Below are 115343 nucleotides of genomic sequence, written 5' to 3'. Positions count from 1 at the left end.
ATTACTATGCAGCTTGAGTTGCGGGCGGACTATTACATTTCCATGTGTGCTAAGTTACCCAGTCAACCTGTTGTACATTACTTGGCAGCTTCCTATCTCTACTTGTTGGGGGATGTCGCAGCTAACCGTTATCTGGCGCAGTCCTTTGAGCTCATGGTGTTATATGAATATTTAGATTGTCTTCATTCGCATTTCCGTTTTTTTTCGGCTATAGAGGGTAAGACGGGGGATTTGGAAACAGCCGTTCAACAGTACACGATTACTGCGTTTACTGCTGAGGAGAAGCTGGAGGCGGAAAGGCTGCTGGGCTGGCTTCACTCTGGGCAGTACGAACTTGTTCGAGCAGAGCTGTTCCGCTTGAATGAGGATGAGGCTGCGGCAATACGGATTTTAAGCTCGCTTCCTACCTCAGAGGCAAAGCTGTTATTGATTCGAAATTATATTCGGACCTTCCAATGGGAAAAAGCACTAGAGCTTCAGCAAGAATTAGAGGGAAGTGTTGATGGGGTTATAGATGGCACAATACACTTGCTACATGGCAGAAGACATGAGGCTATACGCAGCTTCTTGAATGCGGCAGGGAAAGACAATCAGGCATGGCCGCTGTTATCAGAGATGGCGGATCTAGAAGAGGCTATAAGACGATTGAAAAGGAGAGTGGAGGGATGAGTCATAGATGGCCTCTCCGCAAAACAGCAGGTAACCGCTTGACGGCTATGATGCAGGTTCGAAATGAAGCAGGCAGATATCTGGAGCAGGTGCTTGAAGAACTAAGCGAGTTCGTGGATGATATTGTGATTGTAGATGATGGAAGTACAGATAATACAGCACAGCTTTGTCGTTCTTTTGCCAAGGTTACGAAGCTTGTGACACTGGAGACCTCCTTATTTAATCGTGAGTGGCAGTTAAGGCAGACGTTATGGAATTTGGCAGTATCTACGAATCCGGATTGGCTCCTGTCTGTGGACGCTGATGAATTCTATGAAGAGGCAGCCAAACGGGAGATGAGACGGCTGATTGATCAGGATGTGTATGACTGGGTATCTTTCCGGCTATTTGATTTCTGGGGGGGCACCACTCATTATCGTGAAGATGAACATTGGAATATCCATACGAAGCATACTCGTACACTTGTCCGATATTTGCCGAATTTTCATTACTTTTTCCCTAAAATGGATCATCATGTGCCTAGGCTCCCGCTTTCCTACTCTGTATTGCCGGGCTTTCTTGCCGAATTACGTGTGAAGCATTATGGGTGGGCTGTTTCGCCGGAAGAGCTTCATCGTAAATATTCGCGTTATCTGGAGCTTGATCCAGAAGGGCGTTGGGGGAGTCTGGAGCAATACCAGTCCATTCTAGATGAGCAGCCCCATTTGGTTGAATGGAAGGAAGAGCTCTGAAATCCGAATCTGCCAGTTGATTAAATCTGACTGGCAGATCTGACAAGGAGCCCCCATGGGATTTGACCTGTAGTTATTCCATGGGGATAAGCTTTTGCCGCGAGTATGAACTTGTAGTAAGAGAGACCCACTGCAGCGGTAGTTCCCCCGATCTTGCGCAAAGCCATTTCATCTAATAGGGCGATCTTTGGCGTTTCCCCACAGGAGCAAGCTATTGCCATGTATAATAGCCATTCGGCGCAGTCCGTCGAGGTATTATATTGAGGGATTTGACTAACGTAGATGGAGCACCACTGTTTCTTTACGGGGATAGGAGCTTCAAGCAATCCATAGTATAGGGGCTGCGGCAGCTTGCACCATTGAAAGGAAGAACTGCCTGATTGTCGATAAAGCGTTAATACACTATCCCAAGCGCCGACCTGAAGCAGCAATTGTATAGCATAGCTCAGTTCAGGAAGAGAGGGCTTAATGCCAGAAAGACCTGTTAAAAAATGATGAATCGATAACATCTCCGGTCTGTATGGCAATATGGAGACAAGCCACTGCATGGCTGATTCAGTATCTCCAGCACGGCAAGACAAGGCCCAGAGATAACCGAGTATAGATGAACGTTCGGATAGGACAGATGGATCGTGAAGCAGCTGTTCCAGCGGTGCGAGTGTGTGATAGCCGTCTTGCTGTTGTGTACATACAAGGTAAGTTTGCACAATGGTTTGAACGGCAAGCGGTAGCTGTGAAGCAATAGAGAGCGTGTTCAACCATTCAAAGTCACGAGCATTGAGCGCTGCAGGCACAAGGTAACCTAAGGTAATCGGTGATAGGGCATGAATATGACAGCGGGTCAATGCGATCAAACTTAACCGCTCTCCAGAGAGCAGACTTAGCGGGACAAGCTGTTTCCACGCATCCGTATAATTTGGTTTGAATTGTATAGCGGCCTCGTAGTGTTTCCGCGCGTTTAAATATAGAAATAACTTCTCGCACACTCTGCCTGCCAGTAGTTCTGTTCGATATGTTCCGCTTCCCGAAGAAGAAGGATATCGATATGCTGTATCTCCGCTCTTCAGGGCTTGCTGCAGGAAGTGTCTAGCTTTACCGAGCTGATTTTGTTCGAGTAACAAAGCGGCATAGCCTTCTAATAAATCAGTGAAGTCGGGAAACAATAAGCTCCCCGCATGAAAGATCTCTTCAGATTCCTGCTGCCTGTTACATCGTTGTAACGCATAGGCAGTCTTTAGATAAATATCGGAGGCATACCCGGATTGGGTCGGAACATCAGCAAGCAATGGGAGAAGTACATCTGCCGCTGCATGATATTGTTCCTGTTGATAATACTCTGCCCCTAGTGCATAACGAAGAATTAGATGGTTCGGTTGAAGCTGCAGACCACTGTTGATGAGAGCTAAATTACGCTGGTATTTTTTTTTGCGCTGTAATTCATCCTCTAAATAACCATAGTGATAAATATGCAATTCAGCAAAAGCTATCTCCCCCTCAGAAAGCTCCCAAATGCTGCTAGCTGTTTCCTCATGAATGATTCCACGAAAGATGATTCTTTTATCGTTTCTGAACAAGCGACAGACATGATCGGTAACAAAATCCGCTTCAGGGGCATCACCGATATAGTGGATAATGGGCAGCCAATAACCGTGAATATGCGCTGCGCCCAGCAGGTGCTGGAGCTGCTCCTTGTTCCAATGACCTACAGCCTCATCTGCATCAAGTACCAGAATCCAGGGGGAAGTTGCATGCTTCAGACTTAGATTTCGTGCTTTCGAAAAATCATTCTCCCAAGGCATATCGATAAGCTTTGCACCAAACTTAAGCGCGATGTCTTTGCTATTATCCTCAGACCCGGTATCCACGATGATAATTTCGGACACGATCCCTTGCACAGAGGACAGGCATTTCTCCAGATAGTTCGCCTCATTCTTAACGATCATACAAAGTGTAATATCGGGGGTGGTCATGGGAAACATCCCTCCTATTCTGAAACTTTGGGAAACGGAAGAGCGAGGCGTACTCTTTTGACCGCTGGAGAGTAGATAGCTGAAGAGGACAGTGAAGCAAGCAGACGATCCGCTGACAAAATCTGTGAACGTCCCTGTTGAGAAGCTTGAGTAAAGGCCGCTTCTTTAGCTATTGGTTGCTCCATGGTATTTATCAGCTGTGCGGCTGCTTCGTTACATCCCTCACTCTGTAACACTTCTAGGAGAATCCTGTTCTTAGTCAGTGTGTAATCTGTTAGATGAGCGTGGAACCAACCATAGATCTCACTGTCGCGACCTGCACACTTCATGGCTCTCAGCAGCCGTGCAATGACGGGAGTCGGTTCGGGATGAAGCTGTGCGGTTTTGGTGTAACAAGCAATGGCTTCGGTCTCATCACCCATCTCTTCACATAATTGACCCAGCATATAATAGGTTAAATATGAACCGAATCCAGCCTCAGTATGGTAGCCGGGAGGAGCAGCTCCGATGACCAGCGCTTGTAGCAACGCTACTTTGGCTTCTGCAAAGGCACCTAATTGTAAGAGTAGAGCCCCTTTGATATGAGCTAAGTCTGGATAATCTGGATGTGCGTTAATTCCACGATCACAGGCTGCAAGTGCCCCAGGGTAATCTTTTAATTCTGCAAGCGAGCGAATTTCATATTTGTGCAGCAGGTGGATGTAACTTGTATCAGGCGGTGCCTCTTCTAGTGCTTGTTGGATATGTTTTAGAGCAGGTTGATACTCTCCAAGACGCATATACTCCACGGCCATATTAAAATGGTGAAAAGGATCCTTAGGATTTAGCCTTAGCTGTTCTTGTAGCAGCTCGACATTTCGTTTGATTTTATCCTTTTTGACCACTACCCCTTCTGCGTAACCATAATGATGGATGATTATGGTGGTCAAATGCATCGGTGCCTGGGGGGTAGCTGTTATGATGGCCTCAGCAATCTGTTCGTGGATGATCCCGCTAAAACGGTACTTAGGGCGATTACGGAACATCCGAATAATCGGGTTGACGGTGATCGTCTGTGAAGCGGCGGTTAGCCCTTTATGATTATGAATGCGTAGAAAAAACGCTTCGTACTCCATATGCTCAGCGCAAAGCAGCAGTTCTCCTTTGCTCTCCTCACTCAGTTCCTCATCTCCGTCTAGAACGAGAATCCATTGTCCATGGGCCTGCTGAAGACCTGCGTTGCGGGCAGCGGCAAAGTCGCCGCTCCAAGGGTGGTGTATGACGTTAGCACCGAAGCTAAGAGCAATTTGAACGGTAGAGTCGGTGGATCCGGTATCGACTACAATGATCTCATCAACGACTCCGCGTACGCTTTTTAAACATTGACTCAAGTGGTCTCCTTCGTTCTTAACGATCATACATAAGGAAATTAACGGCTTTTTTCTTGAACGGTTCATAAGGATGACCTCCCTTCGCACTGACGGAAGCTCCACTTTGTGTGCCAAGGTGTACGATTCAGCAAGGAAATGGATTTACGAATAGCTCTGATATCTTCCTGCAACGGGCCATGAACAGGGGGATCGTTTAAGCTTTGTAGAGCATCCTCCATACTCAGCTTCGCTTGCTGAAGGTAACAGAGGGATAAGCCGATCCTTGCGGATTCATGCTCAGGCTCTTGTTCCAGTGCTTGCTGAAACAATTCACTGGCTTCGGAATAATGCCCTTTGTCAAAGATCATCTCACCAATATAAAAAAGCACGCTTGCATCGGCGGTCTTATCACGAACAAGTACAATAAATTCCTCTCCTGCGGCCTGCCAATTCCCTTCTTTATATAATGCTGTGGCAAATTCAGATCGATAAGCAGGGAACAGGTCTACTAAAGTATGACTAAGTGTGAGCTGATGCAGCTTTACGGATTGCCCGATGAGGTCTGAAAGGAGTGAGGCATATAAGTGATCTACCTCTATTTCTATTGGACATGCCTCTTGTTGTCGTTGGCATCGTGCAATGTATTCCAGTCCAGAACGAAGTTCACCTGATGTATGAATGAGCAGGTCGTTTTTGAATTCCCCAAATTGCTCCCATTGGCAAATGGCCCAAAGGGTATACCACTGCTTTTGATACTCTGAACTATGGTTACCTTGGGAAGCAAGTGAGATCATCTGTCTTATAGCCGTACATGCTTCTTCCAGTTTACCGGTGATGATGAGTGAAGAGATGATCCCTTTTGCAGTATCCAATTCCAATGGAAAAACATCTCGGGATAAGGTGCTAATAGTCTCATAAGCATTTATCTGATATAAACTGTCGATGATCGCGGATCTACTGGCTGGAGTTGTTGGCGGGACGAGTTGGATCAGTAATGTGGCTATTTCCTCATCGGGTACAGCTAGGTGTTGAAAAGCAGCAGCTATCCCCTGCAAGGCGGGCGTATATAAAGCATGGTGTTGAAGTGCACGATGAAAAAACCTCGCAGCATCTTCCTGAAGTCCAAGCCGCTGTGAAATTAAACCCATATGGTATAGCGGACGAAAGGTGCTCATTCCTTGCTCACATACATATTTTTCGCTAAGTCCCTCATGTTCAGGAATGGACTCTGCACGTTGATAGGCTAATAGCGCACGCTCCAAAAGTCCCTGGCGCTCCAAAGATTGACCTAACAAAAAATGCAGATCAGGATAGTCGTCATAACGCTCCAGTTCCACCATGAGTAAGGGATCAATCGCATTTGTTTTTCCTTGAGCATGATAAATTTTACAGAGATCTCTAATCATCGTAGGTCGATAGAAGGCCTCAAGTTCTACATGCTGGAGCGTTTGACGAAGCAAGGTCTCCGCTTCCTGAAGTTGACCGTCCTGGCAGTAGTTTACTGACAAATTGTAGGAGTGGAATGGGTCTGCTGGATATTCGGATAAAGCTAATTGCAGCAGGTGCCTATTTCGGTTGATTTTATCTTTTCGTGCCATGATTTCAGGCAAATATCCAAAATGAATAATTTCAAGCTGACTGTGTTCAATCGCTGAGAGGTTATGTTTGCTTAGGATTGAAGTATCAATGCCCTCATGAATTCTTCCACTATAACGATAACCCTGTCCATTTCGGAATAAGCGAACAGCACTGTGCTTTACCTTATCTTCGGGTAGTACGCCTACCCAATTATCAATGTTTACTGTAAAAGCCTGAGCTTGTGTGTTCTGCAGGAGGCTGCGAAGTTCTGTAAGTGGGTTTCGCAGGCACTCATCGGCATCTAGGACTAGAATCCAATTCGTTGAGGCATGAACGAGCCCTTCATTACGAGCTGCAGCAAAATCATCTGTCCAATCGCGTTGGAAGACTCTAGCCCCGTGTGCTTCGGCTATAGCTATGGATTCGTCGGTAGAACCCGTATCGATCATCACAATTTCGTCAACACCAGCTACGCTTGCGAGACAGTGGGGCAGGAGATCAGCTTCATCTTTTACGATGAGGTGGACGCCAAGCGTAATATTATTCACGGTTGTTCCTCCTTGGAAGGCATTATGTGTTTGTTGCACATATGTAGATCTGCTGTAATATAAACGATTTTCGGCGTCCTTATAGTCAAAGAAAAAGCACATGGATATCCATGTACTTTTTCTTGTTACAACATATGATGGTCATCTGGATTACGTGCCCTGAGCATTGAAACTTACATTGATCGTGGATGCAGAGCCTGAATTCGCTGATTGGTAGGATAGGCGGGTATATTTCAGGAATCTGGCTGGTACTATGACATCGACAGAACCTGCTGTTAAAGGATTATCTCCCGTTGTATCGACGAAATAATTTGTTCCATCCGCACTGATTTCTACACGTGTGTTGACTGGATTTGCCCCAGTATTATTGATGAAGAAGGAATACGTTCCTAGCACACTCGTAGTAACAGCTGGCAAAGGCGTATAGGTATTAGCAGTCGTAATGCCTGTAGTCGACTGTTCAATAAAGCTGCGTTGTGAAATAGAGGTGACACTACTTAGTGTACCGGCAGTAATCGTAGCGCCAAGCACGCTGGTGATGGTACCGTTGAGGATGTTGGTAACTGTACCTGCGGAGGACAAAGTACCCGCAGTGATCGTAGCGCCGAGCACGCTAGTAATAGTCCCGTTAAGGATGTTGGTAACTGTACCTGCGGAGGACAAAGTACCCGCAGTGATTGTAGCACCAAGCACACTGGTGATGGTACCGTTAAGGATGTTGGTAACTGTACCTGCGGAGGATAAAGTACCCGCAGTGATCGTAGCGCCGAGCACGCTAGTAATAGTCCCGTTAAGGATGTTGGTAACTGTACCTGCGGAGGACAAAGTACCCGCAGTGATCGTAGCGCCGAGCACGCTAGTAATAGTCCCGTTAAGGATGTTGGTAACTGTACCTGCGGAGGACAAAGTACCCGCAGTGATTGTAGCACCAAGCACACTGGTGATTGTACCCGCAGTGATTGTAGCGCCGAGTACACTGGTGATGGTGCCTTCGAGAATGTTAGTAATTGTACCTGCGGAGGATAAAGTACCCGCAGTAATTGTAGCACCAAGTACACTGGTGATGGTGCCTTCGAGAATGTTAGTAATTGTACCTGCGGAGGATAAAGTACCCGCAGTAATTGTAGCACCAAGTACACTGGTGATGGTGCCTTCGAGAATGTTAGTAATTGTACCTGCGGAGGATAAAGTACCCGCAGTAATTGTAGCGCCGAGCACGCTGGTGATGGTGCCGTTAAGGATGTTGGTAACTGTACCTGCGGAGGATAACGTACCTGCCGTTATGGTCGCCCCAAGCACGTTAGTAATAGTGCCCTCAAGGATGTTAGTAATTGTACCTGCGGAGGATAAAGTACCCGCAGTAATCGTAGCGCCGAGCACGCTGGTGATAGTGCCGTTTAAGATGTTTGTAACTGTACCTGCGGATGATAACGTACCTGCTGTTATGGTCGCCCCAAGCACACTAGTGATTGTACCCGCAGTGATTGTAGCGCCAAGCACGTTAGTAATAGTGCCCTCAAGGATGTTAGTAATTGTACCTGCGGAGGACAAAGTACCCGCAGTGATCGTAGCCCCAAGCACGCTAGTAATAGTCCCGTTAAGGATGTTAGTAACTGTACCTGCGGAGGACAAAGTACCCGCAGTGATTGTGGCCCCAAGCACGCTAGTAATAGTCCCGTTAAGAATGTTGGTAATAGTACCTGCGGAGGACAAAGTACCCGCAGTAATTGTGGCTCCGAGCACGCTAGTAATGGTACCGTTAAGGATGTTGGTAACTGTACCTGCGGAGGACAAAGTACCCGCGGTGATCGTAGCGCCAAGCACGCTGGAAATCGTACCATCTAAGATAATCGTTGTTAGATTTCCGCTTGGATCTGTAGTGAGCGGATGATCAATCAGCGAAGCATCCCGTCCGAATATAAGCGTTCGTAGATTATCAGGATTCGCTTGAAAAGAGCTATAGTTAGGCAAAGTTCCTCGTCCCTTCCTTGTAAATGATTAAGTTATACCTAAAGACTGGGCTTGGACGTATACACACAATATTGCTTGCCAATACCCTTTGAATGTAGCGTGGAGCGGAGATTCGAGTTATTACTTTAAGAATCGATTCAGCACTAGCGCTCTTGCTTCTTTAGAAGCCACAGTCTCTTCTAAATCTATAAAACAATCAAAACGATTCGGGCGGTTCTTCAGACGGACACTAGCAGGGTGATCTCCCTGATTCTTAACTGCATAAGAGATCATCGTTTTAGTTCCGTCCTTTTCTATTTTTATTTTGCTGCACTTTTTAAGCTCCGGGCTGTTATGGACTTCATTTCACCTCCAATGGGTATCCTGGAACTCTATCCATAAAAAGGCCCAAACCGTCGTTTGAACCTTGAGCCTAAAAAACGCAGCCTAATAAGCCGCAAACCGATAGGGACAATCCTTAGCCATTCGAATGGTGTGATATTAATATATGGTGGGAAATAGGGGGTGATTGGGCTGGAAAAGCAAAAAAACGCACATTCCCACAACCTGTTACAGAGAGCGGCATAAAATGAGAGTAAGCTTAAGTACGGGGAGGATATCTCATGCCGAACGACTCAGTATTCAATCAGAGCAGCCAGCCGCTTTTTACAGAACAAGTCAACACGTATGTCGCACCTGGTATAGATTCAGCTCCTGAGGGGGGAGCGGCTAAAGCGGGGTTATTGTTTGGAATCCCATTTACTTCTACAGTAACGACGGCGGCGCCGTTAGTTATTCAGATTAGTAATCCGGGAGGAAGCGGACGCACATTGTATGTATCACGTGTTACTGCTAGCTCAGCGACGGCGGCTGTTACTTTATCACTACTTCGGAACGCTACGGTCACCGGAACTACCGTCACGCCGATTAATTATAATTTTGGCAGTGCGTTAACTAGTGTTATGACTGCTAGAACCTCAGCTGCTGCGCCTACTGGAAGTCCGGCCACGCTAGTATCTCTATTGCTCGCGGTCGGTCCGGTCATTATTGATTTTACAGGACAAATTGTTGTTCCTCCCGGAAATTCCATCACTACTTCCATAACGATTGCATCGGGGTCTTCAGCAGCGACGACATCTATCAGCTGGTGGGAATATTAGAAACAGGAGGGGATAATTATGCCTAATCAATTTGTATTTAATGACAACGATCAACCTCTTTTTGTAGATATGGTGAATACCTTCCAATCTCCAGACATTAGCGCACCGCCTGAAATAAGCGCTTCGCAGGCTGCCGTCTTGTATTCTACCAACGCCTCCGCTTCAAGCTTGGTCGTGCTTAGTCTTATTTCTGCAATCACCTCTATTCGGATTAGTAATGCTGTCGGCAGTGGGAAAACTGTTTATATCTCACGTATAAGCGGCAGTATCGGCGGTTCTTCTCTGCTATCGGCAATGTCGGGAAGCTTTACAATTGTAAAAGGTGGGACGGTAACTTCCCCTACAACCTTGACGCCAACGAATAATAATTTGGGCAGCGTAGCCACGAGTGCGATGACCGTTCAGTCTTCCACGGCAGCTATTAGCGGGGGGACGACGCTTTTCAATTATCAATTGGCACCGGGGGCGTTTACACAGAACTTTACGGGCAGCATCATTGTTCCACCGGGGACTGCTATTTGTGCTAACGTAACCTCATCCAGCTCCGCTGTAGGTTTAACGATTACCTCAGTACTGGGTCTTCTTTGGTGGGAACAATAGAGTTCTTGCTTTGAGCCTTTGACAGAGCTGAACCTTGACATCACTAGGTTAAGGTTTTACATAAATATATGGAATGTATAGAAAATTAAGGGGATTGGCATTATACAATAAAACTGTAATTCAGATTGGAATGTGAAAAGAGGGACAATTATGGAAAGTTGTTTATTTATTCATGGCTTTACCGGAGGTGAGCATGAAATCTCTCCCTTGTCCCAGTTTATGGAGCAGCATAATTACCGTTCCAGAACATTTACCCTGAAAGGGCATGGAGGGAGCAGGAATGATCTTCTGCATTCAGATCGACATGATTGGCAGCAGAGTGCTGAAGATGAATTGACAGAGCTGCTAAAGACGGATGAGGGCGTTCATCTGATCGGATTTTCAACCGGTGCGCTTATTGCTTCTCATCTTTCTGTACGGTATAAACCCTGGATCAAATCTCTTACTTTATTGTCCACTCCCGTATTTCCGCTCAATCCCGTGGAGATCCTTAAGACGCTTGCGAGCTTTTCCATGCTAAAAACGTATATTAATAAATTCACTTCAACGCCCCCAAAGGCGACGAGAGAGTTTCAACGACTGGTCCGAGAGAGTTTTTCAATCTATCCACATATTGAGACTCCAACTCTAATTGTGCAGGGAAAACGAGATCATCTGGTGAAGACTAGAAGCGCAGACTATTTGCAGCATACAATTCCTACCACTCAAAAACAGGTACTGATGGTGGATAACAGTGGCCATATGGTTTGCCATTGTGAAGATAAAGACCGAATCATGAATGAAGTACTACATTTTATACAAAGTGTGGGAAGCTGAGCATAAAAGGTGAATAATTAATCCTAAAGAGCCCCGATTAAGGAGGCTCTTTTTCTTGTGAAGTTTAAATTTTTATAGCTTGACAACGTATTCACAATCATGGTAATTTTTAGTTGGGAAACCGGTTTCCCTAAAATTATTTGTTTTTTGTGTTAAAGACGTTAAAAACATTAGAGACATCACTGGGCGGGCTTGGTTTTAATCAAGGTTGTAGGTTTTAGAGTGTTATGAATACGCTTTAATAAGAGAGGGAGATGCACGCAATGAAACGTAGGTTATGGTATGTACCCGTTCTAATTACATCTATTCTTCTTTCTACCGTGATTAACTTGTTTGTCTTAACACCGCAAAAGGCTGAAGCGGCCAGCATCGGCACAATTAATGAGAATGACACGATTTATCAGATTATGGTTGACCGATTTAATGATGGAGACACTTCCAACAATGCTACTGGTGCGGCAATTCGCTATGGAGAAAACTCTGAGGAAGATTTCCGTTATATGAAAGGCGGAGACTGGCAGGGGATTATCGACAAGCTATCATATATTAAAAATATGGGTTATACCGCGATCTGGATTTCCCCAGTGGCTGAGCCACAGATGACTAATCGGGAAAACAACGGTACCGGTAAAAATACAGCCTATCACGGATACAACGTTAAGAACCCTAACGCTGCCAATCCGTACTTCGGTACTAAGGAGAAGCTGAAGGAGCTTGTGGATTCCGCACATGCACTTGGCATCAAAGTAGTAATTGACGTTGTGCCAAACCACGTAGGCGATTATATGCTTGGTACCCAAGCCTATTATGATATCCCATCATTGCAGCCGGTGGCTCCGTTCAATAATCCAGCATGGTACCACCATAATGGAGATATTAACTGGTCTCTAGCGGATGGGAGATATGATCAGTGGGCACAGGATTACTTAGAGAATCATGATTTGGGCGGGTTAGATGACATTGATTTCGATGTTCCTGCGGCTAAGCAGGCGATATTCGATTCAATCAAAGGCTGGTTTGATTATACGGGCGCTGACGGTGCGCGTGTGGATGCTGCCAAGCTGATGAAGCCAACAGATATTGGTGAACTACAAAATTATCTGGGTGTTAATACCTTTGGCGAGAATTTCGACGGAAATGCTGAATTTGTTTCACGTTGGGTTGGAAACAACAAGGAATGGGGCATGCTCGATTTCCCAATGTTCTTCTCCGTGCTTAACAGCTTTGCTTATGGACAGTCTTTTGAGTCCAATATCAAAAGCACCTTGGCACAGGATTCCTACTACAACGGGAATGCCAATCACATGGTAACCTTTATCGACAATCATGACCGCAATCGTTTTCTAACGGAAGCTGGTGGAAGCGTTGATAAGCTGCAGAATGCTTTAACCTTTATTTTTACAGTTCGTGGAACACCGGTTGTCTTCCAAGGAACAGAGCAGAACAAAGGCAATGGCAACAGTCAGATTATGACGGGTGGTATTGCTGATACTTGGAACCGCTGGTCTATGGTGAAACGGGATGCAAGCGGAAACGTGATTGAGAACTATTTTAATGAAAATGCCAGCACCTACAAGCACGTAGCCAAACTTAATGAAATTCGTAAAAATAACCCAGCACTACGTACAGGTACACAACGTGAAATGTGGGCTGCACAGAACTTATATGCCTTCTCACGCCGCATCGACAGTGGAACGAATCAAGGCCAAGAAGCAATCTCCGTATTCAGTAATCAATCAAACGGTTCGCAAACAGTAACTATTCCATTGCGCGCTGAGAGCTCATTAACCGTAGGTACAGTTTTATATAACCAATTGAATACTGCAGATACAGTGACTGTACAATCAGGCGGAGTAACTGGAAAGCAAATTACTGTAACTGTAGGTGCCAATTCAGCCAAAATCTATGCGAAACAACAACAACCATCAGAAACAGTTCCTCCAACTACTCCAACCAACGTAACCGCAACGGTTCAGAATGCATCTAGCGCTTTGATCAGCTGGACAGCTTCTACCGATAATGTGGGCGTAACTGGATATGAAGTTTATCGTAACGGTGTCAAGGTAGGCACAACGGCAACTACTTCCTATACGGATAATGGTTTATCCGCTAGCACTACCTATAACTACACGGTAAAAGCATTTGATGCCGCAGGCAATCTATCTCTTCTTAGTGCGATTGCGTCTATTACAACACCGGCAGGGAACAGTGTCACGATTTACTATAAGCAAGGTTATACCTCGCCTTATATTCATTATCGCCCAGTAGGAGGTACATGGACGACATCTCCGGGTGTGGCTATACCTGTATCTGATGTAGCCGGATACAACAAAATAACGATTAATATCGGCTCCGCCAGCCAGCTTGAAGCATGCTTTAACAACGGCAGTGGCACATGGGACAGTAACGGGGGCAGCAACTATCTATTCGGTACAGGAACATGGACTTATACGCCGACTGGAAGTATCACGTCGGGTGGACCAGTAACACCAACACCAACACCAACACCAACACCAACGGTAACACCGACACCAACACCAACGGTAACACCGACACCAACACCAACTGTAACACCAACACCGACACCAACGGTAACACCAACACCAACAGTGACACCAACGCCGACACCGACAGTCACTCCAACGCCAACGGCAACACCGACTGGTAACACCGCAACGATCTATTATAAGAATACGGCATATAGCAGCTCGTACATTCATTACAAGCTAGATGGAGCGACAGTCTGGACGACGGCACCTGGTGAACAGCTTCAAGCTTCTTCTTTCCCAGGATACAAGTCGATCACAATTCAGCTAGGCACTGCAGCCGGGCTGACCGCAGCCTTTAATAATGGCAGTGGTACATGGGATAACAATGGCAGCAGTAATTATCATTTTGCTGCTGGAACCTGGAGTCTGGTGAACGGAAGTATCAGCGCAGGGGAACCTCAAGCAGACAGTGTGACGTTCCGTGTAAATGTTCCAGCGTCTACTCCGGCGAGCGGACCTGTGTACCTCACCGGTACCTTCAACAGCTGGAATGCGGCGGATCCAGCTTATCAACTGACCAAAGGTAGTGATGGGGTATACTCCATCACGCTGAGCTTGCCAGCAGGAACAGCGGTGCAATATAAGTTTACGCGGGGCGCTTGGACTAATGTGGAGGTAAACTCGAACGGCTCGGACATTTCCAACCGAGCACTTACTCCTGCAGGCGGCGCACAAACAGTGAATCTAACCGTGCAGCGTTGGAAAGATCTATAAGCTGCTAGTCAACTGAATCATAATACCTTTCACAAGCTAAGGAGCGGCCCCTCACGGGAGCCGCTCCTTAGTAAGCAGATGAAGCTCTTTCATTGCAAATAGTGCAATAGAATCTCTCTATTAGAACTGGAAGAATGAATCTACTGTACTATGTGCAATAAAATTCAGGTGGATCGCTGTTTTTAGACGATTTACTGAGAGTTGACTGCACATAGTGCAATAGAATTGAATCTGATCCGTTTTACAACGAATTCTATTGCATCAAATGCAATCAACCCTATTCAAGTCCCATTAAATTCAATTGTATTGCATTAAGTTCCGGTGATTCGGTCTCGAACGAGTTTAATCCATCGATTCATTCTCTCTAAGCAGAATAATTACGAAGTACCTCCAGAGAATTTGATTCTCATCGTTGATTCACGAGGGATTAGTTCTGGCTCTAGTAGCGAATGCTTGTGGGGCATATCATTGCTCCGAATGCGCTCCATCAGCAGCTGGCCTGAAGATACACCCAGCTTGAACGTATCAATATTAAGGGAAGTTAAAGGAGGTGTTGTATAACGGGAGAGCGGATATTCATCGAAAGCGGCGATGCCGAGTTCTGATGGAACATCAATTCCGAGTGCTTTTGCGGCTTGAAGCACCCCAAAGGCTACATAGCTGTTCATACACACTACAGAGTCTGGCCGTTCCTCACGCTGCAGAAGCTCAAGCGCAGCATGATAGCTGTCATGTTCATCAGCCTTGCAGTTGATGATCCATTTCTGGTGAACGGTAAGGTCTGTCTGCTGTAACGCTCTTAAGTATCCACCTAGGCGATGGGTATAAATTTTTTCCTGCTGCTGTCCGCCTATGAAGGCTATTTTTGAATAACCCTGTTCTACGAGATGCTCCGTCAGCATGCTGCCGCCTGCTTCATTATCAAAATCAACCCAGCTTCCGGGGGCTATAATCTCTCCAATGGAGATGTAAGGAAACTCCAGTCGATTCAGTTCTTCAGATAGTGCTTCTGTCAGTACAGAATTGTTGGCAATAATTCCGTCGACACGTTTACTAAACACAAGCCTATTTAGAAAATGGCCTTCTGGACTGCTATGTTGCACGTTGGAAATGGTCAGCTCGTATTTTAAAGGTGCAATTACGCTCTCGATTCCACCAATAATGTTGTAAAAAAATTGGTTTAGAAACTCACTTTCTTTAGACATATCGACCAGTAGGCCAATATTGTAGCTGCTTTGTCTGGCTAATCCAGTAGCGATACTGCTAGGTGTGTAGTTCATTTGCTTCATAATCTCTCGTACCTTGTGTTTCGTTTCCTGTGATATTTTCGGGGAATCATTTAGTACTTTAGATACAGTCGATTTGGCCACATTGGCTGCTTTGGCAATATCAGAGATTGTTACTTTCATCGTCGTCCCTCATAACTTGAAAACGGTATTTGTAACCATAATAACACAAATTTAGCAGTCTCTCTAATGATGAATGAACCGATAGATAGAACGATAAAAGTATAGAAGGAGTTTATAAGTTATGCCTCAATCATGGTTTATATATCATACAAGTGAAGATCCATTTGCCTACCCTGTAGGTACAGGGACCCTTAAGCTCAGACTATTTACGCAAGCTGGACAGCAATTATCCTGTACCGTAATCCACTCGGATCGTTATGATTCTCCGGGACAAGAAGTTCCTTTGCAGATGGAGCGGATTGGGTCGGCTGGTATTTATGATATTCATGAAGCAATAATTCACACTAGCACTAGAAGATGCAGATATCTATTTCATATAGCGAATGCAGCAGGGCAGTATGTTTGGTATGGAGAGAGGGGGGCGTCGGAGAATCGGGAGCGTGCAGGCTCTTTTCAATATGCATACCTTCACCGTTCTGAGGCTTTGAAGTTACCTTCATGGAGTAAGGATGCGGTGACCTATCAAATTTATCCTAATAGCTATAATGGTGGAACTCTAAAGGGCATTTCGGACAAAATACCCTATCTGCAGCAACTTGGTGTAAATACTATTTACATGACGCCTGTATTTGAGTCTCCTTCAGAGCATAAATATAACACCTCTGACTACTATAAAATCGACCCTGCATTTGGGGATACAGACGGATTAAAGGCGCTGGTCAGTGAGGCGCATCGTCATGGAATTAAGGTCATTCTAGATGCTGTGTTTAATCACTCGGGAGATCAATTTTTTGCTTTTAAGGATGTAATGGAAAAAGGCGAGCAGTCCCTGTATAAAGACTGGTTCTTTATTCGTTCCTATCCAGTTGTACAGACGCCCGCACCGAATTATGAGACATTCGCCAAAGCTGAAGCGCATATGCCAAAGCTGAATATGGATCATCCCGAGACGGCTGATTATATGATTAATGTTGCTAAGTATTGGATTCGTGAAACAGAGATCGACGGCTGGCGTTTAGATGTAGCGAACGAGGTCAACCCGGCTTTTTGGTCTCGCTTCCGGCAAGAGCTCAAGTCTGAATATCCTGAAATCCTACTCATCGGAGAGATCATGCATGCTTCTGGGCCTTGGCTTAGAGGAGATCAATTTGATGGTGGCATGAATTATGTTCTTCGGGATGCCGTGCTTGAATTTTTTGCAGAGCAGACAACGGGGCCAGATCGCTTTATGGAGCAATTACTCCATCAGGAGGCGTTGTATAATGACCAGGCGAATTCAGCTATGTTTCAGTTGCTTGGCAGTCATGATACACTTCGCTTTCTTACAGCATGTAAGGAAGGGGGACGTGGCTGGGATCGGGTGGGTACCGCAATTCAACGAATGAGGTTGGCAGTTTTTTTTCAGATGACCTATATCGGTATTCCGATGATCTATTATGGGGATGAGGTTGGAATGGAAGGAGCTACGGACCCTCACTGTAGAAAAGCTATGGTATGGCAAGAGCAAACTCAGGATACAGCGCTTTTGAAGTGGTATCAAGAACTGATTTTTTTAAGAAAAAGCTGTGATATTCTAAGAAGAGGCACGTTCCGCCCTTGGTTCACAGATGAAGTCCGTAATGTCCTCGGTTATATCCGGGGTGTGGGTCAAGAGAAAATAGGGTTAATCATCAATAATTCTCCGAATGCGTTTGAGCTTGAGCTTAGTGCGTATCGTTCGGATAAAAATGTGTTAACTGATCTATTGTCAGGAGCTACTTTTAAAAATACTAACAGGCTTACAGTGAGCATTGAACCGTTTGGCTGTTTAATGTTGTATTAAAATAGCATAAGGCCTCTTCCAAAGAAGGGGCCTTATTGTTCATTAGGAAACGGATGTCACCTCAAAAGTATATCGAAGCCGTTTCTATATAAAAATATAAGAAAGTATAAGCTTCACGCTATACATTATCCTTATATTCCTCGCATATACGCCCACCGTCCTTTAGGGACGCTGAAGGCGTTATTCCTTGTGTGTGGTACTTTTTTTATTTTTGTTCTTTAGGTCTCTATACTCCTGATTTTCCCATTGTTTTAACAACGGAAAAGGGTCAAAAGCCCATTCAGTAATCCCACGGTCACGGTAGATACCAAAATGTAGATGTGGCGGGAATTTCCCTTGTGTTCCTGGATTACCGTAGCCTGAGCTGCCTACCCAGCCAATGATTTCCCCCGGTGAGACAATATCTCCACGTGAAATGGATTTGTTGTATCCGGATAAGTGAGCGTAATAATGGTAACGATTTTCGATATCGCGAATTCCAATTCGCCAGCCACCATAGCGGTTCCAGCCTTTAGTTTCCACTAAGCCAAAGCAGGTGCTGCGTACCGGCATGCCTTGTGGTGCAAAGAGGTCAGTCCCCTCGTGGATACGTGCTCCCCCCCAGCTTCTGCCAGTTCCCCAAGTGCTACGGTAAGAATAGGAATTACTTAAGGGAAGCGGAAAAGCATTACCTGACAGGTCAAGCCGCCCAAAATGCTCATAGAGCTTGGCGAACTGAGCTATACGCTGAGAGGCACGGCCATTGTGATAATACTCCCAAATACCGATACTGAAATCACTAGCTGAATCACCATATTTCTGTAAGTGTTTAGCCATACTATATAGAACATCAGCATCATTCTTTGGATCAGCGATTCCGTCTCCTGAGCCATCACGGCCAAAGCCGTTAAAGAAGGTGATGGATTCCGGGGAAGTATCCTCTTGATCCGGGTTGAGTGGGCCGGACCATACGGGTGCTGGAATCATGATTCCTGTAAGACGGTTAGTGACGGGCTTGTCCGAGGACCCTTTTTTGGCGATGGTGCGTTCATATTGATCAATGGCGGCGAATCTAAACCAAGGAATTCCAGTGGCTGCACTCATTTGATCATAAATCCCTCTACGTGCAGTCCAGATGGATTCCTTGCTAGCATTAACGGGATCGCCGCTGCTTTCCACCGGTTGGACTGTAGCCTGTACTGCAGCTGCCGGAACGGGAAGGCCTAAACCACCCCAAAGGATAGCGGCCGCGGACAGACACAACATCGTTCTCCGGTTATTAGTATTCTTAAATAGGGCCAGCAAGATAACAGCCTCCTTTTGTCCGGGCGTAGAATTGAATGTAGGCACTTCGGATAAAGCTTTTATTATAGATTGAAGCAAAAAGCTACTTTTTATCCGTTCTTGTCTAAAGGTACCAGTAAATTCTCTGCCGGAATCGAAGTTGGCATGCCCTGCATATTTCACAAAAACAGGCAATTGTAAAGCGCACATGGTATAATATGAGGCAGCATCTTTCATCTGCAGCATCACATTCAGGAGGAAGCGGGGTTTATTATTTTGACGAACAAAACAGCAAAGCAGCCTAAGCCGGATTGGATTCGAATCAAGCTAACTACCGGTGATAACTATCAGGAAATCAAGAGCATGATGCGTTCTAAAACTTTACATACCGTATGTGAAGAAGCTAGATGTCCGAACATTTATGAATGCTGGGCCAATCGAACGGCTACCTTTATGATTCTTGGTGATATATGTACTCGCGCATGCCGTTTCTGCGCTGTGAATACAGGGCTGCCGACAGAGCTGGACCTTCAGGAGCCTGAACGTGTAGCAGAAGCTGCAGAGGGAATGAACCTTCGCCATTGCGTGGTGACCAGTGTAGCCCGTGATGATCTTGCGGATGGTGGCGCCCAGATTTTTGCTGAAACGGTAGCAGCAATTCGTAAACGCCTTCCGTTATGTAGTGTTGAAGTATTGATTCCAGATTTCCTGGGAGAACGAAATAGTCTAGAGATTGTCATGAACAGTAATCCAGACATTCTTAACCATAATATTGAGACGGTGGAACGGATGTCAGACCGTGTGCGGGCTAAAGCGAAGTATCGCCGTTCGTTGGAGCTTCTACGTAGAGCCAAGGAGATGAAGCCGGACATTCCTACCAAATCAAGCATTATGCTTGGAGTCGGTGAAGAGTGGGATGAAATTTTACAAGCAATGGATGATTTGCGAGCCGTAAATTGTGATATATTGACTTTAGGACAATACTTACAGCCTTCTCCAAAGCATTTGAATGTGGAGAAATATTATCCACCGGAGGAATTCGCACTGCTCAAGGAAGAGGGGCTAAAGCGTGGCTTCAGCCATGTGGAATCAGCCCCGCTTGTTCGCAGCTCTTATCGTGCGCATGAGCAGGTGAAATCTGCCGCTCAAGCTCGTGAGGAGCGCGCGGTTTCCTCTAGTTAATTTTTTGAAATAGTGACAAAGTCACAAAAAGGTTTATTAAGAAGAGGGTTGAAGGAGCGATAGCGTTCTGAAACACTCAGCCCATAGGTTACACATAAAAAAACGTTGATTTGAGTCATTGGAGAGAAATGTTGGAGCTGCAGGAGCGTTAGCGTTTGCCTGAAAGCTTTCCGAAGGAAAGCTAGCATCGTAAGCATACACTGTTGATTTATTTCAACCGCTGATGCGGTTCAAATAAAAGAAATTAATCAACAACAGCGACCGAAAGCCCAATATTTCTCGGAAATGACGGCATAATCAACGAAAATACTTTCCTTCGAAAGGCAGGCGGCAAAAGGTTTGATCGTTATAGGCGGAAAAGGCTACGAACTTATGTTAGATCATAAGGATGGTTGGAATCCGGAGGCGTTTCGCGGAAGATATAGCGAAGTGCTGGAAAGATACGACTATATTATTGGTGACTGGGGTTACAGTCAGCTGCGCTTGAAAGGCTTTTACCGAGATAACCACCCTAAGGTGAATCGGGATACAGCGATTTCTGGCATGGTCGATTATATTAATGAATATTGCAATTTTGGCTGCGCATATTTTGTGTTGCATAAATTAAAAGAGGTACCACAAGAAGGCATGTTCAAGGATATTCTAATCAAAGAAATACCAGAACCGAGTGAGGAAGAAGATTCGGAGCTAGAAGCCGAGGATCATGATGGAGCGGTTATAGATAAAGAGTTCTCCTCCAAAGAAACGTCATCTAAGCCAGGTTCGAATTCATCTGCTGCATTTAAAGAGATGACTTCTGCTAAGGAAAGACCTTTAAGAGAACATCAAAGCCGAAATCACCGGGGTAAAGATTCGCAGGGGAAGAAGTCCAAAAAGGAATTTCAAAGCAGACCACCACAAGGTCAATCTCAAAAGCCGCAAAACACACAAAACACACAAAACACACAGAAGTCTCAAAATAACCAAAATGCACAAAACGTAGAGAATTCAGAATCTTAAAGATGAAAGCTGACCATAAGTAGAGAACTTCTACGAGTGAGACAGCTTTTTTCTAAATATAGGGATAACGTATAAGTTTCCACTATACATTATCCTTTTATTTCTCGCATAAACGACTACCGTCCATTGGGACGCCGAAGGCGTTTTTTGCTTTTTTGAAATGGATATTGTACAACAATAAAGGCAGCAACCCTCCATCTCTGGAGAATTGCTGCCTTTTCATATCGTTATGGATTATTTTACAGATAATTTCAATTGCTTCTGTGTAGCATTGTAACTCCACACGAGTGCGGGGAACTTCTTCTTAAAGGCATTTAATTCAATGTAGGTCTCACCATTCTGGGATAGCGCCTCTTTGGAGGAAATCGTAAAGCCAGTGGAATTGCCTGCTCCGCTCTTTACGATGACCTTTTTATTCTTGGCATCCCATGTGACCTCACCCTCGATAAGTGCAGCCAGCACAAGCGAAGAAGCATAAGTTTTATCGCCCTGCTTCACAAGACCGACATTACCAGCAAAAGGAACGCCATTGATATTTAAGATGTGATGATCTCCGGTGACTTCTAAAGTCTTCATTCCAGCAATCTGCAGGGCGGTAATCAGCTGTGCGGTTTTGCCTTTAACCTCAATATCCGGTGTAAGACCGATATGATTAAAGTCTTCTTTCTTAGGGGTCAGATATTTCTGCGTGGTTAATTTCAGCATGTCGCCATTAGACACCTTAATTAGGCTTTGAATACGCGCTTTGCCGTAAGAGCGAGTGCCTACGACAGTTGCCAGCTTGTTGTCACGCAGGGCCCCAGTAAGAGCTTCAGATGCACTTGCAGTATATTCGTTGGTTAGAATTACGACGGGTACACCGATTTTGCTGCCACTAGTAATCGTTACAGGAGTTAATGCGCCACTTTGATCAGAGGTATACATCATAATGCCTTTATCCATAAAGCTAGAGGCAATGTTGTATGCCGAATCCATATAGCCACCCAAGTTATCACGTAAATCTAACACCATGGATTTCATTCCTGCTGCACGCATCTTCTTCAGCATAGCAGCGAATTCTTCATCAGAATTCTGGGTGAAACCACTGAGCGAAATATAAGCAATCTTCGGTCCAATGAGGGTTCCAAAAACGGAAGTCGAATTTAATTCATTTCGGGTGACAACATAATTTTTAGAGACGCCATTTCTGAGAATCAATAAGGTGACCTTGGTGCCTGCGGCTCCACTGAGTTCGGTATCATCCGTTTCGTCAACGGGGATTCCGTTAATTTTGAGAATCGTATCTCCGCGTTTCAAGCCTGCCTTTTCTGCAGGAGAACCTGGAGAAATTTCTTCAATGTAGAGCTCTGTCGGCGTATATTGTAATTTAACACCGATGCCAACGTATTCGAGATCAACCGCATGTTCAAATTGCGCCGCTTCCTCGGAATTGAAGTATTGGCTGTATGGATCGTCCAGTGTGTTCACCATGCCGTCAATGGCTCCGCGAATCAAAGTATTCTTATCTACATCTGAAAGGTTATAGTTCTCTAATAGCTTCATTACTTCATTAATAAGATCACTGTTGTCTGTAGAAGCTTGAACGGCATCTGCAGCAGAGGCTACAGGAGCAAATGTAATAGATAAAGCCAGACAGCTGGTTAACAGTGCGCTTATTACTTTTTTCGATTTCATGGAATCAAACACCCTTTTTATTAGGATTTCACAAGTTTATTGTAGACGTTATATGTGTTATCGATTGTCCATACACCGGTATCCGACTTGGATAGAATGTAGATAAGGCCCTGCTCATAAGTCTCCTCTTCACTAGCTTCCTTGTCTTTGCTTTCTACATATATCGCTGCTTCTTTGGCACTGTAAAAATAGACATTTGAAATGCCTGGAGTATAGGTAATATCGTACGAAGTGAAGAAATCATCCAAATCTGCCTTGAGAGAAGAATCATATTCTTCACCATATGAAGTCATCGTGGAAAGAACTGCTGTAAGATTCTCTTCGTTCATTGCTTGATAATACTTGGTAATAGTTCCTTTAATAGCATCGGCATCATTTTGAGGGATGTTGGCTGCTGTTTTTAGGGCTTGTTCACGAGTAAGGAGAATGGTCGAGCTTTGGGATTCCACGGATGATATCTTCCAGCTTCCATTCTTGCGGACCAGGGTATATACGTATTCATCCTCTGTATCTGGAGTATAAGCCCCACCTGTTCTGCGAGAACTTTCAAGCGTATACACAGTGGCTTCGTCAGCTTTAAGGTCGAGGATTTCCAAACTATCAATAGTATTCTTTATGTCAAAAGCTTTAAAAGATTCATTGAGCTCTGCCACTGATTCCGGGTAAGAGGAATCCGAATCAATAAGGGAGTAGTAGCTAGTCGCTTTTTCTTCATTGAAATACTGATTAGATAAACGGATTAATGCTGTAATGGCTGCTTCGTCCTTATCTTTGGAGACAGGAGTAGTAATCTGTACACTTCTACTGGTGGAATTCCAGACGGCTGTGCCTCCTGTTGCCTCAGCGATAAAACGCAAAGGGATGTATGTAGTGCCAGCTGATGAGACTGGTGCGGTCGTTAATTTTTTAACGGTTCCGTTAACAGTTGCGCGGTTGCTGCCAATCTTGAGGGTAATTGCAAGATTTGTACTTTTACCTGTTACGGTTCCAGTCTTGGCATCCCAGAGAACTTGAAGTCCAAGCTTCTCAAAGACGACCCGGAAAGGTACGAGTACAGAATTGTTCGCTAAGTATGGAGATCCAGCGGTGAAGGAAACCTTACTCCCGTTAATATACACGTCAATCGGTTTTGAAGCTGCAAAAGCCGGGACCGCTAGTATAAGGGCCAGTAGACTTATGCTAAAGAGGGATAATAATCTTTTCAACAGTACTCTCTCCTTTTATGTAACTCTTTGTAAAATAGCCTCATTATACCATTTGACTTCTCTCTCTGTCTATCAAATGGTGTTAGTTTTGTCACACAAAAGAGCCGGAGATACGGATATCTCCAGCCACAAAAAAATGTTAAATTCTTAAACCAAAAAGGCTTCACGGACACGGTTCCAGAATGGGAAAGGACGGTACCTGGCGAAACTGACTTTCTTGTCCGATACTTGGCAGCGTACTGAAATCAGGTCGTCTACCGGGATATTGTTATGATCTATCGTCAGTAGTAAACGCTGATCTTTACATGAAAGAATATCGCAATGATGATGCTTCGGCAGAAGCAATGGCGATCCCATTGTTCGGAATACACGGTTGTTAATGGAGGCGATTTCGGCAATCTGCAGCGCCTCTATAGATGGGTGAACCATGGCTCCCCCAAGGCTTTTGTTATAGGCCGTGCTACCAGAGGGAGTTGAAATACATAGTCCATCACCTCGGAACATTTCGAAGGTGACATCATTGATGTCAACTTGAATCATTATAGTTCCATCCACCCCTTTAAGGGTAAATTCATTTAGGGCTATGTGGGACGAAGAACCGGATTTCTTGTGAATTTCCAGCTCAAGTAACGGATATTTTACGATTCGGGGTTTCTGTGGCTCAGAATCCTCGGTTCCGCACATATAGTCGATTAAGGTGGGCAGCTCTTCCGCTTGCCAGTCCGCATAGAAGCCTAAGTGCCCTGTGTGGACACCTACGAAGGCTAAATTGGGAACTTGATCGATAAAAGTATGAAAAGCGTGCAGCATTGTGCCGTCTCCGCCAATAGAGATGACGATTTCGGGAGACTCGGCATCCAGTTGCAGGTCCCGCTCCGCCGCCAGCTTGTGAAACTGCTCGGCAAGTTTGATTGATAGTTCATCACCGCGGTCCAGAACATAATATCTCAAGATGTACAGGCTCCTTTTGTATATTTCAGTCATACACCGATCATAATCAATCTTGACCCGGAACACAATATGTTAATCAACTTCGCCGTATCCAACGAATCATTGCAGTGAAAGCTGGGAGAAGCAGGGAGACTAAAATCGCAGCACTTAATAAAAGGCTCAGCAGAGCGAGGCTTGCAGTGATCCCCGTGGCAGAAGGTGTAAAGGCAATAGAGGCAGGCAATGATACCCATGCAGTAGACAGCCCTGTGTCCATCACAGGGTTCCAGAGCAGCAATACGAGTCCTGATGCGAGGAAGGCGTGAATTAGACGTGCAGTCATAAATGGCAGATACCGAATTCCGGTGCCATTCAGGATACTGGCTACCTGGGCATGTACAGATAAACCGCCCCAAGAGAGGATGAAAGCAGCTGCGGCAACCTTGAACTGAAGCGGGATGGAAGAAGCAGCTTCACCCGCAGAACGGGCACCGATAGTAACTTCGAAGAATCCGCTGATCAGAGCCTGGGCCAGTTCGGGGGGACCACCCACAAGGGAAATAAGATGTCCGGTCAAGCTAAAGAGTGAGGATAGAATTCCTGCGCGGGCAAGCAGTTCCATTAGTACATTGAAGAATACAACCAAACCACCTACGACAATAATAAGCTTTAGTGAGGACTGGATGGCACCTCTTAATAGCTCCCCGAAGCTTCGCCCATCTTTGCGCCGAGCTTCCTCCATGGCAAGTAGTGCTGCATGGATTCTTCCAAAACCTTTTTTGGATGGAGCAGAGGGGGCGGCAGAACTAGTTGTGGATGGGTCTTGAGATGGGGATCTCTGTTCTTTGCGTCCATGGAACGACATTAGCAAGCCAACAATCAAACCGCTCCCGTAGTGGGCGAGAGCTAGGATGAGCCCCAATGATGCATCTCGAAAAAATCCGACGGACACTGCACCCAACAGAAAGATTGGATCGGATGAGGTTGTGAAAGCGACTAATCTTTCCCCTTCCACTCTGCTAATCAGATTCTGTTCCCGCAGCTTAGCGGTTAATTTAGCGCCAACAGGATATCCTGATACATATCCCATTGCAGCGACAAACCCACCGCTACCTGGTATACCAAAAAGAGGACGCATCAACGGATCAAGCAAAGCGCCAAAGAGATGAACAATCCCTAAGCCCAGCATGATTTCGGAAATGACGAAGAATGGAAATAGGGAGGGGAATAACACATCCCACCAAATGGCCAAGCCACGTAAGGCTGCGCCAAGGGACGCCTCCGGATGAAACAGCATTAGCAGCATACAGCCCGCCAATGTTAATCCCAGCAGTGGGCCGCCAATCTTTTTTAAAGTCATAATTAACGCCTCCTGATCTATGGTTAGATGTATGCGAAAAGAAGGACAAACAGCACAAAAAAAATAAAGGAAGCGGTTACATAAATCTGTGCTTTTTCGCTTGAGTTATGATATTATGTAAATAAGGAATGCACCCTCTGTTACAAGAATAAATGGGATGGAGTGATGGCGATGAGCGTTGTAGCCGGAGTTCTCGTTTGTGCTTTTGTATATGTGATCCGGGTCTCTCTCGTCCCTGCAGGTGATGAGGAATTTCGGACCTACTGACAATAATCTCCAGACGCTAAACTAAAGTTTAGCGTCTTTTTTCTGCCGTTTAGGGGCACTTTCGACGGATATCCGGGCAGTGCTTTTTTTTGGTATAATAAATTAAGAAACGTTTCATTAATATGGAAGAAAGCTGGTAACCTCGATGAATCCAAATGAGAGTATATATGAGAACTTAGGGGGAGCTGAGGCATTACATCGTTTGGTGGAAGTGTTCTACGCCAAAGTACAGCTTCATCCGCAGCTAGGTCCGTTATTTCCCGAAGACATTTCTCCTGTTCTGGAGAAGCAGTATCAATTCCTAACACAGTTTTTTGGCGGTGGCCCACTGTATTCAGAATTACATGGACATCCCATGATGAGAGCAAGGCATATGCATATTCCCATTACTCCAGAACGTGCTGAAGAATGGCTGCAGTGCATGAAAGAGGCGCTTGTGGAGACTGGTGTAGAAGAGCCGCTGCGTTCCTTCGTGCTTAGTCGCCTTGCGGGTCCCGCACATCATTTTGTTAACATGCCCCAGGAATAATAAGGGACAGGTTGATCCTGAAAGGAATGAGAGTACTTGCCAGACTTAATACCCCTATATTCTATTAAGGTCAAATGTTGCAATTGTGAACATGAATTCTCAACCTCTCGCGTACGTCCTAGTCTGAAAAAGGCTATTCGCCGCGATGCTGATTTTTGTGCCTATTACAAAAACGAGAATCCGGATTATTATGTTGTACGCGTCTGCCCGAGTTGCGGGTTTGCCTCTACAGAAAATTCAGCGGACAAGCTGACGGAGTTGCAGCGAAAGGCATTTAATGAACAGGTAGGAAAACGCTGGAAGAGCCGTGACTTTGGGGATAAACGAAGCTGGGAAGCTGCACTTGAGACCTATAAACTTGCACTTCTATGCGCTCAAAGCATTAACGATAAGGATCGGATTATTGCAAGTCTACTGCATCACATTGCTTGGTTGTATCGATATCAAGGGAATACAGAGCAAGAACAACGCTTTTTGCGTTATTCATTAGATGAATATGTGAAGGTGTACGAAAAAGATGGAATAGGCGGTAATGATGCCCGGCTCATGTATCTGATTGGTGAGCTTAATCGGCGCATCGGAGAGTTCTCTGTGGCTGTAATGTGGTTCTCCCGTCTGATTAATGATCAGAAGATTATGGATGCTGCGATGATTCGGGCTGCCAGAGAGCAGTGGGTTGTGCTAAGAGAACAAATGCGCGGTGAAGCCGTAGATGTTGATGCCGATGGATTGCCTTCAGGTTCTTAAAGTTTACGAACAACAAAAAGCGCAGAAGAGAGTAATGCTCTCGTCTGCGCTTTATAAAAATGTTAATATTGGGATTCAGATGACCTTTTATTTATCGAACTGCCCGATCGAATAGGAGGTAATCTCCGTCGTTATCTACAACTGTGGGGCTGGCGCTGCAACATGGGAAGACAAGCAGTTTTTTCTTGCCGTCACGAACGATTTGCAATTCTTTTGGCTTCATAGGAAGAAGGACATTCTCCGAGTTGCAAAAAGGGCAGTACTGCACATACATATCGCCTAAAATAATGTCATAAGGCCAGGTATGACTAAAGGGAATCATTGTGAATCCTTCCCGGAAGGAGACTCTTCATTTCCATCCTCAGCTTGCGGTGAATTCTGCTTTTTGGATAGCTCAGCTATTTTTTGTAGCAAAATATGTTGGGGCATATGCATCAAGTGTTCCAGTGGAACGCCTAGTTGCTTGGATAACGTAATGGCTGTTTCCGGTGAAATTTGTAGTGGCTTCATATGGATGCCCTCCTAAAGTTTATCGGCTATGAATGTTCCGGTATCGTTATTCACTTTACCATGGTGTTAAGTCAATTACAAAGAAAACCAAATGAGAGCAAAGGAATGGTGAGTACAGATGAAACAACCATTATCACTGACTTGGGAACTTGATTCCATATTTCCTGGAGGATCGTCGTCTTCTGAGTTAGAAAGCTTTTTAAAGAATCTTGAGCAAGATATTGCAGCTTTACAGGGTCTGGTGAAGAATGCTGTAGCTCCAACGGATGTTGAGTCTACCAAGGCGCTGGACGAGGTTATAGAACTGCTACAGAGCTGTTCAGGAAGACTAGTGGAGGTATCTTCCTTCGCAGACTGTCTGGGCGCTCAGAATCAACTGGACAAGGGTGCAGTAAGACTGGCGGCCCGAGTGACAAGCATGCGTGCTGGATTCGAAGGCATCAGTTCACAATTCAGTAATGTGCTTCGTCAGACTACGGACAAGGTATGGGCAGAATGGATGGCTCGTCCGGAGATTGCTCCTTTAACGTTCGTGCTGAGCGAGAGCCGTGATTTGGCCCGTGAAAAGATGAGCCCAGAGCTGGAAAGCTTAGCGCTGGAACTAGCTGTTGACGGATATCATGGATGGAGCGGGCACTATGATACGATTGTAAGCTCGATTAAAATCCCGTTTGAGGATGAAGAAGGAACCAAGCTACTCTCCGCAGGTCAAGCTTTTAACAAGCTAGATGATCCTGATCCGAAAGTACGTCAATCCATGTTCCGCAAATGGGAAGAAGCATGGACCGAAGCAGCAGATAACTGTGCGGATACCTTGAATCACTTAGCAGGCTTCCGTCTGAAGCTTTATAAAGGAAGAGGTTGGGAAGATATTCTGAAAGATCCGCTGAGCATCAATCGTATGTCACAAGATACTTTGAATGCGATGTGGGACGTGATTACGAATAGCAAGCCTGCACTCGTGGGCTATCTTCAGCGTAAAGCAAAGCTGCTTGGGCTGGATGCTCTCTCGTGGGTAGATGTCGAAGCACCTGTGGGCAAATCTTCAGGTAAAATCCCATATGATCAGGCTGCTAAAGATATCGTTACCCAGTTCCGCAAATTTAGTCCGAAGATGGCCGAGTTTGCAGAGCGTGCTTTTGATAATAACTGGATCGAGGTTGAGGATCGTCCGGGGAAACGTCCTGGAGGATTCTGTACATCCTTCCCTGAGAGCAAGGAATCACGGATATTCATGACCTATAGCGGCACAACCTCCAATGTTTCAACCTTGGCGCATGAGCTGGGGCATGCTTATCATTCTTATTTGCTGGATGATCAACCTGTATTTAATCAGAACTACGCTATGAACGTTGCAGAGACTGCTTCAACCTTCGCAGAGGTCATTGTGTCTGACGCTCAGGTTAAAGCCGCTAGCAATGCTGAAGAGAAGCTGGCGCTGCTTGAAACGAAGATTCAGAACAGCGTTGCTTTCTTTATGAACATTCACGCTCGATTCTTGTTCGAGACTCGTTTTTATGAGAAACGTAAGGAAGGCCTTGTAAATGCTGAAGAGCTGTCTGAATTGATGGTGGAAGCACAGAAGGAAGCTTTCTGTGGGGTGCTTTCAGAATACCATCCTCATTTCTGGGCTTCTAAACTGCATTTTTATATCACGGATGTGCCGTTCTATAACTTCCCTTACACCGTAGGTTACATGTTCAGCACAGGCTTGTATCGACTGGCCCTGCAAGAAGGAGCTTCCTTTGCGGATAAATACGATAGCCTGCTGCAAGATACTGGTGTGATGACTTTAGAGAATCTGGTACTTAAGCATCTGGGTGTGGATCTGACGAAGCCGGACTTCTGGCAAGGTGCTACAGATCTGATTGTAGCTGACATTAATGAGTTCTTGGAAATGACGGAGCACTTAGTTTGAAAAAGTCAAAACTAAGACATATTTTACGGTAGAAAAAACAACGGAATTTCAGTATGAATACGCAAAAGCCCCTGATGCAGGGGCTTTTTTTAAGGGCAAAATGTCGAAAAAACACGGTTTATAAAAACTAATATACAATAATTCTATGGATTTCGCGCATATATAGGGATAATAACCCAATTTTGCCGAATAATGTTGTTTACCTTTTATTAGTAACCTATAATGAGTCTTAAGCCTTATATAAGGCGAAACTAGAAAAATCACTCAGCTAGCTCACAAAACAGAGAAAACGCTTACAAAAACAGTTTTGTACGAAGTCAATTCGGATGAAACAAAGTCTCACAAAACTTTTAGGAGGAAAAGTATGCTTAAGACAGAACAGCTATCATTAGCAAGACAGATGGACATGGTATTTAAGGAGCTTCAGGAAGAATTATCAGGATTAACTTCTGGTACGGTATTTGTGCAAATACGAAATAACATGATTGGCAAATTCGGTATACGGCATAATCCTCTTTCTGGGCGGAGTGGGGGGTTCACTGATGTGAAAGAAGGGATGACAGATGGACAGCAATCTTCTTTTCGACTAATGGCGCTGGAAAGCCTGAAGTACAAGCGTCGTTGGACACATGGTGAGATTTCTTATGAATTTGCCATTAGACAGGGTATGGTGATTGTAGATGCTACGCTGGAGTCCAATTACAATATGGCCAACTTGATGATTCGTTCTCCTCGTAATGCCTACGCTGAAAGTTCCGAATAATTTTTTGGTTAAGCGTTATTTACATAAACTTTATAGTTCATATTAAAAATAAGAATTTATATGCTTGCGTAATAAATTATCCTTCTCCTTCTCGCAAAAAATGGAAACCGACACTAAAAGGACGGTAAGACCGTTTTTTCTTGTGAAAATCAAAAACCCTCCCACAGCTTCAGAAAGAAGTGTGAGAGGGCTCAAAAGCTACTCGGTTTTAGGCTTTTTTAATATGCCCTAGCCGGATAAAACACTTAAGATAACGTTGTTACTGACGACCGGACAGTTGTTGTTCTGCCAGTTGTACTAGACGTTTAGTGATGTAACCGCCCAGAGAACCAGTTTCGCGAGAAGTGTAGTTCCCGTAATAACCGTCAGCTGGGATCGTTACTCCAAGCTCCTGTGCTGCTTCATATTTCAACTGTTGCAATGCCGCAGTTGCTTGAGGAACGACCAGGTTATTGGAACGGCTGCTACGACCTTGACCTGCTTGACCCATGTGTGTCACCTCCTTCGCCCGTTGTGAAGATAGTATGAGCGCTAAGAGGTTAATTCATGCATCCCTTCGAAAGGTTTTAAGGCTGGTAATTATTAGTGAAATAAAAGTGAGGATAGGATAGAAATTCTTTGTTGCTAGGTATCATACAAAAAAATCGGTCTTTCCTTACGTAATCGCAAGGCAAGACCGATATAATGTATATCTGCTTTAAATCTCAGGATAAATCATTTCCAGCAAGGTGGTCAGATTCTGACTCTGTCCGGGTTCTATCGTTAAGAGGCCTGTGAAGGAAGCGTCATCGGATACATTCGGTGCATTTGCGAGCCATGTATAGGGTTCAATGCACAGAAATTGATCTGCTGGTCCTTTGGTATATAGCACCCAGTGACGGAATAGATTCTCGTCAGCGGTATAACGGAGGCCATAACCATCATCGCGTAATAATAGGGCTTCTACAGGCTGTTTCTCTCCAATGCGAAGAGCAGTATCAAAATTAGTTCCCTGCATGTTCATTCCGGTGTTCAAGGCTTCCAGATCACCAAGTGGAATTAGATTGCCGCTAGGGAGCAGTTCATCGTTCAGTTCATAAATACTATTTACTGGGAGTTTAAGATTCCAGCGCTCAGGTTCTCCATCAATCATAAACCAGGTGTGATAACCGATCCCAAAAGGAATTCGATGATCTCCGAGATTTGTAACCTTTAAAGTTTGGGTAAATCGGGCTTCCTGAAGCCTAAATGTCATTTCGAATTTAAGTGGGATAGGGAATTGTTCCATCCAATGTGGATCATCTTCCGTTCGGAATTCAGTAGTGACCGCGCAACCATCCTCATCTTCTTCAATATCGCTGACACACCAGGCCTGAGTTCGGTGTAGACCATGAATATGATTGTCATTAGCGGTATTCTGGTCAAATTGATAACTTGTACCGTCGAACTGAAATTGGCCCTTACGAATTCTTCCGGGTGGAATTAATAGCGGCATGCCAAAATGGTAAGGTTTTTGCATAAAGAAAGCTTGATCGCTTTCATCAGGCCGCCGTAGAATTTCCCGTTGTTTCTTAACATCAAACAATGAAATCACGTTATTTCCTAGTCGCGGCAAAAGCGTGACTTCCAGTTCACGGCTGTGCAAAATATAAGTATCATAACCGCCCCACTGCCCTTTGGTCACCTGTTTCATGAGATATGCTCCTTTATCGTAACTGTAATCGAATAGAACATGGATAACCTTATCATAACAGATTTATACCGTAGTGGTTAAGTGATTTGACAACTTCTCTTTATGGTTCTATGATGAAGGCATTAATTCATGATGATAATGTGATGACGGGGATAAGTAGGCAGGTATTGTACCTTCAGAAAGCCGGTGGTTGATGCGAACCGGTAGGACACTCCTGATGAATGGACCCCTGAGCGCCGAGCTTGAACGGGAGCTAGATGCCCTAGTAGACCGGCCGGATCTTCTCCGTTAACGGAAGACGAAGGCTGTTTTCTTCTTGTCTTAACAAGATTAAGCAGCGAATAAGGGTGGCACCACGGTCTCACGTCCCTTGCGGATGAGGCTTTTTTTGCGTTCTCGGAAACTTAGAAATTACATCAAACGGAGGTCTCTATTATGAAAAAAGTAATGTCAGGCATTCAGCCGAGCGGTTCACTTACACTGGGGAACTATATAGGAGCACTGAAAAATTTTGTGAAGCTGCAAGATGATCATCAATGTTTCTTTATGGTTGTCGATATGCATGCGATCACTGTAGCTCAAGATCCAGCGGCGCTACGTGAGCAATCAGAGTCTGTAGCGGCTCTATTTATTGCAGCAGGAATTGATCCTGCACGTTCTAATGTTTATATGCAGTCGCATGTGCCGCAGCACGCTGAACTAGGCTGGATTATGACGACACTTACAGCGATGGGCGAGCTGGAGCGTATGACCCAGTTTAAAGATAAATCATCAGGTAAGGATTCTGTCGGCGCTGGTCTTTTCGTCTATCCTTCCCTGATGGCAGCAGATATTCTAGTTTATAATGCGGATCTTGTGCCGGTAGGAGAAGATCAGAAGCAGCATTTGGAGTTGACTCGTGATTTAGCTGGGCGCTTCAATAATCGTTTTGGCGAATTCTTTACCATTCCTGAGCCATTTATCCCAGAGGTTGGCGCACGAATTATGTCTCTAGATGATGGCACCAAAAAAATGAGCAAGAGCAATCCAAACGCTGGAAGCTATATTGCTCTGTTAGATTCACCGGACGTAATTCGTAAAAAAATCAGCCGTGCAACGACTGATTCTGGACGTGAAGTGATCTTTGATCCGGCTAATAAGCCAGAAATCAGTAATTTGATGAGTATTTATTCTGAGTGTTCTGGAATGACACTTCAGCAAATTGCCGATCGTTATGAAGGACAAATGTATGGCGGCTTTAAGAAGGATCTTGCTGAAGTGGTTGTTTCCACGCTTGAGCCTTTACAACAAAGATATAATGAAATTCGTAGCTCGGGTGCGATCACAGATATTCTTGCTGAAGGAGCTGGTCGCGCACGTATTGTTGCAACAGAGACGCTGAATGGAGTTAAAGAGCGGATGGGATTTCTGCCAGCTCGTTAATCTAATCAGCGCTTAGGCTTTCCTGTTTGCGTCTGATCTTGGCTTTGAGGATAAATCCCCAGCCAATATTCATAACACAGAGAAACCCGAGCAGAAGTGCCAACCAAAAGCTATAGCTGATCGCGATTGAAGCGGCTGTAAGAATAAGAATAGAAGAACAAGCGAACCAAAGTGAAAGTCCTTTACCCATTAGGAGAGCCTTCCTTTCTATGTCTACTAAAATGAATCCCGGAGTATGATAACCATACTCCGGGATTTTTTGTGATTATAGAATAGATCTCTGCGTAAGTCTACAGTTTCATCGTAAAGAACCGGGATCAATGGAAAATCGTTTATCGAGCTTCTCGCTGCTAAGCCAACCTACATACGTATTTAAAGGTCGATATTGATTGTCCATCACTAATACAGCCACAAATGGGTATTGTTTGCGGTGTAAATAACGCACGTCCCCCCAGCGCACCATATATCCTGAAGGAAGTTCCTCCACTTCGGCTACTGCATAAGAGGTGAAGTATAGAAAAGACTGAATATCAGGGTGCGACTTGGATATCTCCACAGCGGGATGATTCGAGCAAACAGCATGTTTGAACCATTCCAGACGGTTATTCACTAACTGCCCAACATTATAGCTGCCATCTTGTTTTACTTTTACTACGTTCCAGCGCTTTAGTGAAATTGTAGGGATTACAATATAACGTTCGCCGACATTATGATGTAAATCCTTAAGCTTGATATTACGCGTAAGGCGAGCGTGAACGACGGTTCTCCAAATATAGTAAAGAATAGTACAGGCATAAAGCGTAATAAATAAAGGTTGCGGTGGAACGATACCGGTGATCCAGAGAAGGATGGCAGCGATATGGCTACCAAATATAAACGGATCAAAAATATGGATGATGTTCCAGGCAATCCATTTCTCCGTGAATGGACGAGCAGCCTGAGTTCCATAGGTATTAAATAGATCAGAAAATACGTGAACACCTACACCAATGAAGCTCCATAGCGCAATATGGCTTAGGGCTTGTAAATCAGTAAAGCCGAATAAGGGCCCTAACACGAAGGAAATCAGGGCGGGCCATAGAATTAGAAAGGGTAGGGAATGTGTGATTCCTCGGTGGTTACGAATATACAATGCATTGTCCTTCAGTCGCAGCGCAGTATCAGCATCAGGAGCCTGAGAGGCGAGAACCGTTGCCAGCATAACAGCTCCGGCCAGTTTCGGATCAGAAGCAACGATGGGATCAACGAAGGAAAGCCCAGCTAAGCCTAGGCCCATAACTAAATGTGTAGCAGTATCCATTGGTCAGTTCTCCTTTGTTGTTCGGAAGTTCTCTATTAATAATTACCCAAATACAGCTCAGGTTATTAAGGGGATTGCAATAAATATAAAATAATTATTGTCACGTAATTGTCGAATTCATGAACTTACTGCCCCATGACTGTCAAAGTCTTCACGGGTTTGTTATGATAAAGTTAACAGCGAAGTTTTAAATGCTTCGGCTAGAACGTTAGATGTTCGTTTAGAAGGAGGATCATTAGGTGTGGACAATCATATAACATTTCAAGCTTCTTCCGACTCAGCAGCTATGTCTGCAAAATCTCCACCGGAAGGTGCTGGCTGGCGTGATTTCATTACCGTAACAAAACCCGGTATTATCCGATCTAACCTCATTGCGGCCTTTGCGGGATATTGGCTTGCCTCAGGTTGGGATGTTAATTACGGCAGGTTAGTTCTAACTCTGCTAGGAACAATGCTGGTTATGGCTTCGGCCTGTGTTTTTAATAACTATTTCGACCGTGACCTGGACATGAAGATGGAAAGAACCCGTGAAAGGGGGCTTCCTACAGGACGACTGAAACCAAACATTGTATTATTATACGCCATTGGGCTTGGTATTGCAGGTTTGATCGTACTGTTTGCTTTTTCGGGTATGCTTGCCGGTCTGTTTGGAATTGTTGGCATGTTCGTTTACGTTGTAGTATACACGCTTTGGTTGAAGCGGACATCAACATGGAGCACCTCAGTAGGTGCAATTTCTGGGGCGATGCCTCCGGTAATTGGTTATGTCGCGGTTTCAGGAAGCGTTGATCTAGGCGCTTGGCTGATTTTTGCCATGTTGTTTTTATGGCAGCCTCCTCACTTCTGGGCTTTGGGTATAAGACGTAAAGAAGAATATAGAGCGGCAGGATTTCCATTGCTACCTGTAGTTAAAGGAACGCGGCGTACGAAATTTCAGATGATTCCTTATGTAGCCCTTTTGCTGCCTATTCCAGTGTTAATGTACGCCTACGATTACGCAGGCATATTTTATCTAATCATTTCAACAGCGTTGTCCTTGGCTTGGTTAGTATTGACCTTGATGGGCTTTAAGGCTAAAGATGATGAAGTCTGGGCGAAGAAGAACTTCCTCTTCTCCATTAACTACCTGACAGTTAGTTTGATCGTACTTGTATTAAATACGATTCACGGTTAAGAAGAGGGAGGGTATACGTGTCCGTGCAGACCTTTAAGCGTTATAAATGGACTTGGCTTCTGCTATTACTTGCTTTGATTATGGCTGGTTATCTGGCAGTTAACTCTTTGAATTTAGGAAAAGAAAAACTGCCAGTAATCGGAGAAGTACAGGACTTTTCTCTTGAAAATGTGAATGGAGACCAGATTACTCTGGCTGATACACAAGGTAAAGCACGGTTGGTATACTTCTTTTTTACTCAGTGTCCGGATGTATGTCCTATAACTACGTTTTTGTTATCTCAGACTCAGAAGATTTTGGTTGAGGATGGCAGCTTTGGTAAAGATACGGAGTTTGTCTCTATCTCTTTTGATCCGAAGAATGATACTCGGGAAGCTATTAAGACGTTTGCGGACCGTTTTCAGGCGAATTATGATGGATGGTATTTCTTGCGGGGAGATCAGGAAGAAGTTCGTAAGCTGGCGACTGATTCTTTTAAGGTACTAATCGCGGGGAATTCCAAAGAAAATTTCGTACATGCCAACCGTATAGCGTTAGTTGACCGAGACAATCGTCTTCGTGCATTGTATGACGCAGGTGATACGGAGACCGTAACCCCTGAATTTCTTGCGGCTCAGCTGAAGGAATTGGCTCGGGAATAGAACATACCGATCACCAAAGACGCCTTTTTCGAATACCCCTTTTTGGAAGGGATAACGAAGAAGGCGTTTTTTAAAATAAAATATAAGAAAATATAAGAAAATATAAGTTTCACGCTATATAGTATCCTTATATTTCTCACATAAACGCTTATCGTCCTTATAAGGACGATAAGCGTTTATGCTTGTTTCAGCTTAAAAAGGAAGGGGTTCAGGATAGACGATGAAATCTTCCAATCCAGCTTTCTCAAGCTGAGTGATATTGTATTCATCGGGCGTACCCTCCACCCCAGCATATCCGCGACGAGTATAGATGTGACCGGCATCGGGGAAAGCATCACGGAGAACACTGCGTATTTTTTTGCCAGAAGAGTCGTTATCCAGATAAAGGTACACTTCTCCATCCCCTACTTGTTGCCGAAGGGACTCTAATTTAAGTGTATTTAATGTGCCAAAGGTACATAGGATTTCTACTTCCGGTACCAGCACACGCCGTAATCTGCTACGATCGTTTTTGCCTTCGACAATAATCGTAATGGACATTAACTGAAAATCACCTCCGGAAATGGGCCCAAGCTTCAGACTCATTATAGTTTACCGAAGGATCGTCATTTTTAACAACCGTTTGTGCAGGAAAGTCTTCATTCCCCGGGAAATGTCGTAAAAACAAAGAATCATGCGGCTCGCCCGTTCCATTTGGAAGTGAGGTCAGATAGTTTCCCTGTATTCTTAGGCGGGAGCAGAAGCAACGCGACCATGAGCAGTAGAAAGGCTATGAAGTAAGGAGAAACGAATCCCCTTAGCTGTCCGGCGGCTACGGGTCCAGCGAATGCACCAAGTGACATGGCAATCGACTGCAAGGAGAAGGTCCGACCCATTCGACCAGGGCCGCCTAGACTAATGAAAAGTGATGCCATTGCAGGGAATAACACTCCTTTAGCCGCACCAAGCATAAAGAGAATAGCGGCAGTCGGAATGGTGTGGAATGAAGCGAGTGCAAAGAAGCAGATGGCCATTCCCAGTAATGCCGCTGCAATTCTTCCTCCCGGAGAAAGACGGTTCAGGAAGAGCATGCTGAGCGTTACCAAAGCACCTAAACTAAGGAGTGACAGTAGGATGCCTGTGGAAAGAATGCTGTTACTGCCTGTTTGAGACAGTGGGAGCTCGAAAAAGAGCACGCCTTGTGAACAGGAAACGAAAAAAGGTAACAGGTAATAACGTTTGGATACGAGATCATCATCTTTCGGCGGAATAGAAGGCTTAGCAGGGATTTTTGGTGACTGAGCTGTGCTTAGCGGGCTTAATGTACGTCTTGAAGGCGCAGGTACACTGAAAAAAGCCATGACTCCTGTTGCGATAAGCAGCCATCCAAGTGTGGTGAAGGTGCCAGAGTAGCCGGCTTTTGCTACAATAAAAGCTCCCGCTGCAGGGGATACAACTGAAGCTAAAGTATGAACGATACCATGTCCGGACATATATTTACCTTGCTCTGTGGCATCCGATGACAATGAAGCCAGCAGTGTCATGCATGCTGGAGAAAGGAAGGCGAGGACGAATCCACTCGCTGCTCTTAGCATTAGCAGATGCCATGGAAGCTGCACATGAGCCTGCAGCAGTAAAATAGCTCCCGCAGCGACAAGGCTGAAGACGATGTAGCGGCGGGAGCCGTTACGATCGACGAGTACGCCTGCAAGCAGATTGCCGGGAAGGTGGGTCAATGAGTACATGCCCATCATCCAGCCAATAAAGGTGGGTCCCGCACCAAGAGAGATGGCAAAGGGTGTAAGGACAGGATACTGAGCATGTAAATCGAAGAAAGCCAGAAAGAGAAATAAGTATAGCCACAGCGCAGTTTTCACAGGGAAACACCTCCAAGAGCCACCTACAGCACAAGTTAACGCAGGACGGCTTAATAATGAAGAACAAAATTAAAGCACTACTTGTACTTTACGTGGGACAGAGAGGGCTTATACCGCTTTTTTAAATCGTTTAGTAGGGTATACCTTTCGCGGAGGGTGGAACCATGAATTATGATGGGCATTCATGTATAATAATTAATATTGGCGTTATGTCTATGGGAAGTGAGAATCCTTAGGACGAAATTAGGTGATAGGGGTGTTGTGAGGTTGATGGATCCAGAGGTGTGGTCACAGTTTATAAGGGAAAATTGGCTAGTTATTGTTATTGCGCTTGTCCTGCTGTTTGCGGTTGTTAATTTGGTCAAAACCGTTCTGAAATGGGCGATTGTCATTGTTATCGTTGTAGGTTTATTCATCTATAGTGGTGTTACAATGGACCAAATTGGTAACGCTGTGAATAAGGTGGCGGATGGAACAGTAAGTACGCTAAAGAAGGAAGCGCAAGAGGTTATGCTTAAAGAAGCGCAGGATGCGAAGTATACTTCAAATGGAGATGGGACATTTACGATCACAACCCCAAATATTGAAGTGAAGGGCGCAGCGGGTGAAGATAAAGTAGAGGTTACTTTCCGTGGCGTTAGTCTTGGGAAGTGGAGTGTTACAGATACGACAAAAACATTTATCGAGGAAGCCCAAAAACATAAGTGATAGGCTTGAACTCAAAAAATATAACAGCCGAGCAAGCAGGCGATCGAAAGGAGTGAGCGGATATGATAAACGGATGGATGGCTAGTGTGAGTGATGCTAATATCATCTCCATCGCCCTCCTGCTGGTTGTAGTCTTCTCACTATTGCAAGGCTGGAGCAGAGGCTTCTCAAGTGCCACCGGAAGATTATTTGGACTGCTGGGAACAGGATTATTTACTATAGTATCTTTAGTACTAGCTATCCCAGCTGCGGCTTACCTGAATCCTTATGTAGAGAATTGGGCGTCAGGGATTAGTTTGCCTGATACGAAGCTTACCCAGTGGCAGCAAATTTATTATACGGCAGTGTCTGTGCTATCGGAATCCCCGCTAGTTCGGTTTCTGCTGTTACTCCTGATTTCTTATATGTTGATTCGTATGCTCCTGGGATTGTTATCCATGTTGCTTCCTTTTCCGCAATTACGGCGTACTAAGAAATTTAAAGATAGAAAGATTACGCAAGTAAGCCGAATGGGAGGAGCAATTGTTGGATTAATTATCGGCTTAACTCGTAGCCTGGTAATTGTTCTTGCTCTTTTTATCTGTGTCGGATTAAATCCAGAGAGTGGGTTTAGCCGTTATGTGGAGTCATCTCCAATCTATAGTCAAAGTGCTGCCGCTGTATTTGAACCTATTGTTGGGGAGACCGTGCAGAAGAAGCTCCCTATCCTGACGAAGACCGTTGCAGCTGAGATGAATGATATTCTTCGCAGAAAATATGAGGTTATCGATCACGAAATTCCTCAGGATATTATAGGAGCAGCAGAAGACATTGCTGGACAAGCACAGGGCGAAGAAAAAAAAGCCAGACTTCTCTATGATTGGGTAGGTTCGCGTGTAACTTACGATTATGCCAAAGCTGATAATTATTTGCAAAACAAGGTCTGGCATGAACAGACACCACAGGATACATTCGACACTCGGCAAGGGGTGTGTATAGACTATGCCCGATTGTACGCAGTGATGGCCCGTTCACAGGGCTTACAAGTACGGGTTGTAACAGGCCAAGGGTATGACGGACGTGGCGGTTATGGTGCACATGCTTGGAATGAAGTATATATAAGTGATCGGCAAGCGTGGATCCCATTGGATCCGACTTGGGCGAGCAGTGGAGATTGGTTCAATCCGAAGGACTTTGATGAAACTCATATAAGGGAGAACGCCCTCTGAGTGAGGGCGCTGAACTCCTTGGGTGTGGTACAATAAACTCAAGTTACAACAGCTCTACCTTAAATGCGAGTGCTACGCTTACAATAAGCAGCTTAGAAATCACCTTCATCATGAGAGCAATGTCGCAGGTAACGGTGTGTCAGACATTAAATATAAGAAAGTATAAGGTTTACGCTATACTTTATGTCTTATATTTCTCGCTTAAACACTTACCATCCTTATAAAGATGAAGAAGGCGTTTATGCTTGTAGAAGGGGAGAAAGCTGGTGAGCTTGTTTGGTAAGCTGCCCCCGCCTAAGGACGGGATATCTTCAAGAAATTCTGTAGGTCTGAGACTGAATATTTTTTTCTTTGGCACTTTTTTTGTTTTTTGCATTATTATTGTTCGTCTTGCAGGTTTGCAATTTACTGAGGGAGCACTGTTGTCTGAAGAAGAAACGAATCGGGAAACGAAAATTGTTCCGCTCGCAGCGTTGCGTGGGATTATTTTTGCTGCCGAAGGAGAGCAGATTGCCTTTTCAACACCTACGGAATCACTTTACCTTACATTAACTAAGGATTACACAGCTAGAACAACAGATAAAGTAACAGGGGAATCCTCATTTACGGAGAAGGCGAAGAACAAGTCTAATGCGCTTGCGGCAAGACTTGCGGCTGATTTTGCTGAATATGGAGATCCCAATGCACCTAAGCTTACTCAGAAAGATATCTTGGATTTATTAGATTTAGATTTCAAGAAATATTTAGGGTATGTACCGCGGCGAATTAAGACTGGATTAGTTCCAAAAGAAATAGCCTATTTCATGGAGCATAAGGACGATTATCCGGGACTTAGCATCGTGGAGGAAAGTCTTCGTCACTACGATAAAGACACGGTGGCGGTTCAAACGGTCGGCTTTGGGAAGCCTTTCAAATCGACTGAAGACATAGCGCTATACAAGAATATTCGTAGTGCTATGAAAAAAGATGCTTCGCCTGGCCTTATGTATAAAGCAGAAGAATACGTGGGATTTGACGGTCTGGAAATGCAGTATCAACGAGAGCTGCGAGGAGAAAATGGTTATCAGGTCATTTCGGTAACCCCTCAGAATATGGCTGAGAAGGTTGAACAGAACGTTGCTCCTGTAAAAGGTAATAATATTTGGATGACCATTAATAAGAAGATTCAGATGAAGACAGAACAAGCTATATTGGATCAGATCAAATGGCTACATGCCAATGCTGTTCAAGGTGAGACACATCCGGATGCTTTAACAGGATACGCCGTAGCAATGGAAGTGGAGACTGGAAATATCGTCGCTATGGCAAGCATGCCGGATTACGATTCGAATGTGTGGACCAAAGATTCCTTACCAACTACTGTTTGGAATAAAATCATGAATAACCATCTGAATGGTACAATTACTTCAAATTCGTCTGGTAGATCAGGTCATGATTTTAGTTCACTTGTGTTTATGGGATCTACGATTAAGCCATTAAGTGTGTTAATTGGTTTGAACGAAGGTTTTTTTAATACATCAACAACTTACACAGATGTGGGCATTACCTATTTCGGTAAGGATAATAAATCTTCCGTAAGAAATTCATCGGGTCACGTATATGGTTCACTACGTCCAGCAAAGGCGATTACAGATTCCTCTAACGTATTTATGGTCGATATGGTGGGCAAACAGCTTTACAAGAAATATCCGGGGGATAAAGGCATTGAGGTTTGGGACGAATATATGAAAGAGTTCGGATTGGGTGTATCTACGAAAAGTGGACTCCCAGGTGAATCACCGGGCCAGATTAACTATACTGATCTTAAGGCCGCAGGCAGTTCGCAGGCTGCTCTGATCTATGCTTCTTTTGGTCAACAAGGCAGCTATACTACACTACAGCTTGCCCAGTATGCAGCTACCCTTGCTAATGAAGGGGTACGTATTAAGCCTCAGCTCGTTAGTAAGATTACGGATGCGCAAGGTAAGGTGGTTAAGGAATTTCAAAGAGAAGTGCTTAATAAGGTAACGTTTAACAAATCCTACTGGAAAGAGATCAAACAGGGGATGAGTAGTAAAGTTAGTGCCTTTGATGATTTTCCTTATGATTTTGCACGTAAGACAGGTACCTCTGAAAAAACAGACAGAAAAAATATAAACCGCGATAATGGGGTGTTTATTGCCTTTGCCCCGCGAGAAAATCCGAAGCTGGCCGTAGCGGTTGTTATACCTGAAGGCGGCTTTGGCTCCAACAGCGCTGCTCCGGTGGCTCGAAAGATTTTTGACGCCTACGATTGGGAGTACGGGCTCGATGGTGTGCCAAAAAAGAATGTAACTCCTGTGACAGAACCCATTCAAGAATAACAGGCTTATTTCAAATAAACACGCCTTCGGCGTCCCTAAAGGACGGTAAGCGTTTATGCGAAAAATATAAGGATAATGTATAACGTGAAACTTATAGTTTCTTATATTTTAGAGAAAAAGGAGAGAAATATACTGTGAGTTTTTTCCGTAAGCAGGCCTCACCTCCAGATGAGACCAGCAGTAAAAGTTCCATAGGCCTGCGACTCAACGTGTTTTTCTTTAGCACGTTCGTTATATTTTGCGTAATTATTATACGCCTGGCTGTGTTGCAGTTCGTGGAAGGCCCGACTTTAACTGAAGTGGAGACAAGCAGAGATACCAAAAATGTACCTCTTGCATCCATGCGAGGTGTAATTTATGCTGCTGAAGGTGAGAAGTTAGCGTACTCTACGCCGGTACAATCGCTGTATATTACGCTCAATAAGGAGTATACCGCAAAACAAACAGATAAAATTACCGGTAAAACTACGCTGACCCCGGAAGCTAAAGCCAAGTCAGATGCATTGGCGGCGAAGCTGGTAGCTGATTTCAATAAATATGGCGATCCAAATGCTGAAAAGATGACAGAAGAAGATGTTATTGAAGCGCTGGATTTATATTTCCGCAAATCACTCGGCTTTATGGCACGGCGGATTAAGGCTGATCTGACTACTCAGGAAGTAGCCTATTTCATGGAACATAAGGGTGAATATCCAGGTCTTGAAATTGTCGAGGAAAGCATTCGTCATTACGATAAAGATACGGTTGCCGTACAGACAATAGGGTATATCAAGCCTTTTAAATCAGCAAACAGCCTTAATATTTATAAGAATATCTTAAATGCTATGAAGAACAATCCAGAGCCAGGACTAACGTACAAAGATGATGAATTTGTCGGATTTGACGGTCTGGAGCTACAGTATCAGAGAGAGCTTCGGGGACAAAATGGGTATCAAGAAATTTCTGTAAATCCACAGAATATGGCTGAGAAAGTCGAACGAGTTGTCCCTCCTGTGAAAGGTAACGACGTTTGGACAACGATTAATAAGAATATCCAGATGAAGACAGAGCAGGCCATTATGGATCAGATTAAGTGGCTGCATTCCAATCCTGTACAGGGTAAAACGCATCCTAATGCATTAACGGGTTACGCTGTGGCGATGGAAGTCGATACGGGAAATATCGTCAGTATGGCGAGTATGCCGGACTACGATACGAATATTTGGACATCAGGCTCCTTATCTACAGATGTCTGGAACAGTATTATGGACAACTACCAGAACGGTACCATTAACCCGATTTCTTCAGGAACTTCAGGGAATGGACTAAGATCGGTGCTGCTTCTAGGTTCAACTATTAAACCGTTAAGTGTACTCGTGGGTCTGAATGAAGGTCTATTTACACCTTCAACCTACTACCCAGATAAAGGCTTTGCGACTTTTGGTAAAACAGGTCATGAAACCAAGGTAAGAAACTCTGGAGGACATGTCTACGGTTCTATGGACCCTGCAAGAGCGATTGAGAAGTCCTCGAATGCGTTCATGGTTGATATGGTCGGTAAAAGATTATATGAGAAGTATAAGAGTAAGGGGATAGATGTCTGGGATAGGTATATGAAAGAGTTTGGTCTTGGTGTATCCACGGGAAGTGGTCTGCCAAATGAATTCTTAGGACAGATTAACTATACCAATATAGAGGCTGCGGGTAGTGCACAAGCGGCACTTGTATATGCTTCTTTCGGTCAACAAGGTAGTTATACAGTGTTGCAGCTTGCGCAATACGTAGCTACACTTGCTAACGAAGGACAGCGGATCAAACCTCAACTCGTTAGCAAGATTACAGATGCTGATGGAAAAGTAGTCAAGGAGTTCGGTCGTGAGGTGCTGGATGAAGTAACAGCCTTCGATAAATCCTATTGGAAAGAAATACAACAGGGTATGCGAAGTGAAGTTAGTGCTTTTTCTGATTTCCCTTATGATTTTGCTCGTAAGACAGGAACATCACAGCAAGTGGCTAAGGGTCAAATTCGAGATAATGGTGTATTTATTGCTTATGCTCCACGTAATAACCCTAAGCTGGCAGTAGCCGTAGTCATTCCTGAGGGTGGCTTTGGTTCCCAAAGTGCTGCGCCTGTAGCACGCAAAATTTTCGATGCTTATGATTGGGAATACGGGCTTGATGGTGTTCCGAAGAAGAGCCTTCAGTCAGGTAATAATGTCAATGACCCTGCGAAGGAGGGAACGGCTACAGGTACCGAATAACTCTGACCCTAAGGTGAATATGGAATAAAAAATAAACAGCTGCTCTTTAGAGAGCATACAAGAATGGAGGGGTGGCAATGACTGCCAAATACCGCCTGCTTGCTTTGGATATGGATGGAACCTTACTGAATGATGAACAAATTATTACACCTACAACGGTGGAATGGCTTCAAAAGGCGGTCGACGCAGGCGTTCATGTCTGTCTGTCGACAGGCCGGGCTTTTACAAGTGCATTTCCATATGCAGAGCAGCTTGGACTAGGAACACCAATGATTACTGTGAATGGCAGTGAGGTGTGGCGAGCGCCGCACGAAATTTATCGCCGGTCGCTGATGGACCCTATGCTAGTAAAACAGATGTATGAACTTGCGAAGGAAGATGACATTTGGTTCTGGGCCTATTCTACGGAAAAGGTTCATAAACAGGATAACTGGGATGGGGATGTAACGGGCAGAGAATGGCTTAAATTCGGTTATCACACCGAAGATGATGAGCTTCGTCATAAGCTGCTGCTTCGCCTTCAAGATATGGGTGGACTGGAGATTACGAACTCCTCCCCGCATAATCTAGAGATTAATCCTCTAGGTGTGAATAAGGCGACCGGAATCAAGGAAGTCTGTAAGCTGCTCGGGCTAGAAATGTCCCAAGTTATAGCAGTTGGCGATAGCCTCAACGACCTTGCGGCGATTCAGCAGGCAGGGCTTGGGGTCGCTATGGGCAACGCTCAGGAGACGGTTAAAGAAGAGGCTGACGCTGTGGTGGCTTCTAATAATAATGATGGTATCGCTGAAGTTGTCCAAAAGTATATTTTTAATGAAGTGGTAACCTCTTTAGGCAGCCAATAATAAAGAATTGCTATATTCGAAGTGAATCCATAGAGCATATTTGCTATTAGGGGGTTAAGTATTGACGATCCTGGGTTGGATTCTTATTATTGCTTTATTCGCCGTAGGACTGGCCGGGGCTGTGTATCCGATATTGCCAGGTGCACTAGCGATTTATCTTGGCTTTTTCGTATATGGCTGGTTCTTCTCTTTCGAGCCTTTTGGTGTTTGGTTCTGGATCATTCAAACGCTGATCGTTGTAGTACTATTTATTGCTGATTATGTTGTAGGGGCGTGGGGCGTTAAGAAATTTGGCGGCTCACGTTCATCCATTATCGGGAGTACGATTGGGCTAATCCTTGGTCCATTTGTAATTCCAGCCTTTGGACTTATTATTGGTCCGTTTTTGGGTGCCTTTATAGGAGAATTGATCGTGGGTTCTTCACCAGCTAAAGCTGCCAAAGTAAGTGTAGGATCAATACTTGGGTTGTTTAGTAGTACTGTTGTCAAAATTGTGCTACAAATTATTATGGTCGTCCTCTTTTTTATTTGGGTCGTCCGGTTTTAATTTTAACAGTGAAGAAGGGGAAATGGTTTGTCCAAGAAAGAGTCTTTCGTAAAAGGCACGCTTATCCTTGCTGCTGCAGCTTTGGTGGCAAGGGTACTCGGGCTTGTTCAGCGGGTGCCGCTGGATCATATTTTTGATGATGTGGGGAGAGCATCATTTGGGGTATCGAACAATATCTATTTAATGCTGCTCACCGTGGCTACAGCAGGTATTCCAAGTACGCTCAGTAAAATGGTCTCCGAGCGGTACGCTCTGAATCGTCCTGAAGAGGCGAGACAAGTGTATCATGCAGCATTGCTGTTTTCAGTAGCAGCAGGGGTAATCATGACTGCCTTGCTGTACATAGGCGCTCCGTTCTATGCAACACATATTGCTGATGTACCTGAATCAGCGATGGCAGTTAGGGCTATTGCACCTGCGCTTTTACTTTTTCCGGCAATTGCCATGATGCGTGGATATTTTCAAGGGCGTAACAATATGATGGCTGGTGGTATTTCACAGATTGTAGAGCAGTTCGCTCGCGTACTAGTCGCTATTTTACTAGCTTATATTCTATTACAGCAGGGATATAACAATACAACTATAGCTGCGGGAGCATCCTTCGGTAGCGTAATTGGTAGTATTGCAGCATTTGGTGTCATGATTTATTTTGCAATCAAGCTGCGCCGAGAGGATAAACAGCAAGGATTAAATTACAATACCACTCAAAAATTGCCGATTTGGGGAATTTACAAAGATATTTTCACACTATCGATTCCGATCGTGCTCTCCTCACTTACGATTCCAGTAGTGAATGTAATTGATACTTCTTTGGCTGTACCGCTGCTTATTGATCAGATGGGTAGAGAGAGTGCAACAGCAGCTTTGGGTATACTAACCACGCGTGCTCAAAGTGTGGCCGGAATTCCACCGGTTCTAGCCATTGCGCTAGGTACCTCGCTGATTCCGATCATTTCAGCTGCTTATGCCCGTCGTGATGAGGGACACTTGAAGAAGCAAATTACACTTGCTTTGCGGATTTCTATCCTGACAGGAATGCCAATTGTGTTGGCACTTGTGGCAGCAGCCTATTCTGTAAACGGGTTATTGTTCAGCAGCTTGGACGGAAGCGGAATTGTGGCGATGCTTACGATTGGAACGATCTTTCAGATTACCATGATGACAACGAACTCCATCTTGCTCGGTATGGGCAAATCACGCATTTCAATGTATTATGTGCTAGTGGGTATTATTGTTAAATTAGTAGCAAGCTTCTTACTAAGTAAGGTATTTGGGATATACGGGATTATCGGCGCAACAGCACTTTGTTTCGTAGTCATTACTATTCTTAATTTACGAATGCTAAAATCCATTGTACCTTTCGAAATTATGGGTAAACGGTGGGGCGGCTTTGGAATTGCGGTTCTTGTGTCCGGAGGTATTGGTTTTGGTTTGAACCAAGCTGGAATTCTGTTAACGGATCTAATGCCTGCACGCCTGGCGTTTCTGATCACTTGTCTTGTTGTAGGGGCTGCAGTTGTTGTTATTTACCTGGTATTGCTAATTGTACTGGGTGTGCTTACTAAACAGGAAATCTCCAGTTATCCGCGTGCACTGCAAAAATTGTTGAATCCGCTGATGAAATTGCAGCCTGCGCGTGTTCGTATGAGAGAATAGGTTTGACTTCTGCATGACAATTTGCTTCACTTAAAGAATAGAAATTTGACAGATATGGAAGAAAGGACGGAACAAACTATGGACAAAATAAGTTCTCCTGGTGAATTTCAGGTAGCCATTCAATCTCCACGCTTAACAGTAGCCATCTTCAAGGCGGACTGGTGCTCGGATTGTAAGTTTATCGATCCTTTTATCCCTGAGGTAGAGCAAGCCTATGCCGATCGTTTAACGTTGGTTGAGGTTGACGTTGATGCTGTAGGTGATGTTAGTCAGGAACAAAATATTATGGGGATTCCAAGCTTCGTCGCTTATTCCGATGGACGTGAATTGGTTAGGTTCGTTAATAAATTACGTAAATCCCGCGAGGAAATTGAGAATTTCCTGGATAAAGCGGTTCAAGTGCATCAAAGTCTTCAACAGTAATTCCGGAAAACCACCGCTTTCGCCTGTTTGAGCAAAAGCGGTGGTTTTTTTAAAATGCTTCTTCATTACTAAAAACTGCGGGTGATATTTTTTGACGACAAATCAGTTGAAATGGCTTAGTTATCTTACTTGCCTTATCATGTTCCTAGCCGTACTAGGGGGAGCAGTAGTAACGAAGACTGGATCGGGATTGGAATGCGGAAATGAATGGCCTCTCTGTCATGGCAAATTAATTCCTGCTTATACTGTAGGTTCGATGATTGAATACACTCATCGTTTGTTTAGCGGATTGGCTGGGTTATTGTCACTTGCTTCGATGTTTGCTTTTTGGCGTTATGCGCGAAATCGTCGGGACTTGTTAGTCTATGCATTTATGACTTTGTTGTTTGTAATTGTACAAGGTGGTATGGGAGCGCTTGCAGTAATTAAATCCCAATCTGCTGCTGTGATGGCACTGCATATGGGTTTTTCCTTAATCGCTTTTTCTAGTTCTCTGATGCTTGCACTTGGAACAAAAAGACGGCATGAAGCAGGCGATTATGATTACGATCAAAAGATGGAGATTCAGAAGAAACCCGTTAGCAAAGCTTTCCGCAATTTAACCTGTTTTACGGCCTTATATTCCTATGTTGTCGTTTATATTGGAGCCTTTGTTAGTCATACGGATTCACGCGGTGGATGTTCTGGCTGGCCACTCTGCAACGGTGAATGGGTGCCTGAGCTTTCCGGGGGAGTGGGTATTGTTTTTACACACCGGATTGCGGCTTTGATCTTATTTATTCTTACCGCGGTGCTTGGACATTTAGCTTTTTGGAAACATAAGGATTACCCCGAGCTAAGAGCTCTTGGCGTAGCTGCTGTTCTGCTGTGCCTGATGCAGGTGTTTAGTGGAGCTGCTGTTGTTTACACCTTAGATAATGAAAGATTATACATATTTGCCGCCTTGGCTCATATTTTGTTGATTGCTTGTTTGTTTGGTGTTCTGTGCTATATGAGTGTAAGAGTCTGGCAGCTGAGTAGGACGAGAAATATCGTTAATGAAAAAAATCCGAAGAATCATATGACACCGTTGTAACCCCTTGGTAGAAAGTTCCCACCGTGGATAGAGTCGCTTTACCTGCGGAATAATAAAGTGGAAATCGGTATATCGTGGTGCTGGACAAAACTTTAGGAGGACTGGGATATGCTGCGGGTTATACTTGGAGAGCCGCCTCGAAAGAACAGCGGTGTATTGGCTGATGCGATGGAGAATATGGCTACTTTTGCAGCTTTACTGCGCAAGGAAATGAACGCCCATGAGGATAATGACCATGAATACCGCAAGCTGGAGATTTGGACACGTGGACTGATCTCCTCATTGGATGAATTGGAGCAAAGCTGGTTCGCAGCTGCTTTTTACCGGAAATCGGTAATCGCTGGTTATATGGACGATATGTCACCAGTGGAACAAGGCGATTATGCGCGGTATGTTTATTTTTATAAAGATGGATTTATTCGTGTGTTCTCTCTTCTGGACAAGCTTGGAACGGTACTGAATCATTTTTATGACCTCAAAACCTCCAAATTAAAAACGCACTTTTCTTATTTTACAGTGCTGCGTCAACTTCAACTATTGAATGTACATCCAGCATTAGCGGATCAACTGGAACAGATCAAGAACTCTTATCGTGATCCACTAGAGAATCTACGCAAGCGCAGAAATGCTGAAATTCATTATATGAATTCCGAAATGCAGGATGATTTATGGCAGCGACATCAAGGCTTGCATGACAAAATTCAGCTTGAGGATTTAGATAGCCATCTAGAGGATTTAAAGCAATCCCTCGAAATGAACTGTAAGACGTTAATCGCAGCATATAGCTACAGCAATGAGCAGTTGCGTAAGGAAATAAGCAAGCCAAATCGGGTAAAATCATAAGCGTTCAATATATTTCCTTTTGACAAAAAACAAGAAACTTACTATACTTATGCTTGCATTAAAGTCTGTACGAATTCAAACATAAATTTTATACTCTATATCTTATCGAGAGTGGCGGAGGGATAGGCCCGATGAAGCCCGGCAACCGATTTGTATACAGCGCGATAAGCGTTATGTACAAATGTCATGGTGCTAATTCCTACAATGGCGCAAGGTTTGTGGTCGTTGGCAGATGAGAAGGCATTGTCTAAATAAACACACAGAGCCTCTTGCGATCTGCATCGATCGTCGGAGGTTTTTTTTGTATGGAATAAGTGAAATATAAAGGGGGCGATGATCGTTGATTAATCTAAAAGGAATAACAAAGGTATATGGAAAAGGCACCCAAGCGGCCACAGCACTTTCCGGATTGAATCTGTCTATCGAAAAAGGTGAAATATTCGGAGTTATTGGCCATTCTGGAGCGGGAAAAAGTACATTGATCCGTTGCATTAATTTGTTGGAGCGTCCGACAGAAGGGGAAGTTTGGGTAGATGGCATTGAACTAACCAAGCTTACTCAAGGTCAGCTGCAGGAACAGCGGCGCAAAATTGGGATGATTTTTCAACATTTCAATCTGCTATCATCTGCGACAGTGTACGATAATATTGCTTTTCCTCTGCGACTCACAGGTACTTCGAGAGCAGATATTGATACAAAAGTAAAAGACTTGCTTGCCTTAGTTGGGCTAGAAGAACACCGGGATAAGTATCCCTCTCAGTTATCAGGAGGGCAAAAGCAACGGGTCGGCATCGCGAGGGCACTTGCCAGCGATCCTGATGTGCTGCTATGTGATGAGGCAACCTCTGCGCTTGATCCACAAACGACAGACTCTATCCTTAAGCTATTGCTCGATATTAATAAACGGTTCCATCTGACTATTGTGCTGATCACTCACGAAATGCACGTGATTCAGAGTATCTGCGATCGTGTTGCGGTTATTCATGGTGGTGGTATCGTTGAGCAAGGTAAAGTTACGGAGGTATTCTTAAAGCCGCAGCATGAAGTTACTCGCGATTTCATCCGTAGTGAGTCACAGAATGAGGGACCCCTTCGTACGGCGCTTGACGCTGCTGCTGGGGACAACTCTCAGGCCGTCAAAATTACTTTTTTCGGAGAAAAGACCTACGGCTCCGCACTTTCCAATGTAGTACGAGAAACAGGTGTTAGCTTTGCCATTTTGCACGGCACCATTTCAACGATTAAAGACGTACCTTATGGACAAATGATTGTAAGGTTCGAGGGTCCAGCTGAAGCGATTGCTGTGACAATAGCCGAACTAACCGCTCAAGGTCTTGAAGTGGAGGTGATTTCGTAATGAATTTCGCAGATTTAAACTGGCAAGAAATGATGGATGCTACAGTTGCTACCTTGCAAATGTTAATATTTTCCGGATTGTTCACAATTATTCTTGGTTTACCACTCGGAATTCTATTGTATTTATGGGGAAGATCGAATAGTATAGTAATCAGAGTAATTTACACGGTCTTATCATTCGTTGTAAACATCTTACGATCCGTACCGTTTATCATTTTGATGGTAGCATTAATTCCATTTAGCAAAGCCGTTGTTGGAACTTCTATCGGAGTACTCGGTACGATCCCACCGCTGGTGATTGGTGCAGCTCCATTCTTTGCTCGCTTGGTGGAAACGGCGTTAAGAGAAGTAGATCGCGGAGTAATCGAAGCGGCGCAAGGGATGGGAGCATCCACGAATCAGATCGTTATGCGCGTTCTTTTGCCAGAGGCTCGTCCAGGTCTACTCGCTGGAGTTACGATCACACTGGTCACACTGGTTTCCTATACGGCAATGTCCGGGATGGTAGGCGGCGGTGGTCTAGGGGATCTAGCAATCCGTTACGGATATTACCGTTATGAGAAGGAAGTTATGATTATCTCAGTAGTCTTGATGGTCATACTGGTGCAATTGCTACAAATGGCCGGTGATCGACTAGTACGGCATTTCACACGGAAATAAGGTACGTCCATATATAGCCTTATTCATACAAATACCAAGGATAAGAGGGGGATTTAAAATGAAAAAATTACTACTTACTTTTTTTAGTCTGACACTGGTTGTGGTGCTAGCTGCTTGCGGCAATAACAATAATGCTTCTAACTCGGCTGCCACTAATGCACCAAAAGATGGTGCTGCAACTGAGTCATCTGCAGAACCTGTAAAATTGGTGGTTGGTGCTTCACCTGTTCCACACGCTGAAATCCTAAAAGCTATTGCTCCATTGCTTGAAGCGCAAGGAATTACATTAGAAATCAAAGAATTCACTGACTATGTTCAACCAAACGTTCAGCTTTCAGAGAAGAATCTGGATGCTAACTTCTTCCAACATCAACCTTACCTGGATGACCAGAATCAAAAGAACGGTTCGGATCTAGTTTCTGTTACAGCCGTTCACGTTGAACCTTTTGGTGCTTATTCCAAAAAAATCAAATCCATCGACGAGCTGGCTGATGGTGCGAAAGTAGCCATCCCGAATGATGCTACAAACGGTGGTCGTGCACTAATCTTGCTTGCTAAAAATGGTCTGATTACATTAAAAGATGATACCAACATCACATCTACCCAAGCGGATATTACTGAAAATAAGAAAAACCTTAAAATCATCGAGCTAGATGCTGCAATGTTAGGTCGTCAATTAGATGAAGTGGATCTTGCATTGATTAACACTAACTATGCTTTAGAAGCTGACCTGGTTCCTACTAAAGATGCTTTGTTCATCGAGGGTACGGATTCTCCTTATGCTAACATCCTGGTAGCTCGTCCTGACAATAAAGATTCCGATGCAATCAAAAAGCTTGCCGCTGCACTGAATTCTCCAGAAGCGAAAGCGTTCATTGAAGAGCAGTACAAAGGCTCGATCATTCCAGCATTTTAAGACAGAGAGCTAGCTTACTCTCTAATTACAGCATAAAACCCGCTGCCTAATGGCATGCGGGTTTTATGCTGTATGTTGTAGGAGAAGGGTAAATCCACTATAATAAGAAAATCCCGATCTCCTGAAGAGGAGGATCGGGAATGATATTGAATGGGATTAGAATACTTGCATAACTTCTTGTACGCCTTCTACTTCTTCAAGAAGAGCGCGTTCAATCCCGGCTTTCAAGGTGATCGTGGAGCTTGGGCAGCTGCCGCAGGCACCCATAAGTTTCAACTTAACGATGCCGTCTTCTACATCAACTAGTTCAACGTCGCCGCCATCGCGTTGTAGGAACGGACGAAGCTTATCCAGCACTTCCAATACTTCATCATACATTTCGGTGCTTTGTGCATTCTCACTCATTTCTCAATCACTCCTTTCGTAAGTTCATTATAGTACAAAAAGTTAAAAAATAAAATGGTTAGGCGGAACAGGGAGATCATCATGAGACCAATTATTGAATTTTGTGCCAGTAACATGGGTCACGGAACAGACAAACTAATGCATAAGCTGGAGGAAAATCCCGATTACGATGTAATCGAATACGGATGCCTGAACAATTGTGGGGAATGTTATTTAACACCTTTCGCCATGGTCGAAGGAGACATCGTTGCAGCAGATACTGTTGACGAGCTAGAAGAAAAGATTTCTGCCAAAATCAAAGAGCTAGAGGCTTGGTTCAATATAGACCTTGACTAAGTAGTTGCGCAACATATAATTTTTTTAGAAAAAAATAAAGGGCTGCTCTTTTCCGTTATAAATACGGAAAAGAGCAGCCCTTAGGTTTATCCTAAAGTGCGTTTCGACATCCAGAGCACTCCGCTCTTGAGAATACGTGGAACCCGTCCTTTAACGGAGCGTTGGCCCATCAGACCAAATCCAGCTTTCTTGCCTAGTGAGCCTAAAGTACCCTTCAGACGAATAGCATGAAGCTTAGGGGTCTCGCCGCGCCATAAGGCTTGAATTACCTGAGCAACCTGCTCACCCTGCGCTCCTGCAGCTTGTGCGCTTGGAGCGAATGGCAGGCTGGCACAGTCGCCAATCACATACACTTCCGGATAATCAGGTATACGATAATACTCGTCCAGAATGATCCGTCCTCCGCGATCCTTCGGTACTGTTAATTCCTGAACAACCTTCACGGGTTGAATCCCTGCTGTCCATACCGTAACATCTGAAAGAATTTCCTCTGTGCCGTTAAAAAGTGCATTTTTCTCAACGTGGGATACAGATACACGTCCCAGCGTCTGTACTTGATGGTGATGAAACCATTCTTCCACGTACTGTGACAGCTTTGCCGGAAAAGCAGACAAGACACGTTCACCGCGATCCAGAATAGCAATATTAAGATCTGGTCGGCTCTCCCGAAGCTCTGCCGCCAATTCCACTCCACTTAGTCCACCGCCAACAATGTTTATCGTTCCATAAGGCTTCACATCGTTTAAGCGTTGATAAGTCTCCCGGGTCCCTGCAAAGGTCTGGATACTGCAAGTGTATTGATCAGCCCCAGGGATGTTATGGTAATTGTCAGTACAGCCTAGCGCAATGGCTAGAATGTCATAAGACACCGTCTCGTCAGGCTCCATTGTAACGATTTTGCTATCCAAATCAATGGAACTCACCTCACCGTAACGGATGGTAAGACGGGGATGAACCGGAAATTGAATCCGCAAGTGATAGTCCGTTACTGTACCTGCGGCAAGTGCATAATATTCCGTTTTGATTCCTTGATAAGGCATTCGGTCAATTAAGATAATTTCAATATCCTGAGGAAGATGATTATTGAGCAATTCTTGAATGAGGGCCAAGCCGCCATAGCCGCCGCCCAGAACGAGTAGTGTTCTCATGCTGACCGAACTTCCTTTCAATATAGGATAACGGATCTAAGGTAGTCTTTTATTCGTATACCTTTATCGGATTGTAGAACGTGTCGCGTTCTACTGGAATTCGTCCAGCACCTTTTACTAACCAAATCAATTCATCGCGTGTGAGGCCTTCAGGTGTTAAGGCGCCAGCCGCATGGCTAATACGTTCTTTAAGAATGGTACCATGTACGTCAGAAGCACCGAAGTTCAGCGCAACCTGAGTTAGCTGAGGGCCGATATTAATAAAGTATGCTTTGATGTGATCGAAATTATCGAGCATCAATCTGCTGATCGCAATCGTCTTCAGATCCTCATAAGCGGAGTTGCGGCGCATAATCCCTGCATTCTTATTCTTAGGCTGCATAGATAATGGAATGAATACCATAAAACCATTGGTTTCGTCCTGCAGATCGCGGATCTGCATCATGTGCCGAATACGGTCTTCATGAGACTCAATGGAGCCGTAGAGCATCGTTGTATGGGTCTTCATACCAAGCTGATGTGCTGTACGGTGAACTTCCAGATACTCTTCCACATTAGCTTTATCAACGCGCATTTTTTTACGGTATTGATCGGATAATATTTCTGCGCCACCACCGGTAAGTGTTTTAAGACCTGCCGCACGCAGTTGTTCCAGAACCTCACGAATACTCAACCCGCTAATGCGGGTGAAGAAATCGATCTCGGCTGCTGTGTATGCTTTTAAGGTTACCTCAGGGAAACGTTCGTTCAAGGCTTTTAAAGAATCCACATAATACTGGAAAGGAACCTTGTCATTATGCCCACCCACGATATGGAATTCGCGTACACCTGGATGAATATGCTGTTCGACATATTGCACCATTTCCTGACCGGATAGAGTATAAGCACCCTCTTCTCCATCATCTTTGCGGAAATTGCAGAATGCACAATGTGATTCGCAAACATTGGTGAAATATAGACTCATATTTTCGATAAAATATACCCTGTTGTTGTTTTTTGCAAGATTGACTTCATTTGCTAATTGACCAATGGTAAGTAGGTCGTTACTTTGATATAAATAAACGCCATCTTCTAAATTCAATCTTTCGCCGCCGCGAACTTTTTCAATAATGTTCATCATTCGGGCGTCTGTTTGGGGGGTGAAAAGAGTAGACATGTTATGAATTCCTCCTGAAAGTTTTACGGGGTCCATTGCCCGCAGATAATTCCCAGACTTACCCAGACGGTAGCTGTTCATTCATGAAAATAAAGCGGAGGGTTAGCCTCCGTGACAAATTTCCGAATTTTTACTTATGTTTGCCTTCCTTATTATAAACCTCTCTTATAAGGGGATCAACAGCTGGATATGGATGGTTTATTTTGGGGTGATAGGTCAAGCATAAGGCAGTTGTGACTTGAGGGTAATGGAATAGTGGGTTATACTGAGATTATTAAGTATATATTTTTAAGAAAGCAACTTTTGACCGGAAGGTCTCTTAAACATAAGTTTTTCTTATGAAGTGAATCTAATTTATAGGAGGATATGATCATGATTAATATTAGCGAAAAGGCAGCAGAACAACTGAAGGCGATGCTTGCTGAACAAGAAGTGCCGAACATGTTCCTCCGTATTGGAGTAACGCCCGGCGGTTGCAGTGGATTCTCATACGCTATGGGCTTTGATGATAATGAAACCGATCAGGACGTATATATGGACATCCAAGAAATGAAGGTTGTCGTGGAGAAAGAGAATCTTCGTTACCTTGATGGTCTCGAAATTGATTTTGAAGAATCCGGCATGACGGGCGGCTTCACCATCAATAACCCGAACGCTACTGCAACCTGCGGCTGCGGCTCAAGCTTCCGGACAGCTACGGATGCAGGGAAACCGAACGAAGAGCCTTGCTAATTGCAACGACACGCCTCCAGGTCCTATGTTGAGTTCTAGAACATCGGGCTTGGAGGCTTTTTTTTTATTCTCAATGACAAAAGTCATCACAAGGAGCTCTAAGCATGCTGATAAGGAAATTAAACGCAGAAGAACAACCCCCTATGCATTTGTTGTTATTAGCCGATCCTTCACAAAGTCTTGTTGAAGCGTATTTAAAAAGAGGTCAATGTTTTGTAGCTGAAATGGAAAATTGCATTATTGGTGTCTATGTTTTGCTACAAACGAGGCCTGAGACAGTAGAGCTAGTGAATATAGCCGTTGATGAGAAGCAGCAAAGTAAAGGAATAGGAAAGCAGTTGGTCTATCATGCGATTGAGAATGCGAGATTGCTTGGTGCGAAGACGATTGAAGTGGGTACCGGGAATTCAAGTGTAGGGCAGCTGGCTCTCTATCAGAAATGTGGATTTAGAATTACCGGAATCGATAAAGACTTTTTTATCAGACATTATAGTGAAGAGATTGTTGAGAATGGGATTAAAGTAGTAGATATGATTCGCCTTTCATTAGATATATGAGTACAATACAAACAAAAGCCCTCCGACGGAATTCCGTGAGAGGGCTTCTGTTTGTTTCAGGGTACACTTAGGCTGGAATAATGAACTTGTAATTAATCATAAACACGATGAGCGCTGCGGCTCCAAGGGAAAAGGCAATACAGCCAGCACCCAATGCTCTGCGTCTGTCTTTAATGAATTTAAAGCCAATAGCGCAGATCAGTATAGTCGTTCCAGCCAATACGATGGACATCCCAAGCATGGCCACCCAATATAATACCTCGAAAAACTGAGCCATTCCGAGCCCTCCCCGCGCTGTTTTTTTTAAGAACCTCTGAGACATAATTATATAGTTAGAATTGAAAATGTAACCGCTATTAATAATACAACGATTTTGAAGATTATTCTAGTTATAGTGAACTCATCCATTACGATTAAAATGTCGAATGTTCAGAGATAAGATTCTTCAAAATCTGCAATCTAACTATGCATGATTGAGATTGTTGTCGATACAAGCTCTAAGCCCTTTTTGCTAATAGCCTCTTCCTACACGGACAATCATACAAGAGGGCGGGACCTCTTCTGAGTAATGTATAGGGTAGGCTGGAATGTGAAAGGAGGGAAAGGACAATGTCGGGAAGACAGTTGGCTAGCAAATGGTTAAAGACAGAAGCATTGCTCAGTGACGCGAGGGTTTCTCATTATATACCAATGACGAGGGTGTATTCGGCTGACTCACTGTTAGCCATGCTCCGGAAATATGGAAATGTTGTTATTAAACCTATAGTTGGTGGCGGAGGTTACGGTGTAATCAAAGTATTTCGGGATAGCCGAGGTTATGGATTTACTTATATGGACAGAACTCGAATTTACAAGGATTTCAGATCCATGAGACGGGCGCTCCATTTCGTCAAGGTCAGACGCAGATATTTGATTCAACAGGGGATTTCTCTCGCCAGGATTGGCGGGCGTCCTATTGATTATCGGGTAAAGGTAGTGAAAAATGGTGCTGTATGGGAGTTTCGCTCCATGGTAGGAAGATTAGCTCGACCGGGCCTGTTCGTAACCAATTTATGTAAAGGTGGTACGATGCTTTCTTGTCGTGAAGGACTTCGCAGATCGTTGCCCCGGATGAAAGCATCGGCGAAGAAAGCGGAGATGCGTAGACTAACACTTGTATGTATTGAACTAATGGAGCGGCACTTCTCGGGAATAGGTGAACTGGGCTTTGATTATGCTGTGGATTATTCAGGTAAAATATGGATTTTGGAGGTTAATACAAGACCTCAGTAAATTAACAAATATTTTTAAATTGACGATAATAGAGTAGTGAGATAAAATTGCGTTTAGTTGCGTTCTTTTGGGGTAAATTATATTGTAATTTATTTACAATAAAAATATATTTTTAGCTGTATACAAGTGGTTCAATCCTGTGTATAACTATTATCCCCATATTCCACTGTGCAGTTATCACCTTTGTAACGCTTACGCACATATTATACACAGGATTTCCACATGTACTTGTGGATAACACGAACGCTTGTTCGAAAAATGATAGTTTGATATGATAGATTCAGATCCAAATACAGGAAAGGTAGATGAACGTTATGGTTGAATTGTCCGATGAGATGCTTCTAGACTCTTACCATAGAGCGATAGAATTGCAACTAGAGCATGATTTCATCGCTCTTCTACTCGTTGAGATTCGCAAACGAAACTTACACTCTCCAGTTCATGCGGTTCTTCATTAAAAGAGCGCAAAGTATACCTTTGTAGCTGGCTACATATAAATAAACCGCGAGTCACAAACATAAAAGGGTATCCTGATAGGCTGCTATTGATAGGCCTATCAGAATACCCTTTTTTATTGTAGTAGATAGAATTAGAGTTTCATATTACTGCTGTGACCTGGTGAAAGCTTAGCTTCCGGATCGATATAGACTTTTGCGTTATTCACAGCCGTTGGAGCTTCACCGAATCCTACAGCAATTAGCTTTAGCTTACCCGGATATGTGGTGATATCACCGGCCGCAAAGATACCTGGAATACTTGTTTCCATACGTGAGTCAACGACAATGGAGTTTCCTTCAATATCGATACCCCATTCTGCAATAGGTCCTAGCGAGGAAACAAATCCGAAATTGACGATTACACTGTCGACTTCGATCTCTTGTGTTTCCTTGGTTTTGATATGGGATAAGGTAACCTTAGTTATGAACTCGTCACCATGCAGTTCTGTAATTTCAGTAGGTGTAATTACGTTAACTTTGGAAGCCATCAGATTCTCTACGCTGTGTTCATGCGCACGGAATTTATCCCGGCGGTGAATCAGGGTTACCTGCTCCGCGATCGGCTCCAGCATTAGCGCCCAGTCTACTGCGGAATCTCCGCCACCGCTAATCAGAACTTTTTTATCTTTAAAGGCATTTAAATCATTTACAAAATAATGGAGGTTGGCTTTTTCAAACCGTCCTGCGTCTGGCAGTTCTAAACGGCGAGGTTCAAAAGCGCCTACACCAGCTGTGATGATAATAGCCTTACTGTGGTATTCTGCTACATCAGTTGTAACTACAAAATGGCGTTCGTCCCGTTTCTGAACAGAAATTACTTTCTCCTCCAGCCGGATATTCGATTGGAACATATCCATTTGCCGTGTCAGGTTGTCAACCAATTCTTGTGCAGTTACTTTTGGGAAACCTGCTACATCATAAATGTATTTTTCAGGATAAAGTGCAGCAAGTTGTCCTCCCAATTGGGGCATACTTTCAATAAGTGTTACTGATGCCTGACGCATCCCACCGTAAAATGCGGCAAACATGCCAGCTGGACCGCCACCTATGATTAAAAGGTCGCTCATAGGAACGCCGGATTGCTCTTGTGTCACGGGATATTACACCTCCGAGTTGATATATTCATTTTGCCATACTTGTATTCTTTCTTATTATAAACATTGTGACACATACCTGCAAAGAAAGACTTTAGAACACAATAAGAATGTGACGTTTTTTAGTATTTTAATGTTTGATTAATACTACACTAAGGTTTACAATGGATATGGTCAATTTAGAAATCCTTTAAGTTTGATTGGAATTTCTTCTAAATATAAGTGTATAAATTCACAAAAAGGACCGTACATTGTTTCAATAAAAAATACAAAGACAGATTTACCTCTTGGAAGGAGCCGGAACATGAGTAGTATTCCCAAAATCGTAATCTTAGGCGCGGGCTATGGGGGTATTTTGACCGCACAGCGCTTACAGAAGGCTTTGAACTATAATGAAGCGGATGTCACGCTCGTAAACCGTCACGAGTACCACTATTTTACTACCCATCTACATATGCCTGCTGCGGGTACAGATAGTATTGAACACACTCGGGTGTCTATTTCTAAACTAATCGATGAATTCAAGATCGATCTCGTTAAGTCATCTGTTCAGGAAATTCGTACCCAGCAGAAAAAGATTATTTTGGAGGATGGTACTCTTTCGTATGACTATCTCGTCATTGCTTTGGGCGGAGAGCCTGAAACCTTCGGTATCCCAGGACTTGATAAATACGCACTGACGATCCGGAGCATCAACTCCGTCCGTTTGATTCGTGAACATATTGAGTATCAATTTGCCAAATACAAGAACGAGAACAACGCTCAGGAGCATATCAATTTCGTAGTCGGTGGTGCCGGCTTTAGCGGAATTGAATTTGTGGCCGAATTAGCGGACCGCATCCCTGGGTTGTGTAAAGAATTTGACGTTGATCCAAGCATGGTAAATATATATAACATAGAAGCTGCTCCAACAGCTCTGCCTGGATTTGCACCAGAACTTGTTGAGTATGCAATGAACCTGCTCACTAAGAAGGGTGTTACATTCAAGATGGGCGTTGCGATCAAGGAATGTCTACCAAACGGTGTAATTCTGGCATCAGGTGAAGAGATTAAAGCTTCTACAATTGTCTGGACAGGCGGAATTCGCGGAAATCGTCTGATTGAAGCTGCAGGATTTGAAGCTATGCGTGGTCGTGTGAAAGTAGATGAATATTTACGTGCACCAGGCCAAGACAATATCTTCATTATTGGAGACGGCTCCTTGATGATTAACCCAGAAGGACGTCCTTACCCGCCAACAGCACAAATTGCTATGCAACAGGGAGAATGCTGTGCACATAATTTGGTGGCTGCGATCCGTAATCAACAACCAAAGAAATTCGCATTCAGCAATAAAGGAACAGTAGCTTCTCTAGGTAAAGGACAAGGGATTGCTGTAGTTGGCAGCAAAACTTACAAGGGCTGGACTGCAGCTCAATTGAAAAAAGTTGTGGATATGCGCTATTTGTTCATTATCGGTGGAATTCCGCTGGTTCTGAAAAAAGGAAGATTCTTATAAGATGCGTCACTGCAGCGTGCAGGTGCGTGGATTGCTGACAAGAGAAGAATTGGACCGATACAACGGACTGATTGAGGTTGGATCTTATCTGGAGGATCAGAATCAGTACGATCTAGCTTATGTTGTCCAAAAGGAAATTGATCTGCTCATTCTCCCTGGCATTGAACGCTTAAAGGAAAAAGGGAGAGCGCGTGACCGGGCTACGGCTGAATTTTTGGAAAGTCTGCGTGATGATGAAGATGACAGCGAAGAGGATGAGGAAGCAGGAACCTCGTTATAGCATTCAAAAAGGGTGAGTCTCCATAACGATCTGGAGACTCACCCTTTTTGTTACAATTTAAGCATTTCCTCAAAAGAATCCTCAGTCAGCAGGTTGCCGACATAGAAAGGTCCGAATTCACCGTAGCGAGCACTGACTTCGTCAAAGCGCATTTCGTAGACCAGCTTTTTGAATTGCAGAGGATCTTCAGCGAACAGGGTTACACCCCATTCCCAATCATCAAAACCTACGGAACCGGTGATAATCTGTTTCACCTTACCAGCATAACCTCGTCCGATTAATCCGTGAGAAGCCATCAGCTCGCGGCGTTTATCCATATCAAGCATATACCAGTTATCGGCAAGCTCGCGTTTCTTGTTCATTGGATAGAAGCAAATATGCTTCGCTTGCGGCAAAACAGGCTTTAGACGTGCGATGACATGTGGATTCTGCATAGGGTCGCTACCATCGCTGCCCCCCGCAAGGTAGTTGCTTAATTCAACAATACTTACGTAGGAATAGGCTTTAGTTGTATATTGAGCAAAAGCTATTTTGTTAAAGGCTGTCTCAAGCTGGTTCAGAGCTTCCAAACTTTCACGCAAGAACATCATTACGAAATCGGCCTTCTGGCCAACGATGGAATATACTGCAGAGCTGCCTTCCTTCGCTTCTTCGACAGTGCTCCACTCCTGCATAAAAGCATGTAATTCTTCCATAGCAACGGCACGTTCTTCATCATCTGCTGCCGTCCATGCGGTCCAGTTCAGTGAGCGGAAGTCATGCAATGCATACCAGCCTTCCAGTGTCATAGCGGCTTCGTTCATGATCTCACTCCTTAAAAGTTTTACGAAGCTTAAGCTTCGCTGAATAACTTCGCGTAAAACTTGCATCGAAAGCATACACTTAGTTTTACGAAGCTTAAGCTTCGCTGAATAACTTCGCGTAAAACTTGCATCGAAAGCATACACTTAGTTTTACGAAGCCTAAGCTTCGCTGAATAACATCGTGTAAAACTTGCTACGAAGCTCCTGCATCATAGACTATGTACGATTCATTAATCTATATGCATTGTATCGCAATCGAGTTGCTTAGAGCAAATGATGACAATCTGTTGTAAGTGAATTAGGCCTAAATTTGAATAAAGTTCATTGCTTCGTGACATTTTTTCTAGTAAACTTACTACTAGCTCGTATTAGATGTGCGCTTCTTTATAGAAAGGGGTAGTGGCGGTAACATGGGGTTTATTCCAGTGTTTATCCTAACCGTTTTATTCTTTGTGATGATGTTTGGTATTGGATTTATTCTTAACATGTTAATGAAGACAACCTGGTTTCCCGCTTATCTATTCGTTCTTATTATTCTACCCGTCGTAGTCTATTCCATTTGGGATAGAAGCGCGATGTCGCTTTGGGAGCATCTCTCCAGTTTCCACTTTGTTGATTACTTAACGGGTGTTGCTGGTCTTGCAGGTGCTATATTGAGTGGATGGACCATTCAAAAACTGCGCTTTGGCGGTTACAAGATGTTTTAAAGATTTAATTGGAAGACCTGCGGCTCTGATGTGAGAGTCGTTTTTTTGAACATATAAGCTTTTAGGCGCTAAGAATCAATTTTGAAATTCAGCGAGAAACGGAACCTTCCTCTTTCAGAGGACAGCGAAGCCGTTTCTTCTTGTTTAATAGAGGCAGATAATCGTAAGAAAAAGCTGATTATATAGCGAAAAGAGTCGGAATTGGTAGTTTATTTACATTTCCGGCGACGTTTTTTATGATAGAATAGAATCCTGTATGAATTCGTGAAAACAAGGGGGTATCCGTAGATGCGCATGAGTAACTTACATCATTTCACCGAACATCATCGGTACTGCGTTTCCCGCGAATTTGGTCTTAGTGTTATAGATGGACGTATGCTTAGCTCTGTGTATCAACCTATGGTAGGAGCTTTTGCAATCAGTTTCTATCGCTTGCTGGTTGAACATGTGCCAGCAGATAGCATTGGCTATTCTGGAGTGGAGCAACAGCGCAGATTATTTATGACGCTAGGCGTTGAACCGAATGAGAAAGGCCGCAAATATTTAATAGATCAGGCTTCCAGGTTAGAAGCGGTAGGTCTGTTGCAGACCTGTCGAATCTATGTGCCGGAAACCGATGATTACTTATATGAATATGAGCTTATGCCGCCGCTATCGCCAGCTGACTTTTTTGCTACTCAGCATTTGACGTTGCTATTACGCGATAAGATCGGCAAGTTTGCTGTGCTGTCCTTACGGGAACAATTCTGGAACCGAGAGCCAGAAGAGTGGAGTCGCAGATCCATAGGCAAAGAGAATATTTCTGTGCCTTTTTATGATATTTTTCAACTGAATACACATGTCATTGATTATGAACTGGAACAGGCACTTGCAGAAGTGGCCTCTGTGCGTCAGCCCGGCATGCGTGAATCCGGAGAACAGGCGATTGGATATAGCGATATTATTTTGCGTTTTCCACGGGAGTCTGTGAACCGGGCTCATGTAGAAAAACTTCGCTTTGACCATACTCAAATGGGTGTTATTAACTATGTGGCTCATAAGTATGAACTCAGTCCGCAGGATTTATGTCGTCTGCTGGATGAAGATGGCGTGTTCTCGCCGGAAGGCGAGGTAATACTGGATGCACTGCAATATAAAGCCAGCCAGCATTTCAGGCAAGATATGAAACGGCAGGAAAAGCGTGAAATTGCAGCTGCTAAGGTTGTTTCCATCCGAGCCAGTGCCTCCGAAGAGAATGATGATTCTATTGCGCCACCGGAGCAATCTGTAGAGATGGAGTATTATGTAGAAGTACCACCACAATTTTTGTCCAAATGCGACATTCACCAATATAATATGATGCTGCGGAACGAACCTTATACGCGGCTGCTTCAAACCTTTTTTCCAGGTGCAGTACCCAGTCATTTGATGGATATGTTCGAGAAAATAGATTTGAACTATAAGCTAAGCGGTGAAGTAATCAACGTACTTATTCATTATTTAATGACTATGGTAGCCTCTGGTGGAGAACAACGAATGAACCGCAATTTTGTGGAGGCTATTGCTTCCAATATGCTGGTTAAACAAGTGAACACCTACGAGAAGGCTGTAAAATATATCAGGGATCAGTCCAAAGTGAAGGGCAAGGGTGCCACAACTAACACGGCAGCAGGACCACGATCACGTTCATATGCTAAAAATGCAGGCAGATCGGCCAAGCCGGAAATACCGATTGGGCTGGACGATGGAAGTGCCGGAACGGTATCGGAAGAGGAATTCGCGGCGATGATGAAGAAAGCGGCAGAAATTAAAGCCAGCAAGAAAAAAGGCGTTTCCCAAGCGCCGTAATGAAAGAGAGGTGGAACTATGGAGTCTATGGGCGATGTACTTCGTTCGATCAACAATCCAACTCTACGGCAGCGTCAACGCGATCTTGAACAGGGGTTATTCAATCATCCACTTGTGAAGGCATTGCAGTCCGAACATCCTGAGCTGGATGAATCGCGACTGCGGCTTCATATGAGCCGTCTGTATCAATATGTTGAGGAAAGTCGCAACTGCGCGAACTGTCCGGGACTTGAGAAATGTCCAAATGATTTTCCGGGGCATTATAGTAAACTTACGGTAGAGACTGTGAATGGTTCAACGGATTTATATGAACGCAAAACGCCTTGCCGTCTTAAAGTGGCACAGGATAGTCAGGATAGTATCCGCAAACGTATTCGCAGCTTTTATGTGGACGAGCGTGTGCTTAATGGCGGTTATGATGAAATAGATATTATGGGCAAGGATCCACGCCGGGTCTCGGCGGTTAATAAAATATTTGATTATATTACAAGCGTTAAAGATGAAGGTCTGACCTCACGCGGGATTTATTTACACGGAACCTTTGGAACAGGTAAAACATTTCTGATGTGTTACTTGCTTCATGAGCTTGCTGTTGCCGGCTATACTGGAGTTATCGTATATATGCCAGATTTTATCGAGGATTTAAAATCGATTATGATGGACGGCCAGAAGTTAAAGGAAACCGTGGATACGATGAAAAACTGCGATTTGCTTATCTTTGATGACATTGGTGCAGAGAACTTAAATCCATGGGCACGTGATCACGTGCTTGGCGCGATTCTAAATTATCGGATGAACCGTAAACCAACCTTCTATACCTCGAATTATCCGCTCGATGGTTTGGAGAAACATCTTAGCTTTACAAGCAAGGATGGCGAGGAGATCTATAAAGGCCAACGTTTGATGGATCGTATTGCTCCTTTTGTGGATGTTATTCCACTACACGGGGAGAATCAACGGGGGACAATTAGATAAGCCGGAGTATTCAAAACCTTAAAATTCAGAGAGAGCAGCGATTCTCCGTTTATTGGAGGGTCGCTGTTCTCTGTTTTCTTTCTCTAAATTACTTTTTTAAAAAAAGAAGCCGCCCCAAGTAGCATTCGCTATTTTTGAGACAGCCTCTTTTTATATTACGATGATTCCCTTACTCCGAAATGAACTTAATGATGACCATGCCGAAAAAGACAACGGTCATAAATGCAGTCATTCCGAAAAATCCATTCATTAAATCGCCTAGATCATTGCGGGGTTCTTCGTTGATGTGTTCTCGTGGGTCCCGTACTTGCGCGTTGACATCCATAGCTTCTGCCTCCTTACAGGGACAATGCCTGTATTGTTAAGATGCAAATTAAGTTGATCATTATGAAATAAGTCATTGACATTTAATGCGCTTTCTTAGAGTATACCGAAAGGCTGGGGAGATTGTAAAGAAAAGAGTAACGTAAATAAAATTAGCTTGAGGGCAATATAATTGTATGTGATATATAACATATCCCTTAAAGATATGTTATACTGGAATTGTGTCGGTAAGTGGTAATTTGGTTATCATATTACATGAAACAATTTATTAACTTATATTTTCGGAGCAGCTTCCATAAACTAAGCTTTGCTTTAGAATGGATTAATGTTTCGTAAAACTTTAGAGGAGGAACAATATCATGGCTATCGTGAACGTGTCTGACCAAACCTTCAGTAACGAAGTGGAAGGTCAAGGTACTGTAGTAGTAGACTTCTGGGCTCCTTGGTGTGGTCCTTGTAAGATGATTGCTCCAATCTTGGACGAATTGTCCGCAGAACTGGGAGACAGCGTGAAGATTGCAAAATTGAATGTGGATGAGAATCCGGAAACGGCTTCCCGTTTTGGCGTTATGAGTATCCCAACCCTGATCTTCTTCAAAGACGGTCAACCGGTAGATAAAGTTGTGGGATTGAACTCCAAAGAATCCCTGAAAAATATCGTAGCTAAACATCAATAATTGTTAAATGCTACTGTTCGGGCCTCGGCCCTGCCGCTCAGCGCCTTCGGTTCATTCCGGAGGCGTTTTGTGCGCTAAAAGCCAACTAATCATGGGTCCAATTTAGCTGGAGGGGATCAATTTGGACAATATCCGCAACAAACTGGCTCTATTACCCGATCTGCCCGGGTGCTATCTGATGAAGAATGAAGAAGGCACCATTATTTATGTGGGCAAGGCGAAGGTTCTAAAGAATCGGGTTCGCTCTTATTTTACAGGCAGTCATAATGGTAAGACTCAGCGACTTGTCGCTAATATTGCTGACTTCGAATATATTGTTACGTCCAGCAACATGGAAGCGCTCATTCTCGAGTGCAATCTAATTAAGAAGCATATGCCACGTTATAACGTTCTTCTGAAGGACGATAAGACATTTCCTTATATCAAAATAACGAATGAAGCTCACCCTCGGCTTGAAGTTACACGCCGGGTGATTAAAGATAAAGCAAAATATTTTGGTCCTTATCCTAATGGTTATGCAGCACAGCAAACGAAAAAGCTTCTCGACCGTATGTATCCGCTCCGTAAATGCGGCGTAATGCCGAAGGAGGTCTGTCTCTACTACCACATGGGCCAATGCTTGGCGCCTTGTGAGAAGGAAGTGCAGAAATCTGAGTATGAGCAGATTACGCAAGATATCGCTGCTTTTCTAAGCGGAGGGCATGATGCGGTTAAGAAGGATTTACAGCAGAAAATGCAGGAAGCTGCTGAGGAATTATATTTTGAGCGGGCGAAGGAACTGCGGGATCAAATTATCCATATTGATGCATTGATGGAGAAACAGAAGATCAACACTACGGATACTAAGGATCGCGATGTATTTGGGTATGCCGTAGATAAGGGATGGATGTGTGTACAAATTCTGTACATGAGACAAGGGAAGATGATCCAGCGCCATTCCTCCGTCTTTCCGTTCTATGGGGAAGCCTACAGTGACTTTATGTCTTATGTGACGCAGTATTACAGTGATAATCCTGCCCTGCCGCAGGAGATTCTTCTACCGGATGTGCTTGACGAGGAAGCCGTGGTTGATAAAGAAGCTAAACCGGCGATTGTCATTGCTGCTCCAGCCGAGGAAGAGCTACAAAAGGGGGAAGATACTCCCGAGTCGCCTGAAGAAGCTGAGGCACGTGAAATCGCCGCTGCGGAAGCATCAGCAGCAGGTGTTGTTGATGCCGCAGGTGGCGCCTCTATTCTACAGGAGTGGCTCGGTATCAAAGTACTGGTGCCACAACGTGGACTCAAGAAGCAGATGGTCGGTATGGCCTGCCAAAATGCTACAGTCGCAATCGACGAGAAGTTCCGGCTTATTGAACGAGATGAAGTACGTACCTCTGGTGCCGCAATGAGCTTAGGCGAGAGCTTGGGGCTCGAACGCTTAAGCCGGATCGAGGCGTTCGATAACTCGAATATTCAGGGGACCAATCCGGTCTCTGCGATGGTTGTCTTCATTGATGGTAAGCCCGCGCGAAAAGAGTATCGTAAATATAAAGTTCGTACAGTAGTGGGTGCGGATGATTATGGAACGATGCGCGAAGTCATTAGGCGGCGGTATGAACGGGTGCTGAAAGAGAACCTTCCGATGCCAGATCTTATCGTAGTCGATGGTGGTAAAGGGCAGATTTCTTCAGCTATTGATATTCTGGAGAACGAGCTGGGTTTATTCATTCCGGTCTGCGGTCTCGTTAAGGATGACAAGCATAAGACGGCTCAGCTTCTAGTTGGAGATCCGCCAGAACCCGTCTCTTTAGCTCGGGATAGTCAGGAGTTTTACCTGCTGCAACGGATTCAGGATGAGGTGCATAGGTTCGCTATCACCTTCCACCGTGAGCAGCGCGGGAAGTCCATGGTTACCTCTAAGCTGGACTCCATACCAGGTATAGGCGAGAAGCGGCGCAAGGCGCTGCTTAAGCATTTCGGATCGCTAAAGAAAATTAAAGAAGCCTCCATAGAGGATTTTAAATCACTTTCTATTGGCGAAAAGCTGGCTAGTCAAATTCTTGAGGCGCTCAAGGATGAAGAGCCGGCGACATAGGGCCTGATTGCGTAAATATAAAAAAGGTGTCATAGCAGGTTTCTGCTGTGACACCTTTTTTTATTATCGGTTATCCACCCGTTACTTCTTTAAATGATAGATGTCGGTTCAACCGGCTTCGGATCAGGTTTTTGCGGTGGATTAAACCGGTAGACAATGTAGGCGACTATGAACGGCATGATAATCGCGAAGATACCTGCTCCGACATTCACGCTTTCCTTCATAAAGATCAGCGTAGCGCCCATCAGAATGCTGTCAAACACGACATGACTGAACATGACGGCAATAAAGCCGTAACGAAGGAAAATATAGCTGAAGAGCAGCCCGATCACGGTAAGCTCAATAGGACGGGAGCTGATAGGGTAGATCGGATAAAGTGTATGACCAAACGCCCATACCAGCGTAGTGATCAGGCAAGCGATGAACGTGCTCCGGAACACCTTTTTCAACATAGGGATTCCGAAAAAACGATAAATAGCTTCCTCGGATAACCCGGCGAGCCATGCAACGATAGGCAGCAGCCAAGCATATCTCATGTTGTAAGGAGATTGAGTAGCGTCAGTAGTGGACCAGTTCTGCAAAGTCAATGATAATACGATGAACATAAGGGTCTGTACCCCTAGCAGCACGAATGCCCAGATGTATCCAGCCCGGATACTATCCAGCACGTATTTACCATAGCCAGGCTCTTTAGCACGAGGCCATGGGTTCATCCCCTCTTCTTTTTTCCAAAGGCCGTCCCCTCCAACTAAAGAGAAATAGAGCAGGGAGGACATTAGCAGGCTATATAAGGCATAAATGATGAACATAATGACGGAAGTGATCTGAGCCTCGAGTCCTTCGCCCGAAGATTCAGGAAGCATATTATAGGTGCTGATCATCATGATTACAAAATAAGCCGAGCTTAGGAAAATTCCGCGCTTAAAGGAGGTATGTTCTCTTCTAAGTATGCTGTAGATGAGTGCCAAAATTCCTAAAGCTAAGGTAGGCAGACCGTAACCGAATAGAGTAAGCTTTTCCGCGAGAGAGGTCTGGTCCTTCACGTAGGAGGTATGCCAGGCTGGAGCAGTAAATCCGGCTTTAAAGCTGGATACCTGTTCGTCAGCGAAATCGAAATAATAGTGAAGCAAGGATTCGCCGATCTGAACGGAACGGTCAGTATACACGAGCCCATAGTATCCTGCATTCGATTCAATTTGCAGCTTGGCGGGATTTACATCCCATTCCTGAAGCCAGGGGCGGGCAAGATTTTCTTTTTGTGCCAAAGACAAGTCAGCACCCTTGTCCTCTTCTTTTGCACCAGTGGTTACATTGCTTGGCAATTCTGCAGATGACCCTTCTGCTCCTTGTGTGAAGGCGACAACTGCGCCAGTATACATATTGAGGTCAACGGAGATCAGTGGCTCTTGTTCCGCTGAAGGACTAAGTGTTACACGAAAGATGTCAAAAGGATATCGTTGATCCAATTTCTTTTTTGTATAGTCCTCCAAAAGCTTCTCGCGGGACATATAACCATAAAAGGAAGAATCCGTTTCATAAAGTACATTCCACTGATCGTTTGGTGCTTTGGTATAGTTTAACTTTTGTTCCGCAAATGATATCGCTTTGTCGCGGGCTTCCGCCTTACTGATGACGGTAGTATCTTCCCCGGCAGGGCTATTTAGCACCGAGGGGGCAATCTGAAACATAATAAATAGAATAAGACCGATAATGCCCGAGATGATGAGCCTCTTGGAGAGGGCACGTTGCTGTAAGGGCTGGCCAACGGGATTCATGTAACGCCTCCTTGTAAACTGACAATGTTATGTTCCATTATAGTATTAGTGCCATGATAGTTACAAAAATCATCGTATATTTTTTTTATGGGTAATAGAGATATTATAGAATAGGAAACTGAATATATACCATGAATTTAAAGTGATCATTTCTTCATTTTTCATGAAAAACGATGCAATTGCAGGGAAAACACGGAAAAGTGATGAGAAAAGGCACTCCTTCTGGTACATCCTCTCCAAACCGCATTTTTCATATGAATCACCATTAATTGTGTCTTTGTGATTTATCGAAATAACAGATATAATTTGTATGCAATTGTATATAGCCGAATTTCAGGTGAAAACGGGGGAACCATAAGAAGTAATGAAAAGATGAGTATACGCCGTAAAAGGTGACTTTATTCATCAGGGGTGAATTTCGTTCTAGGAACGAATAGGGCAGCCTGCACAGTCCGAATCCGTCAGCTAACCTCGTAGGCTAATTTACTGCAGGAACCAAGGGTAGCATTGGTTTTCCAGTGCTTTTTTTGTTGGAATTCTTTAAATTAAGATAAGAGGGTGAGCATAGTGGCTTCACAGTTTCGCAGAGTTTCTGAATCAAAGTTTCTGAAGCTCTCTCCGCCTCAGATTATGGTGCTCGGTTTTGCATCGATTATTCTGATAGGAGCTTTGCTGCTTATGCTTCCCATTTCGAGTACGAGCGGGAATGCTGTGAGTTTTATTGATGCATTGTTTACTTCGACATCGGCAACCTGTGTGACTGGACTTGTGGTGCTGGACACCGGGACGACATTCACCTTTTTTGGAAAAACCGTGATTATGTTGCTTATCCAGGTTGGCGGCTTAGGTTTTATGACAATGGCCACCTTATTTGCCATGATGATGAAACGCAAAATCTCTTTGCGGGACAGGTTAATCCTACAGGAAGCCATGAACCAAGGTTCTATGGAGGGGATTGTTCGGCTGATCCGGAGAGTACTTATTTATTCATTAGTCATTGAGGGCTGTGCAGCGGTGCTGCTGTCCATACGTTGGGCGTTTGATATGCCGCTGGGAAAGGCCATTTATTTTGGGATATTTCATGCAGTGTCGATGTTTAATAATGCTGGATTTGATATTTTTGGGGATTTTCGGAGTTTAACCGACTATGTATATGACCCGCTAGTGAATATCGTGGTGATGTTTCTGATTGTCTCCGGCGGTATTGGTTTTATTGTCATGTCTGATCTGGTGGAGTTTCGTGTAAAACGTAAATTGTCTTTGCATAGCAAAGTTGTACTCTCTACCACGGCTGGGCTTATTGTTATTGGTGCTTTGGTTATTTTTATATTTGAATTTACGAATCAGCGCACACTGGGTAATCTTAATTTCGGCGGCAAAATATTATCGGCATTCTTCCAGTCTGTATCGCCCCGAACCGCTGGTGCCAATACGGTGGATATTGCCGGACTCCGGCAAGCCTCTCAGTTCTTTATGGTTATTCTTATGTTTATTGGTGCATCACCGGGTTCAACGGGTGGCGGGATTAAGACTACTACCTTTACCATTATGATAGGTGCGGTAATCGCGATGCTGCGCGGGCGTGAAGATGTTGTACTGTTCCGTTATCGATTGGCGCAGGAGCGTATCTATAAAGCGTTGACGTTAACATTACTAGCTTTACTATTGATCCTCTCTGTGTCGATGGTACTTTCCACAACAGAGGATAGTAATTTCTTAGCGATCTTATTTGAGACAACCTCGGCCTTTGCCACGGTAGGGCTAACGATGGGGCTGACACCTGAACTATCTATCATCGGTAAGATTCTGATCTGTCTGACTATGTTCGCAGGTCGACTAGGTCCATTAACTTTAGTGTATGCGCTTGGTCCTAAACAGGGTAAACCATTGTATAAGCATCCAGAAGGTAAAATAATTATTGGATAGGAGCTAATCAGAAATGAAAGCACAGCAATTTGTAGTAATCGGCTTAGGGCGCTTTGGGTCAAGTCTCGCGCTTGAGCTGATGGAAATGGGCTACGAGGTGCTCGGGATTGATCACCATGAAGAACGCGTAGAGGAAATGAGCGATCACTTGACACATGCCGTAGTGGCAGATGCTACAGATGAGGGGATTATGCGCTCACTAGGTGTACGGAACTTTGACTGCGGGATTGTAGCGATTGGCGACAATATGGAGCGAAGTATTCTGGCGGCAATTTTGTTAAAAGAGATTGGAGTGAAGCAAGTTGTAGCCAAGGCGATCTCGATTCTTCATGGTCGTGCGTTGTCCAGGCTGGGCGTGGACCGGGTTATTTTTCCGGAGCGGGATATGGGCATTCGTGTAGCACATCAGCTTGTGACACCCAATTTGCTTGATTATATTGAACTGTCAAAAGATTATAAAATCGTGGAGCTAACCGTACCGTCCTGCATGAACGGGAAAAGCTTGTCCGATTTAAATACAAGAGCAAAATATGGCTGCAGTATTGTTGCCCTGAACAGGGAAAGTGGAATTATCGTTGCTCCAACGGCACATGATCATTTGAGCGAAGGCGATGTAATGGTACTCATTGGTTCTAATGAAAGTATTGATCGATTTGAGAATGAGGTTGTAAACCAAGATTAAATAGTTAAGCCCTTCGTCCTTTCATTGGACGGAGGGCTTTTTAACTTTAAGTTGCACGAAAGAGGCAGAGATTACTTCTCTCGTTCTGTCAGAAACATTTCTTCTGTAACCTGCACCAGGCTGCGGGCCGCTGTGCTCAGGGTTCCATCGTCACGGTAGATCAGACAGGTAGTTCGCTGGGTCTGCTCTAGCTCTTTAATATGCAGAGAGACCAGTCCACCGCCGTTTAACAGCTGCGGACGCAGATAAGACTTAGGCAGTAATGCGGCTACATTGACCGTCGGCAGCAGCCGCACGATGGCTTCGAAGGAGTCAATTTCCATACGTACGTCGGGATCAATCCCGCAGCGCTGGAAGAGATCGTCCGTTAGACGGCGATACCAGGTGCCTTTGGAGAAAAGGATCATTGGCAGTCGGGACAGATCATCCATGGTCAGCTTGGAAGACTGATTCAGAGGATGATGCTCAGAAACAACCAGCCTAAGCTGATCCTCAAACAGAGAAATACAGCGCAGTCCAGGCTCTTGAATAGAGGAAGCAATCAGACCTATATCTGATTTCCCTTCACTGACAGAGGAGACAATCTCATGCGTTCGGCCTGTGATTAGCTTTAGCTCCGCTGTCGGGTACTTTTCCATATATGCGTTAACCAGTGGAGGCAGAGTGGTCTGCAGTGAAGTGAGAGATGCCCCTAAGGTGACCAGCTTTGGCTCGCCTTCTTTGTATTTAGACAAAGCCTCCAGAAATTTAGAACGCTGCTGACGCTGTTCAAGTGCGTAGGAATAAGTGAGACGCCCAACCTCGGTTAACTCCAGCCGTTTGCCATAACGATTAAACAGCGCGACACCTAGACGTTCTTCCAGCTTGGAGATTTTACGAGATAGGGCAGGTTGGGACAGATTGAGCTGGCGCGAGGCGCGATTCAAGCTGGAATGCTCCACAACCGCTGCAAAAACATCTAAATCGTCAAACATATTTATGTTCCTCTCGTAGTGCAATCTATAAACAGTAGTGACGAAATTCATAGCCTTGAAGACAATACTCCTTGCTCCATAAGGAAATAAAAGATTTGTCGGAAAATGTTGCTTCTCTAAATGAGAATTATTATCATATAAAATCTATTCTTATGCGTTTATTGTATAACGATTAATAATTAGATTGCAATTCCCTTATAAGGGAAAAAGGAGTAACATGAAAAGTGACACAAGATATTCACATTTTGTGAAAAAGAAAACAAAGTCCGGGAAACTAGGGGATAGCGGTAAATATAGGCATTTTGTCATACATAGTCTACGTTATCCTGTGTCAAATGTAGTTCCGGCGGTGAATACACATTAATGAAAACGCTGTTTTAATCGGAAAGGGGTTACTTTGTATGAAAGGATTTTATTCCAGAAAGATTCATTCCTTGCTAGGCGTTATCCCGCTTGGAGCCTTCTTCATTGAGCACATGATGACGAATTTTGCGGCTGTAGAGGGTGGCGCTTCCGGTTTCACTGACAGTGTGATCTGGCTGAACAGCCTGCCGCTTGTCTTCTTCCTGGAATTGTTCGGTATATGGCTTCCTCTGCTATACCATGGCGTATATGGACTGTATATTGCCTATCAATCCAAGCCGAACTTAAACCGTTTCAACATTGAAAGAAACTGGCGTTATACGCTGCAACGTATTACAGGAATTATCACCTTTATCTTCATAGTCTGGCATTTGTTCCAAACTCGGGTTCAGGTGGCAGTGGGTAGTGTTGAGCACGAAGAATTGGGCGGTCTGATGCATGATATCGTGACTCAACCACTGATGTTGACACTGTATATTATCGGTATCGTTGCAGCATGCTTTCACTTCTCGAACGGCCTATGGTCTTTCCTGATAAGCTGGGGAATCACGGTAGGACCTCGTTCACAGCGGGTATCCTCTTACCTTTGTCTGGGTATTTTTGTTCTTGTAACGTTCATGTTCCTCATTTCGTTAGTCACTTTCCGTGATACCGAATTTCAAACCGCAGCTTCCATAGCTCAGTCCATAAAGACTTTCATCTAAGTAATTACCTCTCAGGACTAGATTCCAGAATCCTTTCTGATATTTTCGATAAAGGGAGTGAACTATCATGGCAACAGCAAATATCATTATCGTGGGCGGCGGTCTGGCCGGCCTGATGGCTACCATCAAGGCAGCGGAGTCCGGTGCGCATGTTCAATTATTCTCATTAGTGCCTGTAAAAAGATCACACTCCGTTTGTGCACAGGGCGGCATCAACGGCGCTGTAAATACGAAAGGAGAGGGCGACTCTCCTTGGGAGCATTTCGATGATACCGTTTATGGCGGTGACTTCCTGGCGAATCAGCCACCGGTCAAGGCGATGTGTGAAGCGGCACCAGGTATCATCCACCTCATGGACCGGATGGGCGTAATGTTCAACCGTACACCTGAGGGACTACTCGACTTCCGTCGTTTCGGAGGAACGAAGCGTCACCGCACTGCATTTGCTGGCGCAACGACAGGCCAACAGCTGCTGTACGCGCTGGATGAGCAGGTGCGTCGCTGGGAATCTGAAGGTCTCGTAACCAAACGGGAGAACTGGGAGTTCCTTTCAGCTATCATCGACGACGAAGGCGTATGCCGCGGCATCAGTGCTCAGAATCTAAAGACGATGGAGATTGAGACTTTTCCTGCGGATGCTGTTATTTTGGCTAGCGGCGGGCCTGGTATTATTTTTGGTAAAACGACAAACTCCGTAATTAATACGGGGACAGCTGCAAGTGCGGTATATCAACAGGGCGTACACTATGCCAACGGAGAATTTATACAGATTCACCCAACAGCTATTCCAGGAGATGACAAGCTCCGCCTAATGTCGGAATCGGCACGTGGCGAGGGTGGTCGTATCTGGACTTATAAAGACGGAAAACCGTGGTATTTCCTCGAAGAAAAATATCCGTCCTACGGTAACCTGGTGCCGCGTGATATTGCTACACGTGAGATTTTTAATGTGTGTGTGGATCAAGGGCTGGGCATTAACGGTGAGAACATGGTGTATTTGGACCTCTCTCACAAGGACCCAAAAGAGCTGGATGTGAAGCTTGGCGGGATTATAGAAATTTATGAAAAATTCATGGGGGATGACCCTCGTAAAATACCGATGAAAATCTTCCCGGCTGTGCATTATTCTATGGGCGGTATGTGGGTTGATTACAACCAAATGACGAATATTCCTGGTCTGTTTGCTGCAGGCGAATGTGAATATCAATATCATGGAGCGAATCGTCTAGGCGCTAACTCTCTGGTATCTGCCATTTACGGTGGTATGGTCGCAGGACCAAAGGCTGTTGAATACATTAAAGGTCTGAAGAAATCATCACAGGATATCTCTTCAACGGTATACGATAACTTCCACAAAAAGCAGACAGACAAATATGAGTCTCTGCTAGGGATGTCAGGTACAGAGAATGCTTATGTGATTCACAAGGAGCTGGGCGAATGGATGACCGCCAATATGACGGTTGTGCGGCACAATCCGAAGCTGGAAGCGACCATTGGCAAAATTAAAGAGCTTAAAGAGCGCTACGGCAATATCAATATGAATGATACGTCACGCTGGAATAACCAAGGTGTGGCATTCACCCGCCAGCTGTGGAACATGCTGGAGCTCTCCGAAGCGATGACATTGGGCGCTCTAATGCGCAATGAAAGCCGCGGTGCTCATTACAAGCCGGAATTCCCGGATCGTAATGATGAGGAGTTCTTGAAGACCACGAAAGCAACCTGGACTGCAGACGGTCCACAAATCTCCTACGATGAAGTCGATGTCTCACTGATCCCTCCACGGGTACGTGATTACTCGAAGGATTAATTTTTTAAGCAGCGAAACAGCTTGCGAGGCAAGCTTAATGAAATAAAATTAGGCAATTTGAGGAGGGAACCATTATGGCGGAAACTGCTACAGCTCCCAAAAACGTAAAGTTTATCATCACCCGCCAGGACGATCCACAAAGCTCATCTTATGTTGAGGAATTTGAGCTCCCTTATCGTCCGGGTATGAATGTAATCAGTGCTTTGATGGAAATTCAGCGTAACCCTGTGAATGCCAAAGGTAACAGCACCGTTCCGGTATGCTGGGATTCCAACTGTCTAGAAGAAGTATGCGGCGCTTGCTCGATGGTGATTAACGGTAAGCCTCGTCAAGCCTGCGCAGCACTTATAGACAATCTGGAGCAACCTGTACGCATTGAACCTATGAAGACATTTCCGGTGGTGCGTGACTTAGTCATTGACCGTACCCGGATGTTCAATGCACTTAAACGAGTGAAGGCCTGGATTCCAATCGATGGTACGTATGACCTTGGGCCGGGACCACGTATGCCGGAGAAGAAACGGCAGTGGGCTTATGAATTATCTAAGTGTATGACTTGCGGCGTATGCTTGGAAGCTTGTCCGAATGTCAACGAGAAGACGGATTTTATCGGACCCGCAGCCATCTCACAAGTACGCCTATTCAATGCTCATCCTACGGGTGAAATGAATGCTGATGAAAGATTGGACGCTCTGATGGAAGATGGCGGTATTGATGGTTGTGGTAACTCACAGAACTGTGTACGCGCTTGTCCGAAGGGTATTCCTCTTACTACCTCCATTGCAGAAATTAACAAGCAGACGACAAAACATATGTTCAAACGCTGGTTAGGTGTGTAATAAGTAGTACCGCCAGATCTTTAATATTGAGCTATCCTCAAAGGTGGATTTTAATTCGCTGGGGATAGCTTTTTTGTTTATAATTGGTAGGGAATAGGAAATTGGTCTATCTCAGAATAAGGAATAGTATATGCTATAATGTCCATTGTTAACGTACGTTAGTGTGGAACAACAGGGAGGAATAATCGTGATTTGTCGGGAGCATGATGGAGCAATTGTAATGGTTAAACAGCATGATCACGGGAAGTTAGCTGGAGAGCTTGCCATTTGGTTCAAGGAAGAGCATGTGCCGGAAGAAGGGCGCCGGGATGAGGTGCTCTGGGCGGTGGCCGAACATGACCGGGGCTGGATTGACTTGGATGAGACACCCTTCTGGAACGATGCGGAGCATGCGCCTTACAGCTTTATTGATTTTCCTGTAGTGCCGAAGCTAACCTTTTATAAGCGAGGACTTGACGAGATTGAGGCGCGGACACCGTATGGAGCGCTTTTGTGCAGCTTGCATTTTGAACGACTCATTAAGATTTCAGGATTGGATTATCCAGAACTGACTTTATATCAAGAGCATGAGGAAGAACGTAGATCCCGTATTCACCGAGAGTTGGAAGTATCCAAACCAATTGGTGAAGATGAACTCTATTATGATGCCCGCCTTTTAGAGTTCTGCGATGATTTATCCCTATATTTGGCCTTGAATGAGCCGGGGAGCCCGAAATCAGAGGAGCATCCATGGTGGCGTGAAGGGTTCTCCGGCAGTGAAGATTTCAGTTTTACATCAGGTCGTAGGATAACCGTGGAGTGGAAAGATAAGTCAACGTTAGTGCTGGATCCTTTTCCATTTAAAAAGACGGTAGAAGTAGCTTTTAAGATGAAACGAGTCCCAAAAACAGAAATTGCTAAGAGAGGCATTGCACCCGCATATAGTGATACACCGGAAGAAGAATGTAGAATTGTACTGACGGCTCGAAACGAAAGCTGAACGGAAGGAGAAACTCCGTATGAAGATTCAATCGTCTGGGGCTTCTCCCAATAAGGAACATACTAATTCGGGTAAAGACACCCATTCTAGCACCTCTGGACGGCGATCTAAGGGCAAGACAACAATGACCCGCCGGCAATTCCTGGCTCGAAGTGCGGCTACTGTAATCGGCGCTGGTTTGCTTACAAGTGGTTACGCTTGGCAAGGGGAGCCAAACTGGATTGAGGTTACTAAACTGAAGCTGTCTTTCAAAGATCTTCCTTCTGCTTTTTCAGGGATGAAGGTTGTCCATTTTAGTGATACTCATCTTGGGTTTAATAAAGATGCCCGTGATTTGGAACGGCTTGCAGAACGTATAGCTAAGGCAGAACCAGATCTTATATGCTTTACCGGTGACATCGTAGACAGCAATCCTGAGGATCTTGTAGACGCCATACCTGTATTGGCATCGCTGAGTGCTCCGCTAGGGAAATATGCGGTTTTAGGCAATCATGATTACAAAAATACGAAGCGGATTATCGATCTGCTTACGTCGGCAGGCTTTCGGGTGTTAAGGAATGAATCCTATCTTCTAAAAAGAGGCGGATCCGTTATGGCTGTGACGGGACTGGATGATCTGCTGCATGGCGAGCCTGATCCTGTGAAGGCACTCAGTGGTGTGCCAACAGGAACCTTTGCCCTTCTGATGATGCATGAACCGGACTATGCTGATACAGCAGAGACTCATTCTTTTCACCTGCAGCTATCCGGACACAGTCATGGGGGACAAATTCGCCTGCCGTTTGTAGGTGCGCCATTCACCCCTTACGGATCCCAAAAATACATAAATGGATTGTATTATACAGATGCCAAGCGCATGCCAGTGTATGTGAATAGAGGCTTTGGCGAAACAGTCATGCCTTTTCGTTTTTTATGTCGACCTGAATTAACGGTGCTAACGCTGCATCATTCATCGGATGAATAGGCTGGACTTTTAACTGTATGGAGGGGGGAGAGAGTATGAGCACCTATGAGGCAGTATCGTTCCAGACGCAACTAGGTATGGCGGTCGACCTGAGGCTGATTCTGCCTGAGGATGCTTTTGCTTTACAGCAGCTGCTCTCCCATCCAGAAGTGCAGGCACATATTCAAATACGTAATGGCGCTGGATCAGATCCTGCTCAGGTGGAGAAGCTGGTGAACCGGATGTTATTTGCATTTGATCCTTGTGCACTACATGCGGGTATCTATTTGAAAGAGCAGCAGAAGTTGATTGGTATAGTTGCTTTACAGCATTGGAACCGTCGTGAGGGAAAGGCCACTTTAGGATACATGCTAGACCCGGCGTACTGGGGAGGCGGACTGGCGACAGAGGCGGTTGGCTTATTCTTGAATTACAGTGTTCATACGCTTGGGATAACACGGATTGAAGGACGCTGCCGAGGAGATAATATTAGATCCGAACGTGTGATGCTTAAGAACGGTATGATGCTGGAGCGAGTGTTGCCCAGAGTAGGGTCCTTGGACGATGTAATGAAAGTATTCACATTGTTACACAAATGAAATAATGCCGTTATGAAACTCTAACAGTGTCCGGTTAAACTAAGTACATGACCCCCTTTTAAAAATATAAATGCTTTGGGACCCGATGATTCGGGTCCATTTTTTTTGTCAGGACCTTATCTGATCGTTTATGATTAATAAACAGTCGAATGAATTGAGAAGGAGGCGTAACATTTTGAATGATGTAATCCAGACGTTAATGAATCACCGTTCTTTCCGGCAGTATTCTGATCTACAAGTGGAGCCAGAGAAGTTAAAGATAATGATCGAATCCGCCCAAGCAGCGCCCTCATGGGTAAATGGACAGCAGGTCTCAATTATAGCTATTAAAGATCCTGCGCGTAAGGAGCAGCTTTCGGTCTTGTGCGGCAATCAGAAGCATGTAGCAGCAGCACCCGTCTTTCTGGTGTTCTGTATGGACTTCTATAGGGCAAAATTAGCAAGTGAGCTGGAAGGTAAGTCTTTTGAAGCGGTAAAAGATGTAGATGCTCTGCTCGTTGGCGCTACAGATGTCGGTATCTCATTGGCTAACGCGATTGCAGCGGCAGAATCCATGGGACTCGGGATTATTCCTATTGGGGGTGTTCGCCGCAATACAGCAGGTGTTATTGATCTGTTGAAGCTGCCGGAGTACGTATTCCCTATCGTCGGCCTCTGTGTCGGATATCCAGCGGAAGAGATTGCACAGAAGCCGCGGCTGCCGATGGAAGGAGTGTTTCATGAGGAGCAATACAATCCGGATGTGGAAGGTCTCCTGGAGGCGTATAATCAAACCCACCGTGAATATATGCAGCAGCAGGGATTAACGGAGAGGGATTGGACGAGCACAATTGCTCATTTTTATGATATTAATCCGGAATACGGAGATGCGAAGCGCACCTTGAAGCAGCAAGGGTTTACCTGCGATAACCTATAAATAAACGACAATGCACCAAGCGGAGATTGGTTTAACGGAGGGTAACCCCACCACTAAACCAATAACACTTGGTGCATTTATTTAAATATAAGAAAGTATTACAGAGAAACTTTGATTTTCTCGCGTTGTTTGTAGTAAACCCAATGTGTAAAGCCTATCGCTTTAAGCTGTGTGGCTACCGCATCTAAGTCTTCAGCGACTCGGGATGGCTTATGCGCATCCGAACCAAAAGTAACCTCTACGCCAAAATGGTGCACGCGCTCCAGTATCTCTTCTGATGGATACCAGCCGCCAACCAGCTTGGTTCCGCCTGAGGTATTAATTTCGATCGCCACGCCACATTCACTAATCACCTTCAGACAATCATCAATGGGCTTGGGTGCAGGAATATCGGAGAAGGCTGGGTAGTTCCCTTTCATCGCATCAATGTGTCCAAGAATTTGGAACATGCCACTGCGGGCTGAATCAGCAATCAATCGGTAATAATCAGACTTCACACGAATCTGTTCATTCTTACTAAGCCCTTTCCAGCGACCTTTGTTAAAGATACTAACGCCGCCAACACTATGTACCGATCCAATCACATAATCAAAAGGGTAGGCAGATAATGTTTTGCGGTAAAGCTCGGCATGCTCAGGGAAATAGTCTGATTCGATGCCTAGCAGAACGTCGATTACACCTTCGTATTCTTTTTTGAGGGAGAGGACTTCCTCAACATAATTTGAGAATTCAGACTTACCCATAGCAATTTGAGGAAAAGCCTGTTCGGAAGGACTTCCGAAATAGGGGGTATGGTCAGAAATGCCTATTACCCCTAGACCCGCTGAAATTCCAGCTTCGATATAGTCTCTAATCGTTCCATCGGCATGACCACAGCGAAAATGATGTGTATGCAGGTCAAATTTCATCAAGATCAACTCCTTTAAACAAGGTTATGCAATACGCTCAGAAGTATCGATTCCACTTTCTGGGTGTGTGTTACTCAGAGCCAATAAATTGTGTCTCCGGCATACCTTTGAGATCACTAAGAAACTGTCTCATGGCAGAGTTCACGTATTTCCCAGACTTCGTTATGACACCTACAGGATGTGTGACTTCCAATTCAATAATAGGCACAATTTTGAGGGAACCGGCTCGAACCTCAGCGGTTACTGACTGCTTGGAAATAATGGCTGCACCTAAATCGAGCTCGACCATCCGTTTCACTTCCTCACTGCTGGTCAGTTCCATAATTACCTGTGGCTCTATGCCATGCTTGGCGAATACCTCATCGGCAAATTTACGGCCCACTGTATCTGGAGAGAGCAGAATTAGCGGGATTTTGTTTAGGGCTTCTATACCTGCGGTCTTAACTTGAGCCAGGGGGTGTCTCGGTGAGACCACCAACTCGAACGTATCATAATAAAGAATGGAAGTAGTCATGCTCGGACTACGTCCGATCAAATAGCCGATGCCGACATCGACAATGCCACTCTCGACATGCTGATAAATTTGAGACGAGGACATAGAGGAAATGGATGTTTTGATATGAGGGAACTGGTCTTTAAAATAGGATAAAATACGCGGTAAAATTTGAATGGCGATTGAGGTAGTCGTGCCGAGAATAATATGTCCTTGGGGATTATCTTCAAGGTCCGCAAGTCTTTGTTTAAGCTCCTCGACAATCGTCACAATTTGTTCCGCATGCTCCAGAAATACAGTCCCTCGATCGGTTAGTGTAACAGGCTGGTTCCGGTCAACCAGCTGTGTTTTGAACTCTTCTTCAAGGCTCTTGATTTGTGCTGAAACCGCTGGTTGGGTCAAGTTAAGCAGTTCTCCGGCCTTGCGAAAGCTCATCGTTTTGGAGATCGTTATTAGTGTCTCCAGCTGGCTGATGTTCATGGAATACCTCCTTTGGACAAGCGAATATGAAAGTGATGGGGTGATATTTTACGTTCCATGTTGGCATTTGATTTAAATTATAGGAGATAATACCCGACAGAGCAATGTTACTGCATAAACAAACTTGGGTTGGAATTCGACATATACATTAATTTTTGCTGAATTGTGCCGATATATAAAGTATAATAAATCCATATTACTTGGGACTTTTGGTATATGACTAAAGCACGATATAGGGGGAGACTGGACTTTAATGAAAGCAGAAGTAATTAATCCGTTTTTAGAATCTGCACGGACTGTTATAGAACAAGTGATTCAGGTCTCGCCTTCCACTGGGAATTTAGGCATTAAAGAAATTGAACTGATCGATAATCATATATGGATTCAAGTGGGAATGACTGGCCAGCTGAGCGGAAATATTATATTTGGTATCGCGGAGCAGGTAGCCTTGCGAATGGTATCGATTATGATGGGTGGCTATGTGATTACGGAGATGGATGAGATGGGTCAGAGTGCAATTTCAGAGCTTGGCAATATGATCAGTGGGAATGCTAGTACGATTCTTTATAATCAGGGAGTGTCAGTGGATATAAGCCCGCCTCAAATTATGAAGCTTGAGAGCATGTCTTTTTTGCCTCGCAGAGCACTTAGTATTCCATTGTTGATGGATGGGGTTGGAGAGATGGACATTCAGGTGATGATCTCTTAGGCAAGAGTTAGGAGCTGAAATACTTTTTATGGTACTCAAAGATAAGGTTGTTGTGATTACTGGAGCGTCAAGCGGTATTGGTGCATTAACAGCACAAATGCTTAGTAAGCGGGGGGCAATTCCGATCCTAGTGGCACGTTCCGAAGCGAAGCTGAAAGAAACGGCGGCCGGTATTCCGGGCGTTTTTGGACTGTATACTTGCGATGTAACAGATGCCGACGGTGTACAAGAGACCTTTGCTCAAATTTTGGCGACTTACGGCAGAATTGATATTTTGCTAAATAATGCTGGGTACGGTAAATTCGCCTCTTTTACAGAGATGGAGCCTCATGAGTTTGATGAGATGATGGATGTTAACTACATGGGGATTGTTCGCTGTACGAAGGCTGTTGTTCCACATATGCTAGAGCGGGGAAGCGGCCAAATCGTAAATGTGGCTTCTATGGCAGGAAAGATCGGCACAGCCAAATCTGTGGCCTACACAGCTACCAAACATGCTGTTCTCGGATTCACGAATGCACTCCGTCAGGAGCTGCGGAAGAGCGGAATTATCGTTTCGGCTGTGAACCCTGGCCCCATTGCGACTGATTTTTTCAAAATAGCTGACCCATCCGGCAATTATCAAAAGAGCGTAGCTCGGATGATGATGACACCAGAACATGTCTCTTCCAAGATCGTAAAGGTCATGGAAACCGGCAAAGAAGAGATTGATCTTCCGGGTCTAGCGGGGTTTGGTATTCGGCTTTATGGACTGTTTCCTCGTCTGGCGGACAAGCTTACTTATAACGCGATGAACAGAAAATAGAGCCTATTGTCAGCATTATTGGCCTTCCATTTGGTGGAGAGGCCTTTTTGGCATATAATGAAGATATTATCTCAAGCGAAAAGGATGAATTACACTTATGAATAAAGCTTCTTTTGCGGCTATCGGCATTCAAGAAGACCTAGTTACCCGATTGTCGGAATTCGGCATTAACGCCCCATCCCCGGTACAAGAGCAGACAATTCCACTTCTGCTGGAGGGAAGAGATGTTATTGCTGCTTCCCAGACTGGAACGGGTAAGACCTTGGCCTATCTGTTGCCCCTGCTTCAAACGATTAACCCGGAGCAGAAGGTGGTCCAAAAGCTGGTGCTTGCCCCTACACAGGAACTGGCGATGCAAATCTTACGCGAGGCAGAACGTTATGGTGAACACCGCGGGATTCGGGTGATGGGTCTCATTGGCGGAGCAGCTATCAAACGCCAGATCGACAAACTGCGTGAGCATCCACAGCTTGTTGTGGGAACGCCCGGCCGGATCCGGGAGCTGATCGGACTTCGCAAGCTGAAGATGCATGAAGTCAGCACGATTGTTCTTGATGAAGCGGATCAAATGTTCCAGTTAAGCGGGGCCGGTGAGGTAACGAAAATTGTTAGCAGTGCGCTGCGTTCACGCCAGCTCGTGATGCTGTCAGCAACGATTGGACCGGAGACGAAGGCCTTGGCTAATCGTGAAATGAAGAACCCGGCAGAAGTTGGCATCGCTCCTGGTGTAATGACGGCTGAGAGCTTGGAGCATCATTATGTTGTCGCTGAAGAACGTAACAAAATAGACATGCTGCGTCGAGTCATCCGTCATTACAATCCGGATAAAGCGATTGTGTTCGTGAATGCTACAGATGATATTGCAGAGGTTGAGGCTAAGCTGAACCATCTTGGACTAACCGCAGCGGCCCTTTACGGTGATGCTGATAAGGTAACACGTAGTAATGTATTGTCACGTTTCCGCGAGGGGAAATTCCGTGTACTTGTTGCCAGTGATGTAGCAGCCAGAGGACTGGATATTGAGAATTTGTCACTGGTAGTCAGTTTCGATCCTGCGTTTGATTCCGAGCATTATGTACACCGTGCGGGTCGTACGGGTCGGATGGGAAAACGCGGACTATCCGTAACGATTGTGACAGAGCAGCAGACCTTTATCATGCGTAAATTTGCCCGTGAGCTGGATATTGCCCTTGAAGAGCGGGAAATGGTCGGTGGCAAGGTGCTAGCAGCAGATGAAGCGCGCAACGCTTTGAGTAGTGGGCGGGGACGCAATGAGAACAGTGGACAACGCCGCGATGGAGCTTCTCCGCAGAGCAGCAGACCACAGGCACGAACATCTGGGAATGCAGTCGTGCAGTCGCCAGCAGCCGGAACAAGCCAGCAAGCTGCCAAAAGACTGGCTACGATTCATACAAACGAGGCAAGCGGAGAACCTCAGCGCGATTCTCAGCGTAGTGTGAATCCTTCCGCAGGTGCGCGTGGAGGTGCAACTCCTGCCCGGAGTAAACGCAGCAGCAATGCGGAACGTGAGAAGAACCGTAAGAATAAGGGAGCGCCAAAGTGGTTGAAAGACAAAACTCCGAGAGGTGACGGTCAATGAATAATTCTCCCGTATTGCAAATTACGGGCCTCAGTGGTGGATACAGCCTGAATAAGCCGGTGCTGCATGATATTGCTCTTCAGGTGCAGCCTGGCGAAATGGTTGGCTTGATTGGTTTAAATGGAGCAGGGAAAAGTACGACCATGAAGCATATTTTAGGATTGATGTCGCCCCATAAGGGCGATATTACAGTAAAGGGTAAGACCCGTGCTGAAGATCCAATCGGATATCACAATGCGTTAACTTTTGTACCTGAATCGCCTCTTCTATATGATGAAATGACGGTACGCGAGCATGTTGAATTTACAGCAAGAGCGTATGGGGTAGAACAAAGTGATTACGAAACCCGCACCTTACATTTAGCCAAGCTGTTCCATATGGAAGATAAGATGGACACGTTGTCGACTCATCTATCTAAAGGGATGAAGCAGAAGGTCATGATCATGTGTGCTTTCGTGGCACGTCCTGCGTTATATGTGATCGACGAGCCTTTTTTAGGGCTGGACCCGCTTGGGATACGCTCTCTGCTTGATTTCATGATGGATCTGAAAAAATCAGGCTCCTCTATTCTGCTAAGCTCTCATATTCTTTCTACCATTGAGAATTATTGCGACCGCTTTATAGTGCTGCATAAAGGTAAGGTGATTGCTCAGGGAACGCTGGCAGAAATAGCGGCAACCACTGGACTACAGGGGCTGACTTTGGAGCAGCTGTTCTACGAGCTGGTTCAAGGAGGGAAATAATATGGATTTGAAAGAGCTGCGGCGCACGCGGCGAGGTCGATTCATGGGAAGTATGCTTCCTTATGTGGGATATATCATTCAAAGCGGCGTAGCGATGGTCTTCCTCTTTGTGTTGATTGTCTTCTCAGCTTGGTATACATCGTTGTTACAGAATGTACCAGAAGGTATTCCCATCCGTTGGATTATGCTTGCAATACTACTGCCTGCGGCAGTACATAGCAGCTTCCGAACCTATTTGCAGACCCCGGATACAATCTTTCTATTGCCTCAAGGACACCGAATGAAGGAATATTTCGCACCTTCGTGGGTGAGTGGAAACGTATGGAAGATTATTCGATTGTTATTTGTACTCATTACGCTTTGGCCGTTGTACATACGTACAGATGACTCTCCTAAGCGGCTGTTATTTACAATATTGATTCTGATCGCTGTGAAGATAATCGCGAGTTACGGCTTATGGAAAGAGATAGCTATGCTGTCGCGTCCGATGGCTGGCATATTCACGTTCTTACGCTGGGCAGTAGGAGGATTAATTATAGCTGCTTGGTTGTGGCAGCCTGCTGGTAGAAGCCTGATATTTATGGCACTCTTAGCAGCAGCCTATCTGGTTGCATTGTCTGTGCCTGCACGTCACGCCGTGCCTTGGGAAAGACTAATCACCATGGAAAAGAATCAAGGTGGACGCGCGCTGATGGTTCTGGGGTGGTTCGTGGATGTACCAGGCCGTGAGCAGCGGGTGTATCCTCGACGATATCTTTCCAAATGGGGGGCTCGGCTGCCTTGGCGCAAGGATACGGCTTACCGCTATTTGCTGACCAAAAGCTTCGCCCGGGGAGATATCTTCGGAATCATTATGCGGATTTCGGTGCTGGCCTTGCTGCTGAATTGGTTGAACCGTGACAGTTATTTTGGCACCGCGATCTATTTGTTCTTCCTGTTCATTATTGGGGTGCAGTTGTCGGCACTTCGCAAATTGCATAGTGAATCTTTTTGGCTGACAGTGTATCCCTTTCCTGAAGGCAGTAAGGCGGATAACACAACACAATTCGTATTCCGCGCGCACTTGGTAGTGGCACTGATTCTTGGATTGCCTTTCTTAGCTTCTATTGGTGACCGACTACTGCCAGTGATCGGTACATTCGCAGCAGGTATTCTGGTATCCTTTTTGTTTAAGGCATACTTGTCCCGCAAAGCGGCACGGATAGCTGACGAAGATTTGTAAGGAATTCTTTCAAAATAAAAAGGCTTTCTCAAAAGTAGAGCATTCTACGGATGAGAGAGCCTTTTTTTTACGTATCAGAAAGTATATATTGGGGCTCCCGCATAGTACCTGAGTACGCATCGAAGCAAAGCCCAACTTAGTGGGGATATAATTGATGGGGAATGAGACGTACTACGGGAAATGGGAAAGAGCTCGAGGCTCTCTCCCCAAAATGTCATCTCTAGTTAGACAAAGAGTGAACGGCTGATGATTACCAGCAGGATAAAGAGAACCAGAATGGCGCCAGTGCTTGTGAATCCACCGCCACAACAACCGTTAAATCCGCCTCTTACTTCTTCGCTCATGTTCATTCCCCTTTCGGTGTGTGTTGTACTTGTGTACATCGTATTGTATGTGCGGAGAGAGAAGCATGTATAGGCCAATGCCGGAGGAGTCCAGAAAAAAATCAGCCCCGCAAAAGCGGAGCTGATTGTAGGGAATATGAAAGATGGGTTAAGCTTTTTCCAGATCACGCACGCCTGCGTATACAAGATCGAATAGATCTTCGAGCTGATCTTCTTCGATACAAGAGAAGGCAATACGCAGATCAGTTTCTCCGAGAGCGATAGTGCCCAGTCCGTAATTATGAATTAGGTGAAGCCGAAGGGCTTCAGCCGAAACGGTATGAAGCTTCAGACACATAAAGTATCCGGAGTTAAAAGGATAATATGTCCATACATCATCGCCGTATTTGCCGCTATCTAGCAGCGCCTTTACTTTATTCGCACGGCCTTTCATGATTTGGAACTTTCCATCCTTCTGTTCTTCGAATTGCGGTGATTTCAGTGCATCCAGTACAAAGGTCTGCGAAGGATGTGCACCGCTGGAAATGGTGGCGCGAATGATGCCTAATGTTTTTTGCTCCAAGGCAACCAGCAGATCCTTATCTTCCGAGGCATAAGTGATGAAGCCAACACGGAAGCCCCATACGTACTCCTCTTTAGTCGCTCCGTCAATCTTAATTGGAAGCACACGTGGGTGAATATTAGCTAATTTACCGAACAATGATTCCTTTAGTGAATCTTCAAAGAACAGTCCGAAGTAGGCGTCATCGCTTACGACAACCACGTTAATACCTTCTTCAGCCGCACGAAGGATAGCAGCGACGATTTCATCGCCTTCCTTCATCCCTGGAGTATATCCAGTAGGATTGTTAGGGAAGTTCAACAGAACGATCGCTTTTCCGCGTTCTTTTTGAGCCAGCAGCGCTTCTTCAAGACCCGCACTGTTAAAGGTCATTTCTTCTGTGAAAAGTGGATAGTTAACAGTCTCCCCATGACGGCGGATTCCGAAGGTCAGTTCATAGTTTTCCCAGTTCTTATCTGGATAGATAATTGCGTCGCCTGGCTCTGCGAAGAGGTCAGCCACAATGCTAAGCCCATGAGTCAGGGCATTGGTCACAACAGGATTACTGAAGGATTTTCCTTCAAGTGATGGGTTTTCACGTTGCATTTTTTCACGCCATACAGTACGTAGCTCAGGTTTACCTGCCGGTGGAGCATAGCTATACAGATCCTTAGGATTGTAAGCAGAGAGCTTATCCTGAATGATGCCGAGGTGCATAGGCACGCCGCCTTCGGTGGCAATCCCGATGGTTGCATTGTATTTCTTGGCGTGAGCACCTGCTTCAGCGGATTGGCTCAGAATGCCCTCCTTAGGGAAGTAAATTTCTTTGCCAAGCGTAGAGAGCATATCATACACATGTTCATTTCCTGCTTTGATGCTTTCGTTCAATTGTCCAGCTAGTGGATTCATCAGTTTCATCCTTCCAGGGTTCTTTGGGGATAACATACTGTTAACATTGCCTAACATTATATCACCGCGGCTTGCAACCGTCACTTGGAAAGATACGTTTTTTTAAAATTTAAAGAAGTATAAGTTTTACACTATACATAATGCCCATTTTTGTATGAGAATCAGGTCTATCTTATATATTATTCGGAGTGGTAGGGGCAGTATTTTTTCATCATTTCAATGGTTTCTGCATCCCGTGGATGATTTCTTTCTGACAGACCGGAGATGACTCCAGAACGTCCTTCTTCTTTTAAATTTTGCCCAAACTTAAACTTCGCAGTGATCTCATCGGGGGTAATGCGTACAACGGCAACTCCCTTTAGACGGGAACGGTACCTAGGGTCTTCCGCATCAATGGGTTCATAGCCACCCTCGGGCTGAAGCTTATTCATAAATAAGGAGAGCACGGTGGCTTTTTCGCTAATGTCTTCGACAGGCTCGGCTGTGCCGTAGGCTGTAACACTTTTAAAATACGCGGTTGCTGGGCAGGCCATCTCTGGATCGCTAAAATAAGACGGAATCAGTGCATACTCATCCGCTACAGTAAAGCAGACCTTCTGTTGATTGCGGATCGCCTTCATTTTGCCACCAGCATGACTGCCGTGAAAATAGAAACACCCACCTGTATATACAAAATTCAGCGGAGTCACCCTCGGCAGCCCCTGTTCATCGCTTGTCCCGAGAAAACCGAAGCTCATTCCGTTTAGAAAAGAGACCAATTCTTCCTCCTGATCTACTTGAAATTCTTTTCTGCGCATAGGGATCACGTCCTTTTCTTAATAGTGTAGAGCGTTTGCTCCGATGTAGATGTTCTTTCAAGAATAGTAGAGTAGTTGACAATTAAAAAGTACCAATTAAGATTGTTTTTAATGGGCCACTTGTGGGCCAAGGAGGGAACAATGAATATCACGCTGGCATACGATCAATATCTAGCGATATACCGTTACAAATATCTAGCGCTATATCACGCGCTCCGCGCTGCAATATTGGAGGGAACTCTCCCAGGAAGCACTCAGCTTCCGTCTACACGAAGTCTGGCAATGCACTATGACATGTCGCGCGGGTCGGTCTCTCAGGTGTATGACATGTTGCTCGCTGATGGTTATGTAAGGACGGTGACTGGGCGGGGGACATTCGTATCGGAGGATAGCTTCTCTTCAGCTTCTGGTAATAATAAGGGTGAAAATAAGGCTTCGGAATCAGCGGCTGGAGTAAGCGGATTAACTGAGAAAACAATCCCCCTATCAGCATGGGGCAGGAGACTGCTCGCGCGTCCGACACCCTTATATGAGCAGAGTAGCAAGCATGTTGTGAGCTTCCTGAGCAGTGGTATGCGGATGGAGCATTTTCCGTATTCCGAATGGCGCAGTGCGTTGTCTTATGCCGGAGGCAAAGAAGGCGGATTGTTGCAGAGCACTTGTCCGCCTCAAGGTGATGCAGGACTTCGGAAAGCTATTGCTGCGCATCTGCGGATTACCCGCGGAATTCGTGCGGATGCTGAGCATATCGTATTGTTTAGCGGTTCGATGCAAGGCATCGTTATATTGACCCAGCTGCTGCTGGATGCGGGAGGTTCGGCTGTCGTAGAGGACCCGGGTTTTCATGGGATTCGCCGAGCGGTAGAGATCACTGGAGGTCAATTGCTGAGTGGCAAGCTGGATGGAAGCGGGCTTATCCCGGAGGATTGGGATGCACGCTTGTTGTTTGTTACACCGAGTCGTCAATTTCCTACAGGCGTCGTGCTACCCTTGGAAAGACGGCGGACCTTATTGGAATGGGCTCAGCAGCATGATGCGCTTATTATTGAAGATGATTATGATAGTGAGTTTCGGTGGTCAGGACGTCCAATTGAGCCTTTAAAAGCGCTAGATCGCGGAGAACGAGTGGTGTATATTGGCTCCTTCTCGAACACGATGTTCTCTGGCCTTCGGCTTGGCTTTGCCGTGCTTCCTCCCTCTCTGGTGAAACCGACGATCGCCGCAAAGGGGCTGTATGAGCCCTCACCAGTAGGACTCCTGGAACAGCGTGCATTAGCGCGGTTTATGAATACTGGCGGTTATGGTCGACATCTACGTCGGATGACCCGTATTTACGGCGAGCGCGGCCGTATTCTTAGGGCTCTGCTGACAGAACAGCTTAAAGAGCTGTTTGAGCTGCTACCCGGTGATGCGGGGCTGCAAGTATATGCACGGTGGCTACGCAGTCGCGAAGAATTCGTAGTATTCCGTTCGGCGGCGCGTAGGCGCGGTACAGATTTCAGAGATGCGGCGTTATATCAAGTTTCGCTGGGGGAACCAGCCGCATGTTTTGCTTTTGCTCATCTGAGTGCAGAGGAGCTGGAAGAAGGAGTAAAGCGCCTGCTTTTGGCATGGGAAGATGTACAAAGTGCAACATGACAAGGTATGATGGTGGGGATGGGAAGCAAAACGAAGCAAGTTTTGCGGAGTAACTCAAAGTAGATTATGCTAACAAAACGAAGTGAACGCTTACGAAGCAAGTTTTGCGAAGTAACACAAAGTAGATTATGCTAACAAAACTTTTGGGAGGGAACGTTATGCTGCACGCATCGCCGTCCTCTTTTGTTATATTACCTGCCTTGGCGAAGATTGTGTGCGAACCAAGCTGGAAATGGCAAAAAAGAGAGAAGTCGCTGCAAAACTATGATTTATTCTATGTATGGAGCGGGGAAGGGACGGTTATACGTAACGGGGAACCCTTCCAAGTGGGCAAGGGTAGCTGCTTCTTGTTCCGTCCGGGTGACCATACAAGCGCTACTCATAATCCGCAACGACCGCTTGTCCTTACATATATTCATTTTGATGTCACGGGAGAGGTGACGGAGATTCCGCTGCCCTATCGCGTACTTGCAGAAACGGTTGAATTTGAGCATCTGCTTGCTCGTTACGTTCGACTATTCTTAGTGGATACGTACGCGGCTGAGGAAGAAGGGCAGCTTGTTCTAAAACAACTAATGATTCATCTGCTTAGGGAGGACCGAGTGAAGCCTGTAGAACGTTATGCTAGCAACCATTTAACAGAGATTATTCACGAAATAGCGAACTATGTGAGCCAGCATCCCGGAATTCCGCATCGCGTAGAGGATCTTGCTGCCCGTGCAGGGCTGTCACCGCGGTATTTTTCAATCAAGTTCAAGGAGCTTACCGGCTCATCCGTTCAATCTTATGTCATCCGTGCCCGGATTGAGCGTGCTCAGCATTTGCTGCTTTACGCAGGAATGAATGTGACTGAGGTAGCGGATGCACTTGGATATCGTGATATTTTCTTTTTCAGCCGCCAGTTCAAGCAATACACCGGAAAAAGTCCATCCGAGATCCGCTGATTTCCATGCTTTGTTTCAGATATGTCATCCAAGGGTAAATACTTTGCAGTTTAGTTTACAGAGAATTTACATAACATCTTGGAAGGGGAGACACATAGGATGGTGATCAGACGCCGAATCTGCAACACTGATTGTAAAAGTGGAGGCGCAAGGATTTTTAGAAACCGTTTAAAACGATTAAAACAGTCGAGTGCTTTTGCCATAGATAGCTGGTTTTAAACTAAGCAAGCAGGTATATCAACGCTGGATATGACCAAAGACTTTAAATAACCGGGGCCAACAGGCTTCCGGTTTTTTTGGCAAACTGAAGGTTTATCATCCTTAACGTTGTATTTTATACAATAGAATGAACTCCTTTGAGGGTAATTTTGCATTCTGTTGCACATCTTACAATCAAATGCAGGGGAAACGCCGATTCTAAAGATTATCACGGTGATCTATTGCACGAAGTACAACGAAATCTTTTTACGAGTTAAAATAAGGATGATCTGTTGCACATTCTGCAATTAAATCAACACCTCGCATCAGATGATGTTTCAAAAGTCCAATGTTGGCTAGTAGTCGATATTTATTTGAGTGAATGGGTTATTACTAAGGAGAGTATTATTCTTGTAATGCATCGTAAAAATCACACGTGACAGAGTTCTAGAGCTATAGGTGGGAGGAGAGAGGAAATGTACGAAATCGTGCTTATACGTCATGGTGAAAGCCAGTACAATGTGCAGAATTTGTTTACGGGCTGGAGTGACCCCGATTTAACCGAGAAGGGTATTCAAGAGGCCAAGGCTGCTGGCAAGCTATTGAAGGATGAAGGGTATACGTTTGATCTTGCTTTTGCCTCGGTACTCAAACGATCGATCAAAACACTTAACTATGTTCTTGATGAAATGGATCTGCTGTGGATTCCTGTGCAAAAGTCCTGGAAGCTAAACGAACGGCATTACGGCGCACTTCAGGGACTCAGTAAAAGTGAAACGGCGATAAAATATGGTGAAGAACAACTGCATCTCTGGAGACGCAGTTTATCGGTTCGGCCCCCTCTGCTGGAGCTGGATGATCCCCGGTATGCCAGAAACGATATTCGCTACAGCAGTGCTCGCCCGGAAGATATCCCGCGTGGCGAGAGTCTGGAGGATACTGTTCATCGTGTGGGCGATTTCTGGAGAAACCGCATTGTCCCCCTTGTGCGTAAAAAGGAAAGGGTGCTTATTTCAGCTCACGGGAATACGCTGCGAGCGTTGATCAAATTTATGGAGGATATTGATGAGGCAGCACTGCTGGAGCTCAATATTCCTACCGGTGTGCCCCTCGTGTACAAACTGGATGAGGACATTAATCCAATCAGCCGCTTTTATTTAGGCGATCCGGAACAGGTGGCAGCCAAGGCACGGGATGTTGCTAAGCAGGGGCATGTGTAAATAGGGTTAGTGGGTGCAACAGAGCAGATAATTACTTGAAAAGATTAAGGGACAGCCGCGGGGCTGTCCTTTTGTTTTTCCTTTTGCGACGGTTTGCTTGGATCTTGTTGTCTTTGTGATATATGAGTATATTCAATAAATCTATGAGGATTTTCTATGTTAGGATGATAATTCTGATGATAGTATTCAATGTGAGTTCAAAAGTAAAGGGGGAATCAATGAACATTTTCGCACGTTTTAATTTGTAAGATGGGTTAGTTGGTACTGTTCTTCCTCAAAAAAACAGGGAAATAGAGGGGAATTATGCACAAAATCTAAACCGGTTTAGATTTAATCTGATTTATTCTGATTTGTTCTGTTCTGTTCTGTTGTAACTTACTTGATGCTTGAATAAGCCTTACTCCACAGCGGCTGGCGCAAATTATTTTTAGAGAATAACTCCTTCCTGAAAGAAAATTCATCCTATTGATTTATGAAGTGAATATTTTACGATGACCCATTATCCTAAGCTGTACCTTAATCGAAAGGAATGGTGATAAGTATGAGGAATAATTGTAATCGCTTACTTAAAATATTATTCTGCTGCATTCTGATAACCTCAATCATAACGCCTGGTACCAGTTCTACCGTTATGGCGAAGGTTCTCCCGGGTTTAGCGGATGTATCCCGGGAAGTGGCAGCTGAAGGTATCGTGCTGCTGCAAAATCCGGAGTATAAACTAGCAGGGTCAGAAGTAAATGAGAATGAACAAGTGCTCCCTATCAAGAAGAGTGAAAATGTATCTGTATTTGGCCGCATACAAGCGCATTATTACAAGTCAGGCACAGGATCTGGGGGTGCTGTAAGGGTAGATTATGTGAACGGGATTCTGGAGGGGCTTCGCAACAATCCCAGTCTCAAGTTAAATGAAGATCTGGCGAAGGTCTACGCCGACTGGATCAAAAAGAATCCTTTCAACAACGGCGGTGGTGGCTGGGCTGCTGAGCCATGGTCCCAGGCGGAAATGCCTTTAACCGATGAAATTGTGGATGCAGCAAAAGCAAAAACGGATGCTGCTGTGGTCATCATAGGCAGAACAGCTGGTGAAGATAAAGATAATACGGACGTCAAGGGTGCCTATAAGCTGACAGACCTTGAAGTTGATATGCTTAACCGGGTCTATGCCAAATTCGACCGAGTGGCCATAGTATTGAACGTAGCCAACGTTATCGATATGTCATGGGCTAAAAACTATCCCAAAGCTGCTATTTTATATACATGGCAAGGGGGGATGGAAGGGGGAAGTGCAGTAGCCGATGTGCTGACCGGAGACGTTACGCCAAGCGGTAAATTGAGCGATACGATTGCAGCTACACTTGCTGACTATCCTTCTACTGCACATTTTGGCAGCAAAACTGAGAATTCTTATAGTGAGGATATTTATGTAGGTTATCGGTATTTTGAGACCTTTGCTCCAGATAAGGTGCTCTATCCATTTGGTTACGGGTTGTCCTATACCAATTTCAAGATCACTACTGACAATGTCACTGCTGGTGAGAATGAGGTTGCAGTGACTGTAACTGTTCAGAATACAGGTAAGGTGGAAGGCAAAGAAGTTGTACAGATTTATTACGGTGCACCACAAGGTAAACTTGGTAAACCGGCCAAGGAGCTTGCTGCTTTTGCTAAGACCCGGCTGCTACAGCCTGGGGAAGCACAGTCAATTACCATCACATATGACACCAAAGATATGGCTTCATATGATGACAGCGGGATTACAGGTCATGATTCATCTTATGTCCTAGAAGCTGGTGACTATAATATTTATGTAGGCAACAGTGTAAGTGACAGCGTAAAGCAAGGAGTATACAGTCTAAATACTTTGAAGGTTGTAGAAACCTTGCAGGAAGCGCTCGCGCCTACTAAGGAATTTGATCGCATCAAACCAGGTCAGCCGAATGGAAATGGTACTTTTACCACTGTTACTGAAAAGGTACCGATAAGAACTACCAACTTGGATGAGAGAATCAAACAGAATCTCCCTGCGTCCATTCCACAAACTGGGGACAAGGGTTATACCCTATTGGATGTATACAATCAAAAAGTGACTATGGACCAGTTCATCGCACAATTGTCTAACAACGATCTAGGGGCCATTATTTTAGGGGAAGGGATGTCCAGCCCTAAAGTTACAGCTGGTACCGCTGCCGCCTTTGGTGGTGTCACTAAAAATCTGCTGAAATTCGGACTCCCTATCGACAGTGCGGCGGACGGCCCTTCAGGCATCCGGATGGAGACCAATGCAGAGAAGGCAACCAGTATCCCGAACGGGACGATGCTTGCTTGTACGTGGAACACGGAGCTCAATGAAAGATTATTCGATCTTCTCGGCAAAGAAATGTTGATTAACAATATTGATACGCTGCTAGGACCGGGAATCAATATCCACAGAAGTCCCCTGAACGGGAGAAACTTCGAGTATTTTTCGGAGGATCCGTTACTGACAGGCATCATGGCTGCTGCACAGACAAGGGGTCTTCAGAAGAACGGTACGGCACCAACGATTAAGCATTTCGCTGCAAACAATCAGGAAACGGATAGACATCTTGTGAATGCACTTGTCTCTGAAAGAGCGCTGCGCGAGATTTATTTGAAAGGTTATGAAATGGCTGTGAAGAGTGGAAAGGCGCGTTCAGTGATGACGTCCTATGGTCCGGTAAACGGTACTTGGGCTTCCAGTAACTATGATCTGAATACGACCATCCTCCGCGGAGAATGGGGCTTTGACGGTATTGTCATGACAGACTGGTGGGCGAAGATGAGTGAGGACCAGGGCTTCTATGCCACTTCCAATCGTTATGATGAAACCAATGGCAAAGCTATGGTTCGTGCCCAAAACGATCTTTACATGGTAATTCCGAACGATTATGCAGAAACGCATAAGAATCGGAATAACAGTACCTTTAATACGATGACATCGCTTGCTAACGGCAGTCTGACCTTAGGAGAATTGCAGCGTTCTGCTAAGAATATCACGAGCTTCTTGATGCAATCTCCAGCCTTTGCAAGAACGGCAAAGATTGACTACGTGGTCAATTACACGCCGGGAAAAGATTGGTTCCGGGTGAATACGGACAAATCGGGTGATCCGCAGCTCTCCGAGATTACGGTAGGCGGCAAAAAGATCAAGATATTTAATCCATTGAAACTCGACTATAAGGCCTTTGGTGAAACGACTGAAATAAGCAGCTACCCTGAAGTCAAAGCTACGGCGACAGCCGGTGTAGACGTAAGTGTACGACAAGCCGATAAAGATAGACCGGCTGCTGTAATTACTGCTTCGGCCGGAGGAGAGAAACGGATCTACAAGGTTATCTTCACTTCGGAGGAAGGCTTGGAACCGATTTTTGAGAATCCGACCTATGCTTATTTAAAGAACATCTCGATTGATGGTAAGCCGCTTGAGGGCTTTGCGCAGACCAGGTTCAGTTATGATGTAGGTCTCAGTAACGGGGCTGCTTTACCTAAAGTTACGTTTGAATCGGATGATGGTGTAAAAGCGACAGCCAACGTAGATCTCATCAATAAAAGAGTGACGATCAAATGTATCAGCTCCGATCAGGCGAATTCCTATGTGATACAGTTTGGTACGACACCACAGAGCGATGAGTTCGACACTACGAGTTTAAGCAACTTCTGGACGATTAATAAAGAGACTGCTACCAATGCAGAAAACAGCAAAAATTGGTCTTTGAGCACTGCTCCCGGCAATTTAAGAATCATCGCTGAAAGAGGGGACTTCTGGAGTGATCATGCAGATTTGAAGAACTATTTCCAGCAGGAAGCCTTCGGCAACTGGGAAGCAACCGTAAAAATTAATATGAGCAAAGCGCCAAATCAAAATTATAACGGCGTCGGCATCACGGCTTCACAGGATAACAATAACTATATCTGGGTGAAGTATGAATACAGTAGCGGCAAGATCATTGGCATGACCAAAGAAACCGGGGGCACGGAGCCTGTTACCATCGGACAACTGTCTGCTAGTCAGCTCACTAGTATTTTCGGAGAAAAGAAAGAGCTATATTTACGGCTGAAAAAAATAGGTAACAGCTACTCGGGTTATGTCAGCGCTGACGGCAAGGAATATATTTCACTAGGCAGTACAACTGCGAATTATGCCAATCCGAAGTTTGGGTTACTTGCATCCAACGGAAGTCAGACTCTTACAGATCCATTTATTGTTGATTTTGATTATGTCAGAATCAATAGTGATGTAGCTTTGGCAGTAAAGAAGATTGGGGAAAATACTAAATTGAAGGTAGCAGAAACGGAATTTGCCTCCATTACTCCAATAATCACGCCGGTAAGCAGCAATGATGTAGACGGCGGATTATGCTACACCAACACAAGCAAAGGTGAAGCCATTTCCTATAAGGTAAATGTGGAGAAAGAAGGCATGTACAAAGTCACATCACGAATTCGTTCCAGTCAATCGGATGTCGCCCAAATGTCCTTTGGCGTCTATGATGGCGATAAGCTACTGGGAACCTTTGACCTTACCACGACTAAAGGGGTATGGAAAACCTTCAGAATCCCTGATATTCATCTGTCGGAGGGCGAGCATACCCTTAGAATTGTATTTGAGAGTGCTGGCATTGACTTGAACTGGTTAACCTTCCAGTTAAAGCAGGACAATGTAGACACATCTGCGTTAGATGCGGATATCAAGGCTGCTCAAAACATCGATATGAGTGCATACACAGCTTACAAAAAGCTCAAATTCAACGCTGTGCTGGAAGAGGTCAAGGCTGTTCTTGCCGAGCCGATCAACGATGAGGTTGTTGCAGAGGCCATAGCTTCTTTGAAAACGGCTATAACAGATTTGAGCCTATCGTCCATGCCGATCAATATTGCTCCGAGAGAAACGTTGAAGGTAGAGAACGGTATTAGAATTTATCCTTATAATGCACCATGGATTTATGCAACCAATACCCAGTTCAGATTTGAAAGTGGCACGGAGGCCATGAGCTATGTCAATTCTAATGACCTTGTTTATTTCGGTCAGGTTGACTTGACCAATCTTGTGGAAGTCAGAGTGCAGTATGCCCGTGAAGGCGGAACCTCTCCATCCTTTAAGTTCTATACAGAGGCGGACAATACGGGTAAACCAGTTAAACGAGCTACCACAACAGGAAGAGCATACGCTGATGCTTACAGCGGCGGAGGTTCTTTTGAACTTGGTAATGAATTTGCAAGCATTAGTTTTGCTCAGAAAGCAGGCGCTGCTTGGGGAAATTATGGCATGGCAAGCACCAAGCAAACGCCCGGAAATTCTTATATTGATCATTATTTGACAGCGGAAACCTTCCTAGACAGAAGCAAAGTGACTGGAAAACAAAATGTGTATATGATTTTTAACGGATTAAATGCTAATTTGCAATATGTTGAACTCATTTATGCTGAGCCGATTGAAGTAACCTTCGATCAGAATTATCTGGACGCACCATCGCCTACTAAGGTAACCGCACTTAAAGGTGAAGCATTAAGTGGCTTACCTATGGCACCGGAACGTGAAGGTTACATTTTTGATGGCTGGTTTGATAATAAAGAAGGGACCGGTGATGCATTAGCCGCAGAGACAGTATTGAACAGAAGCACGGTGTATTATGCCAAATGGACAGAGGATACCCATGCTAGAGACATTGTATCGATTGTTCAGCCGCAACTGCTGAGTGTACCGTTTGGGACTGCTGCAGGAGAATTAATTCTACCTGCTACAGTGGAAGCAACATTGGGCAACAAAAAGGTAATTCACTTGCCTGTACAATGGGACAGTAAAGATTATAACGGCGGCAAAGCAGGGAATTATACGCTTGCAGGCAGCTTTGAGCTACCAGAGGGTGTGTTGAACAGTACCCATCAAACTGTTTCTATAACAGTGGTTGTACTGCCAGAGGGCACTAAACCTATCCAGATTACTAAAGTTGAGAAGCTGGAGGGTAAAAATGTTGAGTTTGGCACCGCCTTTGATAAGCTGGAATTGCCATCTTCAGTTACAGTAACACTGGATACGTATGAGATGAAGGAACTTGTTGTTCAATGGAGCCCTACTGGTTATAACGGTAATGCAGAAGGATCATACGTACTGAACGGTACTATGGTTCTGGAAGAAGGAATGATTAATCCGAATGATCTGAAAGCTTCCATCACCATACAGGTAATGCCGGAGGTGATTCGCATTGCTGAGATTACCGCCGTGCAGGATTTGGAAAGTAAGAGTGTTCCATTCGGGGCTTCATTTAATGGATTGAAGCTGCCATCTTCAATTAAAGCTACATTGAATAACGGGGAGACCAAGGAGATATCCATTGAATGGAACGATGAAGGTTACAATGGCGATAAACCGGGGACTTATATCCTGAATGGTGCGCTAGTACCTGTGCAAGGAATCAGCAATCCAAAGAACCTGAAGGCAACCATTAAGATCGATGTACTGCCAGAGATCGTTACGACTCCGGAGATTACGGCAGTGCAAGCACTAGTAAGTAAGAGCGTTGCTTACGGTACCGGATTTGACGCGCTGGAGCTGCCAACGTCAGTATCTGTAACTCTAAATACTGAGGTGAATAGGGTCATTTCTGTTCAGTGGAACAAGGAAGGCTATAACGGTAATGCGGAAGGAATGTACACTATCAAGGGGGATTTGATCTTGCCGGAGGGTGTAGGTAATCCTCTTGGTCTGAAGGTGCAGATTTCTGTGATCGTTAAACCTTACAGCGGCGGATCAGGTGGAGATAGCGGGCAACCAAGCACACCAACACCGACTACCCCAGCGGTATCTTCAGTACCGTCGATTCCTGGAGAAGTCATAAAACCTGGAGAACAGCAGCCTCAGACTCCAAAAACAGATGAAAAAACTAAGACACCGGAACTAATCAGACAAGAGCTCAAGAATAAATTCAAAGATGCTGCTCTAATTCCTACTTGGGCAGAATCCGCAATTGCAGCGCTGATGGAGAGAAATATTATCGGCGGACGCACAGACGGAAGCTTTGATCCAAGCGGGAAGGTAAACCGTGCCGAGTTTGTTGCCATGGTAGTAAAAAGTTTCAACTTCAGCATGGGTGAGAATCAAAAGCAGTTTACTGACGTTCTGAAAGATGCTTGGTATAAAAACTATGTTGAGATTGGCACTTCTAATCAGCTGATCAACGGTATCGGTAACGGAATGTTTGCTCCAAATAGCAGCATTAGCCGTCAGGACTTGTGTGTAATTCTATTCAATGCATTGAAGAAACTGAATGTTGAATTACCGCAAGCGATGAACCATGACTTCCCAGATGATGCTTCTATCGCAGGTTATGCTAAAGAAGCGGTCTATGCCTTCAAAGATCTTGGTATTGTTAATGGAGGCAGTGGTGGAGAAATGCATCCGACAGCTTCGGCCACAAGAGCTGAAGCAGCTGTGATCATCAAAAATGTGCTCGATTACTATGCTAGTGTAACAAGCTCTAAAGTGAAATAAACAAAATAAGGGTATCCCGGCGCCGATTTTAATCGGTCAGGGATACCCTTATTTTGTTATATCGTAACTTTACTAAGGCTGATGCAGCGTCCCCAGCAACTCCCCCATTTTTACCTTCGAGTTGACCTCAAGGTTAGGTCTTGGGGTAAAAGTACCGCTTTCCATAAGCAGCACTACAGTGGAGCCGAACTCGAAATAGGCTAGATCATCGCCGATTTGCCACTCGGTAGCATTAGCATCCGTATACCGGATGCTGCTGACGTTCATCGCGCCTACCTTCACTACTGCGGTTTCACCATAGCTTCCAGCGATATACGTAATGAGACGTTCGTTACGATTCAATACACCCTTCATATGTCGCATACCGAAATCATTGACAGGGTAGGCTCGTCCACGAATATAATCGCTCTCCACCTTATGTCCAGTAAGGGGAGAGTGAATCCGGTGATAATCTGTAGGACTCAGATAAAGGACGAAGAAAAAGCCCTTTTTGTACAGCTCCAGATGTGGAGAATGATTTAGTAGATCCTCGATCTTATAATCCTGCCCTTTTACATTCATAATCGTACCAGAATTAATATCGCCCATAGCAGTAATCATTGCATCTACGGGACTAACTAAAGCGTCAGCATCGGTTGCAATAGGCCGCATGCCAGGCTTCAGCCGGCGGCTGAAAAACTCATTAAGAGTGAGATATTCTCCAGGATTCTTCTCCGCCTGCGCGGAGGGGATTTGATAAGTCTTAATAAATACCGGGATTAGAAAACGGCTGAGTCTACTATGAGAAAAAGACCCCATTATCCGTGAAATCCATCGGTGCGAGGATAGCTCGGTCATCAGCCGCAGCAATTGTTTTACCATGCCCATCTCCCTTCCATAATACAGCAGTACGGCTGTATGCGGCCGTCTCTGCTCTGCATTATATTGACATAGAATAGGAGACAAATCAATAACCGTTATATATGAGACTGTTCTTTTCTAGTAAAAAACGTGCGTATCCCATAGGTCTTCGGTAACTCTCCTTCCAAATCTCTGTTAGGCCGGCTTTGTGAAATCCATAGCGTTGGTCGCGGCCATTGCATTCTATGAAGAAGAGTTGGCCTTCCTTAGTAATGCCAATATCCAGTCCGATATCAGCCAGACCTGGAAGGTCTTGTTCGAGACAACGTGCGATCACAAGACTAAGTGCTTCGACAGACATACGGATATGGGCTGCTGTTGATCTAGTGAAAGCTTTTTCAAGTGCAAAGGAAGAGCTTAACGCTTCGCCTCCACGGGCTATATTGGAGACAAAACCCCCAGGGGGTGCCAGTTTGGCAAAGAGCCCCGTGACTTGCCAATCTCCTCCCCAGCCGCGTTGAACAGTGACCCGCAGATCAAATGGACGTCCTCCAATCTCCGCAAGGGGAATACGCTCCTGCACGAGATAAGGGACGGAGGCAAGACGTGTTCGGAGCGCTTTTGGCAGTGCCCCCTGATAGACGGGAGTGCTTATCCAGCGCCGCATTGAGGGAGAAAGATAATTTAGGCTCCAGCGCTGTGTTCCTTTTCGAACCAGCCGCATGACACCATGCCCAATGCTTCCACGGCATGGTTTAAGAATAAGATCCGGGTAATGATTCATCATTTGTTTGAGTCCAGATACTCCTGTTGTTGCAGGCAATACCTCACGAAGCTCTTCATGCTGCTCAAGCAGTTCATGGATCTCATCTTTGCCGTATCGATTGCATGTATTGTACACCAAAGGATGGTGCCGCAGCAGACGTTGCATCCCTGGACTATTTTGGCTGTATATCGCCCGGTTATGGATGACAGTGGGCGTAGGTACTACAACGCTTTTATATCCAAGAGAACCTTTTATATAGGCGGCACTGAAGCCTGAGTCTGTATCGATGTCCGCGAGCTTCAGGAAGCAAGGGACTAAGCCGTATGCAGCGGCCGCCTCTTCATAGTTGGATAGAGACTCCTGTCCTGTTTTTAGCCGGGGAACGCCTCGGTGCATATCGGCATTTAGTAGTATTCCAACGAGCTTATGCCCCATGTCTGTACCTCCTGTTTCTTCGGTCACGTGATTCCCGCCTTTACTACTCTTGTCATTGTATGTTTGTACCCGCGTGTCAGGGTGGACGAATGCGCGGCGGCAGAAGCCTTTTTTTATAAATATAAGAAAGTATAAATTTCATCAGAATCTAATAAAGGGCTTATTGCAAAAGGGTGTCATCAGCCCATACCGCTGCATATGATGCCTAGGAGAAACATTAGATGGAAGGAGGAGACTGCTTGTGAGGGGTTCCAAAAAAAAGCAGCCGCGCAGTCCACAAAAACGACTCTACTATGTAGATAATCCCAATATAAAGGAACTGACTATGCTGGAAAGCAAAAGCAGTTCAAAGGATTCGGGGAGCGGCAGTGACGGAGTCAGTAAAGCAGAGCTCGCGGATGTTCAGGTAAGTGGAGGAGCAATAGCTGAAGTCGTTCAAGAGGAAGCGATTTTCGTACCCGTTCTGCAACCAGAGCCAGAGCCTATAGTGGAAACACAGCTTCAGAAACAGGCGGATAATCTTCCTGAGACGATATGGTTCGCTCCTGAAAAAGAGCGGTTCCAGCCTGTTTATACAGATGATCTATCGGATGCAGCAGTGACCGGGGCTAAAATCGCTCCACGCACCATTGACGGCTCAAAGCTGAAGTTCGGCATTATTGGTACACCTTGGCTGCAAGATTACGCTGTACAGAGTATCAATATCGCGGACAAGGCAGTTACTTCTTCGAAAATTGCGCCTGAATCCATTGTAGGTGAGCATTTAGCCGAAGGAAGCGTAAGTGGCGGTAAACTGCTGGATCATTCCATCAGTGGAGAGAAGCTGAAGAACGGCAGTATTAGTCCGGAGAAGCTGGCGGATCGGATTATTGGCGGCGGTCAAATTGCAGATAAATCCATTGAGAGCCGTCATTTGAGTGATCTGATTATTACGGCAGAGCTACTGGAGGATGGGGCGGTAACTGGTGACAAAATAGGAAGCAGCAGCATCTCGGGCCGCCACATCGCAAATGGGAGTGTTGACCGTTCCAAGCTAGCTGATGCAGCGGTATCAGGCGATAAAATAGCCGATGGTGAAATCAGCGGCTCCAAGCTGGCTGATGCTGTGATTGAAGGTCGCCATCTAAGCGATGCTTTGATAACCGCCAGACATCTGGCTCCGGGAGCGATCGGCCCAGGGCAGCTTGCCAGCAAGCTGATCGGCAAGGAGCAGCTTCAGTCGGGTGTAATCGAAGGCGCACATGTAGCTGATGGCGCTATCGGTTCCAAGCAGCTAGGTGCAGAAGTGGTGAGAAGTATCCACTTAAGTGCAGAAAGCGTGCACGGTTCCCATATCAGCGACGGGGAAATAACGAGTCGACATCTGGCTGACCGAAGTATCTCCTTTTTAAAGCTAACGGAAGGTGCGGTAGGCACTGCACAGCTGGTTGAGCAAGCGGTCACCTCATCGAAAATCGCTGATCAAAGCATACTCGCACATAAGCTAGCAGATGAAGCTGTAACCACAAGACATATTGCTAAATCCGCCATACGCGGACCGCAAATCGCTATGCAGGCTGTTTCCTCCAATCATCTGGAACGTGAGGCTGTGAACCACTCTCATTTAGCTCCGGAGTCGGTAGGCTCGGAGCAGCTTATGGATGAAGCTATTTATACTCATCATCTGTCCTCTGGCGCTGTCACTGGAGAAAAGCTGGCCTCAGAGTCTGTAGGTGCGGAGCAACTTCGTCCACAGAGCGTAACTTCCGCCAAGTTAGCCGACGGAGTGGTGAGCTCGGCGAAACTAGCAGCAGGATCGGTCATTGGAAGCACGATTGCCCGTGAAGTGGTGAGTGGGGAGCATATTGCTTTTTGTGCAGTGGAGGAGAAACATCTAGCCGATGCCAGCGTGAGCGGCCGTGCGTTGCAGGATGCTGTGGTAGATAAAGATCATCTTGCCACTGGAGCTGTGGAACGGAGACATCTCGGAGAAAATAGTGTGACTGCAGCTGCGATTCAGTCCGGTTCGGTTTCAGGCGATAAGCTGGCTTCTGCTGCGGTGAGGGAGATTCATTTGGCTGCTGGAGCAGTGCAGCCGCATCATCTGGCAGATCATGTAGTGACGTCGTTAAAGCTGTCCCCGGAAAGTGTATCGACAGATAAGATTAGTGATTTATCGGTCACTTCGGCTAAGCTTGCCGACGGAAGTGTAGATTCTAGTAAATTAGCAGCGTCGGCAGTTCAGGCAGAGCATTTATCTGTGAATGTAGTTCAATCAAAATCCATTAGTGACAGTGCGGTTCAGAGCAGACATTTGAATCCGGGAAGCATCGGCGGAGCGCATATCCGGCCGTTGTCCATTGGAAATGGCCATATTATTCCTAATTCCATCTCTACGGTTCAAATACAAGAGGGCAGTATAAGCGGCTCTAAGCTGGCCAAAGAGGCTGTGGATTCCCAGCATCTTTCACCGAGCAGTGTAGACGGCAGCCATCTATGTGCGGATACGATTGAAGGACGGCATATCGGATATGGTGAGATCAAGCTGGCTCATCTAGCAGAAGATGCACGCAGCTCCGACTTGCTGCCAGAGGGTAGTATTACTGGGGAGAAGCTAGCAGAAGAATCCGTTGATTCTATTCATCTTGTACCTGAAAGTGTGAACGGAAATCATCTGAGTCTTGGTGCAGTAGAAGGCCGTCACATCCGGCATGGAGAGATCACACTCGCTCATTTGGCAGAAGAGACTTTTAGTTCTGAGCTGCTGCCTAACGGTAGTATTACCGGCGAGAAGCTCGCAAAGGGATCTGTAGGTTCTGTTCATTTAGTGGATGGAAGTGTAAATGGCAGTCATCTGAGCCCAGATACAATAGAAGGACGTCATATCGGGTACGGTGAGATCACACTGGCTCATCTAGCTAACGATGCACGTAGTGCAGACTTGCTTCCAGACGGCAGTATTACCAGAGAAAAGCTAGCAGAAGAATCTGTGAATTCAATTCATTTAATACCTGGAAGCGTAAATGCCAGTCATCTGAGCCCAGATACAATAGAAGGACGTCATATCGGGTACGGTGAGATCACATTGGCCCATCTGGCTAACGACGCACGTAGTGCAGACTTGCTTCCAGACGGCAGTATTACCAGAGAAAAGCTAGCAGAAGAATCTGTGAATTCAATTCATTTAATACCTGGAAGCGTAAATGGCAGTCATCTGAGCCCAGATACAATAGAAGGACGTCATATTGGGTACGGTGAGATCACACTGGCTCATCTAGCTAACGATGCACGTAGCTCAGACTTGCTTCCAGACGGCAGTATTACCAGAGAAAAACTGGCAGAAGAATCTGTGAATTCAAGTCATCTAATACCTGGAAGTATAAATGGCGATCATCTGGGTCTGGATACAATAGAGGGCCGGCATATCGGGTACGGTGAGATTACCCTATCACATCTAGCTAAAGAAGTACGTAGTTCGGAGTTGTTACCGGAAGGCTGTATTACCGGGGATAAGCTGGCAAAAGAATCCGTAGATTCTACTCATCTTGCACCTGAAAGTGTAGGGAGTAGTCATCTGAGTTCGGGTGCAGTAGAAGGTCGCCATATCGGAAACAGCGAAATCACACTGGCTCATCTAGCAGCAGAAACGCGTAGTGCGGACTTGTTACTGGATGGCAGTATTACTGGCGAGAAGTTGGCAGAAGAATCGGTAAGTTCTATCCATCTTGCACTTGGAAGTGTAGGGAGCAGTCATCTGAGTCCGGGTGCAGTAGAAGGCCGACATATTGGGTACGGTGAAATCACGCTGGCTCATCTGTCGGAAGAAGCTTGTAGTGCTGATCTGCTGCCAGACGGTAGCCTTACTGGTGAGAAGCTGGCAAATCAATCCGTAGATTCTATTCACCTGGTGCCTGGAAGTGTGGATGGTAGTCATCTGAGTTCGGGGACAGTAGAAGGGCGTCACATCCTGCATGGTGAGATCACTTTAGCTCATCTGTCAGAAGAGGCTCGTAGTGCTGACCTGCTGCCAGATGGTAGCCTTACTGGTGAGAAGCTGGCGGAAGCATCCGTAGATTCTATTCATCTAGCGCCTGAAAGTGTAAATGGAAGTCATCTGAGTCCAAGTACAATAAAAGGCCGTCATATCCGACACGGAGAGATTAGTCTGGCTCATCTGTCAGAAGAGGTTCGTAGCTCTGATCTGCTGCCAGACGGCAGTATTACCGGAAAGAAATTGGAGGGTGGATCTATTAATGCCTTTCATTTGTCTCCGGGCAGCGTGTATGGGGGACATTTAGCGAGTGATACGATAGATAGCCGTCATCTCCGGTCTGGAAGCATCGCTCTGAATCATTTAGCAGAAGAAGTATTTAGCGCCGATTTGTTGCCGGATGGCAGTATCACAGGAGAAAAATTGGAGGGTGGATCCATCCATTCTTTCCATCTGGCTCCTGGTAGCGTCTATGGTGGTCATTTGGCAGCGGATGCGGTGGATAGTCGTCACATTCGATCCGACAGCATCACCTTAGGGCATCTGTCAGAAGAGGTGCGTAGCGCCGATCTGTTGCCGGAAGGAAGTATCACCGAAGAAAAGCTGGCCGAAGGTTCAGTGAATTCTTTACATTTGCAGCCATGGAGTGTGTATGGAGAGCATCTTGCTGACCAGATCGTGGCAGATCGACATTTGCAGCCCGGTATCATCAAATTGGAGCATCTTGCGGATGAAACACGTAGCGCAGCGCTGCTTCAGGATGCTAGCATCGACGGATTGAAGCTTAAGGCAGGCAGCATCGAGTCCACTCATCTGGCCGATGGTGCAGTAGGGACGACGGAGCTTCAGGATGAAGCGGTTGTAGCTTCCAAAATCTCTTCATTTGCCATTCAAGCCCGTCATCTGGAGGAAGAAAGCGTTCAGGATTATCATATTGCGCCCGGTGCAGTAAACGGAGCCCATTTGGCAGTGAATTCTGTCAATGCTGAACATCTATCCTTCAGTCCGATTCAGACTGCAGGAAAGCGAGAGGCGCTCCAGCAGTTCGGTATGACAGCATTTATGTTCAATGGAGATGCTGAGAGTGTGGAGGTGACCGTATCATTCGATGAGAACTTCGGTCATACGGGTTATGTGCTCGTCGCCATGACGAATCAACCTTACTTCTATGCTTCCTTAAAGAGCAGAGCTAATGGAGATGCAGTGATACAAGTGGTGCGCTTGCGCGAAACTCCTCATTTCTACGGGGTCATCTCTTGGATTGCTATCGGCGCACCTTTAGCCAAACCGGCAGTGGATGATCGAGTGTTTGATTAAATTTCAAATCGTCTCTCTTAAAATAACAGAGCAGCGATTCTTCTTATGGAGATCGCTGCTCTGTTGTTTTTTGGGTCGTTAGCTACATGTACCGCCGAGTCCTAGTCACCCGCTACGGCTTCCGGATCCAGATAACGTAATTTAGGAATAGGGCATTCTTTGGTGTTTTTCCGGACAATAGCGTCTATGGAGTCCATTAGCAATTCAAATAAGGGATAATGCAGCGTTTAGGGTTAGCGGTGTCCCATAGCATACTAGGTACAAGCAAATGTCTCAGCCAAAGTTTGGCGGTGAGTACATTTGTCCTGTTTTCCACTCGACAGGAGACAAAGGCCGTTACCCTGTTCGGCGCAGTACATAAACTGTGATGTAACCCTCAGCCTGACGAATAGGCTCTGTAAGGAAGGTGGATGAGCATGAAGCCCAAACGTACTTCTGCCCGCCGCACAGGACGGCGGGTCTCTCGGATCAAGCGGCGGACTTCACGCCCAGTGCGGCAAGTCGCTGCAGTCCCTATCGTTAACCATCCAAATCCCTATGTTTCCGTAATTATTCCGGCTATGAACGAAGCTAAAACCATTGCGGGAGTGATATCCGGAGCTAGAGGGGTCCATCCGCGCTGCGAGGTTATTGTAGTCGTCAACGGATCAGCCGATCAAACGGCAGAAATTGCTCTTTCGCTTGGTGCACATGTTATTTCCTATGAGTTGCCGCTTGGTCATGACGCTGGTCGCAGTGTGGGAGCAGAGGCAGCCAAGGGAGAGGTTCTCTTGTTTACAGATGGAGATTTAGTGATTCCTGCTACGGGGCTACGTCCTTTCGTCACCGCTATTAGCGGTGGGGCAGACATAGCGCTTAATGATTATTCCGGACCGGTACGAAAACTTTCACCACATCCGGTAGTACTGTCCAAACATGCACTCAATATTTTGCTTGGCCGTCCGGATCTAAAAGGATGTTCGATGACGGCAGTTCCGCACGCAATCAGCCGGAGAGCGCTTGAAATCTTAGGGAGTGAATCATTATCTCGTCCCCCTTTGGCACATGCTCAGGCAGTTCTGAGTGGTTTACGTGTGGTGGCTGCTCACAAAGTACATGTAGGGAAACTGAATGCAGTCAGACGTAAGGAAGATGGCACAGATCCTTTGCAGCAGTTGATTACAACAGATCATATGGAGGCTGTATCCCTCTTGCTTGAACACCGGGGAAACAGGGCAGGGTTTAGCGACGGAACCCGGCGCAGAGAGATGGTGAGATGATGGTTGCTCTGTTACAAGTATCTAGCAGCTCCACCGTTCGACGAGGAACAGCAACTCGTACGGTAAAGAAACGTTCAGCAGCTCGTCCGTCCAAAACGACACGGGCACCCCGTCAAAGGGCAGCGAATCGTTCTGTAAAAAGAGAAGCCGCTGCCGTTCGATCGCCTATTTTGTCTCGGCAATCAAAGGTAGGTCGTGAGGCAATGAAACTACCGAGCTTACGTGGGACCTTGTCGGTTATTATCTCCGCGCGTAACGAGGAGCAGACCTTGGGACGTCTGCTACAACAGGCATCCCGGTTGGAGCCTGCTGAAATAATCGTCGTGCTGAACGGTTGCAGCGATAGCAGCTTTCCCATTTCCAGACAACATCGTCAAGCTGTAATTGTACATTGTCCGGAGTCTGTCGGACATGACGTAGGGCGGGCTATTGGCGCGAAGCTGAGTCGAGGAGATATTCTGCTCTTTCTGGACGGAGACATGGTCATTCCTGCATCTCAGCTCGAATTATTCACAGCTGCGGTAGATGGAGGAATTGATGTGGCTCTTAATGATTTGGATCCACTGATGCCTTCTTTTGGATTATGCGACGATGTCACTCGCAGCAAGCTGTTTCTGAATTATGCTCTAGGACGGTACGATCTCGGAGTTAGCTCTATGACGGCTGTCCCGCACGCGCTTTCTCGGCGAGCGCTTGAGACCATAGGCTACCGTGAATTAATAGTTCCTCCTAAAGCCCAAGCTCTTTCTGTATTGAAAAAGCTAAGGGTGGAGAAAGTGGGAACAGTAAATGTGATTAAGCATAATCGGCTGCGTCAGGCGAACATAGGCGCTGGAAATGCAGTGGAGAAACTGATCATAGGGGATCACGCAGAGGCTCTCCTTGAGGTGCTTTCCCGTCGTGATGATGGGGGCCTACGAAATAATGAAACGCAGCGCGAATACCGCAGACAAGTAGCCGCTTGGAGGAACCGGATATGACGATGACCAGTATTATTATTCCGACCTACAACGCATTGCCTCTGCTGCGGTCCTGTGTGGAATCGATTCGTGCCTATACTCCGCTGCCTTACGAGATCATCGTTGTAGACAATGCTTCAACGGATGGAACGGATGCCTATTGCCGCGCGAATCGTATAACGTTTATTTCTTTGCCTGAGAATCGAGGTTTTCCATCCGCATGCAATATGGGCTTATTGTTAGCATCGGGTGATGAATTATTGCTGCTGAACAATGATGTGGTGGTTTCCCACGGATGGTTAACCAATCTGAAGAGATCATTATATAGTGCTCCTGAAGTAGGTATTGTTGGACCTGTGACTAACTATGCGAGTGGACGTCAACAGGTGAAGACTGATTATGACAGTCTGTTGGATTTTCATAAGGCTGCAGAGAGAACTAACCGTTCCAATCCTCAAAAATGGCTGGAGACTAAACGGTTGGTAGGATTATGTTTTTTATTCAAAAGAGAGTTACTTACTTCCGTAGGTCTGCTGGATGAGAGATACTCACCTGGACATTACGAGGACGATGACTATTGCTATCGCGCCAGGCTAAAGGGATACCGATTGCTCATTGCAGGGGATTGCCTTATACACCATGAAGGAAGTGCGAGCTTTAAGCAGGTATACCACACCGGGCTGCAGGAGCTGGTGGAACGAAATCGTAAGCTTTTTATGAACAAATGGAATGTGGATCCAATACTTTTCATATAAAGTGCAGATCCGAAGGCAAAGGACTTAGATAAAGAGGAGGAAAGTAAGTGAAAGGAGTCATACTGGCGGGCGGAACAGGATCCAGACTTCAACCGCTGACCCGGCTTATGAACAAACATTTGCTTCCGGTCGGCAAATATCCTATGGTGTGTTACGGCATAGATCGGCTTCGCCGAGGAGGAATTACCGACATTCTTCTGGTCATCAGCAAGCAGTCTGCTGGTCTGTATACGGATTTTTTAGGCAGCGGTGCAGCCTTTGGTGTATCTCTGACCTACAAAATTCAGGAGGCTGCTGGAGGCATTGCAGAGGCTCTTGATTTAGCAGAAGGATTCATTTTCCCTGGAGAACGGTTTGTCGTATTGCTTGGGGATAATCTATTTATGGATGATCTGACGCCTTATGTGGAGAGCTATCTTCGACAGCCTGAAGGAACAGCGAAGGTATTGTTGAAGCCGGTGGATGACGCTCGTAGATACGGTGTTCCCGTATTCGACAGTCAAGATTCTGCTTGGATTGCATATATCGAAGAGAAGCCGGAGCATCCAAAGACTAAATTTTGTGTAACAGGTATTTATATGTACGATGAAGCTGTGTTTGATATCATTCGCCAAGTATCCCCTTCCAAGAGAGGGGAACTGGAGATTACCGATGTAAATAATATATATGCTGCCAACCGCAGGCTTAGCTATGATGTCCTCAAGGAGTGGTGGAGTGATGCGGGCACGTTCCAGTCTCTGCGGGAGGCGGGAGAGAAGCTAAAGGATGCACTGCCATAAGTGGCAGTGCTTTTTTTGTAATATTGGAAAGTAGGAAGGGAGTCGGGAGCTCATGAAAGTTCTTTTGCGATTCTCCACCAGATCAAATCCTCAGTCTCTAGGTACCTTTCTGAACCTAAGCGCTCCAATACTTTATAAGAGGCAATATTATCTTTTTCAGTATCAGCGATTACATAGATGGCTTGGGGATGGCTGAGAATCCACGTATTGATCGTCCGCAATGCCTCAGTAGCGTAT

The 115343-nt window shown here is 45.2% G+C and carries 100 protein-coding genes, 2 riboswitches and 1 other annotated feature (2 of these 103 only partly in view); of the genes, 64 read left to right on the top strand and 36 right to left on the bottom strand.

All coding sequences use genetic code 11. The features are described from left to right. A protein-coding gene (locus tag ACDZ28_RS02845) for a hypothetical protein (protein WP_375103965.1) crosses the window boundary here: on the top strand, window positions 1-669 show its 3' portion. It extends 534 nt beyond the left edge of the window; only the last 669 of its 1203 coding nucleotides appear in the window; its start codon lies off the left edge, out of view; it ends in the stop codon at window positions 667-669. Further along, window positions 666-1400 carry a glycosyltransferase gene (locus ACDZ28_RS02840; protein ID WP_042130937.1) on the top strand — a complete coding sequence of 245 codons (735 nt, stop codon included), beginning with the start codon at window positions 666-668 and terminating at the stop codon, window positions 1398-1400. The genes ACDZ28_RS02845 and ACDZ28_RS02840 overlap by 4 nt, the downstream gene beginning before the upstream one ends. Before the next feature lie 20 nt (window positions 1401-1420). Here the strand turns inward: ACDZ28_RS02840 and ACDZ28_RS02835 are convergent, their stop codons facing one another. The 5 genes from ACDZ28_RS02835 to ACDZ28_RS02815 form a co-directional block, all read right to left on the bottom strand. After that, window positions 1421-3370: a glycosyltransferase gene (locus ACDZ28_RS02835; RefSeq protein ID WP_375103964.1), complete on the bottom strand. Its 1950-nt coding sequence runs from the start codon at window positions 3368-3370 to the stop codon at window positions 1421-1423. Between the two features lie 14 nt (window positions 3371-3384). Further along, entirely contained in the window at window positions 3385-4806 is a 1422-nt protein-coding gene (locus tag ACDZ28_RS02830; protein ID WP_375103963.1) for a glycosyltransferase, read from the bottom strand. Further along, window positions 4803-6845 (bottom strand): glycosyltransferase, encoded by a 2043-nt coding sequence (locus tag ACDZ28_RS02825; protein WP_375103962.1) that lies wholly within the window; start codon window positions 6843-6845, stop codon window positions 4803-4805. Before ACDZ28_RS02825 ends, ACDZ28_RS02830 begins: the two co-directional genes overlap by 4 nt. A gap of 150 nt (window positions 6846-6995) precedes the next feature. Then, the gene (locus ACDZ28_RS02820) at window positions 6996-8816 is read right to left on the bottom strand and encodes a DUF6385 domain-containing protein (RefSeq protein ID WP_375103961.1); all 1821 of its coding nucleotides are present in this window, start codon (window positions 8814-8816) and stop codon (window positions 6996-6998) included. Window positions 8817-8936: 120 nt separating this feature from the next. Beyond that, window positions 8937-9089 (bottom strand): DUF6385 domain-containing protein, encoded by a 153-nt coding sequence (locus ACDZ28_RS02815; RefSeq protein WP_170880373.1) that lies wholly within the window; start codon window positions 9087-9089, stop codon window positions 8937-8939. Between the two features lie 329 nt (window positions 9090-9418). On the opposite strand from ACDZ28_RS02815, the gene ACDZ28_RS02810 reads away from it, so the two are divergent. The 4 genes from ACDZ28_RS02810 (at window position 9419) to ACDZ28_RS02795 (ending at window position 14634) form a co-directional block, all read left to right on the top strand. Continuing rightward, a complete protein-coding gene (locus tag ACDZ28_RS02810) occupies window positions 9419-9955 on the top strand; it encodes a hypothetical protein (RefSeq protein ID WP_375103960.1) in 537 nt (178 codons plus the stop codon). An 18-nt stretch (window positions 9956-9973) separates the two neighbouring features. Further along, on the top strand, window positions 9974-10555 hold the full coding sequence (locus ACDZ28_RS02805) for a hypothetical protein (RefSeq protein WP_042130932.1): 582 nt from the start codon (window positions 9974-9976) through the stop codon (window positions 10553-10555). Window positions 10556-10705: 150 nt separating this feature from the next. Continuing rightward, a complete protein-coding gene (locus ACDZ28_RS02800; RefSeq protein WP_042130931.1) occupies window positions 10706-11371 on the top strand; it encodes a carboxylesterase in 666 nt (221 codons plus the stop codon). A 263-nt stretch (window positions 11372-11634) separates the two neighbouring features. Beyond that, a complete protein-coding gene (locus ACDZ28_RS02795; RefSeq protein WP_375103959.1) occupies window positions 11635-14634 on the top strand; it encodes a carbohydrate binding domain-containing protein in 3000 nt (999 codons plus the stop codon). Window positions 14635-15011: 377 nt separating this feature from the next. Here the strand turns inward: ACDZ28_RS02795 and ACDZ28_RS02790 are convergent, their stop codons facing one another. Further along, the gene (locus ACDZ28_RS02790; protein WP_042130929.1) at window positions 15012-16043 is read right to left on the bottom strand and encodes a LacI family DNA-binding transcriptional regulator; all 1032 of its coding nucleotides are present in this window, start codon (window positions 16041-16043) and stop codon (window positions 15012-15014) included. A 121-nt stretch (window positions 16044-16164) separates the two neighbouring features. Between ACDZ28_RS02790 and ACDZ28_RS02785 the strand changes: the two genes are divergently transcribed. Beyond that, window positions 16165-17865, top strand: coding sequence for an alpha-glycosidase (locus tag ACDZ28_RS02785; RefSeq protein ID WP_375103958.1), 1701 nt, complete (start codon window positions 16165-16167; stop codon window positions 17863-17865). Between the two features lie 180 nt (window positions 17866-18045). Here the strand turns inward: ACDZ28_RS02785 and ACDZ28_RS02780 are convergent, their stop codons facing one another. After that, on the bottom strand, window positions 18046-19110 hold the full coding sequence (locus ACDZ28_RS02780; RefSeq protein ID WP_375105299.1) for a M23 family metallopeptidase: 1065 nt from the start codon (window positions 19108-19110) through the stop codon (window positions 18046-18048). A gap of 294 nt (window positions 19111-19404) precedes the next feature. Here ACDZ28_RS02780 and lipA point away from each other — a divergent pair, with 294 nt between their 5' ends. After that, window positions 19405-20310, top strand: coding sequence for a lipoyl synthase (gene lipA / locus ACDZ28_RS02775; RefSeq protein ID WP_076121202.1), 906 nt, complete (start codon window positions 19405-19407; stop codon window positions 20308-20310). A gap of 339 nt (window positions 20311-20649) precedes the next feature. Beyond that, entirely contained in the window at window positions 20650-21309 is a 660-nt protein-coding gene (locus ACDZ28_RS02770; protein ID WP_375103957.1) for a YutD family protein, read from the top strand. Between the two features lie 234 nt (window positions 21310-21543). On the opposite strand, the gene ACDZ28_RS02765 is transcribed toward ACDZ28_RS02770, so the two are convergent. From ACDZ28_RS02765 to ylbJ, 4 genes are all read right to left on the bottom strand, one after another. Then, on the bottom strand, window positions 21544-22983 hold the full coding sequence (locus tag ACDZ28_RS02765; protein ID WP_341115013.1) for a S41 family peptidase: 1440 nt from the start codon (window positions 22981-22983) through the stop codon (window positions 21544-21546). Between the two features lie 20 nt (window positions 22984-23003). Then, window positions 23004-24188, bottom strand: coding sequence for a copper amine oxidase N-terminal domain-containing protein (locus ACDZ28_RS02760; protein WP_375103956.1), 1185 nt, complete (start codon window positions 24186-24188; stop codon window positions 23004-23006). A 147-nt stretch (window positions 24189-24335) separates the two neighbouring features. Further along, window positions 24336-25139 carry an NAD kinase gene (locus tag ACDZ28_RS02755; protein WP_042130925.1) on the bottom strand — a complete coding sequence of 268 codons (804 nt, stop codon included), beginning with the start codon at window positions 25137-25139 and terminating at the stop codon, window positions 24336-24338. Between the two features lie 76 nt (window positions 25140-25215). Further along, entirely contained in the window at window positions 25216-26478 is a 1263-nt protein-coding gene (gene ylbJ / locus ACDZ28_RS02750) for a sporulation integral membrane protein YlbJ (protein WP_042130924.1), read from the bottom strand. Between the two features lie 412 nt (window positions 26479-26890). Between ylbJ and ACDZ28_RS02745 the strand changes: the two genes are divergently transcribed. Both ACDZ28_RS02745 and ACDZ28_RS02740 read left to right on the top strand, forming a co-directional pair. Next, on the top strand, window positions 26891-27274 hold the full coding sequence (locus tag ACDZ28_RS02745) for a globin (RefSeq protein WP_042130923.1): 384 nt from the start codon (window positions 26891-26893) through the stop codon (window positions 27272-27274). Between the two features lie 36 nt (window positions 27275-27310). Beyond that, complete coding sequence (locus tag ACDZ28_RS02740; RefSeq protein WP_339288034.1) at window positions 27311-28021, top strand: DUF2225 domain-containing protein; 711 nt, start codon at window positions 27311-27313, stop codon at window positions 28019-28021. A 91-nt stretch (window positions 28022-28112) separates the two neighbouring features. Here ACDZ28_RS02740 and ACDZ28_RS02735 read toward each other — a convergent pair whose 3' ends face one another. Both ACDZ28_RS02735 and ACDZ28_RS02730 read right to left on the bottom strand, forming a co-directional pair. Next, entirely contained in the window at window positions 28113-28343 is a 231-nt protein-coding gene (locus ACDZ28_RS02735) for a hypothetical protein (RefSeq protein ID WP_042130921.1), read from the bottom strand. Beyond that, on the bottom strand, window positions 28340-28531 hold the full coding sequence (locus ACDZ28_RS02730) for a YycC family protein (RefSeq protein WP_042130920.1): 192 nt from the start codon (window positions 28529-28531) through the stop codon (window positions 28340-28342). The genes ACDZ28_RS02735 and ACDZ28_RS02730 overlap by 4 nt, the downstream gene beginning before the upstream one ends. A 118-nt stretch (window positions 28532-28649) precedes the next feature. Here ACDZ28_RS02730 and ACDZ28_RS02725 point away from each other — a divergent pair, with 118 nt between their 5' ends. Together ACDZ28_RS02725 and ACDZ28_RS02720 are read left to right on the top strand one after the other, a co-directional pair. Continuing rightward, window positions 28650-30449, top strand: a complete 1800-nt coding sequence (locus tag ACDZ28_RS02725; RefSeq protein WP_375103955.1) for a M3 family oligoendopeptidase — start codon at window positions 28650-28652, stop codon at window positions 30447-30449. A 364-nt stretch (window positions 30450-30813) separates the two neighbouring features. After that, window positions 30814-31212 carry an O-methyltransferase gene (locus ACDZ28_RS02720; RefSeq protein ID WP_375103954.1) on the top strand — a complete coding sequence of 133 codons (399 nt, stop codon included), beginning with the start codon at window positions 30814-30816 and terminating at the stop codon, window positions 31210-31212. Between the two features lie 259 nt (window positions 31213-31471). On the opposite strand, the gene ACDZ28_RS02715 is transcribed toward ACDZ28_RS02720, so the two are convergent. Both ACDZ28_RS02715 and ACDZ28_RS02710 read right to left on the bottom strand, forming a co-directional pair. Next, a complete protein-coding gene (locus ACDZ28_RS02715) occupies window positions 31472-31702 on the bottom strand; it encodes an alpha/beta-type small acid-soluble spore protein (protein WP_042130917.1) in 231 nt (76 codons plus the stop codon). Window positions 31703-31909: 207 nt separating this feature from the next. Beyond that, a complete protein-coding gene (locus tag ACDZ28_RS02710; RefSeq protein WP_076119513.1) occupies window positions 31910-32884 on the bottom strand; it encodes an aldose 1-epimerase in 975 nt (324 codons plus the stop codon). 134 nt (window positions 32885-33018) lie between these two features. Beyond that, window positions 33019-33258 (top strand) — a binding site (T-box leader). Between the two features lie 61 nt (window positions 33259-33319). Between ACDZ28_RS02710 and trpS the strand changes: the two genes are divergently transcribed. Next, window positions 33320-34306 carry a tryptophan--tRNA ligase gene (gene trpS / locus ACDZ28_RS02705; RefSeq protein ID WP_076119512.1) on the top strand — a complete coding sequence of 329 codons (987 nt, stop codon included), beginning with the start codon at window positions 33320-33322 and terminating at the stop codon, window positions 34304-34306. A 1-nt stretch (window position 34307) separates the two neighbouring features. Here the strand turns inward: trpS and ACDZ28_RS02700 are convergent, their stop codons facing one another. Then, window positions 34308-34496: a hypothetical protein gene (locus ACDZ28_RS02700; RefSeq protein WP_042130914.1), complete on the bottom strand. Its 189-nt coding sequence runs from the start codon at window positions 34494-34496 to the stop codon at window positions 34308-34310. A gap of 108 nt (window positions 34497-34604) precedes the next feature. Next, complete coding sequence (locus ACDZ28_RS02695; protein WP_042130913.1) at window positions 34605-35606, bottom strand: metal-dependent hydrolase; 1002 nt, start codon at window positions 35604-35606, stop codon at window positions 34605-34607. Between the two features lie 241 nt (window positions 35607-35847). Here ACDZ28_RS02695 and cyoE point away from each other — a divergent pair, with 241 nt between their 5' ends. Further along, window positions 35848-36780 carry a heme o synthase gene (gene cyoE, locus ACDZ28_RS02690; RefSeq protein WP_042130912.1) on the top strand — a complete coding sequence of 311 codons (933 nt, stop codon included), beginning with the start codon at window positions 35848-35850 and terminating at the stop codon, window positions 36778-36780. Between the two features lie 17 nt (window positions 36781-36797). Further along, entirely contained in the window at window positions 36798-37421 is a 624-nt protein-coding gene (locus ACDZ28_RS02685) for an SCO family protein (protein ID WP_231573923.1), read from the top strand. A gap of 192 nt (window positions 37422-37613) precedes the next feature. Here the strand turns inward: ACDZ28_RS02685 and ACDZ28_RS02680 are convergent, their stop codons facing one another. After that, entirely contained in the window at window positions 37614-37961 is a 348-nt protein-coding gene (locus ACDZ28_RS02680; protein ID WP_339291464.1) for a DNA primase, read from the bottom strand. A gap of 131 nt (window positions 37962-38092) precedes the next feature. Continuing rightward, the gene (locus ACDZ28_RS02675) at window positions 38093-39277 is read right to left on the bottom strand and encodes an MFS transporter (RefSeq protein ID WP_339288028.1); all 1185 of its coding nucleotides are present in this window, start codon (window positions 39275-39277) and stop codon (window positions 38093-38095) included. A gap of 270 nt (window positions 39278-39547) precedes the next feature. Here ACDZ28_RS02675 and ACDZ28_RS02670 point away from each other — a divergent pair, with 270 nt between their 5' ends. The 13 genes from ACDZ28_RS02670 to ACDZ28_RS02610 all read left to right on the top strand — a co-directional run bounded on the left by ACDZ28_RS02670 (window position 39548) and on the right by ACDZ28_RS02610 (window position 54096). Next, a complete protein-coding gene (locus ACDZ28_RS02670) occupies window positions 39548-39985 on the top strand; it encodes a hypothetical protein (RefSeq protein WP_042130909.1) in 438 nt (145 codons plus the stop codon). 62 nt (window positions 39986-40047) lie between these two features. Further along, window positions 40048-41193: a transglutaminase-like domain-containing protein gene (locus tag ACDZ28_RS02665; protein WP_339288026.1), complete on the top strand. Its 1146-nt coding sequence runs from the start codon at window positions 40048-40050 to the stop codon at window positions 41191-41193. A 266-nt stretch (window positions 41194-41459) separates the two neighbouring features. Then, window positions 41460-43535 (top strand): penicillin-binding transpeptidase domain-containing protein, encoded by a 2076-nt coding sequence (locus ACDZ28_RS02660; RefSeq protein ID WP_339288025.1) that lies wholly within the window; start codon window positions 41460-41462, stop codon window positions 43533-43535. Window positions 43536-43669: 134 nt separating this feature from the next. Then, window positions 43670-45775 (top strand): penicillin-binding transpeptidase domain-containing protein, encoded by a 2106-nt coding sequence (locus ACDZ28_RS02655; protein ID WP_339288024.1) that lies wholly within the window; start codon window positions 43670-43672, stop codon window positions 45773-45775. Window positions 45776-45852: 77 nt separating this feature from the next. Further along, window positions 45853-46620: a Cof-type HAD-IIB family hydrolase gene (locus ACDZ28_RS02650; protein WP_042130907.1), complete on the top strand. Its 768-nt coding sequence runs from the start codon at window positions 45853-45855 to the stop codon at window positions 46618-46620. A 61-nt stretch (window positions 46621-46681) separates the two neighbouring features. After that, a complete protein-coding gene (locus ACDZ28_RS02645; protein ID WP_042130906.1) occupies window positions 46682-47167 on the top strand; it encodes a DUF456 domain-containing protein in 486 nt (161 codons plus the stop codon). A gap of 27 nt (window positions 47168-47194) precedes the next feature. Next, window positions 47195-48823: a polysaccharide biosynthesis protein gene (locus ACDZ28_RS02640; protein WP_042130905.1), complete on the top strand. Its 1629-nt coding sequence runs from the start codon at window positions 47195-47197 to the stop codon at window positions 48821-48823. 78 nt (window positions 48824-48901) lie between these two features. Then, entirely contained in the window at window positions 48902-49246 is a 345-nt protein-coding gene (locus ACDZ28_RS02635; protein ID WP_042130904.1) for a thioredoxin family protein, read from the top strand. 91 nt (window positions 49247-49337) lie between these two features. Continuing rightward, window positions 49338-50321 carry a heme A synthase gene (locus ACDZ28_RS02630; protein ID WP_076119503.1) on the top strand — a complete coding sequence of 328 codons (984 nt, stop codon included), beginning with the start codon at window positions 49338-49340 and terminating at the stop codon, window positions 50319-50321. Between the two features lie 108 nt (window positions 50322-50429). Next, window positions 50430-51164, top strand: coding sequence for a Cthe_2314 family HEPN domain-containing protein (locus tag ACDZ28_RS02625; protein WP_042130903.1), 735 nt, complete (start codon window positions 50430-50432; stop codon window positions 51162-51164). 99 nt (window positions 51165-51263) lie between these two features. Beyond that, window positions 51264-51403, top strand: a riboswitch (SAM riboswitch). 101 nt (window positions 51404-51504) lie between these two features. Then, the gene (locus ACDZ28_RS02620; RefSeq protein WP_339288021.1) at window positions 51505-52521 is read left to right on the top strand and encodes a methionine ABC transporter ATP-binding protein; all 1017 of its coding nucleotides are present in this window, start codon (window positions 51505-51507) and stop codon (window positions 52519-52521) included. Then, window positions 52521-53180 carry a methionine ABC transporter permease gene (locus ACDZ28_RS02615; RefSeq protein ID WP_339288020.1) on the top strand — a complete coding sequence of 220 codons (660 nt, stop codon included), beginning with the start codon at window positions 52521-52523 and terminating at the stop codon, window positions 53178-53180. The genes ACDZ28_RS02620 and ACDZ28_RS02615 overlap by 1 nt, the downstream gene beginning before the upstream one ends. Window positions 53181-53238: 58 nt before the next feature. Continuing rightward, window positions 53239-54096 carry a MetQ/NlpA family ABC transporter substrate-binding protein gene (locus ACDZ28_RS02610; RefSeq protein ID WP_375103953.1) on the top strand — a complete coding sequence of 286 codons (858 nt, stop codon included), beginning with the start codon at window positions 53239-53241 and terminating at the stop codon, window positions 54094-54096. Window positions 54097-54252: 156 nt separating this feature from the next. Here ACDZ28_RS02610 and ACDZ28_RS02605 read toward each other — a convergent pair whose 3' ends face one another. Then, entirely contained in the window at window positions 54253-54501 is a 249-nt protein-coding gene (locus tag ACDZ28_RS02605) for a NifU family protein (RefSeq protein ID WP_042130899.1), read from the bottom strand. A gap of 81 nt (window positions 54502-54582) precedes the next feature. On the opposite strand from ACDZ28_RS02605, the gene ACDZ28_RS02600 reads away from it, so the two are divergent. Next, window positions 54583-54837: a YuzB family protein gene (locus tag ACDZ28_RS02600; RefSeq protein WP_042130898.1), complete on the top strand. Its 255-nt coding sequence runs from the start codon at window positions 54583-54585 to the stop codon at window positions 54835-54837. 86 nt (window positions 54838-54923) lie between these two features. Here the strand turns inward: ACDZ28_RS02600 and ACDZ28_RS02595 are convergent, their stop codons facing one another. Further along, window positions 54924-55985 (bottom strand): NAD(P)/FAD-dependent oxidoreductase, encoded by a 1062-nt coding sequence (locus ACDZ28_RS02595; RefSeq protein ID WP_375103952.1) that lies wholly within the window; start codon window positions 55983-55985, stop codon window positions 54924-54926. A 49-nt stretch (window positions 55986-56034) separates the two neighbouring features. Further along, window positions 56035-57141 carry an aminofutalosine synthase MqnE gene (mqnE, locus tag ACDZ28_RS02590; RefSeq protein WP_042130896.1) on the bottom strand — a complete coding sequence of 369 codons (1107 nt, stop codon included), beginning with the start codon at window positions 57139-57141 and terminating at the stop codon, window positions 56035-56037. A 372-nt stretch (window positions 57142-57513) separates the two neighbouring features. Here mqnE and ACDZ28_RS02585 point away from each other — a divergent pair, with 372 nt between their 5' ends. Together ACDZ28_RS02585 and ACDZ28_RS02580 are read left to right on the top strand one after the other, a co-directional pair. Continuing rightward, window positions 57514-57873 carry an iron-sulfur cluster assembly accessory protein gene (locus ACDZ28_RS02585; protein WP_042191575.1) on the top strand — a complete coding sequence of 120 codons (360 nt, stop codon included), beginning with the start codon at window positions 57514-57516 and terminating at the stop codon, window positions 57871-57873. Window positions 57874-57977: 104 nt separating this feature from the next. Beyond that, window positions 57978-58430 (top strand): GNAT family N-acetyltransferase, encoded by a 453-nt coding sequence (locus ACDZ28_RS02580; protein WP_076119500.1) that lies wholly within the window; start codon window positions 57978-57980, stop codon window positions 58428-58430. 67 nt (window positions 58431-58497) lie between these two features. Here the strand turns inward: ACDZ28_RS02580 and ACDZ28_RS02575 are convergent, their stop codons facing one another. Next, entirely contained in the window at window positions 58498-58707 is a 210-nt protein-coding gene (locus tag ACDZ28_RS02575) for a hypothetical protein (protein WP_042130893.1), read from the bottom strand. 332 nt (window positions 58708-59039) lie between these two features. Here ACDZ28_RS02575 and ACDZ28_RS02570 point away from each other — a divergent pair, with 332 nt between their 5' ends. Together ACDZ28_RS02570 and ACDZ28_RS02565 are read left to right on the top strand one after the other, a co-directional pair. Then, window positions 59040-59702 carry a YheC/YheD family protein gene (locus ACDZ28_RS02570; protein WP_375103951.1) on the top strand — a complete coding sequence of 221 codons (663 nt, stop codon included), beginning with the start codon at window positions 59040-59042 and terminating at the stop codon, window positions 59700-59702. A gap of 314 nt (window positions 59703-60016) precedes the next feature. Continuing rightward, entirely contained in the window at window positions 60017-60160 is a 144-nt protein-coding gene (locus ACDZ28_RS02565) for a sporulation histidine kinase inhibitor Sda (protein ID WP_036685584.1), read from the top strand. A gap of 131 nt (window positions 60161-60291) precedes the next feature. Here ACDZ28_RS02565 and ACDZ28_RS02560 read toward each other — a convergent pair whose 3' ends face one another. Then, complete coding sequence (locus ACDZ28_RS02560; protein ID WP_094877850.1) at window positions 60292-61266, bottom strand: NAD(P)/FAD-dependent oxidoreductase; 975 nt, start codon at window positions 61264-61266, stop codon at window positions 60292-60294. Window positions 61267-61597: 331 nt separating this feature from the next. Here ACDZ28_RS02560 and ACDZ28_RS02555 point away from each other — a divergent pair, with 331 nt between their 5' ends. Continuing rightward, window positions 61598-62791, top strand: coding sequence for an NAD(P)/FAD-dependent oxidoreductase (locus tag ACDZ28_RS02555; RefSeq protein ID WP_042130890.1), 1194 nt, complete (start codon window positions 61598-61600; stop codon window positions 62789-62791). Between the two features lies 1 nt (window position 62792). After that, window positions 62793-63071 (top strand): hypothetical protein, encoded by a 279-nt coding sequence (locus ACDZ28_RS02550; protein ID WP_042130889.1) that lies wholly within the window; start codon window positions 62793-62795, stop codon window positions 63069-63071. Between the two features lie 50 nt (window positions 63072-63121). On the opposite strand, the gene hemQ is transcribed toward ACDZ28_RS02550, so the two are convergent. Next, window positions 63122-63874, bottom strand: coding sequence for a hydrogen peroxide-dependent heme synthase (gene hemQ, locus ACDZ28_RS02545; protein ID WP_042130888.1), 753 nt, complete (start codon window positions 63872-63874; stop codon window positions 63122-63124). A gap of 410 nt (window positions 63875-64284) precedes the next feature. Here hemQ and ACDZ28_RS02540 point away from each other — a divergent pair, with 410 nt between their 5' ends. From ACDZ28_RS02540 to dnaI, 3 genes are all read left to right on the top strand, one after another. After that, window positions 64285-64581, top strand: a complete 297-nt coding sequence (locus ACDZ28_RS02540) for a YuiB family protein (RefSeq protein ID WP_042130887.1) — start codon at window positions 64285-64287, stop codon at window positions 64579-64581. 288 nt (window positions 64582-64869) lie between these two features. Further along, entirely contained in the window at window positions 64870-66408 is a 1539-nt protein-coding gene (locus ACDZ28_RS02535) for a DnaD domain protein (RefSeq protein WP_042130886.1), read from the top strand. Between the two features lie 18 nt (window positions 66409-66426). Continuing rightward, complete coding sequence (gene dnaI / locus ACDZ28_RS02530) at window positions 66427-67383, top strand: primosomal protein DnaI (RefSeq protein WP_042130885.1); 957 nt, start codon at window positions 66427-66429, stop codon at window positions 67381-67383. 169 nt (window positions 67384-67552) lie between these two features. Here dnaI and ACDZ28_RS02525 read toward each other — a convergent pair whose 3' ends face one another. After that, entirely contained in the window at window positions 67553-67708 is a 156-nt protein-coding gene (locus tag ACDZ28_RS02525; RefSeq protein WP_094871648.1) for a YqzM family protein, read from the bottom strand. A gap of 358 nt (window positions 67709-68066) precedes the next feature. Between ACDZ28_RS02525 and trxA the strand changes: the two genes are divergently transcribed. Together trxA and uvrC are read left to right on the top strand one after the other, a co-directional pair. Then, entirely contained in the window at window positions 68067-68384 is a 318-nt protein-coding gene (trxA, locus tag ACDZ28_RS02520; RefSeq protein ID WP_042130884.1) for a thioredoxin, read from the top strand. 115 nt (window positions 68385-68499) lie between these two features. Continuing rightward, window positions 68500-70458 carry an excinuclease ABC subunit UvrC gene (gene uvrC / locus ACDZ28_RS02515; protein ID WP_375105298.1) on the top strand — a complete coding sequence of 653 codons (1959 nt, stop codon included), beginning with the start codon at window positions 68500-68502 and terminating at the stop codon, window positions 70456-70458. Between the two features lie 89 nt (window positions 70459-70547). Here uvrC and ACDZ28_RS02510 read toward each other — a convergent pair whose 3' ends face one another. Then, the gene (locus ACDZ28_RS02510; RefSeq protein WP_375103950.1) at window positions 70548-72233 is read right to left on the bottom strand and encodes a CPBP family intramembrane glutamic endopeptidase; all 1686 of its coding nucleotides are present in this window, start codon (window positions 72231-72233) and stop codon (window positions 70548-70550) included. 314 nt (window positions 72234-72547) lie between these two features. After that, window positions 72548-72727, top strand: a riboswitch (cyclic di-AMP (ydaO/yuaA leader). A gap of 136 nt (window positions 72728-72863) precedes the next feature. Here ACDZ28_RS02510 and ACDZ28_RS02505 point away from each other — a divergent pair. Continuing rightward, window positions 72864-74159 (top strand): TrkH family potassium uptake protein, encoded by a 1296-nt coding sequence (locus ACDZ28_RS02505; RefSeq protein WP_042132457.1) that lies wholly within the window; start codon window positions 72864-72866, stop codon window positions 74157-74159. Window positions 74160-74172: 13 nt separating this feature from the next. After that, the gene (locus tag ACDZ28_RS02500; RefSeq protein WP_042130881.1) at window positions 74173-74841 is read left to right on the top strand and encodes a TrkA family potassium uptake protein; all 669 of its coding nucleotides are present in this window, start codon (window positions 74173-74175) and stop codon (window positions 74839-74841) included. Window positions 74842-74912: 71 nt separating this feature from the next. Here the strand turns inward: ACDZ28_RS02500 and ACDZ28_RS02495 are convergent, their stop codons facing one another. Next, window positions 74913-75815, bottom strand: a complete 903-nt coding sequence (locus tag ACDZ28_RS02495) for a LysR family transcriptional regulator (protein WP_042130880.1) — start codon at window positions 75813-75815, stop codon at window positions 74913-74915. Window positions 75816-76216: 401 nt separating this feature from the next. Between ACDZ28_RS02495 and ACDZ28_RS02490 the strand changes: the two genes are divergently transcribed. From ACDZ28_RS02490 to ACDZ28_RS02460, 7 genes are all read left to right on the top strand, one after another. Continuing rightward, the gene (locus ACDZ28_RS02490) at window positions 76217-76882 is read left to right on the top strand and encodes a succinate dehydrogenase cytochrome b558 subunit (protein WP_339288002.1); all 666 of its coding nucleotides are present in this window, start codon (window positions 76217-76219) and stop codon (window positions 76880-76882) included. A 67-nt stretch (window positions 76883-76949) separates the two neighbouring features. Beyond that, window positions 76950-78692, top strand: coding sequence for a succinate dehydrogenase flavoprotein subunit (gene sdhA, locus ACDZ28_RS02485; protein ID WP_042130878.1), 1743 nt, complete (start codon window positions 76950-76952; stop codon window positions 78690-78692). A gap of 74 nt (window positions 78693-78766) precedes the next feature. Next, window positions 78767-79531, top strand: a complete 765-nt coding sequence (gene sdhB / locus ACDZ28_RS02480; protein ID WP_375103949.1) for a succinate dehydrogenase iron-sulfur subunit — start codon at window positions 78767-78769, stop codon at window positions 79529-79531. A gap of 187 nt (window positions 79532-79718) precedes the next feature. Then, window positions 79719-80510, top strand: a complete 792-nt coding sequence (locus ACDZ28_RS02475) for a DUF3891 family protein (protein ID WP_375103948.1) — start codon at window positions 79719-79721, stop codon at window positions 80508-80510. 19 nt (window positions 80511-80529) lie between these two features. Further along, window positions 80530-81474 (top strand): metallophosphoesterase, encoded by a 945-nt coding sequence (locus ACDZ28_RS02470; protein WP_375103947.1) that lies wholly within the window; start codon window positions 80530-80532, stop codon window positions 81472-81474. A gap of 35 nt (window positions 81475-81509) precedes the next feature. Next, window positions 81510-82052, top strand: coding sequence for a GNAT family N-acetyltransferase (locus ACDZ28_RS02465; protein ID WP_052414729.1), 543 nt, complete (start codon window positions 81510-81512; stop codon window positions 82050-82052). Window positions 82053-82227: 175 nt separating this feature from the next. After that, window positions 82228-82968 carry an NADPH-dependent oxidoreductase gene (locus ACDZ28_RS02460; RefSeq protein ID WP_042130875.1) on the top strand — a complete coding sequence of 247 codons (741 nt, stop codon included), beginning with the start codon at window positions 82228-82230 and terminating at the stop codon, window positions 82966-82968. A 98-nt stretch (window positions 82969-83066) separates the two neighbouring features. Here ACDZ28_RS02460 and ACDZ28_RS02455 read toward each other — a convergent pair whose 3' ends face one another. Both ACDZ28_RS02455 and ACDZ28_RS02450 read right to left on the bottom strand, forming a co-directional pair. After that, window positions 83067-83876 carry a histidinol-phosphatase gene (locus ACDZ28_RS02455; RefSeq protein WP_042130874.1) on the bottom strand — a complete coding sequence of 270 codons (810 nt, stop codon included), beginning with the start codon at window positions 83874-83876 and terminating at the stop codon, window positions 83067-83069. A gap of 70 nt (window positions 83877-83946) precedes the next feature. After that, window positions 83947-84849 (bottom strand): LysR family transcriptional regulator, encoded by a 903-nt coding sequence (locus tag ACDZ28_RS02450; protein ID WP_042130873.1) that lies wholly within the window; start codon window positions 84847-84849, stop codon window positions 83947-83949. 253 nt (window positions 84850-85102) lie between these two features. Between ACDZ28_RS02450 and ACDZ28_RS02445 the strand changes: the two genes are divergently transcribed. From ACDZ28_RS02445 to ACDZ28_RS02425, 5 genes are all read left to right on the top strand, one after another. Further along, window positions 85103-85558 (top strand): chemotaxis protein CheX, encoded by a 456-nt coding sequence (locus ACDZ28_RS02445; RefSeq protein ID WP_042130872.1) that lies wholly within the window; start codon window positions 85103-85105, stop codon window positions 85556-85558. Between the two features lie 28 nt (window positions 85559-85586). Then, complete coding sequence (locus tag ACDZ28_RS02440; RefSeq protein ID WP_339287991.1) at window positions 85587-86363, top strand: SDR family oxidoreductase; 777 nt, start codon at window positions 85587-85589, stop codon at window positions 86361-86363. 97 nt (window positions 86364-86460) lie between these two features. Beyond that, window positions 86461-87963: a DEAD/DEAH box helicase gene (locus tag ACDZ28_RS02435; RefSeq protein WP_042130870.1), complete on the top strand. Its 1503-nt coding sequence runs from the start codon at window positions 86461-86463 to the stop codon at window positions 87961-87963. After that, on the top strand, window positions 87960-88706 hold the full coding sequence (locus ACDZ28_RS02430; RefSeq protein ID WP_042130869.1) for an ABC transporter ATP-binding protein: 747 nt from the start codon (window positions 87960-87962) through the stop codon (window positions 88704-88706). Before ACDZ28_RS02435 ends, ACDZ28_RS02430 begins: the two co-directional genes overlap by 4 nt. Window position 88707: 1 nt before the next feature. Then, the gene (locus ACDZ28_RS02425; RefSeq protein ID WP_042130868.1) at window positions 88708-89928 is read left to right on the top strand and encodes an ABC transporter permease; all 1221 of its coding nucleotides are present in this window, start codon (window positions 88708-88710) and stop codon (window positions 89926-89928) included. 224 nt (window positions 89929-90152) lie between these two features. Here ACDZ28_RS02425 and ACDZ28_RS02420 read toward each other — a convergent pair whose 3' ends face one another. The 3 genes from ACDZ28_RS02420 to ACDZ28_RS02410 form a co-directional block, all read right to left on the bottom strand. Then, window positions 90153-90272 (bottom strand): YjcZ family sporulation protein, encoded by a 120-nt coding sequence (locus ACDZ28_RS02420; protein WP_212567871.1) that lies wholly within the window; start codon window positions 90270-90272, stop codon window positions 90153-90155. A 148-nt stretch (window positions 90273-90420) separates the two neighbouring features. Further along, complete coding sequence (locus tag ACDZ28_RS02415) at window positions 90421-91722, bottom strand: aminotransferase class I/II-fold pyridoxal phosphate-dependent enzyme (RefSeq protein ID WP_042130867.1); 1302 nt, start codon at window positions 91720-91722, stop codon at window positions 90421-90423. Window positions 91723-91901: 179 nt separating this feature from the next. Continuing rightward, window positions 91902-92519: a pyridoxamine 5'-phosphate oxidase family protein gene (locus tag ACDZ28_RS02410; protein ID WP_375103946.1), complete on the bottom strand. Its 618-nt coding sequence runs from the start codon at window positions 92517-92519 to the stop codon at window positions 91902-91904. 141 nt (window positions 92520-92660) lie between these two features. Here ACDZ28_RS02410 and ACDZ28_RS02405 point away from each other — a divergent pair, with 141 nt between their 5' ends. The 4 genes from ACDZ28_RS02405 to ACDZ28_RS02390 all read left to right on the top strand — a co-directional run bounded on the left by ACDZ28_RS02405 (window position 92661) and on the right by ACDZ28_RS02390 (window position 104026). Continuing rightward, window positions 92661-94157 (top strand): PLP-dependent aminotransferase family protein, encoded by a 1497-nt coding sequence (locus tag ACDZ28_RS02405; RefSeq protein ID WP_375103945.1) that lies wholly within the window; start codon window positions 92661-92663, stop codon window positions 94155-94157. Window positions 94158-94315: 158 nt separating this feature from the next. Beyond that, window positions 94316-95101: an AraC family transcriptional regulator gene (locus ACDZ28_RS02400; RefSeq protein WP_042130864.1), complete on the top strand. Its 786-nt coding sequence runs from the start codon at window positions 94316-94318 to the stop codon at window positions 95099-95101. Between the two features lie 674 nt (window positions 95102-95775). Further along, window positions 95776-96519: a 2,3-diphosphoglycerate-dependent phosphoglycerate mutase gene (gene gpmA, locus ACDZ28_RS02395; protein WP_042130863.1), complete on the top strand. Its 744-nt coding sequence runs from the start codon at window positions 95776-95778 to the stop codon at window positions 96517-96519. Window positions 96520-97150: 631 nt separating this feature from the next. Continuing rightward, window positions 97151-104026, top strand: coding sequence for a glycoside hydrolase family 3 C-terminal domain-containing protein (locus ACDZ28_RS02390; RefSeq protein ID WP_375103944.1), 6876 nt, complete (start codon window positions 97151-97153; stop codon window positions 104024-104026). A 72-nt stretch (window positions 104027-104098) separates the two neighbouring features. On the opposite strand, the gene asd is transcribed toward ACDZ28_RS02390, so the two are convergent. Next, complete coding sequence (asd, locus tag ACDZ28_RS02385; RefSeq protein WP_042130862.1) at window positions 104099-104887, bottom strand: archaetidylserine decarboxylase; 789 nt, start codon at window positions 104885-104887, stop codon at window positions 104099-104101. Window positions 104888-104972: 85 nt separating this feature from the next. Then, the gene (locus ACDZ28_RS02380) at window positions 104973-106094 is read right to left on the bottom strand and encodes a YheC/YheD family protein (RefSeq protein WP_231573920.1); all 1122 of its coding nucleotides are present in this window, start codon (window positions 106092-106094) and stop codon (window positions 104973-104975) included. A gap of 214 nt (window positions 106095-106308) precedes the next feature. On the opposite strand from ACDZ28_RS02380, the gene ACDZ28_RS02375 reads away from it, so the two are divergent. The 5 genes from ACDZ28_RS02375 to ACDZ28_RS02355 all read left to right on the top strand — a co-directional run bounded on the left by ACDZ28_RS02375 (window position 106309) and on the right by ACDZ28_RS02355 (window position 115106). Then, window positions 106309-111354 (top strand): WIAG-tail domain, encoded by a 5046-nt coding sequence (locus ACDZ28_RS02375; RefSeq protein ID WP_375103943.1) that lies wholly within the window; start codon window positions 106309-106311, stop codon window positions 111352-111354. 416 nt (window positions 111355-111770) lie between these two features. Continuing rightward, window positions 111771-112613, top strand: a complete 843-nt coding sequence (locus ACDZ28_RS02370) for a glycosyltransferase (RefSeq protein ID WP_331281341.1) — start codon at window positions 111771-111773, stop codon at window positions 112611-112613. Beyond that, complete coding sequence (locus ACDZ28_RS02365; RefSeq protein WP_339287982.1) at window positions 112610-113593, top strand: glycosyltransferase; 984 nt, start codon at window positions 112610-112612, stop codon at window positions 113591-113593. Before ACDZ28_RS02370 ends, ACDZ28_RS02365 begins: the two co-directional genes overlap by 4 nt. Then, window positions 113590-114327 carry a glycosyltransferase family 2 protein gene (locus ACDZ28_RS02360; RefSeq protein WP_042130858.1) on the top strand — a complete coding sequence of 246 codons (738 nt, stop codon included), beginning with the start codon at window positions 113590-113592 and terminating at the stop codon, window positions 114325-114327. Before ACDZ28_RS02365 ends, ACDZ28_RS02360 begins: the two co-directional genes overlap by 4 nt. A gap of 47 nt (window positions 114328-114374) precedes the next feature. Further along, window positions 114375-115106, top strand: a complete 732-nt coding sequence (locus tag ACDZ28_RS02355) for a sugar phosphate nucleotidyltransferase (RefSeq protein WP_042130857.1) — start codon at window positions 114375-114377, stop codon at window positions 115104-115106. Between the two features lie 50 nt (window positions 115107-115156). Here ACDZ28_RS02355 and ACDZ28_RS02350 read toward each other — a convergent pair whose 3' ends face one another. Next, window positions 115157-115343, bottom strand: the 3' end of a protein-coding gene (locus ACDZ28_RS02350; protein WP_375103942.1) for a GNAT family N-acetyltransferase. 326 nt of this gene lie beyond the right edge of the window; only the last 187 of its 513 coding nucleotides appear in the window; the start codon falls outside the window, past its right edge; it ends in the stop codon at window positions 115157-115159.

Source organism: Paenibacillus sp. RS8 (genome assembly GCF_041956825.1).
Classification (GTDB): Bacteria; Bacillota; Bacilli; order Paenibacillales; family Paenibacillaceae; genus Paenibacillus_AQ.
This window is presented reverse-complemented; position numbering and strand designations above follow the sequence as displayed.

Bases quoted from the DNA above. Each gene is read 5' to 3' on its own strand.
- sdhB (WP_375103949.1), top strand. From the start codon at position 78,767: ATGGCGGAAACTGCTACAGCTCCCAAAAACGTAAAGTTTATCATCACC.
- hemQ (WP_042130888.1), bottom strand. From the start codon at position 63,874: ATGAACGAAGCCGCTATGACACTGGAAGGCTGGTATGCATTGCATGAC.
- ACDZ28_RS02495 (WP_042130880.1), bottom strand. From the start codon at position 75,815: ATGTTTGACGATTTAGATGTTTTTGCAGCGGTTGTGGAGCATTCCAGC.
- ACDZ28_RS02470 (WP_375103947.1), top strand. From the start codon at position 80,530: ATGAAGATTCAATCGTCTGGGGCTTCTCCCAATAAGGAACATACTAAT.
- ACDZ28_RS02500 (WP_042130881.1), top strand. From the start codon at position 74,173: ATGAAAGCACAGCAATTTGTAGTAATCGGCTTAGGGCGCTTTGGGTCA.
- ACDZ28_RS02680 (WP_339291464.1), bottom strand. From the start codon at position 37,961: ATGTCCATTACGATTATTGTCGAAGGCAAAAACGATCGTAGCAGATTA.
- ACDZ28_RS02510 (WP_375103950.1), bottom strand. From the start codon at position 72,233: ATGAATCCCGTTGGCCAGCCCTTACAGCAACGTGCCCTCTCCAAGAGG.
- ACDZ28_RS02465 (WP_052414729.1), top strand. From the start codon at position 81,510: ATGAGCACCTATGAGGCAGTATCGTTCCAGACGCAACTAGGTATGGCG.
- dnaI (WP_042130885.1), top strand. From the start codon at position 66,427: ATGGAGTCTATGGGCGATGTACTTCGTTCGATCAACAATCCAACTCTA.
- ACDZ28_RS02600 (WP_042130898.1), top strand. From the start codon at position 54,583: ATGAGACCAATTATTGAATTTTGTGCCAGTAACATGGGTCACGGAACA.
- ACDZ28_RS02430 (WP_042130869.1), top strand. From the start codon at position 87,960: ATGAATAATTCTCCCGTATTGCAAATTACGGGCCTCAGTGGTGGATAC.
- ACDZ28_RS02565 (WP_036685584.1), top strand. From the start codon at position 60,017: ATGGTTGAATTGTCCGATGAGATGCTTCTAGACTCTTACCATAGAGCG.
- ACDZ28_RS02420 (WP_212567871.1), bottom strand. From the start codon at position 90,272: ATGAGCGAAGAAGTAAGAGGCGGATTTAACGGTTGTTGTGGCGGTGGA.
- ACDZ28_RS02560 (WP_094877850.1), bottom strand. From the start codon at position 61,266: ATGAGCGACCTTTTAATCATAGGTGGCGGTCCAGCTGGCATGTTTGCC.
- asd (WP_042130862.1), bottom strand. From the start codon at position 104,887: ATGGTAAAACAATTGCTGCGGCTGATGACCGAGCTATCCTCGCACCGA.
- gpmA (WP_042130863.1), top strand. From the start codon at position 95,776: ATGTACGAAATCGTGCTTATACGTCATGGTGAAAGCCAGTACAATGTG.
- ACDZ28_RS02695 (WP_042130913.1), bottom strand. From the start codon at position 35,606: ATGGATACTGCTACACATTTAGTTATGGGCCTAGGCTTAGCTGGGCTT.
- ACDZ28_RS02535 (WP_042130886.1), top strand. From the start codon at position 64,870: ATGCGCATGAGTAACTTACATCATTTCACCGAACATCATCGGTACTGC.
- ACDZ28_RS02370 (WP_331281341.1), top strand. From the start codon at position 111,771: ATGAAGCCCAAACGTACTTCTGCCCGCCGCACAGGACGGCGGGTCTCT.
- ACDZ28_RS02390 (WP_375103944.1), top strand. From the start codon at position 97,151: ATGGCGAAGGTTCTCCCGGGTTTAGCGGATGTATCCCGGGAAGTGGCA.
- ACDZ28_RS02650 (WP_042130907.1), top strand. From the start codon at position 45,853: ATGACTGCCAAATACCGCCTGCTTGCTTTGGATATGGATGGAACCTTA.
- ACDZ28_RS02815 (WP_170880373.1), bottom strand. From the start codon at position 9,089: ATGATCTCTTATGCAGTTAAGAATCAGGGAGATCACCCTGCTAGTGTC.
- ACDZ28_RS02585 (WP_042191575.1), top strand. From the start codon at position 57,514: ATGATTAATATTAGCGAAAAGGCAGCAGAACAACTGAAGGCGATGCTT.
- ACDZ28_RS02625 (WP_042130903.1), top strand. From the start codon at position 50,430: ATGCTGCGGGTTATACTTGGAGAGCCGCCTCGAAAGAACAGCGGTGTA.
- ACDZ28_RS02400 (WP_042130864.1), top strand. From the start codon at position 94,316: ATGCTGCACGCATCGCCGTCCTCTTTTGTTATATTACCTGCCTTGGCG.
- ACDZ28_RS02435 (WP_042130870.1), top strand. From the start codon at position 86,461: ATGAATAAAGCTTCTTTTGCGGCTATCGGCATTCAAGAAGACCTAGTT.
- ACDZ28_RS02780 (WP_375105299.1), bottom strand. From the start codon at position 19,110: ATGTTGTGTCTGTCCGCGGCCGCTATCCTTTGGGGTGGTTTAGGCCTT.
- trpS (WP_076119512.1), top strand. From the start codon at position 33,320: ATGAAAAAAGTAATGTCAGGCATTCAGCCGAGCGGTTCACTTACACTG.
- ACDZ28_RS02795 (WP_375103959.1), top strand. From the start codon at position 11,635: ATGAAACGTAGGTTATGGTATGTACCCGTTCTAATTACATCTATTCTT.
- ACDZ28_RS02360 (WP_042130858.1), top strand. From the start codon at position 113,590: ATGACGATGACCAGTATTATTATTCCGACCTACAACGCATTGCCTCTG.
- mqnE (WP_042130896.1), bottom strand. From the start codon at position 57,141: ATGTCTACTCTTTTCACCCCCCAAACAGACGCCCGAATGATGAACATT.
- ACDZ28_RS02715 (WP_042130917.1), bottom strand. From the start codon at position 31,702: ATGGGTCAAGCAGGTCAAGGTCGTAGCAGCCGTTCCAATAACCTGGTC.
- ylbJ (WP_042130924.1), bottom strand. From the start codon at position 26,478: ATGACTTTAAAAAAGATTGGCGGCCCACTGCTGGGATTAACATTGGCG.
- ACDZ28_RS02595 (WP_375103952.1), bottom strand. From the start codon at position 55,985: ATGAGAACACTACTCGTTCTGGGCGGCGGCTATGGCGGCTTGGCCCTC.
- ACDZ28_RS02605 (WP_042130899.1), bottom strand. From the start codon at position 54,501: ATGAGTGAGAATGCACAAAGCACCGAAATGTATGATGAAGTATTGGAA.
- ACDZ28_RS02765 (WP_341115013.1), bottom strand. From the start codon at position 22,983: ATGAAATCGAAAAAAGTAATAAGCGCACTGTTAACCAGCTGTCTGGCT.
- ACDZ28_RS02410 (WP_375103946.1), bottom strand. From the start codon at position 92,519: ATGCGCAGAAAAGAATTTCAAGTAGATCAGGAGGAAGAATTGGTCTCT.
- ACDZ28_RS02555 (WP_042130890.1), top strand. From the start codon at position 61,598: ATGAGTAGTATTCCCAAAATCGTAATCTTAGGCGCGGGCTATGGGGGT.
- ACDZ28_RS02700 (WP_042130914.1), bottom strand. From the start codon at position 34,496: ATGGGTAAAGGACTTTCACTTTGGTTCGCTTGTTCTTCTATTCTTATT.
- ACDZ28_RS02805 (WP_042130932.1), top strand. From the start codon at position 9,974: ATGCCTAATCAATTTGTATTTAATGACAACGATCAACCTCTTTTTGTA.
- ACDZ28_RS02505 (WP_042132457.1), top strand. From the start codon at position 72,864: ATGGTGCTCGGTTTTGCATCGATTATTCTGATAGGAGCTTTGCTGCTT.
- ACDZ28_RS02745 (WP_042130923.1), top strand. From the start codon at position 26,891: ATGAATCCAAATGAGAGTATATATGAGAACTTAGGGGGAGCTGAGGCA.
- ACDZ28_RS02575 (WP_042130893.1), bottom strand. From the start codon at position 58,707: ATGGCTCAGTTTTTCGAGGTATTATATTGGGTGGCCATGCTTGGGATG.
- ACDZ28_RS02550 (WP_042130889.1), top strand. From the start codon at position 62,793: ATGCGTCACTGCAGCGTGCAGGTGCGTGGATTGCTGACAAGAGAAGAA.
- ACDZ28_RS02835 (WP_375103964.1), bottom strand. From the start codon at position 3,370: ATGACCACCCCCGATATTACACTTTGTATGATCGTTAAGAATGAGGCG.
- sdhA (WP_042130878.1), top strand. From the start codon at position 76,950: ATGGCAACAGCAAATATCATTATCGTGGGCGGCGGTCTGGCCGGCCTG.
- ACDZ28_RS02730 (WP_042130920.1), bottom strand. From the start codon at position 28,531: ATGAAGCCACTACAAATTTCACCGGAAACAGCCATTACGTTATCCAAG.
- ACDZ28_RS02810 (WP_375103960.1), top strand. From the start codon at position 9,419: ATGCCGAACGACTCAGTATTCAATCAGAGCAGCCAGCCGCTTTTTACA.
- trxA (WP_042130884.1), top strand. From the start codon at position 68,067: ATGGCTATCGTGAACGTGTCTGACCAAACCTTCAGTAACGAAGTGGAA.
- ACDZ28_RS02615 (WP_339288020.1), top strand. From the start codon at position 52,521: ATGAATTTCGCAGATTTAAACTGGCAAGAAATGATGGATGCTACAGTT.
- ACDZ28_RS02665 (WP_339288026.1), top strand. From the start codon at position 40,048: ATGATAAACGGATGGATGGCTAGTGTGAGTGATGCTAATATCATCTCC.
- ACDZ28_RS02840 (WP_042130937.1), top strand. From the start codon at position 666: ATGAGTCATAGATGGCCTCTCCGCAAAACAGCAGGTAACCGCTTGACG.
- ACDZ28_RS02440 (WP_339287991.1), top strand. From the start codon at position 85,587: ATGGTACTCAAAGATAAGGTTGTTGTGATTACTGGAGCGTCAAGCGGT.
- ACDZ28_RS02800 (WP_042130931.1), top strand. From the start codon at position 10,706: ATGGAAAGTTGTTTATTTATTCATGGCTTTACCGGAGGTGAGCATGAA.
- ACDZ28_RS02405 (WP_375103945.1), top strand. From the start codon at position 92,661: ATGAATATCACGCTGGCATACGATCAATATCTAGCGATATACCGTTAC.
- ACDZ28_RS02720 (WP_375103954.1), top strand. From the start codon at position 30,814: ATGCTTAAGACAGAACAGCTATCATTAGCAAGACAGATGGACATGGTA.
- ACDZ28_RS02735 (WP_042130921.1), bottom strand. From the start codon at position 28,343: ATGATTCCCTTTAGTCATACCTGGCCTTATGACATTATTTTAGGCGAT.
- ACDZ28_RS02725 (WP_375103955.1), top strand. From the start codon at position 28,650: ATGAAACAACCATTATCACTGACTTGGGAACTTGATTCCATATTTCCT.
- ACDZ28_RS02610 (WP_375103953.1), top strand. From the start codon at position 53,239: ATGAAAAAATTACTACTTACTTTTTTTAGTCTGACACTGGTTGTGGTG.
- ACDZ28_RS02570 (WP_375103951.1), top strand. From the start codon at position 59,040: ATGTCGGGAAGACAGTTGGCTAGCAAATGGTTAAAGACAGAAGCATTG.
- ACDZ28_RS02710 (WP_076119513.1), bottom strand. From the start codon at position 32,884: ATGAAACAGGTGACCAAAGGGCAGTGGGGCGGTTATGATACTTATATT.
- ACDZ28_RS02635 (WP_042130904.1), top strand. From the start codon at position 48,902: ATGGACAAAATAAGTTCTCCTGGTGAATTTCAGGTAGCCATTCAATCT.
- ACDZ28_RS02830 (WP_375103963.1), bottom strand. From the start codon at position 4,806: ATGAACCGTTCAAGAAAAAAGCCGTTAATTTCCTTATGTATGATCGTT.
- ACDZ28_RS02490 (WP_339288002.1), top strand. From the start codon at position 76,217: ATGAAAGGATTTTATTCCAGAAAGATTCATTCCTTGCTAGGCGTTATC.
- ACDZ28_RS02670 (WP_042130909.1), top strand. From the start codon at position 39,548: ATGGATCCAGAGGTGTGGTCACAGTTTATAAGGGAAAATTGGCTAGTT.
- ACDZ28_RS02445 (WP_042130872.1), top strand. From the start codon at position 85,103: ATGAAAGCAGAAGTAATTAATCCGTTTTTAGAATCTGCACGGACTGTT.
- ACDZ28_RS02785 (WP_375103958.1), top strand. From the start codon at position 16,165: ATGCCTCAATCATGGTTTATATATCATACAAGTGAAGATCCATTTGCC.
- ACDZ28_RS02365 (WP_339287982.1), top strand. From the start codon at position 112,610: ATGATGGTTGCTCTGTTACAAGTATCTAGCAGCTCCACCGTTCGACGA.
- ACDZ28_RS02415 (WP_042130867.1), bottom strand. From the start codon at position 91,722: ATGAATCCACTAGCTGGACAATTGAACGAAAGCATCAAAGCAGGAAAT.
- ACDZ28_RS02450 (WP_042130873.1), bottom strand. From the start codon at position 84,849: ATGAACATCAGCCAGCTGGAGACACTAATAACGATCTCCAAAACGATG.
- ACDZ28_RS02525 (WP_094871648.1), bottom strand. From the start codon at position 67,708: ATGGATGTCAACGCGCAAGTACGGGACCCACGAGAACACATCAACGAA.
- ACDZ28_RS02540 (WP_042130887.1), top strand. From the start codon at position 64,285: ATGGGGTTTATTCCAGTGTTTATCCTAACCGTTTTATTCTTTGTGATG.
- ACDZ28_RS02580 (WP_076119500.1), top strand. From the start codon at position 57,978: ATGCTGATAAGGAAATTAAACGCAGAAGAACAACCCCCTATGCATTTG.
- ACDZ28_RS02425 (WP_042130868.1), top strand. From the start codon at position 88,708: ATGGATTTGAAAGAGCTGCGGCGCACGCGGCGAGGTCGATTCATGGGA.
- ACDZ28_RS02455 (WP_042130874.1), bottom strand. From the start codon at position 83,876: ATGAAATTTGACCTGCATACACATCATTTTCGCTGTGGTCATGCCGAT.
- ACDZ28_RS02790 (WP_042130929.1), bottom strand. From the start codon at position 16,043: ATGAAAGTAACAATCTCTGATATTGCCAAAGCAGCCAATGTGGCCAAA.